Consider the following 95,820-nt stretch of genomic DNA (forward strand, 5'->3'; position numbering starts at 1 on the left):
CAGCGTGACCGCCTCGCGCTCCGACGCCCGCGCGCAGGCCGGGTCGCAGTCGGAGTACATGCCCTGGTTGCCGGCGTCGACGTCCCCGTTCGCCCCGGAGGGCGTCGACCCCGCCGACCTGGTCTGGGCCGAGACGGTGGCACCGGGCGGGTACACACACCGGGTCCTCGCCCGCGGCTCCCGCATCCGCCTCGACGACCCGACCGGGGACGCCTGCGCGAACATCGTCGTGTACAACGCGCTCGAGCCGTGGGAACGCCTCAACGTCGCGGACACGCAGAAGATCCCGTGGCAGGCGTACCTCGGCGCCGGGTCGCCGCTGCTGAGCGGGGACGGCCGGGCCCTCGCCACGATCATCGAGGACACCTCGGGCCGACACGACGCGTTCTGCGGCACCTCGACCGACGCCTGGAACACCGCGAAGTACGGCGACGCAGCACCCGAGGGGCCGTCCCCGAGCGGCCGGTCGCTCCTGGCGAAGGCCGCCGCGAAGCACGGGCTCACCAAGCGCGACCTGCCGCCGAGCATCTCGTTCTTCCAGGGCGTGCGAGTCGACCCCGAGGGCGCGCTGGAGCCGATCGGGTCGGCGGGGCCCGGGCACCACGTCACGCTCGTCGCCGAGCTCCCGCTGCTGGTCCTCATCGCGAACGTCGCGCACCCGCTCGACCCGCGGGCGGACTACGTCGTCGGACCCCTGCGCGTGCACGCGTGGCGCGGGGCCCCGACCACCGCGGCCGACGAGCGCTTCACCGCGACGCCGGAGCTGACCCGCGCCTACCTGAACTCCATCGACCACGCGGAAGCACGAGGCTGAACGATGACCGACACCCTGACCTCCACCGTGCCCGTCGGCGCCGTGCACGCGCCGGACGCCGTCCTCGACTGGAGCGAGTCCCTGGTGCCCGGCACCGTCGTCCGTGACGACCGGGTCGCGCCGCTCGCCCCGTGGTCCGCCGTCGTGCGCGCCGGCGAGGTGCTCACGATCGTCGACGTCGGCGGGAACCAGAGCGCGGACTGTCTCGTCTACGACGCGCACGACCCCGACGAGCGGTACAGCGTCCCCGACACCCTCGTCGCGCAGGGCAACGCGTACGTCCGCACCGGCACGGTCCTGATGTCGAACGAGGGCCGCCCGCTGATGACGGTCGTCGGCAACGAGATCGACCGCCAGGACACCATCGGCGGCGCCTGCTCGAAGGAGTCGAACACGCTCCGGTACGGGCACCACACCGCCTACCAACACGGCTGCCGCGAGAACTTCCTCGCCGAGGCGGCGCGACACGGCCTCGGGGTCCGCGACCTGGTCTCGAACCTCAACTGGTTCATGAACGTCCCGGTCGAGGCGGACGGTGCCCTCGGCATCGTCGACGGCATGAGCACCCCCGGCAAGCGCGTGGCGGTCCGGGCCGAACGGGACGTGCTCGTGATCGTGTCGAACTGCCCGCAGATGAACAACCCCTGCAACGACTTCTCCTGCACGCCCCTGCGGATGATCGTGGTGCAGCCGTGACCGCCCTCGACACCGGCGCGACGCCGGCACCGACGCCCGCCGGGCGTCCCGCCCTCAGCACCGACACCGTCCTCGTCGCCAACCGCGGCGAGATCGCCCGCCGGGTGATCCGGTCCGCCAAGGCGCTCGGGATGCGCACGGTCGCCGTGTACTCCGACGCCGACCGCGCCGCCCCGCACGTCCGCGAGGCCGACGTCGCCGTCCGCCTCGGCCCGGCCCCCGCCCGCGAGTCGTACCTGCGCATCGACGCGGTCGTCCAGGCAGCGGTCGACTCCGGCGCCGGCCTGGTGCACCCCGGCTACGGCTTCCTGTCCGAGAACACCGCGTTCGCGGAAGCCTGCGCGGCGGCCGGCATCCGCTTCGTCGGGCCGACCGCCGACCAGATCGTGGCGTTCGGCGCCAAGCACACCGCCCGTGAACTCGCCGCGGCGGCCGGGGTCCCGATGCTCGCCGGCACCGGGCTGCTCGCCTCCGCCGACGACGCCGTCACCGCCGCCGACCGCATCGGCCTGCCCGTCATGCTCAAGGCCACCGGCGGCGGCGGCGGGATCGGCATGCAGGCCTGCGCCACGCTCGACGAGGTCCGCGAGGCCTACGCGAGCGTCGAACGCACCGCGGCAGCCGCGTTCGGCGCCGCCGGCATCTTCCTCGAACGTCTGGTCCGACCGGCCCGCCACGTCGAGGTCCAGCTCTTCGGCGACGGCGAGGGCCGGGTCGCCGTCATCGGCGACCGCGACTGCTCCCTCCAGCGCCGGAACCAGAAGGTCATCGAGGAGGCACCGGCCCCGGCACTGCCGGACCACGTCCGGGAGGCTCTCCACGAGTCCGCACGTCGGCTCGCGGCGAGCATCGGGTACCGCAGCGCCGGCACGGTCGAGTTCGTCTACGACCCGGTGCGCGAAGAGGCGTCGTTCCTCGAGGTGAACACGCGCCTGCAGGTCGAGCACCCGGTCACCGAGGAGGTCTACGGCGTCGACCTGGTCGAGCTGATGCTCCGGCTGGCCCGCGACGGTGCTGCCGGCATCCCCGACGACGTCTTCGACCGCCGCTGGACCCCGACGGGGCACGCCGTCGAGGCCCGCGTCTACGCCGAGGACCCCGCCAAGGGATCCCTGCCCTCCAGCGGCCTGGTCACGCAGGCCGTCTTCCCCGCGGCCGCGACCGACGACGGCACCGCGACCGGCATCCGCGTCGACGGCTGGGTCGAGACCGGCTCCGAGGTGTCGGCGTTCTACGACCCGATGCTCGCGAAGGTGATCGCGACCGGGGAGACCCGCGACGACGCCCTCGACCGGCTCCGGGACGCCCTCGCCGCGACGCGCATCGACGGCATCGTCACGAACGCCGGACTGCTCCGCACGCTCACCGACGACCTCGAGCTCCGCACGGCGACGCACTCGACGTCCACGCTCGACACGACCGAGGACCCGGACCCGCGCATCGACGTCCTGGTGCCCGGCACGATGACGACCGTGCAGGACCTGCCCGGTCGCCTCGGGTACTGGCAGGTCGGTGTCCCGCCGAGCGGCCCGTTCGACGCCGCGTCCTTCGCCGAGGCGAACCGGGCGGTCGGCAACCCCGACGGCGCCCCCGCGCTGGAGGTCACCGCGACCGGCCCCACGCTCCGCTTCTCCGCCGCCACGGTCGTCGCCGTCACCGGGGCACCCGTGCCGCTGACCCTCGACGGCGAGCCCGTCGCGCTGTGGGAGCCGGTCGAGGTCGCCGCGGGACAGACCCTCGCCGTCGGGACCGCTCCCGGCCCGGGCCTCCGGAGCTACCTCGCCGTGCGCGGGGGCTTCGACGTGCCGACCTACCTCGGCTCCGCGGCCACGTTCACGCTCGGCGGGTTCGGCGGCCACGCGGGCCGTGCCCTGCTCGCGGGCGACGTGCTCCGTCCCGGCTCCCCCGACTCCGACGCCCCGCACCCGGCCTTCCCCGCCGGCACCCGGCTCGGGCTCGTCGGCGGCCCGACCCCGGCCGAGCACCGCACGGCGCTGACGGACGCGTGGGAGATCGCCGTCACCGAGGGCCCGCACGCGGCACCGGACTTCTTCACCCGCGCGGACCTCGACGTGTTCTACGCCACCGACTACGGCGTGCACCACAACTCCGCCCGCACCGGCGTCCGGCTCATCGGACCCCGGCCGGGCTGGGCGCGGACGGACGGCGGCGAGGCCGGCCTGCACCCCTCGAACATCCACGACACCCCGTACGCGGTCGGCGCGATCGACTTCACCGGCGACACCCCGATCATCCTCGGACCGGACGGGCCGTCCCTCGGCGGGTTCGTCTGCCCCGCCGTGGTGGCCAGCGGTGACCTGTGGAAGCTGGGCCAGCTGCGCCCGGGCGACACCGTCCGCTTCGTCCCCGTCCGCGAGACCGACGCCGCCGCGCTCATCGCGAACCGAGCCTCCAGGACGGTCCCGCGCACCGGACGTGACGGACGCGCCGGCGGTGACGGCGACGACGGTGTGCTGGCGCGCCTGGACGCGACCCCCAGCCGACCGAGCGTGGCGTACCGCCGTGACGGCGACGACAACGTGCTGGTCGAGTACGGCGACATGACGCTCGACATCGCGCTGCGGATGCGGGTGCACGCGCTCATGACGAAGCTGCAGGAACACACGCCGAAGGGCGTCCTCGACATCACGCCGGGGATCCGCTCGCTGCAGGTGCACACCGACGCGTCCGTGCTCAAGGCGCGCGACGTCGCCGGGCTGCTCCGTGAGCTCGAGGACGAGATCCCGCCGACGGACCAGCTCGTCGTGCCGTCACGCACCGTGAAGCTGCCGCTGTCGTGGGACGACCCGGCGACCCGGCTGGCGATCGAGCGCTACATGAACGGCGTCCGGAACGACGCACCGTGGACGCCCTGGAACATCGAGTTCATCCGGCGGATCAACGGGCTGGACTCCGTGGACGACGTGTTCCGCACGGTGTTCGACGCGAGCTACCTGGTGCTCGGCCTCGGCGACGTGTACCTCGGCGCCCCGGTCGCCACTCCACTCGACCCCCGGCACCGACTCGTGACGACGAAGTACAACCCGGCGCGTACCTGGACGGCCGAGAACTCCGTCGGCATCGGCGGCGCGTACCTCTGCATCTACGGGATGGAGGGCCCGGGCGGCTACCAGTTCGTCGGCCGCACCGTGCAGATCTGGAACCGCTTCCGCCGCGGCGGGTTGTTCCAGGAGGACCCGTGGGCGCTCCGCTTCTTCGACCGGATCGAGTGGTACCCGGTCGGCGCCGAGGAGCTCCTCGAGCTGCGGGCCGAGACCGACGCGGGCCGCGGGGACTTCGAGACCGTCGACGGCGAGTTCTCGATCGCGTCGTACAACCGGTTCCTCGGGGACAACGCGGACTCGATCGCGGCGTTCCGAGCGCAGCAGGCCCGGGCGTTCGGCGAGGAGAAGGACCGGTGGCGCGCCTCGGGCGAGTTCGACGTGCGCGACGAACCGGCCGTGGTCGTGCCGGACGCCGTGACCGTGCCCGAGGGGTCGACGGCCGTCACCGCGCCGTTCACCTCGACCGTGTGGCAGGTGGACGTCCGCCCGGGTGACCGGGTGGACGCAGGACAGAAGCTGTTGGCCGTGGAGGCGATGAAGATGGAGTCGATGGTGCACGCACCCGTGGACGGACACGTCCTGGAGGTCTACGTCACACCGGGCGAGCAGGTCGCACCGGGCCAGGTCCTCGCCGCGATCGGAGCACCGGCATGAGCGCCGGCAGCGGTGTCAGCGCGAACGCTGCAGGCGCCGTGAGCACCGCGGCTGACCGCGTCCACGACGCCTTCGACCGGATCGCGGCGGTGGACCGACCCGAGGTCTGGATCACCCTGCGCGACCGCGCCGACGTCCTCGCCGAGGCGTCCCGCATCGACCCCGCCCTCCCCCTGGCGGGGCTGCTGTTCGCCGTGAAGGACAACATCGACGTCGCCGGCCTGCCCACGACGGCCGCCGCCAGGTCCTACGCGTACGAGCCGACGGCCGATGCCACCGCGGTCGCCCGGCTGCGGGCCGCCGGCGCGGTCGTCGTCGGCAAGACGAACCTCGACCAGTTCGCCACCGGCCTGGTCGGCACCCGCTCCCCCTTCGGCGCCGTCCGGAACGCCTGGGACCCGTCGAGGATCTCCGGGGGCTCGTCCAGCGGGTCCGCCACGGCCGTCGCCCTCGGGATCGTCGACTTCGCGCTCGGCACCGACACCGCCGGCTCCGGTCGGGTGCCGGCAGCGCTCGGCAACCTCGTCGGGGTCAAGCCGACGAAGGGGCTCGTGCCGAACACCGGCGTCGTGCCGGCGTGCCGGTCCCAGGACTGCGTCACGGTGTTCGCGGCGTCCCTTGGACTCGCCAGGACCGCCGCCGAGCTGATGAGCGGGCCCGACGGCGTCGACCCGCTCGCCCGCGAGGACCGCGCCCACGCCGCACTCCCGACCGTCCCGCGCATCGCCGTCCCGCTGCCGTCGCAGCTCGAGGGGCTCGCAGACGGGTGGGCGTCCGCGTTCGCCGCGGCCGTCGACCGCTTCCGGGCGCTCGGCCACGAGGTCGTCGAGGTGGACATCGCCCCGCTCCTCGACGCCGCAGCACTGCTCTACGACGGGGCGTTCGTCGCCGAACGGCACGCCGCCGTCGGCGCGCACATCGAGGCGCACCGGGACCTCGTCGGCGAGGACCTCGACCCGTCCGTCGCCACGATCGTGCTCGGCGGGGCCCGACCGACCGCGTCGGAGCTCTTCGCCGACATGGCCCGGCTCGACACCCTCGGGGCAGCGGGTCGCGCGGTGCTCGACGGCACGACCGCGCTCCTCACGCCCACCACCACGTGGCACCCGACCCTCGCCGAGGTCGCAGCGGACCCGATCGGCGCGAACAGCCGGATGGGGCGGTACACGAACTTCGCGAACCTGCTCGACATGGCCTCGCTCGCCGTGCCGGCGGGCTTCGTCGACGGGCTGCCGTTCGGCGTCATGCTGACCGGCCCGGCGTTCACGGACCGCCGGCTGGCGGCGCTCGCCACCGCGTTCCTCGCACCGACCGTCGACCTGCTGGTCGTCGGCGCGCACCTCCGCGACCAACCGCTGAACGGCCAGCTGGTCGCGGCCGGCGGATCGTTCGTCCGGGAGGCTCGCACCGCCTCCGACTACCGGCTGTACGCCCTCGACACGGTGCCGCCCAAGCCGGGGCTGGTCCGCGCAGGCTCGGTCGCGCCCGGCAGCGCGGTCGCGTCCGGCAGCGCGGTCGCGTCCGGCAGCGGTGGGTCGGCCGGCGGTCCCGCCACCGGCTCGATCGCCGGTGAGGTCTGGCGGCTGCCCGCCGCGGGCTTCGCGACCTTCGTGGCTGCGCTACCCGCGCCGATGGCGATCGGGACCGTCACGCTCGAGGACGGTTCCGACGTCACGGGCTTCCTCGTCGAGCCCCGGGCGGTGCTCGGTGCCGAGGACATCACCCACCACGGCGGCTGGCGTGCCTACCGGGAGCAGGGCTGACCGCGGTGGCCTGGGAGGATGGGGCCATGCCCTCCGACGAGCGACCGTCCCGCGTCGGACGCCCGCGCGCTGTGCCGGACACGAGCCCGGAGCTCAGCCCTCGCGACCAGATCCTGGACGCGGCGGCGGCGCTGTTCGTCGAGAACGGGTTCAGCGCGACCTCGACCCGCGCGATCGCCGAGCGCGTCGGGGTCCGGCAGGCGTCGCTGTACTACCACTTCGCGGGCAAGGACGACATGCTCGTCGAGCTGCTGACGACGTCCGTCCGTCCCTCGCTCGACGTCGTCCGTGACCTCGAGCAGCGCGTGCCGGAGTCGACGAGCGCCGCGGGTGCCCTCGCCGCGCTGGTCCTCATCGACGTGGACACGCTCGTGCGCACCCCGCACAACATCGGGACGCTGTACCTGCTGCCCGAGGTGCAGGGCGAGCGCTACGACGGGTTCCGCGTCGAGCGCCAGGAGCTGCAGGACACCTACGGCCGGCTCGGCTCCCGCGCCGCCACTCCCGACGTGTCGCTCACCCCGACGCAGCTCGGCGCCGTGCTCATCCAGCTCGCCGAGACCGTCATCCAGCTCCGCCGTGCCGGTCGGGTCGAGGACGAGGACCGCGACGCCATCGTCACGACCTGCCTGCGCGCCTGCGGTCTCGACGCCGCTGCCGTCGCCGCCGCCCGGCACGACGCGGAGTCCCTGCTCGCCGCTGCCACCGTCTGACGGTTCCGCTCCCGCCGCCTGACGGATCCGGTTCGCGTCCCCCGACCTCCCCCGCCCAGATCCGTCACTGTTCCGACCGAACTCCCCCGCGACCCCGTGTCCCGACACCGCACGAGTCGATCGACGCCCGCCATGTCGGACCATGCGGACGCATCCCCGCGCGCACGGAACGACACCGTCGAGGTCGTACGACACCGATGGTGTCGCGTCGTGCCCGCACACCCACGCGGACCACCTCGGGCACGACATCGTCGAGGTCGTACGACGACGATCTTGTCGCCCGGGGCGTCTCCCGCGCGCGACACCGCGACCCGGACCACGACACCCCCTGGGACGGAACACCGGCGGGACGGGCAGGGTTGGAGGAGAGGTGCGTCGTCCGACGTGCGTCCCAGAACGACAGAAACGGTGCAGCATGACGACGACGGTCCTCCTCGATCTCGAACTCCGGAGCGACGCGACCCACGAGGAGGTCGAGTCGACGGTCCGCGAGACGCTCGCACAGACCCGCCAGCACCACGGCTGCGAGTCGCTCGAGGTCCTGGTCGACGACGCCGACCCCACGCACCTCGTCGTCCTCGAGCGCTGGACCACCACCGCCGACCACGACGCCTACGCCGCCTGGCGTGGCACCCCCGAGGGCGCCTCCCCGCTCGGCCAGGTCCTGGCCGCCCCCGGCGTGAAGCGCATCTACAGCAGCACGATCGAGCTCTCCTAGCGGATCGCGTCCGACGCGGCCCCACGACGGACGGGAGGCTCCCCACACGCTGGTGGGGAGCCTCCCGTCCGTTCTGTGGTCACCGGTCGGCGAAGCCGCCGAGCATGCCGGAGATGAACCGCTTCTGCAGGAAGAAATAGAGGACGACGATCGGCAGGGCGACGATCACGCCGGCGGCCGACAGCAGCGAGTAGTCCGTCAGGTGCGCGCCCTTGAAGAAGGCGAGGCCGAGGGGGGCCGTGCGGTGGTCCTCGCTCGTGATGAGCACCAGGGGCAGCAGGAACTCGTTCCACGTCCACATCGTGATGAGCAGGGACATCGTCATGATCGGGGCGATCGCGGCGGGGACCATGACCTGCCAGAGCAGGCGGACGTCACGGGCGCCGTCGAGGCGGGCGGCCTCGATGACCTCGCCGGGGAAGCTCCGGAACTGGCTGCGCATCCAGAAGATGCCGAAGGCCAGGGACTGCGCGGTCTGCGGCAGGACCAGGCTCGAGTAGGTGTCGGTGAGGCCGACGGACCGCAGGTTGAAGTACAGCGGGATGATGAAGGCCTCGGCCGGGAGCATCAGGCCGGCGAGCATCACGAAGAACAGGACGTTCGAGCCGAAGAAGTCGAGCCGACCGAACGCGAAGCCGGCGAACACGGCGAGGATCGTGGTCAGCACGACGACCGACACGGTGACCAGGACGCTGGAGAACATGTACGTGGCGAAGTGGCCCTGCGTCCACGCGGCGCCGAAGTTCCCGAGGTCGATCTTCGTCGGCAGGCTGAACCCGCCCGAGTTCTGCGCCGACGGGGTGACCGAGGACAGCAGCACCCCGATGAGCGGGATGATCGCGAACAGGGCGAAGAGCGTCAGGATGACGTAGTTGACGGTCTTCTCGCGGACGGAGAGCCTCATGCGACGTCCTTTGGCTGCAGACGACCGATCAGGGCCGTGACGATCATGATGACGACGGTGAGCGAGACGGCCACCGCGGCTGCCGACCCGACCTGTCCGGTCTGGAACGCCCGGTTGTAGGCCTCGAACGCCGGCACGGACGTCGAGTTCCCGGGACCGCCGCTGGTGGTGACGTAGACCAGGTCGAAGGTCTTCAGCGCCGAGACGACCGTGAGCGTCAGGGCCGCGGCGATCTGCCCACGGAGCGACGGCAGGGTGATCGAGAAGAACTCCCGCGCCGCACCGGCACCGTCGATGCGGGCGGCCTCGAACAGGCTCGGGTGGATGTTGCCGACGCCGGAGAGGAACAGCACCAGGCACAGGCCGACGTTCAGCCACGTGCCGACGAAGCCGATCGCGGGCAGGGCCGTGTCGTACCCGCCGAGCCAGACCTGCGCGAACTGCCCGAGGCCGACGAGCCGCAGGCCGTCGTTGAGCAGCCCGTCGGCGGAGTAGATCGACACCCAGATCGTCGCGACGACGACCGAGGCGATGACCTGCGGCAGGAACAGGACCGTGCGGAAGAACGACATCCCGCGCAGGCCGTTCGCCCGGGAGATCAGCGCGGTGAGGAACAGCGCCACGACGACGGGGATCGCGGCGTAGAAGACCATGAGCACCAACGCGTGCCCGAACGACGCGCGGAGCTGCGGGTCCGTGAACACGCCGGCGTAGTTGGCGAAGCCCGCCCAGGTCGCCGGGGAGAGCCCGTCCCAGTCGTAGAACGAGTACTGGATGCTCTGCAGGAACGGCACGCCGAGGAACACCGCGAACACGACGAACGCCGGCAGGACGTAGAGGTAGGGCACCAGGCTGCGGCGGCGCCGGCGAGGGGCCGGGCGGGCGCTGCTCGGGGCAGCACCCGCCCGGGTCCCGGTCAACTGGGTCACGAGGCGGTCCTCACTTCTTGACGAAGCCGGTGTAGTCGGTCTGCAGCGTCTTCGTGTACTGCTCCGGCGTGGCCTTGCCCGCGACGAGGTCCTGCATGGCCGCGGTGATGGTGTCGTAGAACGTCGGGGTGGCGTAGTCGAGGTAGGGCGTGATGGCGTTCGCGCTCGAGATCGTCTTGTAGTTGCTCGTGATGTCGCCGGCGATCGTGCCCTCGGCGGGGGTGTCGGCGTCCGGCACCACCGTCGGTAGGTTGCCCTTGTCGACCAGGGTCGTGGCGGCCTTCGCGTTCGTGACGAAGTCGACGTACGCGGCTGCGGCGTTCGCGTTCTTCGTCTTCGACGTGATGGCCCAGGCGAGGCCCTCACCGCCCATCGTCACCGGCGTCGATGCACCGGTCGGCGTGAGCGCCGTGAAGCCGATGGACTTCGCCTTGCTGGCGGCCTCGAGGGTGGCCTGGTACCAGGTGCCCGTGATGAGGAAGGCCGACTTCCCGGAGCCGAACGCGCTGACGGCGTCGTCGCGGGAGACGCCGTTCGCACCGTCGGTGACGTAGCCGTCCTTCACCCAGCCGCTGATCGTGCTGGCCGCCTTGACCTCGTCGTCACCGGTCCAGCTGCCGGACTTGCCCGCGACCAGGTCGTTGACGGCGTCGTGACCGGCCATCGCGGAGAGGACCAGCCCGTAGAGGTGGATGCCGGGGCTCTTCTCGACGTCGCCGTAGCTGAGCGGCAGGGTACCGGCGGCCTTGACCTTCTGCATGTCCGCGGTCAGCTCGGCCACGGTGGTGGGCGGGCTGTCGATCCCCGCCGCCTTGAGGACGTCCTTGTTGTAGTACAGGCCGACGAGCTCACCGGTCTGCGAGACGCCGTAGAGGGTGTCGCCCTGCCAGGTCTTCCCGTCCGAGGAGAACGAGTTGAGCTTCAGCAGGCTCGACGGGTAGTAGTCGTTCCAGCCGTAGAGCTTCGCGTAGTCGTCGACGGGGCGGAGGAACCCGGCCTTCACGAACGCGCCCATGTCCGGGTAGCCCTGGTTCGCCTGCACGACGTCCGGCGGGTTGTCCCCGGAGAGGGCGAGCTTCAGCGTGGTCTTCAGGTCGGCGAAGGAGCGCGAGACCCGCTTGACCGTGATGTTCGGGTGGGCCTTCTCGAACGCGTCGTTGAGGACCTGCTGCGCGTCGTTGATGCCGGTGTCCGTGTTCTGGTCCCAGACGGTCAGCGTGGTCTTCGCCGAGCCCACGTCCTTCGACACCGGGCCGAGGCTCTGCGAGGCAGCGGGGGCGGCGGACCCGCCGGGCGTGCAGGCGGTGAGACCGAGGGCGACCGCCGCTGCGACGCCGATGAGCATCGACGCCTTGCTGATGTGCTTCATGGTGGGTCCAGTTCTGCGAGGGGGTGGGTGGTTCGGGTCAGTCGTGGGTGGCTGCGGGTGCGCCGAGTCAGTGTCCCGCGGCGCGGGGCACGTCGGCGCCGGTGCGGCCGGCGCTGGGGACGTCGGCGAGGAAGGACCAGTCGCCCGGGGCGGCGCGCCGGTCGAGGAAGGTGCGGAGCTCGTCGGGGTGCGGCGCGCTCGCCGCTCCCCCGAGCCCGGTGACGGCGAAGGCGGCACTGGCGGCGGCGAAGCGCAGCCGCGTCTCGAGGTCCCAGCCGTGGTGCACGCCGGCCATGAACGACGCGACGAACACGTCGCCCGCGCCGGTCGGGTCGACGGCCTCGACCCGGACGGTGTCCGCCGTGACGACCACGCCGTTGGCGGAGTCGACCGCCACGACGCCGTCGGGCCCACGGGTGACGACCGCGAGCGGCACGCGCTCGGCGAGCACCTTCGCCGCGGCGAGCGCCGAGTCCGTCCGGGTGTACCGCATGGCCTCGACGTCGTTCGGCACGAAGACGTCGATCTCGGCCAGACGGTCGAGCACGCCGCCGCTCCACTCGCCGGTGTGGTCCCACCCGACCCCGCCGACGACGGTGGTGCCGGCTGCGCGGAGTCGGGCGACCCAGGCGGGCAGGGGCTTGGCGATGCCGACGTGCGTCGCGGCGACCGGGCCGAGGTCGTCCGGCACGACGGTCGGGCCGAGGTGCTCCTCGTACGTGATGAAGCTGCGGTCGTCGGGCCCGGTCAGCGCCACCGAGACGGCGCTCTGGTGCCCGGGCACCAGCTCGAGCAGGGAGGTGTCGAGGAACGGCTCGGCGGTCAGCACGTCGTACACGTGGCGGCCGAGGACGTCGTCGCCGAGGCGGCTCGCGAGCATCGTCGGCGCACCGGCTCGGGCAGCGGCGACCGCACGGTTCGCGACGCCGCCCGGGGTGATGGCGAACGCGTCGGCGAACACCTCGGCGCCCTGCTCGGGTGCCGTGACCCCGGAGAAGACGACGTCGCAGTAGACGTCCCCGGCGAACAGCAGGGTGCCGCGAGTGGTCTCGTCGGCCTGCCCGCCGGTGTGTCCGGTGGGTCGTGGCTCGGCATGCGCCTCGGTCACGGCAGTCTCCTCGTCATCGCGGATCAGTGCTGCGCAGGTGTGCTCGACCTGGGACGGATCCGGTGGTGGTGCTCAATCCTGCGTGCTTCGTGTTGCGAGGACGTTACCCGGTTGCGCCAGATTTGTTAAGTCTGCTTGAGTCGGATCATGTCGTGCGCGATCTTGCTTGCTTCTGCTCGATCTGCGTTACTGTGGCGCCATGATCCTGCGCGACCGACAGAACCGCATCATCCGGGCACTCCGGGCTGACGGTGCTGCCTCGGTGCAGGAGCTGGCCGATGCCCTCGCGGTCAGCCCGGCGACGATCCGACGCGACCTCGAGATGCTCGACCGCAACGGTGAGCTGGTCCGCACCTGGGGTGGCGCGGTCCTCCCCCCGCGTGCCACGGCGCAGGAGGACACCGACCCGGACGAGGCCGTCGAGACCCCGTTCGAGCAGGCCGGCGACCTCGACCTCAAGCGCCGCATGGCCGAGGCCGCCGCCGCGATGGTCACCGACGGCCAGGTCGTCATCCTCGACATCGGCACGACCACGCCGCAGATCGCCGAGCTGCTCCGCGGCCGGGACATCACCGTGATCACCACGAACCTCGCGGTGTTCGACGTGCTCCGCGACGACGAGGCCGTCCGGCTCGTGCTCCTCGGGGGTGTCGTCCGGCGCAACTACCGCACGCTCGTCGGTTCCCTCGCCGAGGCCGCACTCGAGCAGGTCAGCGCCGACCTGCTGTTCCTGTCCTGCACCGGTGTCCGCGCGAACGGACACGTCGTGGACAACATGGCGGTCGAGGCCCCCATCAAGCAGTCCATGATCGCGGCCGCCGATCGCGTGGTGCTGCTCGCGTCCGAGACCAAGTTCCCGGGGAGCGGGGCCCTCCGGCTCTGTTCCCTCACCGACGTCGACACGCTGATCACGACGACCGGCGCCCCCGACGAAACACTCGCACACAGCCGGAACGCCGGCGGAGAGGTCGTCATCACATGAAGCTCTGCATCCTCGGAGGCGGCGGGTTCCGCACGCCGTACGTCTACCAGGCACTCCTCCGCGACACCGGCTCCCCCCGGGTCGAGGAGGTCGCGCTGTACGACGTCGACGAGGTCCGCCTGCACGCGATGGTGGCGATCCTCACCGAGCTCGCGGCCGACTTCCCCGACGCACCGGTCCTGAAGCCCACGACGGACCTGCACCGCGCGGTCGAGGGCAGCGACTACGTCTTCGCCGCACTCCGCGTCGGCGGGCTCGAGGGCCGACGCTGCGACGAGCACGTCGCGCTCGACCTCGACGTCCTCGGGCAGGAGACCACCGGCCCCGGCGGGCTCGCGTATGCCATCCGTACCGTCCCCGTCATGGTCGAGGCCGCGAAGGTCATCCGCGACCTCGCACCGAACGCCTACGTGATGAACTTCACGAACCCCGCCGGCATCATCACCGAGGCCATGCAGACCGTCCTCGGCGACCGCGTGCTCGGCATCTGCGACACCCCGTCCGGCCTCGGGCGCCGGGTCGCCGGCATGCTCGGCCTCGACCACACCCGTGTGCAGATGGACTACGTCGGCCTGAACCACCTCGGGTGGATGCGCCGCGTGATGTACGACGGCCGCGACGTGCTCCCCGAGCTGATGGCGGACGACGAGCGACTCGGTGCGATGGAGGAGGGCCACGTCTTCGGGCTCGACTGGATCCGCAGCCTCGGGGCCATCCCGAACGAGTACCTGTACTACTACTACTTCAACCGCGACGCCGTGCGCTCCATCATCGGCTCCGGCAAGACCCGCGGCGACTTCCTCGCCGAGAGCCAGTCCGCCTTCTACGACCGCGCCACCGCAGCGGGCAACGGGGTCGCCGACCTGTGGCGCGAGACCGTCGCGCGGCGCAGCGCGTCCTACATGGCCGAGGCCAAGGGCGGCACGCAGGACGAGCCGGTCGACTCCAAGGAGCGCGAGACCGACCCGTCGCACCAGGGCTACGCGGGTGTCGCCCTCGGGGTCATGGCAGCGATCAGCCGCAACGAGCGCCAGACGATGATCCTGAACGTCCGGAACAACGGCACGATCGCCGGGCTCCCCCGTGACGCCGTGGTCGAGGTCCCGACGATGGTCGACGCGAACGGCGTCCACCCGATGTCCACCGAGCAGCCCGACCTGCACCAGATCGGGCTGATGTCCCAGGTCAAGGCCGTCGAGCGCCACACCATCGCCGCCGCCATGACCGGGTCGAAGGACGAGGCCCTCAAGGCCTTCGCGCTGCACCCCCTCGTGGACAGCGTCACGATCGCCCGCGACCTGGTGCGCGGCTACATCGACCGCATCCCGGAGGTCGCGGCGGTGCTCACGAAGTAGCGCGACCCTGACGGGAGGCTCGGTGCCAGCTGGCACCGAGCCTCCCGTCCGTCGCGGTGCGGCTCCGGCACGGCGCTTCCGAGTCCCCGCCGACTCGGAACGAGGCCGTCGCCGTCGCACGACCTCGACGATGTCGCTCGTGCGTCCGCTGACCGCCACGGTCGACTTCGAGCGACAAGATCGCTGTCGTACGACCTCGACGATGTCGCTGGCCTCCCCGCCCTCGCCGGACTAGATTGTTGAACAACCCGGCGACGACAGGGAGCACCCGTGACGACGATCGACCTCAACAGCGACCTCGGCGAGGGCTACGGCGCCTGGAGCATGGGTGACGACACCGCGATGCTCGACCTCGTCTCGAGCGCGAACATCGCCTGCGGCTTCCACGCCGGCGACCCGACGATCATGCTCGCCACCTGCCGCGCCGCTGCCGAACGGGGCGTCGCCGTCGGTGCACACGTCGCCTACCGCGACCTCGCGGGCTTCGGCAGGCGCCCGATGCACGTCACGCCGGACGAACTGCACGCCGACGTCGTGCACCAACTCGGCGCCATGATCGCCACCGCCCGCGTCGCCGGCACCAAGGTCACCTACGTCAAACCCCACGGCGCCCTCTACAACACCGCCTGCGCCGACCCCGTCCAGGCCGAGGCCGTCGTCCGTGCGATCGCCGACGTCGACCGGTCCCTCGCCGTGCTCGCCCTGCCCGACTCCGAGCTCCTGCGCGCGGCCGAGCGGCAGGGGCTCCGCGCCGTCAGCGAGGCCTTCGCCGACCGCGCCTACGAACCCGACGGCTCCCTGGTGTCGCGGAGCAAGCCGGGATCCGTCCTGCACGATCCCGAGCAGGTGGCCCAACGCGTCCTGCGCATGGTGACCGAGGGCGTCGCGACCGCGGTCGACGGCTCCGACGTCGCCGTCCGCGCGGACTCCGTCTGCGTCCACGGCGACTCCCCCGACGCCGTCGCGATGGCCCGGGCGATCCGCCGGCTGCTGGCCGAGCACGACATCGCCATCGCCCCGTTCACCGGAGCCGCGACGGGAGCGGCAACAGCGACGGCGGCGGCAACGGCGACCGCGACCGCGACCGGGACCGCGACCGACCCGACCCCCGCATGACGCTCGACCTCCGCCCCGCCGGCAGCAGCGCCCTGCTCGCCACCTTCGACACCCTGCAGGACACGGTCGCCTTCCGCGCCGGCCTCGACCACCGCCCGCCCGGAGTCACCGAGGTCGTCTCCGGCGCCCGCACGCTCTTGTTCCGCTTCGACCGCACCCGCACGGACGCCTCCCGCCTGCGCGCCGACCTGGCTCGCGTCACCCCGTCCGCCGCCACCAGCACCGCCGACACCGCAGCACGAGCCGAGACGACCACCGACGCAGACGCCCCCGTCCTGGTCCCCGTCATCTACGACGGCGACGACCTCAGCGCCGTGGCCGACGTCGCCGGCATGACCCCCGCCGACCTCGTCGCCTGGCACACCGGCCAGGTCTGGACGAGCGCCTTCTGCGGCTTCGCTCCGGGCTTCAGCTACCTGACCGGCACGGCACCCTCGCTCGACCTGCCGCGCCGCAGCACCTCCCGCACCGCCGTCCCGAGCGGCGCCGTCGCCCTCGCAGGCGAGTTCAGCGCCGTCTACCCCCGCACCTCACCCGGTGGCTGGCAGCTCATCGGCCGCACCGAGGTCCCGATGTGGTCGCTCGACCGCGACCCGCCCGCCCTCGCTCCCGCCGGCACCCGCATCCGCTTCGTCGACACGAGCGGCACGTGAGCACCCTCACCGTCGAGCGCGTCGGCTTCGGCGTCACGACCCAGGACCTCGGCCGCCCGGGCTTCAGCGACATGGGGCTCGGCGCAGCCGGCGCAGCCGACCGCGGTTCCGCAGCGCTCTCCAACCGGATGGTCGGCAATCGCCCGGACGCAGCCGTCCTGGAGGCCCTGCTCGGCTCCGTCTCCCTCCGTGCCGACGCGCACGTGGTCGCCGCCGTCACCGGTGCGGCCTGCGCGGTCGAGGTCGAGCGCGCGGACGGCAGCATCCGTGGCGCGGCCGCGTACGAGGTCCTGATGCTGGGCCCGGGCGACACCGTGCACCTCGGCGTCCCCGACACCGGACTGCGCTCGTACGTCGCCGTCCGTGGTGGGTTCGCCGTCGAACCGGTGCTCGGCAGCCGGTCGTGGGACTCGCTCGCGCGGCTCGGGCCCTCCCCACTGCAGGTCGGTGACGCACTGCCCGTCGGGGACCAGGCCGACGGGTGGCCCGTGGTCGACGCCGTCGCACCGCCGCTCGAGCCCTGGCCGTGGGAGTCCGTCGTGCTCGACGTCGTCCCCGGTCCCCGTGACGACTGGTTCGACCCCGGGTGGCGGACGACCCTGACGGGGCAGGACCACCTCGTCAGTCCGGACAGCGACCGCGTCGGAGTCCGGACCACCGCGGCAGAGCCCCTCGTCCGCGCCGTCACCCACGAGCTCCCGAGCGAGGGCGTCGAGACCGGCTCACTCCAGGTGCCCCCGGACGGCTTCCCGGTCCTGTTCCTCGCGGATCACCCGGTGACCGGCGGGTACCCGGTCGTCGCCGTCCTCACACCTGCGTCCGTGGACCGTGCCGCCCAGCTCCGGCCGGGCGACACGGTCCGCTTCCGGATCGTGTGATCCGGGTCAGCCGGCGTAGGCGTACGTGCTGACCCAGTCGATGTCGAGGTGTCCGGCGCCGCCCCAGTTCCCGACCTGGAACATGAACCGGTGCGGAGTCGTCGGCACGTCCACCGTCACGGTCCTGACGACCGTGCCGTCGACCAGGTAGGTCACCGACCGGCCCGGGATCCACTCGACCGAGTAGGTGTGCCACTGCCGCCAGGACACCCCGGTGCTGATGCTCGTCGAGTGGGACTCCCATCCCGGCGTCATCGAGTGCTGGTACGCCATCGGCGTGCTCTCGAAGTTGCCCTCGGGGTAGTCGATCTCGCCGTCGGACCAGACGTTCGAGGACGGCCACAGCATGAAGGCCGCGCCGTTGCCCGTTCCGCCCTCGGCCTTCGCCCGGACGGAGAACTTCCCGCCGACGTGCGACCAGGCACCGTTCGGCGTGCCGAAGGTCCCCGCGGCCCCGCGCGCGCCGTCGAGCCTGACGTCCATGTAGCCGTCACGGGCACTGACCTGCGTGCTGGAGGAGTAGATCCCCGAGGTGCCGTCCGGGTAGGGCTGCCAGGAGTTCGCGTACGTCCTGGCGAACTGCCCGTTCGCCGCGGCCGCGGTGCTGAAGTCCTCCCGGAACGTCTGCTTGAAGGGCCCGACGTCACCGACGGGTGCCGAGGTGCCGGCCTCCGCGACGGACGTCGATCCGAGCGGGACGGCGACGAGTGCTGCCCCGAGGACGACAGCGGCGAGTGTTGCTCTGGTGGTGGTTCGTTTCTGCATGGCTGTCACTCCCTGACGTGACGATGACACCGGATCCCTGCGGTGTCGAGCCGGATCTCGGCTGTCCACAGAACGTAGTTGCTATCCACAATGTCCGCAGGGGCTTGACAGCCGATGTTGTCTCTGCAAACACCGAGAGAACAGCCGTCACCGCAGGGAGTGCTCGCCGGCCTCCATCGCGTCCCAGGCAAAGCTGGCCAGCCAGTGCGTCGAGTAGTACTCCTCGCCGACGCTCGCGGCGAGCCCGGACACGAGCAGCCGCTCGGCCGCGTCGTCGAGCAGGTCCGCGAGGTCGTCGGTCGTCGAACCCGCAGCACGCAGGGCGTCCCCGACCCGACGGGCAGCGCCGGCCCGGGACAGGTCGAGCCCGAACAGGTGGACCTGCTGCGGGTCGTTGTCGTCGCGGACCACCGTCGACTGCAGGACGTCGTCGCCGGCGCGCACCTCGGAGCAGAAGGCGCGCACCCACGGGGCGAACTCCGCCGGCGGCAGGACCGCGCGCATGAGGTCAGCTTCGGCCAGGCCCGCCGAGAGGAAGTCGTGCCCGCTGCGCTCCCAGGAGAAGGGCCAGCCGGTGTCCGCACCGAACCAGTCGCGGGCAGCGCGTTCGCACGTCGCCGCGAGTTCGTCCCGCCCGAGCGATCGGGCGGCCTCGAGCACGAGCTGCAGCCCGAACGCGGAGTTCGAGTGCACCCCGTGCCGGACCGGGTGGGCGGCGCCGTCGACCCAGCGCGTGACGAGGTCCTCGACCGCGTCGACCACGGGCACGAACCCAGGCGCGAGCGCACGGATCGCGGGCACCGGGGACGACGCGACCTCCGCCGCCAGGCGCATCACCCAGGCCCAGCCGTAGGGGCGCTCGAAGTGTGACGCACTGTGCAGGTAGGCCGCCTCGGTCGCGAGGTGATCCGCGGTCAGGTGGGCCTGCAGGATCGTGGTGATCCGGGCCTCCTGGCTGGCCGGCACGCCGAACGCGACCAAGCGGGCGGCGAGCCAGTGCATGTGCACGGACGAGTGCCAGTCGTACGAGGTGGCGAAGGCCGGGTGCAGCTCGACGGGCAGGGCGCGGTCGTCCGGACTCATCGTCGTGTGCTGCGACGCGTAGGGGTACTCGCGGGTGATGTTGTCCGCGGCGACGGCGGCGAAGTCCGCGGCCCAGGCTGCCCGGGTGGGCTCAGAAGGCGACAACGTACATGACCCCCATGTTGACGACGAGCAGGATGGCGGCGGTCGGGATCTGGGCCTTGATCGGGCCGTACTTGTCCCGCATCTCGAGCAGCGCGGCGGGGACGAGGTTGAAGTTCGCCGCCATCGGCGTGACGAGGGTGCCGCAGAAGCCGGCGAGCATGCCGATCGCGAAGATCGCCGCCGGGTTGCCGTCGAAGCCCTGCACCAGGACCGGCCAGCCGATCGCGGCGGTCATGATCGGGAACGCGGCGAACGCGTTGCCCATGATGACGGTGAACAGCGCCATGCCGAGGCAGTAGACGACGACCGCGGCGAGCAGCGACCCGCTCGGCAGGATCGTCTTGATGATCGTGCCGACCGCGTCACCGACCCCGGCCTGCGTGAACACGATGCCGAGCGTGGAGAGCATCTGCGGGAGCAGCGCTGCCCAGCCGATGGCCTGCAGGAGGCGGCCGCCCTCGCGGATGGGAGTCGCGATCTTCGGCGGGCGCAGGACGAACACGGCGACGACCACGGCCAGGACCGAACCGATCCCGAGTCCGGTGAGGGTCGCGCTGCCCTCGGCGAGCAACGGCTTGCCACCGATCTCGACGAGCGGGCCGAGCGTGGCGACCAGGACGGCGACCACCGGGACGACCAGTGCGGGGATGAAGAGCCGGTTGCCGAAGCGCGTCGCGAAGGACGCACGTTCCTCAGGCGAGGTCGTCGCGAGCACGCTCGTGCTGTCGCCCGACTGGCGGGCCATGACGCCGGTCGGTTCCGCCGGACCGGTCTCCGCGCCGACGCCCGCACCCGGGATGCTCGCCACACGCGTGCGGCTCGGCCTGCCACCCCGGGCCGTGGTGCCGGTGAAGCCGAGGCCCGCGAGCGCCACCATCACCAGGACCGCGATGCCGAGGACCCACGACGGTGCCGTCTTGGCGGCGACGAAGGTGCCGTAGAAGAAGGAGATGCCGAGGATGCCCCAGAAGGCCGCGTTGCCGAGGCGCTTGGCGTGCTCCCGGTCCGTCACGATGAGCACCGCGACGGCGATGAAGAACGCGCCGATGAGCCAGTAGAGCCATTCGCTGGTGATCACGCTGCCACCCCCGAGGTGGTCGAGGCGCCGCGCATGTCCGCCGCCATCCGGTCGAGCTTGCGGTCGAACAGCAGCAGCCGGGTACCGTGGATCAACAGCGCGGCGATGCCCGTCGGGATCGCCCAGAGTGCGAGGTCGATCGGCTCGAGCGCCAGGTCGTACGTCGCGTCCACGAACGTCGTGATGAGCAGGATCGAGCCGACCGCGACGAAGACGTCCTCACCGAAGAACACCCCGACGGTGTCCGAGGACGCGGAGAAGCCCTTGATCTTCTCGCGCATCGGGTCGTCCACGCGGCCGTACTTCTTGATGGCGGCACCCTCGGCCATCGGGTACACGAGCGGGCGCACCGTCTGGGCCGGGCCACCGATGCTCGTCAGGCCGACGGCGGCGGTGACCTGCCGGATCGCGAGGTACCCGGCGAGCAGGCGCCCGGTGGTCAGCTTGTCGAGCTTCGCGATGAGCCGCTTGGCCTGGTCCTGCAGGCCGTAGCGCTCGATCAGGCCGATGACCGGCAACACGAGCGCGAACGTCGTGACGCTGCGGCTGGAGGCGAAGCCGTCGCCGAACGCGGTGAGGATGCCGACGGGACCGATCCCGCCGATGGCCGCGGTGACGATCCCCGCGACGGTGACGACGAGCAGTGCGTTGACGCGCAGTGCGAAGCCGACGATGACGACGGCGACGCCGATGAGGACGAACATGCGGGACAGTCTGGACTGCATTGTTCAACAATCACAAGGCCCTCCCGGGACTTGTAACACGTCGGTCACACGCGCCCCCTGTGGAGGAGTCGTCCCCCGGCCGTGTCAGGATCGGGGCATGAGCCGAACCGTCAGCGGCGCCGAGTCCTCCGCGACCCGGCTGCGCACGATGATCGCGTCCGGCGACTTCGCCCCGGGCACGCAGCTGTCCGAGGAACGCCTGAGCGACCAGCTCGGGGTCTCCCGGAACACGCTCCGCGAGGCCTTCCGGCTCCTGGCCCGCGACCGACTCGTCGAGCACGTCTTCAACCGCGGGGTGTTCGTCCGCCGCCTCTCGGCCGCCGACGTCGTCGACCTCTACGCCGCCCGCCGCGTGCTCGAGTCGGCAGCCGTGCGGGCATGCACGCCGTCATCGCCCGCCCTGGCCGACGCCGCGTCTGCCGTGTCCGAGGCGCGCGCCGCTGCGGCAGCCGGCGACTGGCGCGCCGTCGGCACCGCCGACATCCGCTTCCACGCGGCACTCGTCCGGGCCGTCCCGAGCGAGCGGATCTGGGGCCTGATGGACGGGCTGCTCGCCGAGATGCGGCTCGCGTTCCTCACGACGGACGACCCCGGGTCCTTCCACGCCGGGTTCGTCGAACGGAACGAGGCCATCGTCGACGCGCTGCGCGCCGACGACCGGTCCACCGCGTCCGCGCTGCTCGCGGACTACCTCGACGACGCCGAGCGCACCCTGCGGTCTGCCGCCGACGCAGCACGCTGACGCGGCGGCGGACTGGAGGCTCGCTGCCAGCTGGTGGGGAGCCCCCGTCCGTCTCGCCCCGCGGCTCGATGCCGGACACCGAGAGGGTCGCAGCGCGAGACGTGGTCGCCGGACGCGTCGCAGCTCGAACGGGGGCTACGCCGTAAGTGGCTGTGCATCAGACACTGGCCGAGGCGACGTCCGGTTCGCCGATGACCGCACAAGGAGCCCCCAATGCAGTACGTCGTCCTCCAGGTGATCCTCAAGGAGAAGTTCCTCGGGACCGGTTCGGGCAACCTGACCTCCCTCGAGCAGACCATCAACGAGCAGGCGGCGAAGGGCTACCGGCTCCACACGATCACCACGGCGAGCAGCGGAAGCAAGGGTCTCGGCGGCGGTGACCGGATCCAGGCCACGATGGTCTTCGAGAGTCTCAGCTGACGCCGGCCGCGCTCCGGGCCGGCACGGCTCAGTCGTCAGTCGCGTCGGCCCGCTCCTGATCGTCGCTCCCCATGCACCTGCCTCATGGTTGCGTATGTCACACGCTACCGGCAGGATCGGTGTCACCGGATGGTGGATCGAGGAGGGCGCGACATGACCAGTCAGCAAACAACGACCCGGGGCCGCAGACTCCCGGTGGCACTCATGCTCGCGGGACTCGCGACACTCGTCGTGGCGTTCGTCATGGCCGGTCCGGGCATCGTGGGCCTGATCGCCCTCGCCGCACTGTGGATCGCGACGACGGCCGCGCACCTCGCCGGGAGCACCCCGCCGCCAGATGCCCTCGAGACGACGAACCCGATGACGTCGACACACACCGAGCGGCGCCGATGATCGTCGTCGAGATCGCCGCGGCCGTCCTCGTCGCCCTCAGTGTCGTGCTCCCTGCCCGTGGTGTCGTCCCCCGCAACCGCTGGCTCGGCATCCGCACCGCGGCCACCCTCCGAGACCCTGACACGTGGCAGCGAGCACATCAGGCAGCCCTCGTCCCGATGTGCACGACCGCCGCGGTGATGGCCGTCGCGGGCGTCGTCGGCTGCCTGCTCGGCCAGTGGAACAGCGAACCGCTCATCCTGGCCATCGCAGCAGCGGCGGTGGCCGGGTCACTCTGGAGCACCGGGATCGCCGTGCGTGCCGCACGACGGCGACCCGAGTCGGACCGACCCGAGCCGGACCTCCGCGTCACACCACCTCCGGCAGCACGATCACCTTCCCGCTGATCCCGCCCTCGGCAGCCTCGGCGTGCAGCGCGGGCAGCTCCGCCAACGGGATGCGCTGCGAGACCTCCACTCGCAGCTCCCCCGCGTCGACCAACCGCACGAGCTCCCTGAGCTGCGCGAGGTCACTCCGCACGAACACGACGACGGACCGCACGCCGCGCTCGGCGTCGTCCGGCGCGGGCATCCACGCGGTGGTGCTCACGACAACTCCACCCGACCGGACCAGCTCGACCAGGGCGGCGAACTCCGCGGGCTCGATCGGCGCCAGGTTGAGCAGCAGGTCGACCGGATCGGACACGGCATCCCGCAGTGACGACGCCGTGTGGTCGACGACCTCGTCCGCACCCGCAGTCCGGACCGCCTCGACGCTCCGCGGGCTCGCGGTGGCGATGACGTACGCACCGGCTCGCTTCGCCAGCTGCACCGCATACTTGCCGACGACCCCACCCGCACCGACGATGAACACCCGCTGCCCGGCCTGCAGCCCGCCGTCGTCGAACAGCGCCTGCTGCGCGGTGAGGGCGACCGACGGCAGTGCCGCGGCGTCGGCCAGCGGGATGCTCGTCGGCGCGTGGACCAGCACGTCGGCCGGTGCCACGACGTACTCTGCCGCCCCGCCGTCCTCGCCCATCGGCAGGAACGCGACGACGGCGTCGCCGACCGTGAAGCCCTCCACGCCGTCGCCGAGCGCGTCGACGGTGCCGGACACGTCGTAGCCCGGCACGTGCGGGAGCGTCACCGGGATGGGCAGGAAGCCCGCCCGCATGCCGGTGTCGGCGGAGTTGAACGCGGACGCCGCGACGCGGATCCGCACCTGGCCGGCCGCCGGCTGGGGCTGCTCGACGTCGACGTACTGCAGGACCTCGGGTCCACCGACCTCGAGGAAACGGACTGCCTTCATGGTGATGCCTCTCGTCATGTGCTTCGAGTTCGAAGCAACTGGTGCCGACGGTAGCACTGCTTCGAACTCGAAGCAACGGTAGGATCGGGTCATGGTCGAACCCCAACCCGGACTCTCCCGGACCGAGCTCGCCGCGTACTTCGCCTTCACCGAGGTCAGCGCGCTCCTCCGCCCCGCGGTCGAGCAACAGCTCCGCGACGCCGGAGGCCTCAGCTACGTGCAGTTCCAGCTGCTGGCGCGCCTCGGCGACGACCCGACGGGCAGCCGCAGCATGACCGACCTGGCGGACGGCGTCGTCTACAGCCGCAGCGGCCTGACGTACCAGGCGCAGCTGCTCGACCAGCGCGGGCTCGTCAGCCGATCGACCTCACCGGAGGACGAACGCCGCGTCGTCGTCACCATCACCGAGGCCGGCCGCGCGGTCCTCGCCACCGTCTTCCCCGGCCACATCGCCGTCGTCCGCGGCACGCTCTTCGAGTCCTTGACCACGGACGAGGTCGACTCCCTCGCCACCGTCCTCGGCAAGGTCGGCGACCGCCTCCGCGCGGCCCCGCCACGATCCGCGAGCCCCCGACGCCGCAAGGCGTCCTGAGGCGGCACGCAGTCGGCCACCCACCGGACGGGAGGCTCCCCACCAGCCCGGTGGGAGCCTCCCGTCCGGCGTTCCGCACCATCTCCGCAGCCGCGCTTGCCGTCGGCCCACGTCGTCATCTACGGTGTGCGCAGAGGGAAAAAGCCCGCGCCACCGTGCGCCGGGCGCGCGCACGTGACTCGCTCGAGTCGCCACTTCTTCACCTGAAGGAGTGCGCTCATGTCCGCCGTCCCCACTCGCCCTCGGCTCGCGCCGGGTTCGCTCCGCGAGGCGTGGCTCGCCCTCGCCGGGCTGTCCGCCGTGTTCCTGTTCGAGATGCTCGACAACTCGCTGCTCAACGTGGCGCTGCCCACCATCGGCCGCGAGCTCCACGCCACCACCACCGGGCTGCAGTGGGTCACCGGGGCGTACTCCGTCGTGTTCGGCGGGTTGATGCTGCTGTTCGGCGCCGTCGCCGACCGGGTGGGTCGCCGCCGGGTCATGCTCGTCGGGCTCGTGCTGCTGGCGGTGGCGAGCCTCGCGACCGTGTTCGTCACGACGACCCCGGAGCTCATCGCCCTCCGGGCCGTGATGGGCGTCGCCGCCGCGATGACCACCCCGGGGTCGATGGCGCTGGCGTTCCGGCTCTTCGACACCGAGGACCTGCGCGTCCGCGCCCTCACCGTCATCTCGACCGCTGGACTCGTCGGCCTGGCGATCGGCCCGACCATCGGCGGCCTGGTGCTCGCCGTGGCGCCGTGGCAGGTCCTCCTGCTCGCGAACGCCCCCATCGCCCTGGTGGCGTTCGTCGGGATCCGGACCGGCATCGGCGCCGACACCGCAGAGGGACTGCACCGCGCGCCGATCGACGTCGCGGGCGCCGTCCTCGGGACCGCGACGATCGCCGGGGCCCTCGTGACGCCGACACTCGCGGTCGACCTCGGCTGGTCGTGGCAGACGTGGGCGGTGGCTGCGATGACCGTTGCGGCAGCCGTGGCGTTCGTCCTGTGTGAGCGGTCGGCCCGGCACCCCCTGCTCGACCTCGCACTCGTCGCTCGGCCACTGGTGACGAGCGGACTGGCCTTCAAAGCCGGTGCGGGACTCGCCGTCGCGGGGCTGTCCTACCTCGTGACCCTGCAGCTGCAGTTCGGCTGGGGCTGGTCCCCGGCGGCCGCTGCGGTGGGGATGCTGCCGCAGGTCGTGGTGCTCCTGGCGAGCGGGCGCTTCGTCGGGCCGTTCGTGCAGTGGGTCGGGCTCCGTCGGGCGGCAGCGTCCAGCGCGGCAGCCGTCGTCCTCGGGCTCGGGGTGTTCGCGGTGGCAGGGCACCTCGGCTACGGGTGGGTGGCCGTCGCGCTCGTGCTCGTCGCCGCCGGGATGCGGGTCGTCGGCGTGGTCGCCGGCAACGACGTCCTCCGCGGGCTGCCCGCCGACCGGACCTCGATGGGCGCCGCGCTCGTGGACACGGCGAGCGAGCTGGCGACCGGGGTCGGGATCGCCGCCTCGGGGGCGGTGCTGGCGGCGATGGTCAGCGGGAGCATCGCCACGACGACCGCCTGGACGACCGCGCGACTGGCGCAGTTCGAGTCGGGCGTGCAGGTCGCCGGCGTCGTGCTGACGCTCGTGGCGGCTGCGCTCGTGACGGTCGGGATCGTGCGGTCACGTCAGGGCCAGGACGCGAGCTGAACGGTCCGGGCGCAGTCAGCGCTGCAGGACGCGGGCGCGCCGGGTCGGGACGCGGTCAGCGCCGCACGAGCGCCGCGACCGCGTCCACCACGACCTGCCGACGCCGCGCCGGCAGCACCGCGGTGACCAGGGCGTCGAACTCCGGGCTCGTCTCGCTCCAGAACGCCGCCAGGTGCACGACGAGCCCGAGCAGCACGGCCGGACGGAGGGTCCTCGGCAGGACACCCGCGCGTTGCGCCCGTTCGATCTCGGCGACCGCGTCGGCGTTGCCCGCGACGACGGCCTCCATCGGGGCTGCGTCACCGCGCTCCAGCCGGTACCAGGTCACCAGGCGCTGGGCCCACGGCCGTTGCACCGCCGCGTCGTGCAGCCGCCCGGCGTACTCGGGCAGGTCCTCGGCGTCGAGGGGCACGAGCGCGAGCGTCTCCGCGAGCGTCTGGGCGTACAACGCGTCGAACAGGCCCTCCTTGCTGCCGAAGTAGTGGAAGATCTGCGCCTTGTTGCTCGAGGACGACGCGGCGATGCGTTCGATCCGCGCGCCGGTGATGCCGACCGCCGCGAACTCCTCGCGTGCTGCGAGCAGGAGCTTCGCACGCATGGTGTCGGTGGGCGGGGGCGTGAAGGTGGCCATGTCGATCACCGTACCGAGCGGCGGGTCGCCACGGCGGACCTGGTCGCGACCACGGTCGGACGGGAGGCTCCCCACCGGCTGGCACCGAGCCTCCCGTCCGGCTCCTGGTCACCGGGGCAGGTCGGCCAGCTCGCTCCACAGGTGGGCGATGGACGCGGCACCGTCGAGCAGGGTGCGGACGTCGATGCTCTCGTCGCTGGAGTGCCAGTGGTCCTCCGGCAACCCGGTGCCGATGAACAGGACCGGTGCGTCGAACACCCGGCCGAGCAGTTCTGCCGGGCCGCCGCCGGCGTTGCCCATGCGTCCTGCCGTCGGCGCTCCGTGTCCTCGTTCCATCGCGCGCACCAGGGCGTCCAGTGCCGGACCGGTGGGGGTGACGTAGGGGTCCTGGCCGGTCTCCTCGGGGATGGCCACCTCGTAGTCGTAGCCCTCCGGCATCTGCGCGGCGACGAACTGCCGGAGCTGCTCTGCCACACGCTCGACGCGCTGACCCGGCACTGTGCGGATGCTGAGCGTGGCGGTCGCCTCGCGCGGGATGACGGCCCGGGGGAACCCGGTCGGATCGCCCGCCAGCAGGGTCAGCACCTCGATCGCCGGTCGCGCCCAGAGACGTTCCTCGACGGTGCGGTCCGGGTCGCCGACGACGCTGCGGGTCTCCGTGCGCTCGAGCCACACGTCGGTGTCGAACGGCAGGGCCTCGAGCTCGGCACGGCGCTCGTCGGTGAGTTCCTCGACGTCGTCGTGGAAACCGGGCAGGGTCACGCGTCCGGCGTCGTCGTGCAGGGCCGCGAGGACCCGGACGAGCGCATGCGACGGGTTCGGCGCGGCCCCCGAGACGGCTCCGCTGTGGACGTCACGCGCCGGCCCGGTCACCGTGAGGGTCGCGCCGGTCATGCCGCGCATCGACGTCACGACCGCCGGGTTGCCCTGCTTCCACTGCAGGGTGTCGGAGAACACGATGACGTCGCACGCCAGCCGCTCGCGCTCCTGGTCGAGGAGCGCGGCGAAGTGCTCCGAGCCGAGCTCCTCCTCGCCCTCGACGATGTACTTGAGGTTGACGGCCGGGACGGCGGCGTCGTCGGCGGCGTCGCTCTCGCCGTCGTCGGTGACGGAACCGCGGTCGGCGAGGTGTGCACGGAGCCCCCACAGGTGCGCGATGACCTGCCCCTTCGCGTCGGACGCCCCGCGGCCGTACAGGCGCTCGTCGCGGAGGACCGGTTGGAAGGGGTCCGTCTCGACCCACTCCTCGGGCTTGGCGTGCCGGACGTCGTGGTGGCTGTAGACGAGCACGGTCGGCTTCTCCGGGTCGACGATCCACTCGCCGTACACCGCAGGTGCCGGGCCGGCCCAGAGGATCTCCGTCCGCATCCCCACCTCCCGCATCGCCGCGGCCAGCCAGCGGGCGGACCGCTCGACGTCGAGGCTCCGCTCGGGCTGGGACGCCACGGACGGGATCCGCACCCAGTGCTCGAGCTGGCCGAGCATGGCCTCGCGGTGGTCGTCGAGGAACCGGCCGATGCCGCTCTCCTCAGCCGTGGTGGGCGTGGGCACGGTGGTCGTCATGGTGCTGCTGCTCCTTCCGGATGGTGGGTCGGGGTCGTTCGCGCCCGGTCCGGGCGCGGGTGCTGGCTGCCGCGACGGCGAGGGCGACGCTGCCGAGGTCGCCGGTCGTGGCGTGGAACGCGCGCTGTCGAGCGGCTCCCGTCCCGGTGGCGAACAGGTCGGCGATGCCGCGCTCGACGAGCTGGTCGTCACCGTTCGCGGTCAGGGCGGGTCGGACGTGTTCGAGCAGCATGAGGACGACCTCGCGTGCCGGCGCCGAGCGGCTGGTCAGCGGGTCGACGAGCTCGTCGTCGAGTCCCCCGAGCGCCGCCCGCCAGTTCGCGAGGCGGATCGTGCAGGCGGCGACGTCAACCGGTGCGAGCCCCGCCCGCCATTCGGCAGCAGCTGTGTCGACCAGGGCGCGGACGAGGCCGGCGATCGTCACGGTGACGCCCGGGTCCATCGGCACGTCGGCGACCCGGACCTCGACGGTGGGGTGGTTCCGCGACAGCCGCGCGTCGAAGTACAGCATCGCCGGGTCGATCAGCGCGCCGGTGCCGACCAACGCGTCGCACACCGCACGGTAGCGCTGCGGCGACCCGTACCGCTCCATCGGTCCGGCGGACGGCCACTGACTCCAGGAGATCGACCGGTAGCTCGCGTGCCCAGTGTCCTCGCCGTCGAGGAACGGCGAGTTCGCACTGAGGGCGATCAACGCCGGGGTCCAGACGCGGATCCGGTCGAGCACCGCCACGCCCTCGGCCTCCGACACGATCGAGACGTGCACGTGGAGTCCGCAGGTCAGACACCGCTTCGGCATGACCCCGTACCGCTCGCTGATCGTGCGGTAGCGCCCCGTCATCCGCGGGTGCGGCGTCGCGGGGACCGGCGAGGTCGCGAGCGGTGCCGCGTGGGCGCCCACCGTCGCGGCGAGCTCCTCGACCCAGGCGCGGTTGTCGAGCACCTGCCCGCCGAGCCCGGCCAGCGACGCGTGCGGACGGGTCAGCACCTCGATCATCTCGTGGTGGATCTCCTCCACCAGGCCGGCACCGTCGCCCGGAGCCGCTGACCGCGAGGCGGCGGCCAGCACTGCGTCCGCCGCGGGCACGGGGGCCCCGGTACGGCGGTCGACGAGGAGGAGTTCCTCCTCCACACCCATGGTTCTCATGCCGTCCAGTCATGCTCGCGAGGGGTGCGGACGCTCCCAGATCGTCGCGGAACGCGGTGCGCCGATCCGGACCGCGCAGCTGCATCCGGCACGCGCAGATCCGCGCCCCGGATTCGACCGAGGCGCGGATCTGTGCTGGTCGTCGGGTCAGAAGTCCTGCCCGGTGCCGTGCGGTTTCCGGGTGCCCCCGGTGCCCATGTCGTGGGTGGCGGCGTCCGGTGCGTCCATGGCCGGCCCGCGACCGACGGGGATGCCGGCTTCCGGGTGGTTGAGGTCGAACGCGGGTGACTCCGACCGGATCCGCGGGATCGACACGAAGTTGTGCCGGGGCGGCGGGCAGGACGTCGCCCACTCCAGCGACCGGCCGTACCCCCACGGGTCGTTGACGCGGACGGGGTGCGCCCGTCGGGCGGTCTGCACGACGTTGAGGAAGAACGGGATCATCGACGCGCCGGTGAGCATCGCGCCGGCGGTCGAGACCTGGTGGAGCCACGTGAAGTCGTCCTCCGGCAGGTAGCTCGCGTACCGGCGGGGCATGCCGATCACCCCGAGCCAGTGCTGGATGAGGAACGTCATGTGGAAGCCGATGAACAGCATCCAGAAGTGCACCTTGCCGAGCGTCTCGTTGAGCATCTTGCCGGTGAACTTCGGCCACCAGAAGTAGAAAGCCGGAGAACATCGCGAACACCACCGTGCCGAACACCACGTAGTGGAAGTGCGCCACGACGAAGTACGAGTCGTGCACGTGGAAGTCCAGCGGCGGGCTCGCCAGGATCACCCCCGTCAGGCCGCCGAACGTGAAGGTGATGAGGAACCCGATCGCCCACAGGATCGGCGTCTCGAAGGTCACCGAGCCCTGCCACATCGTCCCGACCCAGTTGAAGATCTTCACGCCCGTCGGCACCGCGATGAGCATCGTCAGCAGGGCGAACCACGGCAGCAGCACGCTCCCCGTCGCGAACATGTGGTGCGCCCAGACCGTCACCGACAGGCCGGCGATCGAGATCGTCGCGTACACCAGGGTCTTGTAGCCGAAGATCGGCTTCCGGCTGAACACCGGGAACACCTCGCTGACGATGCCGAAGAACGGCAGGGCGATGACGTAGACCTCGGGGTGCCCGAAGAACCAGAACAGGTGCTGCCAGAGCAGGGCGCCGCCGTTCGCGGGGTTGAACACCTGCGCCTGGAACGCGCGGTCGAGCAACAGCCCGAACAGCGCCGCCGCGAGCACGGGGAACGCCATCAACACCAGGATCGACGTGATGAGCGTGTTCCACGTGAAGATCGGCATCCGGAACATCGTCATGCCGGGAGCCCGCATCGTGATGACCGTGGTGATGAAGTTCACCGAGCCGAGGATCGTGCTGAAGCCGGTGAGCGCGAAGCCCGCGACCCAGAACGTGCCGCCGAGCCCAGGTGTGAAGGTCAGGTCCGACAGGGGTGCGTAGGCCGTCCAGCCGTAGGACGCGGCACCCTGCGGCGTGAGGAACCCGCCCATCACGATGAGGCTGCCGAAGACGTACAGCCAGTAGGAGAACGCGTTCAGTCGTGGGAACGCCACGTCCGGTGCGCCGATCTGCAGCGGCATGATCGCGTTCGCGAACCCGGCGAACAGCGGCGTCGCGAAGAGCAGCAGCATCACCGACCCGTGCATGGTCAGCAGCTGGTTGTACTGCTCACGGGTGTGCATGAGGTCCAGGCCCGGGGTGAAGAGCTCGGCCCGCATCACGAGCGCCATCACCCCGGCCAGACAGAAGTACCCGAACGAGGTCACCAGGTACAGGTTCCCGATCGTCTTGTGGTCCGTGCTGATGTGCCAGTTCAGCATCCGCGCCCCGGTCCGCAGCGGCTTCCGCCCGCCGAGGTCGTCCGGTTCCTCACCCAGTGTGGGCGGCGTCTCGAGGTGTGTCGTCATGGTCGTTCCTCGCCTGCATCGGAGCCGGCACCACCCGGCTGAGGAGCCACAGGTTCGTCACGGCACACTGAGATGCTGCTCAGACGAGGGCTTCCCGGCGGCATCCATGTCCAGGATGAGCAGGGCGGACGTGAGCCGCGCGACGCACCGGCACCGAGCCTCCCGATCGCCCGCGCGTAGCGTCGCGAGCACCATCCGGTCTCTCGACGAGGAGCACACCCATGTCCGACACCACCCCCAGCGACCAGCACCACATCGCCGACCTGATGAACGACGCGAAGGTCGCGATGCTCACCACGATGACCACGGACGGCAAGCACGTGAGCCGGCCCATGGCCCTGCAGGAGGCCGAGTTCGACGGCGACCTGTGGTTCTTCGCCTACGACGACTCCGCCAAGGCCGAGCAGATCGGCATCCACCCTGGGGTGAACGTGTCGTTCTCGGACACGAAGGGCCACTCGTGGACGTCCCTGGCCGGCCGCGCGACCGTCGTGCACGACCGCCAGAAGGCCGAGGAGCTGTGGGTCAAGCCGCTGCAGGCCTGGTTCCCGGACGGGCTCGACACGGCGGGCCTGGCACTGATCAAGGTCGAGGCCGACTCCGCCGAGTACTGGGAGGGGCCGAGCAGCACCGTCGCGTACATCGCGAAGACCGCTCGGGCTGCGGTCACGCGGAACCCCGACAAGGACCCGATCGAGAACGGCACCGTCGAGCTCTGACCGACCGGGGCCGGACGACCGGCCCGACCAGGGCTGGACGGGAGGCTCGGTGCCAGCTGGCACTGAGCCTCCCGGTCGTCCTAGGGGTTGAGGACCACCTTGGTCCACCCGTCCTCCCGCGCGTCGAAGTGCTTGTACGCGTCCGGCGCCTCGTCGAGCGACAGGTTGTGGCTCACGATGAACGACGGCTCCGCCTTGCCCGCGGCGATGAGGTCACGGAGCTGCCGGTTGTACCGCTTCACGGGGGCCTGCCCGGTGCCCATGTGCTGGCCCTTGAAGAAGAACGTGCCGTAGTCGAGCGCGATCTGCCCCTTCTTGGCGAGCTCGTCGGAGGCCCCGGGGTCCTCGGGCAGGTAGACGCCCACGACGCCGATGCCTCCCGTGAACCGGACCGAGGCGATCAGGCGGTTGAGCACGAGGTTCGGGTGCTCGTTGCCCTGGTCGTCGTGCGCCTGGTAGCCGACGGCCTCGATGCCGCGGTCGGCGCCGAGGCCGAGCGTCGCGTCCAGCACCGTCTGCACCGGGTCCACCTTCGAGTCGTCGACGGCGATCGCGCCGATGGACTCCGCGAGCCGCAGGCGGTCGGCCTGGCGGTCGACGACGAAGATCCGAGCGGCGCCCTTGAGCGACGACGACAGGGCAGCCATCAGGCCGACGGGGCCCGCGCCGTAGATGACGACGGTGTCGCCCGGCTGCACGCCCGCGAGCTCGGCACCATGCCAGCCGGTCGGGAAGACGTCCGACAGCATCGTGTAGTCGTTCTCCTTCTCGACGGAGTCCTCGCCGAGCCGGAGTGCGTTGTAGTCACCGAACGGCACGCGGAGCAGTTCGGCCTGCCCGCCGCGGTACGGGCCCATGTCGGCGTAGCCGTAGGCAGCACCCGCGGTCGCCGGGTTCGGCTGCATCGTGAGGCAGAAGCTCGACCAGCCGCGCTCGCAGTTCTTGCAGAAGCCGCACGCCACGTTGAAGGGCAGCACCACGCGGTCCCCGACCTGCACCTTCTGCACGCCGGAGCCGACCTCGACGACCGTGCCGAGGTTCTCGTGCCCGAAGACGCTGCCCGTGGCGATGTCGGTGCGGCCCTCGTACATGTGCAGGTCCGAGCCGCAGATGTTCGTCGCGGTGACCTTCACCAGGACGTCGGTGGGCTGCTCGATGGTGGCGTCCGGTACCTCCTCGACGCTGACGTCGTGCGGTCCGTTGTAGACGACTGCTCGCATGCTTGCTCCGTTCGTTCGGGTGTCCTCGGCGGGCTGTGCGCCCACCGCCGCCGGACGCTACGCGGCGGCGCGCGAGTCCCCTCGGAAGGTCGCGTGACCCGGACAGCGGGGACGGGCACCGGGGCGGCCCACGTCAGGGCAGCAGGACCACCTTGCCGTCGAGCGTCCGCGACTCCGCCAGCTCCATCGCCTGCACGATCTCGGTCAGCGGGAACCGTGCGGCGATCCTCGGCGTGACGACCCCGTCGCGCACGAGCTCCAGCACCCGCCCGAGGTCCTCCTCGAGGTGCGCGCGGAACCGCTTCGGCGTGCGGCTGTGTCCACTCCACAGGTCGTAGAACACCGCGCGCTGACCGGGCAGCGCGTTCCAGAACGCGATGCGGCCCACGTGGGACAGGAACGGCGGCCACAGGCTGCCCGTCCCGCTGACCGCATCGATGATGGCGTACGAGACCAGCACTCCCCCGTGTGCGAGCAGGGACCGAGCCGTCTGCGTCGTGGCACCGCCGATGTTGTCGAAGACGGCGTCGACCCCGGCCGGAGCGAGCGCGCGCACCCGGGCCCCGAGCTCGGGGTCGGCGTAGTCCACGGGGTCGACGCCGTCCCGCCGCAGGGCCTCGTGGTGCCGCGGGGACGCCGCGGCGATCACCCGGACGCCGTGGTGCCGGGCGAGCTGGATGAGCACACCGCCGACGCCGCCGTTCGCCCCGAACACCAGGATCGTCTGCCCCGGACGCACCCGCGCAGCACGGTGGAGCATCTGCCACGCGGTGACGCCGTTCACGGTGACGGCCTCGGCGTCCTCGGACGAGACGCCGTCCGGCACGAGGACCGAGTCCCGCTCGGCGACGACCGCGCGTCCGGTCCAGGCGCCCGTCTTCGTGAGGCTCGCCACGCGCCGGCCGGTCATCGCGGGGTCGACGCCCGGCCCGACCGCGGTCACCGTGCCGACGAGGTCGTACCCGGGCGTGAAGGGGAACGCTGGCTGCATGAAGTAGCGGCCGCGTCGCATCGCGTGTTCGGCGTACGAGATGCCGGTCGCCTCGACGGTGACGAGCATCTCCCCCGCTCCGGGCGCAGCGACGGGGGTCTCCTCGACCAGCAGCCCGGTCGGCTCGACGATGCCCGGCAGGACGACGTGGGTGGTGGTGTCGTTCATGGTGGTCTCGATTCGTTTGGTTACTGATTGGACAGTCACAACTGCGGACATGAAGGGAAAGGCGAAGAGAGGGGCGCGTCAGCGGTGCCGGATGCCGGCCGTGATCGACTGCGCCCACGAGGCGCCGACGGCCGACAGGTCCGTCTGCACGATGAGGTGGCACAGCTGCCCGTACGCGACGAAGCGCTGGACGTCGGCGGGCGCCGCACCCGAGGCCCGCTCCACGGCACGGACGACCTCGCCGAGTCCGCTGCGCACGGCGTCGCGGATCTCGGGCACGCTGCTCGCGCTCTGCGCGTGCGCCTGCATCATGATGAGGTCGCGGTCCTCGACGAGCGCGATGTACGCGTTGGTCATCGATGCCAGTCGAGCCGTCGGGTCGGACTCCTCGCTGGACTCACCGGCTTCGGCGAGCGCCTCGGCGACGCGTTCGTAGGTGTCCTCGACGGCGGCGACGAACACCCCGAGCTTGCCGGGGAAGAGTCGGAAGACGTAGGCCGGCGAGACGCCTGCCTCCGCTGCGACGTCCGCGACCGGGGTGGCGTGGTAGCCCTTCTCCGAGAAGACCCGGACGGCAGCCGCGGTGATCCGGGCGCGCTGGGCCTCGGCGGTGGAGCGGGGGCTGGTTCCGGTGGCGGGCATGTGACTGATCAAACACTTACAAGCGGCTCCTGTCAAGAGCCGGACGGGAGGCGCTGTGCCCGCTGGCACCGAGCCTCCCGTCCGTCAGGGGGTCAGACCGGCTGCAGCGGGGTCAGCGCGCCCTCGGGGAGCTCGACGCGGATCGCGTCGCCCTGCCGGACGACACCGCCCGACACCACGACGCTCATCACCCCGCCCTTGCGCTCGACGACGCCGTCGTCGGTCTTGCCCAGGACCTCGCGGAGGAGCCCGGGTTCGAAGCCGTTGATCTGCTGGCACGGGTTGCGCAGGCCGGTGACGCGGACGCAGGCGTCGTCGCCGAGGTGCAGCAGGGTCCCCTCCGGCAGGTCGAGCAGGTCGATGCCGCGCGTGGTGACGTTCTCGCCGAGCTCCCCCGGCGCGACCGCGTAGCCGGCCTCGGCGACCTCGTCGAACAGCTCGGCGTGGATCAGGTGCACCTGGCGGAGGTTCGGCTGCGACGGGTCCCGCGCCACCCGTGAGCGGTGCTGCACGGTGGTGCCGGCGTGGGCGTCACCCTCGACACCCCAGCCCTCGACGAGGGTGAGCTCCTGCACGACCGGCTTGCTGAACCGGTGGTCGCTGTCCCTGCTCACCGCGACCACGCGCGGCCTGTCCTCGTGTTCAGCGTTCATGGGGCGATTCTCGCGCACACCCGGGGCGAACGGCGAGGGCTCCCCGTAGTGTTCGATCGTGCCCACCGACCCACGTCACTGGTTCCTGTCCCGCGACGAGCGCGGCAACACCGCCACCGAGGTGCATGCCGGCGCCGGTGACACCCCCGCCTGGTCCGAGGGCAACCTCGTCCGCCCGCTCGTGCACGGGGCGCCGTACTTCGAGCGCATCCACGCCGAGCTGACCGCGCTCGGGCCCGGCGACCGCGTGTGGTTCACCGACTGGCGCGGTGACGCCGACGAACGCCTGCTGCCCGACGGCCCCACGATCGGCGACCTGCTGGCCGACCGGGCGCGCGCAGGGGTGGAGGTCCGCGGGCTGATCTGGCGCTCCCACGGCGAGCGCATCTCGGCGTCGCTCAGCTCCCGGGCGAACGAACTGCTGGGGCGGAAGATCAACGACGCCGGTGGCGAGGTCCTCCTCGACCAGCGCGTCCGCGTGTTCGGCTCCCACCACCAGAAGTTCTTCGTCATCCAGCACCGTGACGACCCCGCGCGGGACGTCGCCTACGTCGGCGGCATCGACCTCTGCCACAGCCGCCGTGACGACGCGGCGCACGAGGGCGACCCGCAGCCGATCTCGATCGACTCCCGCTACGGCAAGCAGCCCGCGTGGCACGACGCCTCGATGGAGCTCCGTGGCCCGGTCGTCGCCGACGTCCTCGCCGTGTTCGCCGAGCGGTGGGACGACCCGCACCCGCTCGACCGCAGCCTGCCGTACCGGATGCTCCTGCAGCGCCTCGTCCGGATGCCGCGCCGCCCCGAGCCGCTGCCCGAGCGCACGCCCGCGCCACCGCCCGCCGGTGACCACGCGGTGCAGCTCCTCCGCACCTACGGCGTGAAGCGCCCGCCGTTCCCGTTCGCGCCGCAGGGTGAGCGGAGCATCGCGCGGGCCTACGGCAAGGCCTTCCGCACGGCCCAGCACCTCATCTCCATCGAGGACCAGTACCTCTGGTCACGCGAGGTCGCGACCGGCATCGCCGAGGCACTCGAGCGGAACCCCGAGCTCCGCGTGGTCATCCTCGTGCCCCGGTACCCGAACTCCGACGGGGTGCTCGGCGGGCCCCCGAGCCGCCTCGGGCAGATCGACGCGATCACGACCCTCCGCCGCACAGCACCCGACCGCGTGGGCGTCTTCGACCTGGAGCACGAGTCCGGCCGCCCGATCTACATCCACGCGAAGGTCTGCATCGTCGACGACACCTGGTTCACGATCGGGTCGGACAACTTCAACCGGCGCTCCTGGACGTCCGACAGCGAGCTCACCTGCGCCGTGGTCGACGGGTCCGAGGGGGACGGGTCACTCGCACGGGACCTCCGGCACGAGCTCTGGGCCGAGCACCTCGCGACGACACCGGACGACCCGCGGCTGGACGGCTCGGGCGCCGAGCTCCTCGCGCTCTGGCGGTCCCACGCCCGGGCGCTCGACCACTGGTACGAGGACGGCCAGCCCGGCCCACGTCCCCCCGGTCGCATCCGGCAGCACCAGCCGGAGCCGGTGTCCGCGCTGCAGCGTCTGTGGGCAGCCCCGGCGGCACGGCTCGCGGTGGACCCGGACGGTCGGCCGCGCGCGCTGCGGGGCACGACGCAGTTCTGACGCGACCCCGGACCGGACGGGAGGCTCGGTGCCAGCTGGCACCGAGCCTCCCGTCCGTCTCGGTCTGACCCCGGAACCCGCGGGTCCGCCGCCGGCCCGTTCCCGAATCGCGTCGTGACGGATCTGGTCGGCCCACCCCGAGATCCGCGAACCGGATCCGTCACGCCACAGAACGAGAACCGTCGTCCCCTGCACAGACCGTCGCTGTGGCCCCAACCCGCAGGCCGGGCGCCCGCGGAACGAGGACCGCCATCCGGTGCTCAGACCGTCGCTTCGGTCCCTCGCGCCTTGCCGACGACCACGTCGACGATCCCGGCGACCAGCGCCGCGGCGACGAAGCCGAGCGAGACGCCGAGCCCGAGCGGCAGGCCCTTCGCGTAGTCACCGTTCGAGTTCGCCAGGATCGAGTAGAAGACGCTGCCGACCGCAGCGATCCCCACTGCGGACCCGACCCGAGCGCCGACCTGGATGAGGCCGCCCGCGGAGCCGCCCTGTTCGACGGGCACCTCGGAGAGCGTGAGGGTCTGGTTCGGGGAGATGGTGAGGCCGGAACCGATGCCGGCGACGAGCAGCGGCAGGACGAGCCACCAGCCGAGGTCGGAGCGGTAGTGGTTCGCGACCACCCAGATGACCGCACCGAGCCCGAGGAGCACGAGGATCGTCCCGATGACGATGAGCTGCCGGCCGAAGCGGTGCACGATCCGGCCGCCGATGGTCGAGGCGATGCCCGAACCGATCGCGAACGGCACCGACGACAGCCCGGCCATCAGCGCCGAGTAGTGCAGGCCCGACTGCAGCGCGAGCGTCAGGACGAAGAACAGCGGGGTGAAGCCGGCGAAGTAGAGGGTGGCCAGGCCGACGCCGAGGGAGAACGACCGACGGCGGAACAGCTTCAGGTCGATCAGGGGCTCCTTCGTCCGCTCGTAGCGTCGCTCCCACAGCACGAACAGCGCGCCGAGCACGACGGCGACGACCACGAGCCACCACTTCGTGTTCCCCTTCCACTCCGAGGACTGCACGAACGGCAGGAGCAGTGCGACCACCGCGGCGCCGAGCAGCACGATGCCGACCGGGTCGAAGTCGTGCTTCCGACCCCGCTCGGTGCTGGTCATGCCCGGCAGGTAGCGGAAGGCCAGGAGGATCGTGACGATGCCGACGGGCAGGTTCACGAAGAAGACGAAGCGCCAGCCGTTCTCGGTGCCGAACGCCGTGATGAGCAGGCCGCCGATTAGCGGACCGATCGCGGTCGCGATGCCCACCGTCGCACCGAAGAGCCCGAAGGCGGTGCCCCGCTCCTTGCCGCGGAAGAGCTGCTGGATGAGCGCGGTGACCTGCGGGGTGAGCAGACCGCCCGCGAGCCCCTGCACCAGGCGGGCGATCACCAGGACGATGCCGTTCGGCGCGAACCCGCACAGGGCACTCGCCACGGTGAAGAGCCCGACCCCGATGACGAACATCCGGCGGCGGCCCGTGGCGTCACCGAGCCGCCCTCCGGGCACGAGCAGCAGCCCGAAGGACAGGGCGTACCCGGACAGGATCCACTGGACGGCCTCGGGCGAGGTCCCGGGGAGCCCGGTCGAGATGGACTGCAGCGCGACGTTGACGATCGAGACGTCGAGGAGCACGATCCCGCCGCCGAGCAGGCAGATGACGAGTGCTTTCCAGCGGTTCGGATCCGGCTGGTCGGAGGGAGCCACGTCGGACTCAGGAGTTGTGCGATCTTCAGCTGTCATGACGACCCCACGCTAGGCTCGCGAACCTGCCCGTGGCACCGGGATCACCAGGCGCTGGGTTGGTAGTCCTTCAGGAACACGCCGAACAGGTCCTCACCCGCTTCTCCGCGCACGATCGGGTCGTACACGCGCGCCGCTCCGTCGACCAGGTCGAGCGGAGCGTGGAAGCCCTCCTCCGCCAGTCGCACCTTCGTCGGGTGCGGCCGCTCGTCGGTGATCCAGCCCGTGTCGACGCTCGTCATGAGGATCCGGTCCGTCTCGAACATCTCCTGCGCACTCGTCCGCGTCAGCATGTTGACCGCGGCCTTCGCCATGTTCGTGTGCGGGTGCCCCGGCCCCTTGTACGCACGGCCGAAGACCCCTTCCATCGCGCTCACGTTCACCACGTAGGTCCGGCGTGCGCCACTCGCTGCCATCGCCGCGCGGAGCTTCGAGATCAGGATGAACGGCGCCGTCGTGTTGGCGAGCTGCACCTCGAGCATCTCGAGCGGGTCCACCTCGTCGACCTGCTGCGTCCAGGAGTTCACGTCGTGCAGGTCCGGGACCAGACCGCCGGCGTCGATCGCGGTTCCTCCGGCCAGTCGTTCGAGCGAGCTCGACCCCGGGGCCATCGCCTGCTCGGTGAGCTCCTCCGCCCGAGCAGCAGCGGCCGCGAGCACGGGGTGCGCCGTGACCGAGCGCGCCAGAGCCAGCGGGTGCTGGTCGTTCGTGTGGCCGAACGTCACCAGCTCGGGCAGTGGCCCGTCCGGCAGAGGTGCGAGTTCGGCGTCGGCGAGCGGCTGGTACGCCCCCGGCGACCGGCGCACGGTCTGCGTGGCGTTGTTCACCAGGATGTCGAGGGGTCCCGACGCGGCGACGTCCTCCGCGAGCCCGATGACCTGGGCGGGGTCGCGCAGGTCGATGCCGACGACCTTCAGGCGCGACATCCAGTCGGCGGAGTCGGGCAGGCTCGCGAACCGGCGAACGGCGTCGCGCGGGAACCGGGTCGTGATGGTGGTGTGGGCGCCGTCGCGCAGCAGCCGGAGCGCGATGTACATGCCGATCTTCGCGCGGCCGCCGGTGAGCAGGGCGCGCTTGCCCGTCAGGTCGGTCCGGGCGTCGCGCTTGGCGTGGCTCATCGCCGCGCACGCCGGGCACAGCTGGTGGTAGAACGCGTCGACGACCGTGTACTGCTGCTTGCACATGTAGCAGGGGCGCGCCTTCAGCAGGGTGCCGGCGGTGACCGCTGCCGTCGAGGTGCTGATCGGGACGCCGCGGGTCTCGTCGTCGATCCGGTCGGCGGCGCCGGTCGCGGTCGCGGCGATGACCCGTCGATCGGCCTCGGCGATGACCGCACGCTTCTCCAGACGGTGCGCGCGCTTCACGGCCTTGAACATCTTCGCCGTCGCCTGCCGCACGCGGACGAAGTCGGGGTGCGCCTCGTCGATCTCGGTCAACTGCTCCAGGACCCGGAGCGTGACGGCGAGGTCCTCGGGAGGGATGCTGCTGGGGTCGAGGGGCTCGGAGGTCACACGAGATTCTACGGTCCCGCAAAGCCGCGTACTGAGCCCCACCGCCACACCCTCGTTCTGGGGGCCGGTGAAGTGGATGAAGCCCGTGTCCGCACTTCGGGGGACCGGTACGTTCAGGGCATTCCGCGAACCCGACCCGAACGGAACCCATGCTCAAGATCGTCAACGGCACCATCGCCGGGGCCGCCGGCATCGCCCTGCTCCTGGGAGGCGCGAGCACCTTCGCCCTCTGGAACGCCGACGCCACGACCCAGCCCTCGACCGTCAGCTCGGGCACGCTCGCCCTGTCCGCGAACTCCGACGGTGCCTGGACGGACATCACGAACGGCCGCTCCGACGTGGTCGACATCGCGAGGGTGCGCATGGTGCCGGGCAACACGTACCAGTTCCACCAGACGCTGAACGTGACCGCGACCGGGGACGACCTCTCCGCCGACCTGTCCTGGACGCCGCAGAGCATCACCGGCGACGCCGACCTCATCGCGGCCTCGACGCAGTCGCTCGGCGTCTCGTCGACGAGCTCGTCGCTGGCCCCTGCCGGCCGGACCAGCTGGACCGTGAAGCCCACGGCGGGGACCTCGGTGCTCGACGTGACCTACACGATCGGTCTCTCGTCGGACGTGACGACCGGCAAGGCGCAGACGATCGACCTGAGCGGGCTGACGTTCACGCTGACGCAGAACCCGATCGAGGACTGACCGCGGCGGCTTCGACCTCGCTTTGGTCGACAACGCCCGGCGTGCTGATGTTGCGTATGTCACCGGTACGGGGCAGGCTGAGACGCATCCGGCGAGGGGCGCCGGCAGGAGAGGAGAGGACGGTGCACTCCCACACCCCGAGAGCCGCGCACCCCGTGCGCCGCTGGATGCCCGCGGTCCTGACACTCGGCAGCCTCGCGGCAGCGGTGATTGCATGGGCATCGTCCTGGCCGACGATCGCGGTTGTCCTGCTGCTCGCGACGTCCTGCGTCAGCGCCTTCTCCAGGCCCGTCATCGGCGACACCCCGGTCGCCGGGCCGGCACCGTCCGTCGATCCCGGTGACGTGCGGCGTTACCGCGAGGAACACCCGGGAGTGACCATCAGCGACGCCGTCGCAGCCACCACACGCCGGTGAAGGACGTGGGCACCGTCGCCGCTCACCGGCGCGACCCGATACGGACTGGAGGCGCGGTACGGGCCCGCCCCGCGCCTCCAGTCCGTCATCGGTGACCACCCAGAGCCAAGTCATCCCCGTGGCGGACGCTGGTGCGCGGCCGGCGCCGCTAGCGTGAGTGGGACGCGCCGTAGGCGCACCGAGGGGGCACACCGTGATCGAGAACCTGAGCGGCCTCCACGTGCTGGTCATCCTGGTCTTCCTCGCGCTGGAGGTCCTCGCGCTGGTGCAGGTCTGGCGCGATCGCCGTCGCAGCAACCTCGTCAAGGTGCTCTGGACGGTGGCCATCGTCGCGCTCCCCGTCATCGGCCTGCTCGGATGGGCCGTCAACTGGGTGCTCGGACGCGCAGCCGACCGCCTGAACCGACCCGCCGGACCGGCCGCCTAGTCCATCCACGGCGACACGCTCGACATGCCCGGCACTCGCCGCAGCCTCATCGACGCCGCGCGCGGCCTCACGGGCTCGTTCTCCAGCCGCAACAACGACTACCGAGGCGCGTGGCTCCCCGGTGTCCTGCTGCAGCGCTTCCTCGACGGAAGTGGTGCAGCCGTCGTGGTCGACCTGGTCCAGCACAGCGACGGCGATGACCACCTCACGGACACGATCCGGGCGACGTACGGCGAACTGCTCCGTTCGGTCCTCGCGCGGACAGGGCTGGCCGAGGACGTCGTGGCGACGGCTTCGATCACCATCGACTTCCGACCCCGGGAACCGAACTGGACGCGGGAGGACTGGCTCTCGCCGCGTGCCGTGCTCGACCGACCGACGTGGTGGTTCGAGGCCATCGTCCGGATCGAGGACGACCGCGGTCACGTCCACACGGCTGCGGACCGCAACTGGTGCTGGCCGGAGACGCGCCGCCTCCCGATCGGTCAGTCGACCTCCATGCCGGACGGACGCCTGAGCGGTGGCATCGCCACCACGCTCTCCGACGCCGTGCACCGGCGATTCCGTCAGCTGGCACCGCGGCGCCTGGGACGCTGACCGACCCCGCAAACGCACCGCAGGTCAGCGCGCCGCGAGCCCCCGCAGCACCAGCTCCACCAACCCCCGCGCCTCCACCGCCCACTCCGGACGGTCGGTCGCGGACCCGATGCCGTGCAGCGCGACGAGCACGGCGCCCGGAGTCGCGTCTGCGCGGATCGCACCCTCGGCAACGGCAGCCGTCATCAGGTCGCCGAGCGTGCGCTCGAGTTCGCTCCCACCCTCGGCCTGAGTCGCTGGATCGACGACCGACGCGAGGGTCCGCGCCAACGCCGCATGCTCGACGACGTACTCCACGAACGCGTGCAGGAATCCCTCGAGGCGCTCCCCCGCCGGTCGCGCCGAGTCACGCGCCTCCCCACAGAGCGCCTCGACCTCACCCTGGTAGACCGCAGCCGCCAACGCCTCCCGCGTCGGGAAGTGCCGGTACAGCGTTCCGACCCCGACACCGGCCCGCGTGGCGAAGTCGTCGAACCGGAGCTGCTCGTCCTGCTCGAACACGGTCCGAGCCGCCGCGATGATCGCGTCCCGGTTCCGTCGGGCATCGGCGCGCACTGGTCCTCCTCGATCGGCAGCAGTCGTTGACAAGTGGAGACAGTCTCCGTATGTTCGCAAGTGGAGACAGCCTCCAACTTAGCGGACAGGTGTGCGATGCGGATCCTCATGTTCGGTCGCGGGGTCATCGCGACCATCTACGGCCAGGCCCTCCAACAGGCAGGCAACGTGGTCGACCACTACGTCCGCCCGGGTCGCGCTGCCGAGTACGGCGACCACGTCCAGTTGGACGTCGTCGACGGGCGGCGAGGAGCACTCGGTCGTCGAAGCGCAACCTCCTACCGGGCCGAACTCCGTGAATCGGTCCACCCGGACGACGGCTACGACCTCGTCGTCCTCAGCGTCGGCCATCACCGACTGCGCGAAGCGGCAGCGTTCCTGGCGCCCCGCATCGGCGACGCGACGGTCGTGGTCCTCGGCAACGTCTGGGATGAACCGCTCGACGCCGTCGCTCCGATCCCCGCCGAGCAGGTCGTGTTCGGCTTCCCCGGCGCAGGCGGCGGCTTCAGTGACGACGGCGTCCTGCACGGCGGCGTCCTCCGATCGGTCACCCTGGCAGCGCCGGCACCCGGACCAGACCGGCGCGGACTGGAGGCTCGGCTCGCCTTCCGACAGGCAGGTTTCGCCGTCCGAGACGAACCGGACATGCGCGGGTGGCTCTGGTTGCACGTCGTGCTCGATGCCGGCATGTTCTCCGCTGCGCTGCAGCACGGCGGGCTCGCGAACATGATCGGGAACCGACGCGCACTCGGCGACGCCTTCCTGAGGAGCCGCGAGCTCCTGCCGGTCCTCGAGGCACGAGGCGTCGACCTCGGCCTCCACCGCACGGCGACGCTCCCCACGCGGTTCCCGAGGCTGACGGGGACGATGCTCGCAGCAGCCACACGCCTCGTCCCGATCGCCCGCGCGAGCCTCGCGGGACACGGTGACCCGAACGCCGCAGAACCGCGTGCCGTCATCGAGGACGTCTCCCGCACAGCGCGCGAGCTCGGCATCGTGACACCGCGCCTCCAGCGGGTCGCCGAACGACACTGAGCCACACGCGGTCAGGCCGCTGAGGACGATCGCCAGCACCGCGGCTGCCGACGCACTCCTACGACCACGCGTCAGCGCTCCGTCAGGCGACCGCGCAGCCGGGCCCGCAGCTCGGCGTCAGCGCCGATGGTCGCGAACGCGGCGTCGACGTCCGCAGCCACGTCCTCGACGATCGGAGCAGTCGCGGCGATCCACTCGTCGACCTCGTCCGTCCCCCAGGTGGCCTGCCGGTCGTTCGGCGCGTGCGCCTTCGCCCCCGCCATGGCCCGGACCGACTCCGCGTAGTCGGCAGCGACCACCGCTGGGGCAACGCCCGCGTTGCTGAGCAGGAGCGCACTGATCATGCCCGTCCGGTCCCGGCCAGCGCTGCAGTGCACCAGGAGTCCGTGCGGGGCATCCGCGATCGCGGTCAACGTCCCGAGCACGAGGTGCGGCAGGATGCGCCAGTTGTGCCGCCAGTACTCGGGCGAGTCCAGGATCGGGAAGCACGTCTTCCGGAACTCGGGATCGTCCTGGTCCTCGGTCGGCGCGAGCACCACGGGGACAGCATCGAGCACCTCGGGCGCGACGACCGGGTCACCGTCGCGGACGCCGACCTCGTGAGCGCACCGGAGATCGACCACCGCTGCGAGGCCCCAGCCGCGGGCGTCCCGCCACCCGGCGTCGGTCAAGAGCTCGCGGCGCGGCCCTCGTGCCACCCTGCCGAAGCGTGTCGAGCCGGTCGCGGACAGGGGCGTCGGGAGTCCGCCCAGGTCACGGGCGTTCAGGTACCCGTCCCACACGAGCTCTCGCACGCACACACCATAGCGACCAGCACAGCGGTGCCGCCGGCCCGCATCAGCGATGGGAGGATCTCCTCGTGATCACGACCTTCCTCGTCAACCACGCGACTGCCGTGAAGGTGCTCTTCTGGGTCGTCCTGGTCGCACTCACGGCCCTGGGGTGGTTCGCACACCGCCGGCAGGCTCGGAAGGCGCTCGTGACGCTCGCCGTCATCAGTGCGGTGGCGACGTTCGCGCTGACCATGACCCCGGCGGGCGACGGCGGCAACGGGACCTTCTGCACCGTGCAGTTCTCGGTCCCGTTCCAGGGCATCGACACGCTCGCCAACGTCGCACTCCTGTTCCCGGTGACGCTCTTCGCCGCGCTGCGCACGAACCGACCGGTGTGGGTCGTGGCTGCGGCGTCCGGGCTGTCCGCCGCCATCGAACTCCTCCAGGCGCTGCTGCCGAACCTCGGCAGGGCATGCGACACGAACGACTGGTTCATGAACACGGTCGGCGCCGTGCTCGCCGGCGTCCTCAGCGCCGGCATCGTCGCCGTCGACCGCAGCCGGCGCACCCGGCAGGCTCACCCGAGCGGATCAACGCCGTAGCTGTGCACCACCGCCCGCAGCGAGGGGCGGTCGGTCAGTCCTCGTGCGCGGCGAGGGTGGACAGCACGAGCTTCGCGATCCGGCGCTGCCCAGTGTCGTTCGGGTGCAGGCCGTCCGTCGAGTAGATCCCGGTTCCGGAGTAGGTGGCCTTCGGGAAGGTGTCGTCCATGCTCACGTACGCGGCCCCGGCCGCCGCAGCCGCCTTCTTCGTCGCGGAGAGGTAGCTCGACCAGGGGCTCGACATGTTGTTCGTCATCGCGGGCGCCGGCGTGAACTCGCCGATCACGAGCAGCGAGGGCTTGGTGGGGAGTGCGGCGAGCGCCTCGAGGAACGCCTGGTACTGCCGGCCGAGCTCCGCGGGCGTGACGTGCTGCGAGTCGTTGCCGCCCAGCGTCACGGTGACCAGGCTCGGCCCGGCGCGGCGCATCGCCCGCAGGAACCCAGCCTGGTCCTCGGTGAAGGTCGCGATCGTCGCTCCGGAGTGCGCGGAGTCGTACAGCTGGATGCCCTTGTCCCGATCGCCGTCGTAGACCGTGAAGCCCTGCAGCGAGAACGGGTTCACCGCGGTGACGGTGACGGTGTGCTCCCCGCGCCGCAGGTCGTCCACCTTCGTGACGGTCCCCGTGCTGGCCTTCCCATTCGTCGACACCGTCTTCGGTGCGGCGCCGTCGATGCTGTAGGTGAAGTCGCCCGACCCCTCGTAGCGCGTCCACCAGATGTCGATCCCGGTCCCGGTGAACGGGTAGGTCCGCGAAGCGCCCGCTTGCATGGCGACGGCCCGGTACCCGAGGTCGGGGACGGTCACGTCGTACTGGCTCGAGCCCGTGCGCGAGGTCGCCCAGTCACCCCAGGTCGAGTCGGGCGCGTAGACGGCGAACTGCGCTGGGAGGTACCCGGCACCCCCGTGGGCCCCCGACGTCGGGTGACGCTTCCGGAGCTGGTCGAGCGTCAGGTCCATCCAACGCGTGGAACGGGCAGAGGAGCCCTGCCCCTCGGTGATCGAGTCCCCGAGAGCGACCCACTTGGCGGGAGCACTGGAGCGGTCGGTCACGGCAGCGTTCCACGCGGCGAGGGGCTCGGGCTCGGCGGGCTTCGTCGAGGCGCACCCCGTCGCGACGGTCGCGACCAGGGCGACGAGCAACCCGGCGACCACACGCGATGCCGTCCGGACTCGTCGGTGTCCTCGTTGCCGTGCTGTGCCGTCCACGTTGCCTCCGCGTGCCTTCGGGATGTCGCTCACGACCGAGGTCCTGACGGGGTCAGGGTAACTGCTCGGACCTGGCAGAAGCGGGCAGGACAACGGACGGACGGGAGGCTCGTGGCGGGCCCCGCCACGAGCCTCCCGTCCGGTGTCCGCCTGCTCAGCCGAGCGGCTCGACGCCGTAGCTGGTGACCACCGCCCGCAGCTCGTCCAGGTACGCCTGCGCCTGCACGGTGAGGGGGACCGAGGCGTGGGCGATCCACCCGATCTCGATGCGCTCGTCGACGTCGAGCGGGATGGCGACGATCTCGGGGTCCAGGTCGTCGCTGATGAGCCCGGTCGAGATCGTGTACCCGCCGAGGCCGATCATGAGGTTGAAGATCGTCGCCCGGTCGGAGACGCGGATCTCCCGCTTGCTCGACATCGTCGACAGGATCTCCTCGGCCAGGTAGAAGGAGTTGTTCGCGCCCTGGTCGAACGTGAGCCGCGGGAGGTCCGCGAGGTCGGCGAGGGTCGCGCGCTTCCGGGACGCGAGCGGGTTCCGCTTGGCGACGAAGATGTGCGGCTCCGCGATGAACAGCGGGGTGAACACGACGCCGGCGTCCCGCAGCAGCTTCCCGAGGACCTGCCGGTTGAAGTCGTTGCGGTAGAGGATGCCCACCTCGCTCCGCAGCGTCCGGACGTCCTCGATGATGTCCCAGGTGCGTGTCTCGCGCAGGGAGAACTCGTACTCGTCCGCGGCCGCTGCTTCGACCATGCGGACGAAGGCCTCCACGGCGAACGAGTAGTGCTGCGCCGACACCCCGAGCAGCCGACGCGACGGTTGCCCGCCGACGTAGCGCTGTTCGAGGAGGGAGACCTGCTCGACGACCTGTCGGGCGTACCCGAGGAACTCGACGCCGTCGACGGTGAGCACCACCCCGCGGGCCGATCGGACGAACAGGGGGCGTCCGATCCGCGTTTCGAGGTCCTTCATCGCCGCGGACAGGGTCGGCTGCGCAACGTAGAGCAGATCGGCCGCTGCGCTGATCGAGCCCTCCGTCGCGACCTCGATGAAATACCGGAGTTGCTGCAGCGTGATGTCGTTCGAGACCCGAGCCATAGGCGGAGGCTATACCAGCGCATAGCGTTTGGGGATTACCCGATGACCCTCGCCTCCCGTCATGCTCGGGGGATGGCGAATGACCTGACCTTCAGCATCACGCGGACGCGGTTCGACGAGGACTACTCCCCCGCGGACAACTCCCGGCTGACCACGAACTTCGCCAACCTTGCGCGCGGTGAGCACCGTCAGCAGAACCTCCGCAGCGCGCTCGGGATGATCGACCGGCGCTGCAACGAGCTGGCGTCGGCGGGCGACCCGGCCGGTTCGGCCGGTGATCGCTTCCGGGTCGAGCTCGACATCGTCTCGGTCACCGCGCACTTCGTCGACCAGGGTTCTGCCGGAGAGTTCCCCTTGCTCGAGATGCTCGACGTCGCGATCCTCGACCAGCACACCGGCGAGCGCCACCAGGGGATCCTCGGCAACAACTTCTCCTCGTACCTGCGCGACTACGACTTCGCCGTCCTGCTGCCGTCGCTGTCCTCGGTCCCCGACGACTTCGGTCAGCTCCACGGACAGCTCTTCCAGCGCTTCCTGGAGTCCTCCGCGTTCCGCTCGAACTTCAGCGCAGAGCCCGTGGTCTGCATCAGCGTCTCCACGAGCCAGACCTACCGGCAGACCGAGTACGTCCACCCGGTCCTCGGCGCCGAGTACGAGCACGAGCACTCCTCCCTCACCGACGACTACTTCGGTCGGATGGGGATGCAGGTCCGTTACTTCATGCCCGCCGGCGGGAAGGCGCCGCTCGCGTTCTACTCCCGCGGTGACGTGGCGAACGACTACTCGGACCTGCAGCTCATCGGCACGATCAGCACCATGGAGACGTTCCAGCAGATCTACCGCCCGGAGATCTACAACGCGATCACGGCCGCTCCGAGCACCTACCGCCCGAGCCTGGCGCACACGGACTTCTCCACGCCGCCCGTCTCCTACGACCGCGAGGAACGGAGCCGCCTCGCGATCACCCAGGGCCGGTACACCGAGGAGCACCTCGTGACGCCGCACCGAGCACTCCTCGAGCGGTGGGCCACCAGCCCCGCCGCGCTCACCCACTGACCCACTGACCGTCCGATCCACTGGCCGTCCGCCCAGCTGACCGCCTGCCCCTGAACGACAGGAACCACACCGCATGACCACGCTCCTGCCCACCGCGATCGTCGGCAGCCTGCCGAAACCCTCCTGGCTCGCCGAGCCCGAGAAGCTCTGGTCGCCCTGGCGGCTGGACGGCGCAGCACTGGCCGAGGGCAAGCAGGACGCACTCCGCGCCGCGGTTCACGAGCAGGAGCGCGCCGGCCTCGACATCGTCAGCGACGGCGAGCAGACCCGGCAGCACTTCGTCACGACGTTCATCGAGCACCTCGACGGCGTCGACCTCGACCGCAAGGAGACCGTCCGGATCCGTGACCGGTACGACGCCGCCGTCCCGACCGTCGTCGGTGCCGTCAGCCGTCGCCAGCCGGTCTTCGTCGAGGACGCGAAGTTCCTGCGCGCCCAGACCGATCGCCCGATCAAGTGGGCGCTCCCCGGCCCGATGACGATGATCGACACCCTCTCCGACCAGCACTACAAGAGCCGCGAGAAGCTGGCGTGGGAGTTCGCCACGATCCTCAACGAGGAAGCCCGGGAGCTGCAGGACGCCGGCGTGGACGTCATCCAGTTCGACGAGCCCGCCTTCACCGTCTTCCACAACGAGGTGCAGGACTGGGGCGTGGCCGCACTCGAACGCGCAGCCGAGGGCCTCCGCGTGGAGACGGCCGTGCACATCTGTTACGGCTACGGGATCGAGGCCAACAACAAGTGGAAGGAGACGCTCGGCGCGGAGTGGCGCCAGTACGAGCAGTCCTTCCCGCTCCTGCAGCAGTCGTCCATCGACATCGTCTCGCTCGAGTGCATCCACTCCCACGTCCCCCTCGATCTCGTCGAACTCATCCGCGGGAAGAAGGTCATGCTCGGCGCAATCGACGTCGCCACCGAGACCGTGGAGACCCCGGACGAGGTCGCGGAGGTGCTTCGTCGCGCCCTGGAGTTCGTCGACGCCGACAAGCTCATCCCGAGCTCCAACTGCGGCATGGCTCCCCTGGCGCGAGGTGCCGCCCTGGACAAGCTCGGCGCGCTTGCGGCAGGAGCGGACATCGTCCGAGCTGAGCTCGCCAAGACCGCCGTGCCGGCAGCACACTGACCCCCTGATGATTCAGGACCGCTCGCCTCGCGGTCACTGACACAAGCGCGTCAGACGAGGGGCGTTGACTACGCCCATGATCACCAAGAGCAAGATCCACGAGGTCGAGAACGCGACCGTCCGAGATCGCGACGGCGCATCGGTCGGCAAGGTCAGGCAGGTGTTCCCCTCCGACGAGGACGGCAGCGCTGCGTTCGTCAGCGTCGCGACAGGCCTCCTCGGGGGTCACACCGCGCTCATCCCGGTCGAGGACGCCACGTTCGACGGCACGGACCTGCACGTCGGGTACGCGAAGAGCGCGATCAAGGGCGCACCCTCCCGAGGCACCGGAAACACCTTGTCCGCCACCGAGGCGAACGCCGTCCGCAAGCACTTCGGACTGTCCCCCACCGGCAGAGCAACCGGCGACATGGGTGATCCGCACGAGAACCTCGACCAGGCTGGTACCGGTCCCGCGGGCGCAGACGACACCGAGGGCGCGGGCACGACGCCGCCGGCGTGAGCAGCGCTGGCGAGTGACCCGAGGAAGCGCGGGAGCCCGGGGCCGCCAGCGCAGCGCGAACTGACACCGCCGCCGTGCCGTCTGGACGCTGACCACTGAACGACAGCTCCCTTCTGGAATGAGGAGAGCCGCCGTTCGTGTCGCGTCCGTCGCCTGCTCTGCTTCAGCCCGGCCGGGAGGCGGCCACCTCGCGCAGCCTGCTCACCGTTCGAGCGGCTCAGTGGCAGCGGAGCCGACCGCCGCTGCGAGGAACAGCGCCTGCAGCGCGGCGAACAGGATTGCTGTCCTCGCCGGGGCTCCGTACCCGGTCGGGCTGCCGTCCGGACCGAACGTCGTGGCGATCCGATCGGGTAGCCGATCCCACCACTAGCGACGCACCTCGTGCTCGATGAGCGCAGTGGCGACCTTGTCGGCTGCATGCGGAGCCTTTGCAAGCGCGTGCACGACCGCGGTGACTCCTGTCGCGTTGGCGATGACCGCTCCTGCCGCTCGCACTTCGCCGTTGATCCAGGTCGATGCTCCTTTCCGCTGCCAGCTCACCGTGCGATCACCCCCAGCGCAAGGCTCGAGCGCCCAGTCGGCGTAGCGACAGAGGTCGTCGAACGTGGACCAGACGCCGCCCGCCGCCGCGAACGACGACTCCCCGAGCGCCCACGGCGTGATCGGACGACCGAACAGCTTCGGCACCACACGCTCTGCCGGAGCTGGCACGAGCACCGCAGAGCTGATCCCCGCCGGCTCGAGGACGTGCTGGCGCACAGCGGCGAACCAATCGCCGTGCACCTCGTCGAGCACTGCACCGAGGAGGGCGTACCCGAGGTTGGAGTACACGAACTGGCCTCGGGGTGTGACCGGCACTGCAGCTGTCAGGTCCAGAGGAACCCCGACAGTCTCTCGGTACGGATCAGTGAACAGGCGGTCGCGCATCGTGGCCGGGAGCCGCGGCAGACCCGAGGTGTGGTGGATGAGATCAGCAACAGTCATCTCGGCGTCGGGCACACCGGGGAGGTAGTGCGCGACCGGCCGCTCGACCTCGAGCGTGAGACAGGCCGTCGTGCCCACGAGTCCCTTCGTGATGCTCCCCCACTCGAGCATCGAAGCGGTGGCGTACGACCCCCGGGGCTCACGGACACTTCGCCAGCCGTTGGCTGTGTGGAGACTTGCGCGCCAGTGGCCCGAGCTCTCAAGCGGATTTCGCACCGTGTCCCTCCTCTACAAACGCACCATCACGGGGAGGCAACTCCGTCGCACCGCGCTGCTCAGGGGTGGAGGCCGGCGTGACAACTATGGAAGCAAGATATACCAGGTTGCGCATCTAGCGTTCTAGGTGCAGGGTGTTCGCATCGAGCAGCCGCTCGACTAGCAAAGTCGCTAGGACAGGAGACCGTCTTGAAGACCATCACTCGCACCCCGCACCGCATCGCACTCGTCGCCATTGCGGCTGCCGCACTGCTCGGCTCATCACTCGTCGCAGGCCCCGCACACGCCACGGAACCTGCCGCCGACGAGCAGACTTTCATTTCCGCCGCAGAACTCGACGCTCTGGCCCCGAATGGCAGTGCTGCTCTCGATCCCCACGTGTTCCTCGAAGGGATCGAGCAACTCGAGGCATCCCCCGTGCCGCGACAGACGTTCACCGACGACGGTCACACCTACCGCCGGTACGTCGTCGAGGAGGGAGCAATCACGCTCCCAAGCGCGGATGACCTCCGCGGAGCAATTGCGGAGGCGGAAAAGTCCGAGGGCGCCACCGGCACGATCACCCCGTTCCTCGAAGCGCCATTCTCCGGCATCAAGACGGCGATCGGGTTCAACACCGTCGACCAGCAAGCCCTTGCGGCCGGCGGTGGAGCTGCCATCGGCGCTGCGATTTGTCTGATCCCTGGCATCGGGTGGGCTGCATGCGCAGCCATCGGCGTCGTCGTCAGCGTCGCGACCACGTACATCTTCAAGAACGGCATCTGCAGTGGCGGACGAAAGCTCTGGTGGTACGACGTGAAGGGCGGGTCGACCGTGGGCTGCCGCTCATCCGCCCCCTTCTGATTCGATGCAGGGAAGGACAACCCTCATGCGTGCATGGCTGCTGTACATCCTGACCGTCATCGCTGCGCTCGCAGCACTGCTCGCGATCGCCTACAGCTTGCCCGCGGCATCATCGGCCGTCTTCTGCATCGGCACCCCAGTCGTCGTGATCGGGGCCGGCCTCGGGGCCAAGTTCGTCAGGGAGACACGGAGGGGCCGCCGTACTCGTCAGCGCTGACGCAGCACATGGATGGACCGGGGCGTGGCAGCACTAGAACGCGCAGCGCTGCTCCATCTGGTCAGACTGGAGGCGCGGTGCCAGCTGGCACCGCACCTCCAGTCCGCGCGACTGAGACGAAGCAACCTCACCCCTAGACTCGGCAGATGCTCGAGAGCCGTCGCCTTCCACTGTGGGCGGGTCGCACGGCCGCGCTGCTGGGCATCGTGCTCGTGGCGTTCACCCTCCGCCAAGCTGTTGCTGCGGTCTCGCCGATCATCGGTGACATCCGGGCCGACTTCCCGGTCTCGAACCTCGAGGTCGGCCTGCTCGGCACCCTGCCGCCGCTGCTGTTCGCGGCCTCGGGGTTCACGGCACCACGCGTCGCTCGGCGTCTCGGGCTCGACGGCGGGATCGTCCTCGCGCTGGCCCTCATCACCGTCGGCCATCTCGTCCGCGCCGTCGCACCGGGCGTCGCGATGCTGCTCGTCGGCAGCATCCTGGCATTCGCCGGGACTGGCATCGGCAACGTGTTGCTGCCGTCCGTCGTCCGTCGCTACTTCCCCGACCGGGTGGCCCTGCTGACCGCGGTGTACGCGTGCATCGTGGGGGTCAGTACCGCGGTGCCTGCTGCCCTGGCTGCCCCGATCGCGCAGTACGCCGGGTGGCGGACCTCGCTCGCCGTCTGGGCAGTCACCTCAGCGGCAGCACTCGTTCCGTGGCTCGTCGTCCTCGCACAGCAGCGCCGACTCCGCCGCACGGACGCCGGTCTCGTCAGCCCCGCACCCACCGAGGTCGTCACCCGCCTGTGGCGATCACGCGCTGCGCTGTCGATCACCGCGCTCTTCTCCTCGAGCGCGATCTGCACCTACGCCGCCTTCGCCTGGCTGCCGGAGATCCTGCAGGACCTCGCCGGATCGACGCCGACCGAAGCGGGCGTGCTCCTCGCCGTCACGGGCGTGATCAGCGTCCCCGGCGCACTGATCGCTCCCCTGCTCGTGCCTCGGCTCCGCAACGTCGGCTGGCTGATCGCCGCAGGCGTCCTGAGCTTCGCACTCGGGTACCTCGGCCTGCTGCTCGCACCGGCGCCGCTCACCCTGCTCTGGGTGCTCCTGATCGGCTGCGGCTCGATCCTGTTCCCCGTCTGCCTCGTGCTCATCAACGTCCGTACCCGGACACACGGCGGGACGGTAGCCCTGAGCGGCTTCGCCCAGGGCACCGCGTACGCACTCGGCGCCCTCGGCCCGCTGCTGGTCGGGCTGCTCCACGACGCCAGTGGTGGCTGGACGCTGCCGCTGCTCTTCCTCCTCGCCGTCACGCTCGCGGCAGCGATCCCGGCGGTCACACTCGGCCGCCCGACGTTCGTCGAGGACGAGCTCGGCCGGTAGCCGACGGGACCGCCCCAGCTCATTCGGTCAGCGCGCGGGCACGAAGGCTGCGAGCGTCGCACGAGCCTCGGCGGCCGACCCGAGCGGCACGCTGCGGCTGCCGACCCCGGTCGCCAGGGACAGCGCGATGGCCACCGCGCCGACCTCAGCCGCGGACACCCATTCGGGATCGCCCTCGACGAACCGTGTCCGGATGGGTCCGAGCACGAGCGCGTGGATGCGCTTGTCCGGCGACTCCGCCGCGAGGCCACGCTGCATCATGAGCACCGCGGCCTGCTCCATGCTCACCAGTCCGCTGTTGGGCACCGGGAACTCGGCTGACTGACCGACGATCACCGTGTACGCGCCGAGGCCGCTGAGCCGAGGCACGATCGACCGCGCCACCGCCATGTGCACCGTGGCCAGTTCAGTGAAGGCCGCGGCCCAGTCGTCCTCGCCGATGTCGGTCAGCGGTCCGCCCTGCCACCAGCCGCCGACGGGGACCACGACGTCGTCGATGCCACCCATCCGCTCGGTCATCTCGCGACCGAGCGCCTCAGCACCGGCGAAGGAGGTGTAATCGTGCGTCGGCAGGTGCAGCAGCGGGGACGTCCCGACATCCCCGAGCGCAGCGCGCAGCTCGGCTCCGCGCGCCTCGGACCGGGTGGGCACGACGACGTCGGCGCCCGCGTCGAGGTAGGCGCGGACGACGCCTTCGCCGACACCCCCGGTGCCGCCGGGCACGAGGACGCGGCGGCCGGAGAGGTCATGGGTGGACGGTACTTCGTTCAAAGCAGAACTCCTTGGTCGAACCAATGTTGGTTGCGCCAACGGTAACATCGATCGTTGGTAGCGCCAACTGGTATCGTGCTGCCATGCCTGATGCACCGACGCCGCCTGAGGCACTCCGGACCCTGGTGAGCTGGCAGGCCGGCCGCGTCGCCACGATCGGGGCGCGCCTCACGGGCGCCAGGATGCCGCTCGAAGCACGGTCCGACTTCGCGGTCCTGTCCCTCCTCGAGGAGAACGGCCCGCTCAGCCAGGCCGACATCGGCCGGATCCTCGGTCTCGACCGGAACAACGTCAACGGAATCGTCGTCCGCCTCGAGACCGACGGGTTCGCGAGCCGGCAGCCGGACCCGGAGGACCGGCGGCGCAACGTCGTCACCATCACGACCGCGGGCCGCGCCCGGTCGTCCGAGCTCCTGGACCACGCGCAGGCAGTGCAGGCGGAGCTCCTGACCGCGCTCTCCCCCGACGAGCGCAAGGCCCTCATCGGCCTGCTCGGCAAGGTCCTCGCCAGCCACCCGGCGCAGTCCGCCTGAGCCAGGTCTCCATCTGGTCAGCCTGGAGGCTCGGTGCCAGCTGGCACCGAGCCTCCAGTCCGGAACAGGGTTGCGGACACGCGGCGGCCGTGCCGCCATCTGTCACATGTCGGCGATGAGCCGGAGCGTGTAGCCGTCGGGGACCGTCTGGTGTTCGACGTAGTGCATGAACACCGGCGCTGCCTGGTCGGCCGTGAAGAGCTCTGACAGGTGCCGCGGCTCGTGCGCAGCCTGCACGTCGATGGTCTCCGTGAGCGGTTCCGCGAGGTCGTGGTCGCGGCCGACGATGTAGAAGCGGTACTCGCCGTCGTCCTCACGTCGGCGGAGTTCGACGCTCATCTTCTCCGCGGTGCCACCGGCCTCCAGGTACGAGCCCCCGTACTCGTCGATGACCGACTGCGCGCCGGCGCGCCAGGTCTCGTGATCGATCAGTGCGGAGAAGACCAGCCACGCGAAGTGGTCGTCGTTGTCGAGCAGGCCGAGGCAGCGGCGGACCTGGTCGGGGAGCGGGCGGAACGTGTCCTTTAGGACACTGCTGACCGACCCGTTGGTCTTCATGATGATCGGACAAAATTATCAAGTTCCACTTGACCGACACACCCAACACCCAGTCGTACGCGAACGTGAGGAATAACAATCCGCCCACGCGCGTCCCCGATGCATCACCTAGGCACCCAGAATGATAGACAGGGCAATAAGAGCAATCATGAGAGTCACGAATATGACACAAGCGCCCCTTCAGCCGGCTTTCACACCACGCTGCCCTAAAGATCCTATGAAAGGGAGGGGCAATCGCATCGGTTGGATAGGCGGACAGCGTCGTCAACGAACGCGGCCACCAGATGCTTGGTGCAGATTACTCGCTAGTGAGTTCGGCGCGCGGCCGTGCGTCGTTCACTCGCGGTTGAGGTGTATGCCGCTTCCAGTAACTACCTCCTTGCAGCGGCGGAATTATTCACATTCTGACCACCTTTCGGATGCCCCATCGGAACTTACCTGGGATCATGCCTCTTCGCGTCTGGCAAGCGAGAAGTTCGCCCGCCATCTACCCGCTCAAACAAGTCGTTGAACCATTGAACGCCCGCTGCTCTCGCGGACCGTTGAGTCACGCGGGCGCCCGAGATGAAACGCTTCCCACCGTGCACTGTCCCAAATCTTATGCCGTTGCCGATCCTGTGCAGCCCCACCAGCTGGGGAGCGCCTCCGGAGTAAGGGTCCGCCCGCCCACGTAGGGCTTCAGTGAATGAGCTATAAATGGATCGACTCGTGCCGCCCTGAACACTTTCCTCCCAAAGCTTTCCGGTTGCCCGAACCTCTCGAGCTCCGCTCCCGGCGAGATGTAACCGCGCAGACTTCCCAGGCATGGCAACCTCCTTCGTATTCCAGGTCTGGCTCGATGCCTCAAAGGTGATCACCGCGAGCTCAAAAACAGAATCCATTTTATCTCGACGGCGAGTTGCGACGACTAAGCCAAAATCGCGCTGCTCCTGTAACGGGTAGTCTCTCCACAGTCGCCGAATCGCATCGCCGATGTCGCCGAAAGCTGAGGCCCGCCTCCGCGTCGCACCCGCCGCTATCTCATCTAGCACTGTTGGAATCGCTAATGCGGGAAACAACACGTCACCCCAGTACCCGAAAATATGGGGAGTGGTTGATGCGGCGAAAGTTTTTCGCCCCTGATTCCACTGGTGCGAGTCGCCCCAAGTGATTCTACTGTCGCTCGCGATGTAAATTGAGGACACCGCTCGATGATCCACGCCCGCCCAAGCGATCAGAGTCGTCACAAGCCCCCCTAAAAAAGAACCGGAGCGCCGACTGCTGTCGACGCTCCGGGAAGACCTGAGTGCTGTCAAATTGTCAGCAGGGACACCTCGTACCGCCTCGTATTTGGCGGCCTCAGGAGTTGCGTCCTTGAAGGGCCGATGAAGCCCGAACAAGGTGGGCGCAGCAAGCTGGCGCCAAAAAGAAAGCTATCGACCCCGGGCGCGCTTGTCAACAAAGTGTGGCCGCTGGACTTCCATGTCACCCAACAGAAGAATCGCCATTCTGTACTTCATTCTCAACATGTTAGACATCTCGACTTTCTCGGTCGCCCACCCGTTCTGTCACAGAGTCGGCCAGCGGCCAAGACGGGGGCCGGCCGCTCCTTTTACAGAGGCGATGACGTTGACTTGGCCTCACATCCACCGACGGCGAGCGAGACAAATTAGGAGGAAGAGACTTGTTCCCAGTTCGCTCCATCGAGCCACTCTACGATTGCTGCTCGGTCAAGCGGTTTAGCCCGAGCGAACTTTGTAAAGGAAACGCGAGTCGCTCTGCGATCGGAAGTAGCCCGCTAATGCAGGGACGCAGCGTCGAGCTCACGGCCGAGATCAATTGCGCGAACACTCGCGCGGACGCCGCGCGCGGCGCTAAGCCGGGGCACTTTTTGTTCCTGCCGCGCGGCCTCGCTACTTGCACTCCGACACAGGCGGCTGCAGGGGCCGGCGGCACAGGACGCCGATCGTCACTGTCAGCTTCCACTCACTCGTCCCCGAGACGCTCTGCTTCCAGATCGTGCATCTTCGCCTCTCGAAGATAGCCTTCCGCGATGCCACGAAGCACACTCGCGGTTCTAGGCCACCGAACTGCGAGGGCCGCTGCGGAATCACGGTAGTTGCGCTCGAGTTCACGTTCCTGGTCCCCTCCGTCGTAGACAGCACGTGACGTGAACCCGCGTTGATTCGTCCTCCCAACATGGAGTCCGGTTTCGATACGGATACTTACCAACGACTCGATAAGGTCTCGCACCGGTTCGGCGGGCCAGATCCCGTCCTCTCCTACAGGGCTTACGGAGAGGATCTGGCCAATCTGCTCGTCACCGATCGCGGCGCGGCCGGCATCGGACAGGGCTGATCGAGCGGCCTGCACCCAAGCGGTGAGGTGCTCGGCATCTATAGATCCATCTCTCTTGCTACCCGGCAGTCCTCTCCATTCGTGCAAGATCGAAAACGCTAGAGTGCCGAACGCCGACTCCTTCGCAGTCCGATCGCGTTTTTGCTCACCGTCACCTCGAAAGACCCCCTTCATCAATGCGACGAATTCGTCAGGGTCGGAGTTGAGCCGACGGTACAGCGCAGATGATGGCCGATGATCCGGGAGTAGATTGAAGAGCGCAAACTCGAGGGAAGGTAGACTCGGCTCTTCCGGCAATACCGCCTCGAGATGATTGAGTATTGTCGCAACACTGTACCCAGTCATTTGAGCGTCTTCCGGCGGACCGGGAAAGTGTAGCAAAGCCTCCAGCACAGACAAGGTTATTGAATTATCGAACGTTGAATGCTCTTCCAGCAGTGCTGCCACCAAATGGACCGCAGCCCAGGGCCGTTTATGCTCAAGTAACAACTGTACGGCCTCATCACGCTCCCCGAGCGGCACTTCGTAGTGAGAAACATGCGACCAGTACTCAACTTGATAGTCCTGATCAAGCTCGTCGACGACCTGCCAAAATCGTCGTTCGAAGGGAACAGCATTCATCAAGCTCAGCGGGACTCTCGGGATGTCTCGAAATACGCCGCCGAGCCAAGATTCCCCATTGGTGAGCATTCGCGACCGCGCGAACGATGATGCCGCTTCTACGAGATGAACCTCCTCCCGACTCAACCAATCAAGCACCCGCGTAGCTGGTAAGTCGCCGAAATCAGCCATAGCCTGCCCGACGAGCCTTGGAACTGGAACCGAACTCATGAACGCCTCAAGCTCTACAGGACTAAAGGCGATGAGCTCTTCCACCGCCTCGCGCTGCATGTCCGCCAGCCTCTCCCGATAACCTTCTCGGCCCAACCGCCTACCCGGTACGGACGGCCGCCAATCGAATATGCGAGCGAGTCGCCGAGGATCCTCAGGGCTCGCCAATCGATCAGCAACCGACTTCAGCAGACCTAACCCATCAGCATCGAGTGCCCAGTCAGCATCTGCGTAGTCCTCGTGACGACTGATCTCCTTCGTCAGCGCCTCCCAAACAGCATATCGATTCTCGCTCGACCAGCCAGAAGATTCGATAACCCCCTGAAGCGTCCTGAGGACGATTTCTCGCCCGCCCTGCGGAAGGCGATCGACCTTTGACACCAGCTGAGTCCAGCGCTCAGGAGTATCACCAGCGGCCGAAACCGCTATCTTCACAAGCGCTTGGGAGTACCGATGAACTTCTTCGTAGGTGACGGAGTTCCTCTTTGGCCCCCAGTCCCGATACGACGGTCGATGTGGAACTAGGCCAACTGCGCGCATGCTGGGCAAACCCGAAAGAACGAGCGACCAACCGATTTCGGGGGCAAAATCTATCACTCGGCTGATGATGCCAATCTTGTCGTCGACACCGCCACCGCCGTACGGGAAAATGGCCCTCGTGAGGTTCTGGAGACTTGCTGACGGTCGATTCGACAGCCGTCCGCCAGGATCCAGCATTGAAAGCTTCGCGAGGAGCCTTCCCACATGCCCGAAGTAGCTCGGCGACCACGACAGGCTCTCCAGCGCCCACAGCAAGCTAGTGTGGGGAGAGGAGGGCGCGAACGGGTCGCCGGCAGCACTCCCATCTCGGAACACCGTCCGAAGAATTGAGTCGGGTCCACCCGCGCCGAGTTCGACCGCTTCGAGGAACTCGTCCGGTGCCGCTTCAGCAAGCGCCGGAAGTACGGAGGCGATGCGAGCCCATGTCCCACCCGAGCCGTCGTCATTCGCTCGTTGCAGGACTGCTCGGACGATAGAGCGCACGTAGGGATTTACATCGACGGCCGCCGATACATCCAATGCGGTGGCGCCAGCGAGTGCCACCCCATCTGCCAGGTGCTGACGGAGTGTCCCGGAGATCGACGACTCTGAGTCGGAGACAGAAGCCGCGATGCGTTCCACGGGCGTCAGGGCCTCAAGCGGATCTTCCGCGAGGAGATGATGGATGACCGTTTCGCGCCAGCGATGGAGGTCGGCGTCCGTCAGGTGCGGGAAGAGTAGGAGAGCTGCCTCTACTGGTGCAACCGGCCGCCAAAGCCCCCCGGAGTGGACGAAGGGTGCCTCCGCTGTGGCGGCCAAGGTTCGCAACTGCTGCTCGACCGAGCGGCTAGAAGTTTCGGTGAGGCACTCGATCACAGCGGAGTCGGCCGGGGTGGACGTCCAGGAGCCGGCAAGTATGAGCGGTGCCAGGATGGCCGCGACCGCGCCATCGATTGCCCACGGCGGGACCGTCGCGCGAGGGTCTCGGGCGATGGATCGGAAAAGCGCTGGCATGCTTCGTCGTCCCAACGCCACGAGTTCTTCGGCAGTATGGAAGTCGACATCGCTCTCCTCGAGTACCTGCCGGGCTTCTACCCGGTCAATCTTTGGTAGGTCGATGCCATTACCCGGCCGTACGGTCTCAGTCGCCCCGGCCACGAGGATAACCCGATGGCCTGCATCGGTCGCGATCTTGATGTCTGGCCGTCCGTCGAAGTACGGAATCAAGACCATGGGCTGCGACGATGCGCTCAAGGATGTCCAAGCAGCCGCGTCAGTCACCACGAGGACACGGTCAATGACGTCGCCTGCGGGATGCAGCGCTGCATGAACGAATGCGAGCGCATCATCAACCCAAGGCGCTCGAACTGTGATCACTGCATCCGACGCCGCGTCGACGATAACCTGCGTCAGCTGCTCAGCCTCGGTTGCCCGCCCAGCAGTGAAGAACGCCGTAGGCAGCTCGAGCCTCGAACGCCCGCTGAAACTCAACCACCAGTCAGTAATCACACGAGCATTGCGCGGGTGTCGACCCAGGCGTTCAGACAACCAATAATGCACGGACGGCGTCGACTGGAGCCAGCCTTCGAGAACATGCGCATCGATTGCCTTAACGGCAGCAAACACGCCATCTTTAGAACGAGCGTCCGCCCAAGCCCGTCCGCCCGCCCAGTTGCGAGGTGTCGCGTACACAAAAGTGTGTTGCTTGGCGCTCGCGTCAAAGCCGACGCGCTTGTCGTAGTCGGCTTGCGCCTTTCTCTTTGAATCCTTCTCCGTGCCGAACTCAAACCGCAGGTCCCCCCGAGGCAGAAATGGACCACCGCCCGAAGACGCTGAGCCGTCCCAACCGGGAGCAGCAACTCCCTCGTGGGACCGAATGTCGAGGTCCACGACGTGCGAAGACGCGGCTAGCAGTCGACGCATGAGTTCGGGGAAAGCTCCCTTGGCGTCCTCCGACATCGCCCACGCGTCGAGGTCAGCTGCCCGGACCAAGTCAGGACCAAGAGGTTTGACCATCGGCACGATTGATGAGACTGCCTCTCCCCGATGGGCAGCAAACTCGAGTACGTGCTCACGAGCGAACCGATGCTGCTTAGCGCCCGGCAGACGAGCGGACACTAACGTGCCCTTCGCAGCCCAGTTCCGCACTGTGTTGGGATGCACTCCAAGGAGACGAGCGGTCTCGCCAACCGTCAGATACGCAGCGTCGGATGTGCGTTTCATGCTGGCACCGTAGCACCATGTGGTTTTTGTGTCTTACCCAAGTCCGAGCTGCACGACTCGATCCAGCTTGAACCAGGTCCTACGCACGCCACGTGCACGGCGCGGAGAGCCAAGGCTGCTCTAGAGCTTGGACTCGACTTATTCGGGCGGAACTGTCGAAGCGTCCTCAAGGGCTCCGCATCGATCACGGCGGTTGACTGAATCTCGACGTCGTGAGCTGCACCAGCTAACTCTTGGCGAGCTGGCGACTTGCGGACCTCATGCGCGATCGGTCAAAAATGGGTCGGTCGCCCACCGGCCGAAGCCAGCGGGGCGTCCCCACGCGTCAGAGCAAGCTCAGAAGTCCCAGTCCTCGTCCTCAGTGCTCTCGGCCTTGCCGATGACGTACGACGAGCCCGACCCCGAGAAGAAGTCGTGGTTCTCGTCCGCATTGGGCGACAGCGCCGACAGGATCGCCGGGTTGACGTCCGTCGTCTCCTTGGGGAACATCGGCTCGTAGCCAAGGTTCATCAGCGCCTTGTTGGCGTTGTAGTGCAGGAACTTCTTGACGTCCTCGGTCAGCCCGACCTGGTCGTAGAGGTCCTGCGTGTACTGGATCTCGTTCTCGTACAGTTCGAACAGCAGGCTGAACGTGTAGTCCTTGATCTCCTGCTTGCGCTCCTCGGAGGCGCCCTCGAGCCCCTTCTGGAACTTGTACCCGATGTAGTACCCGTGGACGGCTTCGTCGCGGATGATCAGGCGGATCAGGTCAGCGGTGTTCGTGAGCTTCGCGCGCGAGGACCAGTACATCGGCAGGTAGAAGCCGGAGTAGAACAGGAACGACTCGAGCAGGGTCGACGCGACCTTGCGCTTCAGGGGGTCGTCGCCGGTGTAGTAGTCGAGGACGATCTGCGCCTTCTTCTGCAGGTTCACGTTCTCGGTGGACCAGCGGAAGGCGTCGTCGATCTCGGGCGTCGACGCCAGGGTCGAGAAGATCGACGAGTAGCTCTTGGCGTGCACCGACTCCATGAACGCGATGTTCGTGTAGACGGACTCCTCGTGCGGGGTGATCGCGTCGGGGATCAGGCTGATCGCACCGACGGTGCCCTGGATGGTGTCGAGAAGCGTCAGACCGGTGAACACGCGCATGGTGAGCTGCTGCTCCTCGGGCGTGAGGGTGTTCCACGACTGCACGTCGTTCGACAACGGCACCTTCTCGGGCAGCCAGAAGTTGTTGACGAGGCGGTTCCAGACCTCGACGTCCTTCTCGTCCTGGATGCGGTTCCAGTTGATCGCGCTGACCGAACGGATCAGCGGGACGGCTTTGCCGGTGGCGTGGACCGGGTCGGTGAGAGTCATTGCTTCTTCCGGAATTGAGATGGTGACGAATCGAAGGCCGGGAGGCGCGGTGCGGGCTGGCACCGCGCCTCCAGGCCGGGGGTGGTCGCGTCAGCGACCGAGACGACGCAGCATGCACGACGCCGGAGGCGTCACAACATGCACGAAACGCAGCCCTCGACCTCGGTGCCCTCGAGTGCGAGCTGGCGCAGACGGATGTAGTAGATCGTCTTGATGCCCTTGCGCCATGCGTAGATCTGCGCCTTGTTGATGTCGCGCGTGGTGGCGGTGTCCTTGAAGAACAGCGTCAGGGAAAGGCCCTGGTCCACGTGCTGCGTCGCCGCGGCGTACGTGTCGATGATCTTCTCGGCGCCGATCTCGTACGCGTCCTGGTAGTAGTCCAGGTTGTCGTTCGTCATGAACGGCGCCGGGTAGTAGACGCGGCCGAGCTTGCCTTCCTTGCGGATCTCGATCTTCGACGCGATCGGGTGGATCGACGACGTCGAGTGGTTGATGTACGAGATCGAACCGGTCGGCGGGACGGCCTGCAGGTTCTGGTTGTAGATGCCGTGCTCCTGGATGGACGCCTTCAGCGCCTTCCAGTCGTCCTGCGTCGGGATGGTGATGTTCGCGTTGTCGAACAGCGACGCGACGCGGGGGGTGGCCGGCGTCCAGACCTGGTCGGTGTACTTGTCGAAGAACTCACCCGACGCGTACTTCGAGTCGCGGAAGCCGTCGAAGGTCTCCCCGGTCTCGATGGCGATCTTGTTCGAGGCGCGCAGGGCGTGGAACAGCACCGTGTAGAAGTAGATGTTCGTGAAGTCGATGCCCTCGTCGGAGCCGTAGAACACGCGCTCACGAGCAAGGTAGCCGTGCAGGTTCATCTGGCCGAGGCCGATGGCGTGCGACTTGTCGTTGCCGTCCTCGACGGAGCGGACCGACGTGATGTGGGACATCTGCGAGACCGAGGTCAGGCCGCGGATGGCGGTCTCGATGGTCTTGCCGAAGTCCGGCGAGTCCATCGTCAGCGCGATGTTCAGCGAGCCGAGGTTGCAGGAGATGTCCTTGCCGATCTCCTTGTACGAGAGGTCCTCGTTGAAGGTGGTCGGGGTGTTGACCTGCAGGATCTCCGAGCACAGGTTCGACATGTTGATCCGGCCCTTGATCGGGTTGGCCTTGTTCACCGTGTCCTCGAACACGATGTACGGGTAGCCCGACTCGAACTGGATCTCCGCGATGGTCTGGAAGAACTCGCGCGCCTTGATCTTCGTCTTCTTGATGCGCGAGTCGTCGACCATCGCGCGGTAGTTCTCGGAGATCGGGACGTCACCGAAGGGGACGCCGTAGACCTTCTCGACGTCGTACGGCGAGAACAGGTACATGTCCTCGTTGTTCTTCGCGAGCTCGAACGTGATGTCCGGAACGACGACGCCGAGGGACAGCGTCTTGATGCGGATCTTCTCGTCGGCGTTCTCGCGCTTGGTGTCGAGGAACTTCATGATGTCCGGGTGGTGGGCGCTGAGGTAGACCGCGCCAGCACCCTGACGCGCACCGAGCTGGTTCGCGTAGGAGAAGGAGTCTTCCAGCAGCTTCATCACGGGGATGATGCCCGAGGACTGGTTCTCGATCTGCTTGATCGGGGCGCCGGCCTCACGGATGTTGGAGAGCAGCAGGGCCACGCCGCCGCCGCGCTTCGAGAGCTGCAGCGAGGAGTTGATCCCGCGGGAGATCGACTCCATGTTGTCCTCGATGCGGAGGAGGAAGCAGGAGACGAGCTCGCCGCGCTGGGCCTTCGCGGTGTTGAGGAACGTCGGGGTGGCGGGCTGGAAGCGGCCGGCGACGATCTCCTCGACGAGGTCGATCGCGAGCTGCTCGTTGCCCTGCGCCAGGCCGAGGGCGGTCATCACGACGCGGTCCTCGAAGCGCTCGAGGTAGCGCTTGCCGTCGAACGTCTTGAGCGTGTAGCTCGTGTAGTACTTGAACGCACCGAGGAACGTCTGGAACCGGAACTTCTTCGAGTACGCCAGGTCGTTGAGCCGCTGGATGAAGTCCATCGAGTACAGGTCGATCGTCGCCTGCTCGTAGTACTCGTTCTCGACCAGGTAGTCCAGCCGCTCCTTCAGGTTGTGGAAGAAGACGGTGTTCTGGTTGACGTGCTGCAGGAAGAACTGCTTGGCGGCTTCGCGGTCCTTGTCGAACTGGATCTTGCCGTCCGCGTCGTAGAGGTTGAGCATCGCGTTGAGGGAGTGGTAGTCCATCCCCGTCGTCGGCGACGTCAGATCGACGTCTGCAACTGCTGCGTCCAAAATGCATCCAATCCTGAGTTGACCGCGGACACGTCGTCCGGCGTGCCGAAGAGTTCGAAGCGGTAGAGCACGGGCACGTGGCACTTGCGCGACACGACGTCGCCCGCCAGGCCGTAGGCCTCACCGAAGTTCGTGTTCCCGCCGACGATGACGCCCCGGATCAGTGACCGGTTGTGCTCGTCGTTCAGGAACTTGATGACCTGCTTGGGGACCGCTCCCTCGCCGTTGCCGCCACCGTAGGTGGGGAGGACGAGGACGTACGGTTCGTCCACGTGCAGGAACGGTTCGCCCGGGTAGAGCGGGATCCGGTCCGCGTCGCGGCCGAGCTTCTCGATGAAGCGCGCGGTGTACCCGGACACGCTCGAGAAGTAGACGATTCGGCTCATGGTGTCGCTCCTTGTCAGGTGCGGACAGACGGACCGGGGGTGTCCGACGGGTGGTGCGTCGAGCCTCCTGATCGAGTTCGACGCACCGTCCGCCGGACGGTGGAGCCCTACGCCAGTTCGGCGCTGAGGGTCGCGATCTTGTCGGGACGGAAGCCCGACCAGTGGTCGTCGTCGGTCACGACGACGGGGGCCTGCATGTAGCCGAGGCTCTTGACGTGCTCGAGGGCGGCGTCGTCCGTCGAGACGTCGTGCACCTCGTACTGGATGCCCTTGTTGTCGAGGGCCCGGTACGTCGCGGTGCACTGGACGCAGGACGGCTTGGTGTAGACGATGACGGCCATGTTCTCCCCTTGTTCTGGACCCCGTTCGGGGCCCGAAGTTCTGGTGCTGTGCTGAGCACGACGCTACTACATGTTGTGCCCGATGCCCGGATGGACCACTAGAGGAAGTGTTACACCCCTGTAGTTTCCACAACACCCTCCACAGTCTGTGGATTCCCCACAGCCCCGGATTTCCGCCAGTCTGGCGCGCACCACCGACACTGCCAACAGCCTGTGGAGTGGGTTGTCCCGAGGTGTGGAAACAGCCCGTTCGCACCCCCGTGTCGGCGTGTCTGAGAAGCGGGTCCCGAACCCCGTCCAAGGTGCCCTCCCCCGGTCGGGTGACACACGCCCCGCGCCGCCCCGTCCGGTCCGTACACTCGTTGCGTGAGCGCGTACGGCAACCTGTTGAAGACCCCCGGCGTCGGCCGCGTGATCGCCGCCCAGCTCACCGCGCGGTTCCCGTTCGGGATGCTGTCGCTCGCCTACCTGCTGCACGTCGAGCACATCTTCGGCTCGTACGGCTCCGCGGGTCTCGTGCTCGCCACCACGAGCGTCGGCCAGGCCATCGCCGGCCCGCTCACCAGTCGATGGATGGGCAGCTGGGGCATGCGGCCGGTCCTCATCCTCACCAGCATCGTCGCGCTCGCGAGCATGGCGGTCATCGCGTTCGTGCTGATGCCCCTGTGGGCGTACGTCGTCATCGGGTTCCTCGGCGGGCTGGCCGTGCCGCCCGTGCAGCCAGCGGTGCGCACCATCTACCCGAAGATGGTCACGTCGGCGCAGCTCACACCCCTGTTCTCGCTCGACGCCAGTGCCCAGGAGCTCATCTGGGTCGCCGGCCCGGTCATCACCACGTTCGTCGCGACGCAGATCGGCACCGTCCAGGCGATCGTCGTCGCGATGGTGTTCCTCGTCGTCGGTGGTGTCTGGTTCATCGCCTCCCCCGAGCTCGGCCGCGTGCGCATCCCCCGGTCCAAGCGCGCCTTCGGCGTCGTGATGAAGCGTCCGTCCGTCGTCGTGGCCACCCTGACCGGCCTGCTCCTCATCGGGGCGTGCGCCGCGGTGGAGGCCGGCGTCACCAGCGCCTTCGGCGAGGGCAGCCCGAACGCCGGCATCGTCCTCGCGATCTTCGCGGTCGGGTCGCTCGTCGGCGGTCTGGCGTTCGGCCACCGTCCGATCTCGCCGGGCACGCTGTGGACCCGCATGCTCATCGTCTTCATCGGCCTGGGGCTCGCCACGTTCGGCACCGGGTTCTGGTGGCTGTCGTTCGCACTCCTCATCGCCGGCGGTGGCATCGCGCCGGCCCTCGCCGTGATGTTCGGCTCCGTGTCCGCCACGGTGAAGTTCTCCGACACCGCCGAGGCCTACGGCTGGATGGGCACCGGGCAGCTCATCGGTGCCGCGGGCGGGTCAGCGGTCGCCGGCTTCCTCATCGACATGCACGGAGCCACGGGTGGCCTGGCAGTCGGTGCAGCAGCGGCGTTCGTCGGGGTGCTCCTGCCGCTGGTCGCGAAGCGCTGGCTCCCCGACCTGCGCGGTCGCGACGCCAGCCCCATCCCCGACACCGAGCCGGTCAACCTCCCCACCTGAGGCGCCGCGGGTCCTTCGCGCGTAGCGCTGTCCTTCCCGCGCGTGGCCGGCGGATTCCCGCGTAGCGAGTCGAATCGCGCGTAGGAGGTCGAACCTTCCGACCCGCAACGCGCGGAAGCACCTTCCACCGCGAGCGTGATGGGAAGGAACGCGCTCCTCCACACCGGGCCCTTCCCGCGCACCATCCACAGTTCGGCCAGGAGGCCCGTCCCGCCGCCGCCCCGCCCGGCAGGATGGACGCATGGTCACCTCCATCCCCCTCCGCGACGGCAACTCCGTCCCAGCCGTCGGCTTCGGCGTCTACAAGGTCGACGACGCGGACGCCGAGACCGCGGTCGGCATCGCGCTCGATGCCGGCTACCGCCACGTCGACACAGCCGAGATGTACGGCAACGAGCGCGGCGTGGGGACGGCGATCCGAGCCTCCAGGCTGGACCGCGACGACGTCTTCGTGACCACCAAGGTGTGGAACGACCACCAGGGGCGCGACGCGACCCTGCGCGCGTTCGACGCCAGCCTCGACCGGCTCGGGCTCGACGCCGTCGACCTCTACCTGATCCACTGGCCGGCCGCGGCGAACGACCGCTACGTCGAGACCTGGCGCACCCTCGTCGAACTCCGTGGGAGCGGGCGTGCCCGGAGCATCGGTGTCTCGAACTTCCAGGTGCCGCACCTCGAGCGCCTCATCGCGGAGACGGGCGAGGTGCCGGCGCTGAACCAGGTGGAGCGGCACCCGTGGCTCCCCCAGCACGAGCTCATGGCGTTCCACGCACAACACGACATCGTGACGGGGGCGTGGTCACCGCTCGGGCGGGGTCGCCTGGTCGACGACCCGGTGCTGACACGCATCGCGGACGCCCACGGGGTGAGCGTGGCGCAGGTTCTCGTGCGGTGGAACGTGCAGCAGGGCGTCGTCGTCCTGCCGAAGTCGGTGACGCCGTCGCGGATCCGCGCGAACCTCGACGTCGATGGCTTCGTGCTCAGCGACGACGACCTGGTCGCGATCGCCTCGCTCGAGTCCGGGCAGCGGACGGGCTCCCACCCGGACTCGGTGTCGTAGCGGCGAGGGTCAGTTGCTCTCCGACTGCCACGGCAGGTGCAGGTCACCGGGCTCGGGCTCGACGTCGCCCGCGTCGTCGGCGCCGCCGGTCCCCGGGGCCGCGACGATCCGCGAGGGGTCGATGCCGTCCTCACGCAGGTCGTCGTCGTCGCGCTGCAGGGTCTGGGACGCGTCCATCTCCCGCTCGCTCGAGGGACTGTAGGACGTGTCGGCCGCCCGCTGTTCGCGCTCGTTGACCCCGTCGACGTCGTCGGAGTGCGCGGCGTTCGTCAGTGCCTCGGAGCGGTCGCGGTCGTCGGAGTGCTCGGGCCCTGCGATGTCGTTGCTCATGGGTGTTCCTCTCGTCCTCGCCGACGCTAGGCGGGGCAGGGTCCCCCGTTCCCAGTTCTGGGGTCGGACGGGGGACGCCCGGTTCGGTAGCGTCGCAGCGTGATGGATCCTCGTGCCCTGGCCTCGGAACAGCTCCGCAGCGGCGAACACCTGCTGTGGGTGGGGCAGAGCGACCCGCGCAAGCTGTTCACCGGGCGGGACGGCTTCCTCATCCCGTTCAGCCTGTTCTGGTGCGGCTTCATGGCGTTCTGGATGACCGAGGCCGGGACGGACGGTGCGCCTCCGTTCTTCCTGGTGTTCGGCAGCGTCTTCGTGCTCGTCGGCCTGTACATGCTGGTCGGCCGTTTCCTCGTGAAACGGCACCGCAAGCGCACCGAGGTGTACGCGGTCACCGACCGACGCGTCTTCATCACGAACGGCCGCAGCACCCGCGAGACCGACGTCCGCCGGACGGACCGGAACGTGCAGTGGACGCACGACCGAGCCCACTGCTCGGTGCAGTGGGAGACGGGGAACTCCGGCGCACGGGCGTTCTTCGGGGGAGGCAACCCGCAGGCGGTCTACGCGAACACCGGGCTGGACGGCGTCTTCGGCCCGAGGACCACCGCGTTCTGGGACGTCCCGGACGGCGACGCGCTGGTCTCGGCGCTCGACGGCGCCTCCGTCCGCTGACGGAGCGGCACCGCGGCCCGGTCAGTCAGCACCAGCCGACCGCGCCGACAGGCGACAGGCCGCTGGGCCGACGGTGCGTCCTGCGTGACAGTTCGGTCACGACTCGTCCAGCGCCCCCACCGCCCGCGCTACGATCGGCCTCGGATCGAGGGGGAAGCATGATTCGACGGCCGTTCCTGGTCGCACTGGTGGGGAGCGCGGCGCTGGTCGTCACGCTGTCGGGCTGCAGCCTGCTCCGGGGTGGCGACGACCCACTGCCCGGGCCGAGCCGCGCCGCGTCCACGCCGAGCGCCGCTCCGACCGATGCAGCCCCGGACCCGGACATCGAGAACGCCGCGCTGAACCCGCCACGCATCGCCGCCGGCACGCTCCTCACCGAGACCGACGTCACTTCGCCGACCGGTCGGACGAGCATCCACGTGCGCGTCCTCGCCGACGCCGACGGCACCTTCCGCACCGAGCTCTCCGGATGGCGATCCACGGAGTCGCAGGCGATGACGCTCGAGTTCCGCCGTTCGGTCCCGAAGCCCTCGGACGGGTACGGCACGCCGTACGGCCAGGTCCAGTGGGCCGCCGGTCAGACACCTCCGGCATCCACCCGGCTCGACGGCGTCGGCGCGCGTCCGGACTTCCTCGAGAGCGTCGTGCTCATGCCCACCGTCACGACCGACAGCGACGGCTCGGTGGACAGCGCGTCCTGGGCCGGACACGTCCTGGCGGTCGCACCGCTGACGTGGCACGTCCCGACGCCGTACCCGGACATGCACGTGACCCTCGGCGAGGCACGGCCCGGCGCCTACGGGATCGTCAGTGCACAGGGCGGCCGCTCCGCGGACTACCTCGTGGCGCACGGCGACGACCAGGTGACGGTCGCGAAGCGCTTCGGCGTGAGCATCCCCGAGCTCCGGTGGATGAACCCGGACATGCGCACGCTCAACGGCGAGTGGCTGATCGAGGGCACGCACCTGAACCTCGACCCGCAGGGGCGCTGAGCTACAGCCAGGAGGCCCGACACACCTCCCCGGGTCCGCTACCGTTGTCGGGCACTCGCCCCACCTCAGGAGGTCCCCCGTGACGATCGTCGCAGCAGCTGACGGCTCCGCCCTCGGCAACCCCGGCCCGGCCGGCTGGGCCTGGTACGTCGACGATGACCGCTGGGCCGCCGGTGGGTGGCCGCGCGGGACGAACAACCAGGGCGAGCTGACAGCCGTGCTCCAGCTGCTCCGTGCCACCAAGGACACGGGCGAGCCGCTGCACATCCTCTGCGACAGCCAGTACGCCATCAAGGCCTGCACCGAGTGGCTCGCCGGGTGGAAGCGGAAGAACTGGCGGAAGGCCGACGGCAAGCCCGTCCTGAACGTGGAGATCATCAAGGAGCTCGACGCCGAGCTGCAGGGCCGCACGGTCACCTTCGAGTGGGTCCGCGGGCACATGGGCCACGAGATGAACGAGGCCGCCGACGTCCGTGCCCGGGGTGCCGCGACGGCGTACCAGAACCGCACCGACGTCCCGACGGGTCCGGGTTGGCCGGGCGTCGAGGTCGCCGAGCCCGCAGCGCTCCCCGAGGCCACCCCGCCCGCGACCCTGTTCTGAGCTGACCTCGTCGGGGCGCAGCGGCTCCGAGACTCGGCGCCGAGAACGGGATCCGGTGCACCGCACCCAGAACCGGCCCCGGAGACACGACGAAGGGCCCGGACTCGAGAGCCCGGACCCGTCGGTCAGTCGGTCGTGTCAGTAGGTGCCGTCGCGGCGGTCCTGCCGAGTGATCTGCTCCCCCGAGGCCGGGTCGACGCCCGAGCGCGTGGTCGTGGTGGTGCGACGGCCGCCGAAGGCCACCGCCAGGCTGATGATGAGCAGGACGACGCCCGCGGCCATCAGGATGTAGCCGATGAGGCGGAGATCGATGCCTGCGAGCTGGACGTTCAGCGCGAAGGCGACGATCGCGCCGATGACGATCAGGGCGATGCTGGATCCGATGCGCATGTCGCATTCCTTCCGGTAGGTGGCGCGGCAGACGCTACCCGTCCGCCAGGAGTCCGGCACACCCCCGAACGGCCGAAGCACTCGCGGGGCTGGGGTCCGGCGCAGCAGCATCTGACATGTCGTATTCTGGCCGCGACCCGCACACTGCGGGCTGCATCCAGGAAAGAGCACCACATGACTCCCAGCAAGAAGACCATCGGCCTCGTGACGTGCGCCACCGGCGTCGTCCTCGCGTCCCTCGCCTTCGGGCCGGCGGCGAACGCCGCGTCCATCGAGACCGCGAGCTCGACGGCGCCCGCCGCAAGCAGCTCCACCACCGCCGTCACCGCGCCCGAACTGTCGATCGTGTCGCAGTCCAGCGGTGTCGTCCAGGTCGGCGTCCGCGCGGCCGCAGACAGTCTCGTGCGGTTCGAGGACGACACCCAACGCACCACGGTCGTCCGCATCCCCCCGTCCGGCTACAACACCGTGTTCGTCCGCGTGGACGACGACCGGCTCACCACCTTCACGGTGACCTCGGTCCTCGACGGTGAGAGCCTGCAGACCCCGTGGTCGGTCGACACGCGCGACCAGGCCCCGGTCGACCCGGGCACCCCCGTCGACCCGGGCACCCCGGGCACCGGCGACGCCCCGACCGTCGTCGTCTCCGGGTACGCCGGGGGCTACGCTGACCTCGTCGTGACCGGCCCGGCCGGCAAGACCTACGACGTCACCGACGCCGCTGGCCACGTGGTCGGTGGTCGGTGGTGGCATCCTCGGCCGCACCGCTGCACGGGTGTCAGTCGAGGCCCCGGAGGGCACGATCACCACGTACACGGTCTCCGTGAAGGACGGGCTGAACGTCATCGGTTCGACCACCGTCGAGGTCGGCCAGTCGTCGAGCACCGAGCCGGACCAGCCGGTCGCACCGTCGCCCGAGCCCGTCGACCCGGGCGAGGGCCAGGACCCGCAGGTCCCGGTCGATCCGGGCACCCCGATCCCGGAGCAGCCCGGCGACCAGGACGGCTCCGTCGCCGGTGACGTCACGGTCGGCGCCGTCGCGAACGGCCGCGCCGACGTCACGGTCAGCGGCCCCATCGGAGCGCAGTGGATGATCACCGGCGAGGGTGACTCCTACGTCACCGGCGGGTTCATCGAAGGCCGCAGCATCACCCGCAGCATCGTCGTGGGGACCGGTTCGGTGAAGACGTTCACGCTCCACATGGCCGGCGGGACGACGACCTTCACGGTCGACGCGGGCTGACGCCTGCTGACACGAGGAGCCCCCGGCCGGCTGGCCAGGGGCTCCTCCCGCATGCACCACGGTCAGACGACGTGGACCTCGGTCAGTCGACGCGGACCTCGGTCAGTCGACGTCGACCTCGGTCCACCCGTCGAAGCGCCCGATCTCCGTGACCCGCACGACGGCCTCACCGGCGTCGTCCGAGGCGTCGAGGTCGATCGTCGCCGAGAAGCCGAAGTCCTTGTCGCCCGCCGGATCCGCGAAGATCTGCCGCGCCCGCCACGTCCGCCCCTGCTCGGACAGGTCGAGGAACTGCATCGACCTGGCGTCGGCATCGATCCCGATGGTGTCGTGCTCGTCGTAGTACTCCTCGAGCATGAGGTCCCAGGCGGCGCGGTCGAAGCCGGCGGTGGCGTCGAGCTCGCCGAGACCGTCGATGTCGTCGTTCGCGGCGAGCAGCACCCGCTGGAACAGGGCGTTGCGCACGAGCACCCGGAACGCCCGGACGTTGCCGGTGAGCCGCGCGGGCTGGGGCGGCGCGATCTCCGCGTGCTCGGCCTCGGCGAGCGCCACGTCCCCGTTCATCAGGGCCTCCCACTCGTCGACCAGCGAGGAGTCGACCTGGCGCACGAGTTCCCCGAGCCACTCGATCAGGTCGTCGAGCTCCTGGGTGCGCTGCTCGTCCGCGATGGTCTGCCGCATCGTGCGGTAGGCGTCGGAGAGGTAGCGGAGCACGAGCCCCTCCGACCGGGTGAGCTGGTAGAACCGCACGAAGTCGCCGAAGGTCATCGCGCGCTCGTACATGTCGCGGACGACGGCCTTGGGCGACAGCGTGAAGTCGAGCACCCACGGCTGTTCGGCGGCGTAGGCCTCGTACGCGGCGGTCAGGAGTTCGTCGAGGGGCTTCGGGTGGGTCACTTCCTCGAGCAGTTCCATGCGCTCCTCGTACTCGATGCCCTCCTGCTTCATCCGTGCGACGGCCTCCCCGCGCTCCTTGAACTGCTGCTGCGACAGGATCGCGCGGGGGTCGTCCAGGGTGGCCTCGACGATGGACACCATGTCGAGCGCGTACGTCGGCGAGTCGGGGTCGAGGAGCTCGAACGCCGCCAGCGCGAACGGCGACAGGGGCTGGTTCAGGGCGAAGTTGGCCTGCAGGTCGACGGTCACACGGTAGGCGCCGTCCACCTTCTCGATCACCCGGGCGTTGATGAGCGTGCGGGCGATCGTCAGGGCGCGACGGGCCATGTCGAGCTGGCGGGAGCGCGGCTCGTGGTTGTCGAACACCAGCGAGCGGACGTCCTCGAACGCATCGCCACCGCGGCCCACGACGGCGAGCACCATCGCGTGCGTGATCCGCATCCGGGACACCATCGGCTCGGGCTCGGCGTTGATGAGCCGCTCGAAGGACGCCTGCCCCCAGGAGACGAAGCCCTCGGGTGCCTTCTTGCGCTTGATCTTGTTCTTCTTCTTCGGGTCGTCCCCGGCCTTCGCCACCGAGCGGGCGTTCTCGATCTCGTGCTCGGGTGCCTCGGCGACGACGTCGCCCTCGGTGTCGTACCCGGCACGGCCCGCACGTCCGGCGATCTGGTGGAACTCGCGCGCGGACAGCTGGCGCATCCGGGTGCCGTCGAACTTGGTCAGGCCCGTCAACAGCACCGAGCGGATCGGCACGTTGATGCCGACACCCAGGGTGTCCGTGCCGCAGATGACGGGGAGCAGTCCGCGTTGCGCCAGCTGTTCGACGAGCCGTCGGTACTTCGGGAGCATGCCCGCGTGGTGCACCCCGATGCCGGCGCGGATCAGGCGGGAGAGCGTCTGCCCGAACCCGGCGCTGAAGCGGAAGGTGGCGATGGCCTCTGCGATCTGGTCACGGCGTTCGCGCGAGGCGACCTTGGCGGACATGAGCGCCTGCGCGCGCTCGAGTGCGGCGGCCTGGGCGAAGTGCACGATGTAGACGGGCGCCTTGCCCTCTTCCAACAGGCGCTCGACGGTCTCCTGCACCGGCGTCATCACGTACTCGTACTCGAGCGGCACCGGGCGCGAGACACCGGTCACCCGCGCAGTGGGGCGGCCCGTGCGCCGCGAGAGGTCGTCCGCGATCGTGGTGACGTCCCCGAGCGTCGCCGACATGAGCAGGAACTGCGCACGCTCGAGCACGAGCAACGGGACCTGCCAGGCCCACCCGCGGTCGGCGTCGCCGTAGAAGTGGAACTCGTCCATGACCACGACGTCCACGTCCGCGTCGGGACCCTGCCGGAGCGCGAGGTTCGCGAGGATCTCCGCCGTGCAGCACACGATCGGGGCGTCCGCGTTGACGCTGGAGTCCCCCGTGACCATGCCGACGTTGTGGGCGCCGAACAGGTCAACGAGCTGGAAGAACTTCTCCGACACCAGGGCCTTGATCGGCGCGGTGTACCAGCTGCGCTTGCCCTCGGCGAGCGCCGCGAAGTGCGCGCCGGCCGCGACGAGCGACTTGCCGGTGCCGGTGGGCGTGCTGAGGACGACGTTCGCCCCGGACACCAGCTCGATGACGGCTTCGTCCTGCGCCGGGTAGAGCGGTCGCCTGCTCGACTCGGCCCAGTCGGCGAAGGCCTGGTAGACGGCGTCGGGGTCGACGACACCGCCGGGGGCCGCCGGCATCGCGGCGACGAGCGGAGCAGCAGTGGTGACGTCGGTCATGCACCCATCCTCCCAGCCCGGCACCGGCGGACGGTCGGGAGGCTCGACATCCGTGGACAGTCACCGCACCTTCCACAGATCCATGCAGCCGCATAGACTCGGGTTGTGCGTGAACTCGGCTTCCTGTCCTTCGTCCCCAACCACGGGGGCGCCGCCGGCGCGGCCGCCGCCCTGGAGGACGGCCTCCGCCTCTTCGAGACCGCCGAGCGGCTCGGGTACGGCACGGGGTGGGTCCGCGGTCGGCACTTCGAGCCGTTCCTGACGAGCCCGATGACGTTCTTCGCCGCCGCTGCGCAGCGGACCAGCACGATCGGCTTCGGCACCGCCGTCCTCGGGATGCGCTACGAGGACCCGGTCCGTCTCGCCGAGGACGCCAGCACGGTCGACCTGCTCAGCGGCGGTCGCGTGCAGCTCGGCATCAGCACGGGGATCGCCGGCTACGGCCCGATCCTCGACCCGGTGTTCGGCAGTGTCCAGCGGAGCTTCCGCGAGGAGGCCGAGGCTCGGGCAGCACGCCTCCTCGAGGTCCTCGACGGCCAGCCCCTCGGCACCTCGGGCAAGGGCTACGAGAGCATCCCGGAGGGCACCGACCTCACGCTGCAGCCGCTGAGCCCGGACCTCCGCGGCCGGGTCTGGTGGGGCGGCGGCAGCATGGGCACCGCGGTGCGCACGGCGGAGAAGGGGCTCCTGCTGCACTGCTCGACCCTCAACACCGAGGACACCGGCGAGCCCTTCGCCGTGGCACAGGCGGCGCAGATCGAGGCCTACCGCGCCCGCTTCGCCGAGCTCCAGGCGGCGGGCACACACGTCGGGCGCACCCCGAAGGTCGCAGTCGGACGCATCGTCGTCCCGCTGCTCGACGACCACGACCGCGAGGTCCACGAGGAGTTCCTCACCAGCTACGCCTCGGGCATGGACGACGAGGGGCGGCCCCTGTCCGGCACCCCGCCGTTCCGCTTCAGCAAGGTCGTTGCCGGCGAGCCCGCTGCGATCGTCGAGACCCTGCGCGCAGACCCGGCCGTCACCTCGACGGACGAACTCGTGATCACGCTGCCGGCCAACGGCGACGCCGCGTCGCACGAGCGGATCCTGACCGTGATCGCCGAGCAGATCGCGCCGCACCTGGTCCGCTGACGAGGACATCCGGCGGGAGCTCACTCGGGGTGGTGGGGCCCGGGGCCCCCCGCCGGATGACCATCTCGACCCTGATCCGCCCGAGATGGCATCCTCATCGTTCCACCTACCGTGCGGTTTGTCACAATCACGCGGTCCCGCTCCCAGGCAATCGTGATGAAGCGTCATGACTTTGTCCGAGAACGGCAGAAGTCGTCCAGGAACGGAACCGCGAGGACGCTGAACGACGATGCGCCCCCGCGAGAACGCAGGGGCGCATCTGACGCACCGGGACCGCCGGGGCTCCATCGGCCGGATCAGGAGGCCGCGTCGCTCACACGGCGATCCCTTGGCGGTGCGCGCGTCGACGGTAACCAGCCGCCTGACGCTGGCGTCCATGCTAGTGAATGGATCTGGAGATGGCACGGAAAACGGATGGGCGACTGCTCAGGAGCCTGCGAAGTGCCCCGACCGCCCGGCGGTACAGTCCTGCCATGACACGACGGGGTTCCTACGCGAAGGGCATCGCCAAGCGCGAGCAGATCCTCACCGTCGCGCTCGAACTCGTCGCCCGCCAGGGCTTCCGGCGCACCAGCATCCGGGACATCTCCGAAGCCGTCGGGCTCACACAGGCCGGACTCCTGCACTACTTCGAGTCCAAGGACGAGCTCTGGGTCGAGATCCTCCGGCGACGCGACGTCATCGACGACGCCACCGACTGGGACGCCGGGGACCCCGCCGAGCTCCTCGCCGCGATCGTCCGGCACAACGCCGAGGTGCCCGGCCTCGTGCAGATGTTCGTCAACCTGTCGGCCGCAGCGGCCACGGACCCGGAGCACCCCGCGCACGACTACTTCCGCGAGCGCTACGAGAAGTCCCGGCGGGTCCTGGCCGCCGACTTCCGCCGCATGCAGGAGGACGGACGACTCCGCACCGACGTCGACCCCGAGGAGCTCACGAGCGTCCTGCTCGCCGTCTCCGACGGCATGCAGATCCAGTGGCTCTTCGACCCGAGCCGCGACATGGCCGCGCACGTCGAGCTGGTCGCCCGACTGGCGATCGCCCAGGTCGCCGCTGCGTCCGCCTCCTGACGACCGGCCGGGAGGCCCGGCGCACCCTCGGCACAGCAGGGCACCGTCAGTACCTGGCTGCGTCCACCCCCGCACGGCAGGATGGGCGCACAGCAACTCGACGATGAGCGGAGGCGCGATGACTCGCGTAGTGGTGACCGGCGGCAGCGGCAAGCTCGGACGAGCGGTGGTGCGCGACCTCGACGAACACGGGTACGACGTCGTCCTGCTCGACCGGGTCCCGTCGCCCGACAAGCCCGAACGGGTGCAGTTCGTCCGCATCGACCTGACCGACTACGGGCAGGTGCTGAACGCCTTCATCGGAGTCGACGACCGCTACGACCACGTCGACGCGGTCGTGCACCTGGCCGCCGTGCCCGCTCCCGGGCAGGTGCCGGACGTGGCGCTCATCACGAACAACGTCACCGCGTCGATCAACGTGTTCCACGCCGCCCGCGCGGCGAAGATCCGGAACGTGGTGTGGGCGTCGAGCGAGACCCTGCTCGGCATCCCGATGGGCGAGCACCACCCGCCCTACCTCCCCGTCGACGAGGACTTCCCGGTTCGCCCGCAGTCCTCGTACTCCCTCGGCAAGGCCGTGGAGGAGGAGATGGCGCGGCACTTCACGCGCTGGGACCCGACGCTGAAGATGATCGGGCTGCGGTTCTCGAACGTCATGGACGAGACCGACTACCCGTCGTACCCGTGGGACGCGACGCCCGAGGCGAAGACCTTCAACCTGTGGTCCTACATCGACTCCCGCGACGGCGCCCAGGCCGTGCGCAAGGCCGTCGAGAGCGAGCTCACCGGCTTCGAGGCCTTCGTGATCGCCAGCCCGGACACGGTGATGGACACCCCGACCCTCGAGCTCGTCGAGCGCTTCGTGCCCGACATCGAGCGCCGCTCGGACATCGACGGCGTGAGCTCCCTGCTGTCGTCGGAGAAGGCCCGCGAACTGCTCGGCTACGACCCGCAGCACTCCTGGCGCGACCACCGCTCCTGAGCCCGGGTCAGGCCGGCGTCAGCAGCCCGTCGAGCACCAGGTCGCGCGCCGCGGGCAGCAGGTCCGCGGCGAGCGCCTGCTCGTCCACGCCGGTGATCTGCGCGAGCGCCCCGACGATCGCCGCCACGGACAGCTCCCCGTCGCAGGCCCCGACGAACGCGGCGAGCGCGGTGTCGGCGTCCACGCGACGACCGAAGCCGCCGCCCTGCACGAGCGTCATCACGGTCGGGTCGTCGTTGCCCGGCCAGTAGAAGCGCTCCTCGGTCACGTCGCCGGCGACGCGCAGGTGCGCCGACGCGAGCGCGACGTCGTCGTGCGCGGCCAGCCACTCAGCGGCGTCGAGGACCCGTGCCACCGTGGCTCCGAGGCCCGCGGGGTTGGACCCGAGCGTCTCAGGGACGCGCTCGAACCGCCGGAGCCCAGCCGGGCCTCCCGACCGTGGCTTCCGGACCACGACGTAGCCGAAGCCGACCCCGATGACCCGGCGTTCCTGGAAGTCGTCGAGCCAGGCGCCGACCAGCCGGTCGAACGTCGGCGTGCCGGGCTTGGTGCCGCCGTCGCGGATCCAGGTCTCGGCGTAGCGGTTCGGGTCCTGGCGCTCGCGCTCGACGACCCAGACGTCCAGGTCGGTGTCGGCGAACCACCCGCGGACGCGGTCCAGGCCGTCGACGCCCCAGTGGTGTTCCCAGTTGCCGAGGAGCTGCGCGGTGCCGCCGGGCTCCAGGTGGTCGGCGAGACCGCGGAGCACGGTCTCGACGAGCGCGTCGCCGACCATGCCGCCGTCGCGGTACTCGTAGGACGGCACACCCTCGGTGCGGGGCGTGATGACGAAGGGCGGGTTCGAGACGATGCGGTCGAAGCGCTCCCCCGCCACCGGCTCGAACAGCGAGCCGAGCCGGAACTCGATGCCGTCCAGGCCGTTCAGCTCCGCGTTGAAGCGGGCGATGTCGAGTGCGCGACGGGAGATGTCGGTCGCGACGACCTGGTCGGCGAAGCGTCGGGCGTGCATGGCCTGGATGCCGCAGCCGGTGCCGAGGTCGAGCACCCGGCGGACGGGCACGGGGACCTGCAGCCCGCTCAGCGTGGTGGTGGCCCCGCCGATGCCGAGTACGTGCTCCTCGTCGAGCGCGGCGCCGAGCGCGAGCTCCCCGAGGTCCGAGACGATCCACCAGCTGCCGGCACCCGCGTCGTCGACGAACGCGTACGGGCGCAGGTCCACCGCGGGTCGCACCTGGCCGGCGTCGTCGACCGTGTCCACGTCGGGGCCGTCGGTCTCCTCCACCCGGACGATCCCGGCGCGCACGAGCTCGTCGACGCCCACGGAGGGGAACGCTGCGTCGGCCGCTGTCCGCGCGACCGGCAGTCCGAGCACGAACAGCGTGGCCAGGGTGCCGAGCGGGGACGACTCCCGTGCGGCGAGGGCACGGAGCGCGGGCACCCTGTTGCCACGGTGGAGCGCAGCGGCGGCGTCCGCGCCCCAGAGCCCGTCGACCCCGTCGACGGTGAAGCCCGCGGACGTCAGGTCCGCGGCGAGCGCCGAGGTGATCGCCGGGTCGGCGACGACCTCGGGCAGCGTGTGCGTGCTCATGCGACCAGGTCCGACCGCATCAGCGCCGCGGGGACCTGCCACGCCATCACCAGGTCGAGCAGGCCCGGGAAGCGCTGCTGCACGTCCTCGACCCGCACGCGGCTGATCCGAGTCAGGCCTTCCAGGTGCTGCTCGAGGAGGCCTGCCTCACGCAGGACGCGGAAGTGGTGCGTCAGCGTGGACTTCGGTCGGTCGATGCCGACCCACCCGCAGGAGCGCTCACCACCGGCGGCGTCGACGAGGTACCGGTGCAGGATCGCGAGTCGGATCGGGTCCGACAGGGCATCCAGCACGACGGGGAGGTCCATCTCGGCCGGGGACGGCTGCGGCAGCCGTTCGGGGGCATCGACGCGCTCGGGCATGGACGGGACGCTACCAGGGTTCCCCTCCCAGTACGACTTGCGTCGTACAGCGGTCGTGCGGTACCAATGCGGTACGACCCGACTCGTACAACGAACGCTCGGACAAGGAAAGGGACCCACCATGCAGTCCACTCGCTCGGTCGCCGGGTTCTGGATCATCGCGGCGCTGCTGCTCGTGTCGCTGGCGTCCTCGGCCGTCCCGTCGCCGATCTACCCGGTGTACGCCGCCGAGTGGCACCTGACCCCGCTCATGCTCACAGCCGTGTTCGCGATCTACGTCGCCGGACTGCTGGCGAGCCTGCTCGTCGCCGGGCGGCTGTCCGACCACGTCGGGCGGAAGCCGGTGCTCGTGGCCGGTGGTATCGGGCTGGCCGTCTCGCTCGGGCTCTTCGCCGTCGCGGACGGCCTCGGGGCACTCATCCTCGACCGGGTGCTGCAGGGCGTCTCCGTCGGGCTGCTCATCGGCGCACTCGGTGCAGCGCTCATCGACAACTCGCTCGAGCGCCACCCCACCCTCGCCGGCGTCCTGAACGGAGCCGTCCCGCCGATCGCGCTCGCCACCGGCGCCCTGTCGAGCGGTGCCCTGGTCGAGTGGGGCCCAGCGCCCGAGCAGTTCGTCTACCTGCTGTTCGGCGTGCTCCTCGTGCTCATGCTCGTCGCGCTCGTCGTCGTCCCGGAGCAGGTCACCCGGCGTCCGGGAGCCCTGCGCTCCCTCCGCCCGACGATCGCCGTGCCGCGGTCCTCGCGTCGGCTGTTCCGCGGCGTCGCGGGCTCACTCGTGGCGAGCTGGGCACTCGGAGGCCTGTTCCTCTCGCTCGTGCCCTCGGCCCTCGGCGCGGTCTTCGGCATCGACAACCACTTCGCCGCCGGGGCGCTCATCGCCGTCGTCACCGGCGTCGGCGCCGCGACGGGCATCGCGATCCAGCGGCTCGACGCCCGCGTCGGGGTGCTCATCGGCCTGGTCGCGCTCATCCTCGGGCCGGTCGTCACGGTCGGCTTCGTGTTCGCGCACTCCCTGCCGGGGCTCGTCGTCGGCAGTGCGATCGCCGGTGTCGGCTTCGGCGCGGGGTTCCAGGCGCCGCTCCGGATGCTGCTCGCGACGGCCGCCCCGACGCACCGTGCCGGGCTGCTCTCGACGATCTACGTCGTCAGCTACCTGGCGTTCGGCGTGCCGGCCGTCATCGGGGGCCTGCTCGAACCGACGGTCGGCCTCGTGCCCGTCATCGCCGGGTACGGCGCGTTCATCGTCCTCGCCGCCGGCGTCGCCCTCGTGCTGCAGCTCGTGTCGAAGGACGCCGCCGTGGTCGAGGAGCACGCGTCCGAGGTCCTCGAGCGCACCGCGACCGGCTCGATCCGCACCGCCGCAGCAGCCGACTGACCCCGCACCGTGCGCGGTTCCTCGGATGGTGCGAGCTTGTCCGCCCCGTGCAGCCCCACAACCTCGCACCGAGTGGTCAACCCCGCACGACGCCGGACCGGGCACGATGCCCGGCCCCACACGACGCCGACCCACCCCGAGCGCTAGTGCCCGGGCCGCGCCTGTCGCCCCATGGTCCGGTGGGCGTCCTCGTGGGCAGCGTCGACGTCCGCCTTGTTGCGGTCGGCCATCCGGCGCAGCCACCGGGGCCCGCGTGCCTTCGCCCAGTCCCAGAACCGGTGGAGCTGCGCCCGGAGCCACGTGATGATCCGGTGGAAGAAGTGGAACTCGCTGGCCAGGATCGTCAGGCCGATGAACACCACGAGCCACCCGGGCCCCGGCAGCGGCACCAGGATCAGCCCGATGATGACGACGAGCCCGCCGACGATGCCGATCAGCACCTTCCAGAACAGGTGCACGTGCGGCCGGGCGTGGATCCAGGCGCGCATGTCGTGGAACCACCGGAACCGCTGCGGCCGTGCAGCATCCGCTGCGCTCGCAGTGGGGTGGTCCCGGTCCGCCTCCATGCGGGAACGGTAGGGCTCGCGGCTGAGAATCACCGGCGCAGCGGGTGACCGTCGCCTCCGTCGGGGACGGCGGCCGAGCCTCCGGACCGGGTCACGTCACCATGCGGCGGACGGGAGGCTCATCACGCGTGCGCGACGCAGGTCGCGGCCCACGGGACCGCCGCCAGCCGTGCCTCCGGGATCGGCTCGCCGCCGACGGCGCACGTCCCGTAGGTGCCCGCGTCGAGCCGGGCCAGCGCCGCGTCGACCAGCCCGATCCGGTTCCGGGCGTCGTCCCGCACCGGGCCGAGCGAGCCGCGTTCCCAGGCGAGCGTCGCGCCCTCGGGGTCGTGTTCGTCGTCCGTGTTCGCGCCGTCGCGGGCGTCGCTGACGTCCCGCATGCTCCGTTCGACGTCGGCCAGCAGCTTCTCGGACCGCGCCCGTTCGTCGGTCAGCGCCTGGCGCGGGTCGAACTCCATGGGGCCGACCGTAGTCGTGCGGAATGGCCACCCGTGCGGATGCGTTTGCATCGACATGACCAAGATCGGATTCCTGTCGTTCGGACACTGGGGCGACATGCCGGGGTCGAGGGTGCGCAGCGGTCGTGAGGCACTGGTGCAGGGCATCGACCTCGCGGTGGCTGCCGAGGAGGCCGGTGTGGACGGCGCGTACTTCCGCGTCCACCACTTCGCGCAGCAGCAGGCGGCCCCGTTCCCGCTCCTGTCCGCGATCGCCGCCCGGACCAGCCGCATCGAGATCGGCACCGGCGTGATCGACATGCGCTACGAGAACCCGCTCTACATGGCGGAGGAGGCGGCAGCGACCGACCTCATCTCCGGCGGCCGACTGCAGCTCGGCGTGAGCCGTGGGTCACCCGAGACCGCGCAGGCCGGGTACCAGTCCTTCGGCTACGTGCCCGAGGCCTCCGACCCGAACGGTGCCGACCTGGCCCGCGCGCACACGAGCGTCTTCCGTCGCGCGATCGCCGGCGAACCGATGGCGAACGCGAACCCGCAGATGACCGGGGCCGAGGGGTCGCTCCCGATCCTGCCGCTCTCCGACGGACTCGGCGACCGGATCTGGTGGGGCGCCGGCACCCGCGCCACCGCGGAGTGGACGGCCGAGCAGGGCATGAACCTGATGTCCTCGACCCTCCTCACCGAGGACACCGGCGTGCCGTTCGACGAGCTCCAGGCCGAGCAGATCGAGCGCTTCCGCCGAGTGTGGGCGGAGTCGGGCTGGGAGCGCACGCCCCGGGTCTCGGTGTCGCGCAGCATCATCCCGATCATCGACGACGAGTCGCAGCACTACTTCGGCCTCCGTGCGCAGGCCGAGGGCTCGGATCAGGTCGGGTACCTCGACGGCGGCCTCGCCCGGTTCGGCCGCTCGTACATCGGCTCGCCCGAGGACCTCGTCGCAGAGCTCGCCGCGGACGCCGCGGTGCGGGCTGCCGACACGGTGCTCGTCACGGTTCCGAACCAGCTCGGCGTCGACTTCAACGCCCGGCAGCTGGCCGCGGTCGCCGCGGTCATGCGCGAGGTGGACGCCGCACCCGTCCCCGCCTGAGCCACACCGGCCGCCTGTCCCCCTTCCTGCCGACACCCGGGTTGGGACTGGGGCAGGCGGCAGCGTCGTCATAGCGTCAGAGAGCACCTTCCACCCGTTCTCAGGAGCTCCCCGTGACGCTGCCGGCCGCAGGCTGGTTCCCGGACCCCCGGGAGTCCGCCCGTCTCCGTTGGTGGGACGGCCGTGCCTGGGGTGACGCCACGAGGCCGCTCCCGAGCCGCCCGGTCGAGGCGGTCCGGCCCATCGTGGTCACACCCACCGGCCCGGCCTTCTCGGTGCTGACGCGCCCGGTCGAGAGCCGCACGGTGGCCTACGGCGCCGGAGCCGCGCAGCGCTTCTGTGTGATGACGTGCCTGGCCGTCGTGCTGGCGGTCGTGTCCGTGGCGCTGAACCCCTGGGGTGCCTGCAGTGTGCTCGGGTTCGCGGCTGGGGTGGCCGGGCTCGTCCGCCCGAACGCGACCGGGGCGTGGCGTCCTGTGGCGCGGAGCCTGTCGGCCTCGGCGATGGTCGTGGCGCTGGCGACGGGCGTCGTCGCCGTGTCCCACATGTTCTGACGCGCCACGCCCGCGCCCGCGCTACCGCCGCGCCCGCGGGTGCGCCGTCTGGTACACGTCCCGCAGCATGTCCGCCGTCACCATCGTGTAGATCTGCGTCGTCGCGACGCTCGCGTGCCCCAGGAGCTCCTGCACCACGCGCACGTCCGCCCCGCCCTCGAGCAGGTGCGTCGCGAACGAGTGCCGGAACGTGTGCGGTGACACGTGCTCGGCGAGGTCGGCACCAGCGGCAGCCGCCTGGATCACGAGCCAGGCGCTCTGGCGGGACAGCCGCGCACCCCGGGCACCGAGGAACAGCGCCGGCGTCGAGCTACCCCGTGCGGCGAACAGCGGCCGGGCCCGCACCAGGTAGGCCTCGACCGCGGCCCGGGCGTAGCTGCCGAGCGGCACGATGCGCTGCTTGTTCCCCTTGCCGGTGACCCGCACCACGGAGACGTCGGTGTCGGCGTCCGCGGCGTCGTCGAGCCCGGACAGCGTCGTGACGTCGTCCACGGACAACCCGACGGCCTCGGTGATGCGCGCACCCGTGGCGTACAGGAGCTCGAGCAGCGCCCGGTCGCGGAGCTGCACGGGGTCGTCGCCCTCCACCGCTCCGAGGAGCCGTTCCATGTCGTGCACCGAGATCGCCTTCGGCAGCCGCATCGGGGCCTTCGGCGGTCGGACGGAGGCGCCGGGGTCGAGCGGCAGCCAGCTCTCCCCCGCAGCGAACGCGCTGAACGAGCGCACCGAGCTGAGCATCCGGGCGACGGACCGCGGCGCCAGTGGCACGGGCTCGCGTGTGGCCAGGTGCGTCACGAACCCGGCGAGGTCCGCCCGTGCGAGCCGCCCGACGTCGGTCACCACCGACGCACCGCCCGCTCGGTCAGCACCGGCCGACGACACCTCGGGCTGCATCGCGATCCACTCGGCGAACGTCGTCAGGTCGCGCCGGTAGGCGGACAGCGTGTGGTCGGAGAGTCCGCGTTCGATGGCGACGTGCCGCAGGTAGGTCTCGGTGGCACGGTCGAGCGGGATCACCCGACGAGGCTAGCGCCCACCCAGCCCATCAGCCGCGTTCGAGCGCGTCCACGGCGAGCGCCGCGACGATCAGGGCGGAGTTGTGGATGCGGCCCGCGAAGATGCCCTCGAGCACCTCGGCCCGGGGGACCCAGCGCACGACGATGTCGGCTTCCTCGGCCTCACGCTCGAAGGCCGACGACGTCGCCGTGACGCCCCGCGCGCGGAAGATCTCGATGAACTCGTTGCTGCCGCCGGACGAGGTGTTGTAGTGCACGAGCGGCTCCCACGTCTCCGCCTGCACGTCGGCCTCTTCGGCGAGCTCACGCTGCGCGGCGACGAGGTGGTCCTCCCCCGGCTTGTCGAGCAGCCCGGCCGGCAGCTCCCAGTCGCGCAGGTGCACGGGGTGCCGGTACTGCTGGATGACGAGCACGCGGCCCTCGTCGTCCTCGGCGTAGACCGCGACGGCGCCGGTGTGGTCGATGTACTCGCGCACCATGCCGTCGCCGTACGCCACGGTGTCGCGGCGGACGTTCCAGACGGCGCCCTCGTACACGAGCGCGGAGTCGGTCACGTCGAAGGATGCGGATTCGTCAGCGATGGGTGCGTCAGTCACACCCCCATCAAACCAGCGAGCGCCATGCACGCGACCACAGACGGACGGGAGGCTCGGTGCCAGCTGACACCGAGCCTCCCGTCCGTCACGTGGTGACGCGACTACGCGACCTGCTCCGACTCCGGGTCGAAGAGGCGGGATGCCTCGTTCCGCGCGATCGCGGCCTCGACGAGGCCCGCGAAGAGCGGGTGCGCGTTGTTCGGCCGCGAGCGCAGCTCGGGGTGCGCCTGCGTGCCGATGTAGAACGGGTGCTCCGCACGGTCCAGCTCGACGTACTCGACGAGCGTGCCGTCGGGCGAGGTGCCGGAGAACACCAGGCCAGCGTCGGCGATCTGCTGGCGGTACGTGTTGTTGACCTCGTAGCGGTGACGGTGCCGCTCGGACGCCTCGGGTGCTCCGTAGAGCGACGCGGCGAGTGAGCCCTCGGTGAAGTGGGCGGGGTAGAGGCCCAGGCGCATCGTGCCGCCGAGGTCGCCACCGGCGATGATGTCCACCTGCTCGGCCATCGTCGCGATGACGGGGGTTGAGGTCTCCGGGTCGAACTCGGAGCTCGAGGCGTCGACCAGGCCGGCCTCGTGCCGGGCGTACTCGATGACCATGCACTGCAGGCCGAGGCACAGGCCGAGCGTGGGGATCTGGTTCTCGCGCGCGAACTTCAGCGCACCGAGCTTGCCCTCGATCCCGCGCACGCCGAAGCCGCCGGGGACGCAGATGCCGTCGACGTCGCCGAGCTGCTTGGCGGCACCTTCGGGCGTGGTGCAGTCGTCGGACACGACCCACTTCAGCGTGACCTTGGCGTTGTGCGCGAAGCCACCGGCACGGAGCGCCTCGGTGACGGACAGGTAGGCGTCCGGCAGGTCGATGTACTTGCCGACCAGGGCGATGGTGACGTCCTTCTTCGGCTCGTGCACCGCGCGCAGCACCGGGTTCCACGAGGTCCAGTCCACGGCGCCGGCCTCGAGGTGCAGGGCGTCGACGATGACCTGGTCGAGGCCCTGGCTGTTGAGCAGCGTCGGCAGGTCGTAGATCGAGGGCACGTCCACGGCGTTCACCACGGCGTCCTCGTCTACGTCGCACATGAGCGCGATCTTGCGCTTGTTCGAGTCTGACACCGGGCGGTCCGAGCGGAGCACGAGGGCGTCGGGCTGGATGCCGATCGAGCGGAGCGCGGCGACGGAGTGCTGCGTCGGCTTCGTCTTCTGCTCACCGGAGGCGTTCATGAACGGCACCAGCGACACGTGCACGAAGAACACGTTGTTGCGGCCGAGCTCGTGACGCACCTGACGCGCGGACTCGAGGAACGGCTGGGACTCGATGTCGCCGACGGTGCCACCGACCTCGGTGATGATGACGTCGGGCTGCGGGTCGTTCCCCGCCTGCTCGCGCATCCGACGCTTGATCTCGTCGGTGATGTGCGGGATGACCTGCACCGTGTCGCCGAGGTACTCGCCGCGGCGCTCCTTGGCGATGACCGTCGAGTACACCTGCCCGGTCGTGACGTTCGCCGACTGCGACAGGTTGATGTCGAGGAAGCGTTCGTAGTGCCCGATGTCGAGGTCCGTCTCGGCGCCGTCGTCGGTCACGAAGACCTCGCCGTGCTGGAACGGGTTCATGGTGCCCGGGTCCACGTTGAGGTACGGGTCGAGCTTCTGCATGACGACCTTGAGGCCGCGAGCCGTGAGGAGGTTGCCGAGGCTGGCCGCCGTCAGGCCCTTGCCGAGAGACGAGACGACCCCGCCGGTCACGAAGATCTGCTTCGTCACCTTCGGGGTCGGGATGCTTGCCTGGGTACCGCTGCTGAGAGTGTCCGCCACGGGGTTCCATCGTACGTCAGAAGTGCCGGGAGGCGCGACTCGCGTTCGCCGGGCGCGTCTCGCCGTGGTCAGGCGGAGCGGCCCGCCACCTCGAGCAGTTCGCGGGCGTGCTCCATGCCGCTGGCGCTGTCGCCGAGGCCGGAGAGCAGCCTGGCCATCTCCTGCAGCCGGTCGTCGCCCTCGAGGCGCCGCACGCTCGACGACGTCACCGCGCCGCTGGCGTCCTTCACGACGTTGAGGTGGTTGTTCGCGAACGCCGCGACCTGGGCCAGGTGCGTGACGACGATGACCTGCGTGCGTTCGGCGAGCGCTGCCAGTCGACGACCGATCTCGATCGCGGCGGCACCACCGACGCCGGCGTCCACCTCGTCGAACACGAAGGTCGGCACCGTCGTGCTGCCGGCCATGACGACCTCGATCGCGAGCATCACGCGGGAGAGCTCGCCGCCGGACGCACCCTTGCCGATCGGTCGCGGGTCGGTGCCCGAGTGCGGCTGGAGCAGGATCGCGACCTGGTCTCGGCCGTGGCGTCGGTACTCGCCGGCGTCGGTGACCTCGACCACCAGGGTCGCGCCGCCCATCGCCAGCGTCTTCAACTCGGCGGTGACGCGCTTGGCCAGGTCGGTCGCGGCCTTCGAGCGCGCCGAGGTGAGCGCAGACGCCGCCGCCGCGAGGGACTGCTCGTCCTGCTCGACGGCCTGCTGCAGGGCGACGATGCGGTCGTCGTCACCATCGAGTTCGAGCAGCCGGTTCGAGGCCCGCTCGCCGAACGCGATGACGTCGTCGACGGTCTCGCCGTACTTCCGCGCCAGGGCGGACAGGACCGCGCGGCGCTCGTTGATGAGTTCGAGGTCGTGGCCGGCTTCGGGCTCGAGCGAACCGAGGTAGCTCGACAGGCTGGCCGAGGCCTCGCTCGCCTGGATCCCGAGTTCGGTGAGCTGCTCGAGGACGGGCTGCAGGGTGCTGTCGGCGTTCACGACCCGTTCGACGGCGCGACGGGCGGCTTCGACGAGGCCGATCACGTCCGCGACGCCGTCCAGGGACTCGGACGAGATGGACTCGTGCGCCAGGCCCGCTGAGAGTCGGAGCTCCTCGAGGTTGCCGAGTCGCTCTGCGCGTTCCGCGAGCTCGGCGTCCTCGCCGGGCTGGGGTGCTGCGGCCTCGATCTCGTCAGAGGCCGCGCGCAACCGAGCGGCCTCGGCGAGCCGGTCGTCGCGGTCTCGCGTCAGGGTCTCGAGTTCGGCGGCGTGCTCCTGCCAGGCGTCGTACGCGGTGACGTACTTCCGCAGCGCCTTCTCGACCGTGGCGCCGCCGAAGCCGTCGAGCGCCGCGCGCTGTGCGGTGGACGACGTCAGGCGGATCTGGTCGGACTGCCCGTGGACGGTGACGAGCTGGTCCGCGAGTTCCCCGAGGACGGCGACAGGGGCGCTCCGGCCACCGACCGTGGCGCGGCTGCGACCTTCGGCCGAGACGGTGCGGGTGAGGATCAGCTCGCCGTCCTCCAACGCGCCGCCGGCGTCCTCGACGCGGTCGGCGACCGTGGCGTGGTCCGGCACGTGCCAGCGGCCCTCGACGACGGCGCTCGAGGCACCACGGCGGACGGAACCGGCGTCGGCGCGCGCGCCGAGCAGCAGCCCGAGGGCCGTGACGATCATGGTCTTGCCGGCGCCGGTCTCCCCCGTGACGACGGTGAAGCCGGGGCCGAGCTCGAGGGTGGCCTCGCCGATCACGCCGAGGTCGGCGATGGAGATCTCCTCGATCACCGGTCGCCCCCGGTCTCCTCGTCGTCGTGCTGCGGGCCGCGCCAACCCGCGACCGGGAGCTGGAACTTCGCCACGAGGCGGTCGGTGAAGGGGGCGTCCTTGAGGCGTGCGACCCGAACGGGCTCCGGCGAGCGACGGACCTCGACGCGGGCTCCCGGGGGGAGGTCGTGCGTCCGTCGGCCGTCGCACCACAGCACGCCGACACCGCTCGTGCGGCGGAGGACCTCGATCGCCAGGACACAGTCCGGCCCGACGACGATCGGCCGGGAGAACAGCGCGTGGGCGCTCAGCGGCACCATGAGGATGGCGTCGACGTTCGGCCAGACGATGGGGCCGCCGCCCGAGAACGAGTAGGCGGTGGAGCCGGTCGGGGTGGAGACCACGACGCCGTCGCAGCCGAAGGACGACAGCGGACGACCGTCGACCTCGGTGACGACCTCGAGCATGCGCTCGCGGGAGGCCTTCTCGATGGTGGCCTCGTTGAGGGCCCACGACGAGTAGACGACCTCGTTGCCGACGACCACGTCGACCTGCAGTGCCACGCGCTCCTCGACGTTGTAGTCGCCGGAAAGTGCGCGCTGCACGGTCTCACCGAGGCCGTCCCGCTCGCTCTCGGCGAGGAACCCGACGTGGCCCAGGTTGACGCCGACCAGCGGCGCGTGGGTGCCCCGTGCGAGTTCCGCGGCGCGCAGGATCGTGCCGTCGCCGCCGAGGACGATGACGATCTCGAGGTCCTCGAGCTGGACGTCCACGCCGAGGATGTCGACCTTGCCCACCGAGGCCTCGGCCCGGCGGATGTCGGCGTACTCGTCGAAGGGCATCACCGGGGTGACACCGGCCGCGTGCAGCAGGTCGCAGACCTCGACCGCGGCGTCGATCGAGTCCCGACGACCCGTGTGCGACACGAGCAGGATGTGCCGTTCGTCGCTCATGGGGTTCCTTCCGCCAGTTCCGTGGCTCGGTCGATCCATTCTGTCGGATTGGACCCTGCGCCCCGCTGGAGACGCGCGACGTACTCGTGGTTGCCGTGGGTGCCGAGGATCGGCGAGGCCGCGATGCCGGCGGTCCCGAAGCCGAGGTCCCACGCGGCCCACAGCACGTTCATCAGCGCGTCGTTGCGGAGGTCGGCGTCGTGCACGATGCCCTCACGGACACCGCCGCGACCGACCTCGAACTGCGGCTTGATGAGCAGGACGTACTCGTCCGCCGGCACGGCCTCGACGAGTGCGGGCAGGACGATCCGCAGGCTGATGAAGGAGAGGTCCCCGACGACCAGGCTGGTCTCTCCGGCGACGGGGTCGAGTGCCAGGTAGTCGGCGGCCGTCAGGTTCCTGGCGTTGACGCCCTCGACCACGGTGACGCGGTCGTCGAGCCCCACGACCGGGTCGAGCTGCCCGTGCCCGACGTCGAGCGCGACCACACGTCGTGCTCCGCGGGCCAGGAGCACCTGCGTGAAGCCGCCCGTGCTCGCGCCGACGTCCAGCGCGACGCGACCCGACGGGTCCACGCCGAAGGTGTCGAGCGCGCCGACGAGCTTGAGCGCCGCACGCGACACCCACTCGTCGCCGGCGTCGACCACGATCCGGGTGTCCGCGGTGACCGGCGTCGATGCCTTGACGACCGGAGCGCCGTCCACGCTGACACGGCCGTCCAGGATGAGCTTCGCGGCAGCGGTGCGTGACTTCGCGAGGCCGCGTGCGGCGACGGCGGCGTCGAGCCGGACCGGCGCGAGCGACGGCTGCTCGACCGTGCCCGCGGCACCGTCGGTCTGCACCGAGTCCGGGGCCGTCATGTCGGGGTCAGGCACTCGCGGTGCCACCGGTCTCGAGCCGCGTGCGCAGCTCGTCGTGCAGGCCGGCGAAGACGTCGGCACGCTCGGTCAGCGGGAGTTCCTCGGCCGCTCGGGCGCGCTCGGCGATGTCGCTGGGCTGCTCCTGCTGGTCGACTGGCACGTCGGACACGCTACTCGCCGCCGTACAGCTGCGGGTCCACGTCGAGGCCGTAGATGGCCAGGCCGGAGTCCCAGATCGCCGTCGCCCCGGCGCGCAGCAGGTCCATCGCGTCGGACCCCGCCTGCTCGACCCGGACGACGTTCCGCTGCATCCGCACGGTGGCGTCGCCGACGCTGACGTAGCGGGTGCCGTCGTCAGCCGTGTGCCGGTGCGTCACGGGGTACGGCGCCGAGAGCCCACGGAGGTCCTGCAGCACGTAGGTCGGGCGGGAGCGCTCGTCGGCCGCCAGCACCTGCTTGGCCTGGTCGATCCCGGTCAGCACGAGCACGCTCGGGATGCCGGCGTCGTTGGCGCCCTTGATGTCGGTGTCGAGTCGGTCACCGATGAACAGCGGGTGCTCGCCGCCGAACCGTGCCAGGGCCGCGTCGAAGATCGGTCGTTCGGGCTTGCCCGCCACGACCGGCATCCGACCGACTGCCTGGTGCACGGCGGCGACCAGCGTGCCGTTGCCGGGCGCGATGCCGCGCTCCACCGGGATCGACCAGTCCATGTTCGTCGCGACCCAGGGGATCTGCGGGTCCGCGAGGGCGAACGAGGCCTCGGCGAGCTGCGTCCACCCGAGGTCCGGTGAGAACCCCTGGATGACGCCTGCCGGTGCGTCGTCAGCGCTCGCGGTCACGGTGAAGCCCGCCTGCTCGACGATGCTGGTCAGTCCGATGCCGCCGATGACCAGGACCGTGGAGCCCGCTGGCACCAGGGTCTCGAGGAGCCGCACGCCGGCCTGCGACGACGTGACGACGTCGTCCGGCCCCACCTGCAGCCCGTAGCCCTCGAGGTGCTCGGCGACGTCGGACGGCCGCCGCGAGGCGTTGTTCGTGATGTAGCCCACGCGTGCGGTGCGCGACGCCTGGGTCAGGGCCTCCACCGCGTGCGGGATGGCGTTGCGGCCGCGGTAGACGACGCCGTCGAGGTCGGTGAGGACCACGTCGACGCCGTCCGTCGGCGGACGCGGGGTGTCAGTCGGCTGCGGACCCGTCGACGTCGCGGGGGTTGTCGTCGTCGATCTCGCCGAGGTCGTCGTCGGGCTCGTCGTCGAGGTCGTCGTCGGAGCCGGGGTCCCCGAGGGGCGAGAGCTGGTCGGGCTCGCCGGGTTCGTCGAGGTCTCCCGGCTGCTCGAGCTCGTCGGTGTCTCCGGGCTGTTCGAGCTCGTCAGCGGGCTCGTCGACTTCGAACGTTTCCTCGACCACATCAACTGTCTCCCAAGAGTCTTCGTCGGCGACTTCGGCGAGGGCCTCTGCCGCACGATCGACACGGGCCCACCACTCGTCGGCCTCGTCCTGGCGGCCGAGCTCCTCGAGCGTGGCCGCGTAAGCACTGTAGAGCGCGGGCGACCAGGTGTACGCCGTCGACGGGTCGAGCTGTGGAATCTCCAGCTCACCGAGGGCGGCTGTGGGATTCCCGAGGTCGAGGCGTGCACCGGACATCGCGATCGCGAGTTCCACCTGCACGCCGGGCTCGAGTGCCGCGCGCTCCACCGACCGGCCGAGCTCGAGAGCCCGCTCCGGACGGCCGAGACCGCGCTCGCAGTCCACCATCATCGGGAGCTGGTCGTTGCGCCCGGAGATGCGTCGGTAGGTGCGCAGCTCACGGAGCGCGGTGCTGAAGTCGCCGAGGCGGTAGGCGGTGATCGCTGCGGTCTCCCGGACGACCGCGACACGACCGGCACGACGGGCAGCGCTGAGGGCGTGCTGGTTCGCGAGCTCCGGGTCGTCGTCGATGAACATGGCCGCGGTGACCAGGTGACGGGCAACCCACTCGGCGTTGTCCTTGCTGAGGGTCTTCAGCTCCGTCCGAGCCTGCGGGTGCAGGTCGCGGGCCTGGACCTCCTCGGGGATCTCCGGGTCCTCGTGCCGCGGGCGGATCGAGCGGGTGCCGTACGGGTCGCGGTCTTCCCAGTCGTCGCGCGCGGCCTCGCCGAAACGAGCACCGGGCGCACGAGAGCCGTCGCCGAAGCGCTTACGGTCGTCGCCGCCGCGCGTGCTGAACTGGCCTCGGCCCTGGCTGTCCCCGTCACGACGCGGACGGTCGGAGTTGAACGGACGATCCCCATCACGACGCGGACGATCCGAGTTGAACGGACGATCCCCATCACGACGCGGCCGATCCGAGTTGAACGGACGATCCCCATCACGACGCGGCCGATCCGAGTTGAACGGCCGATCCCCATCACGACGCGGACGATCCGAGTTGAACGGACGATCCCCATCACGACGCGGACGGTCGGAGTTGAACGGACGATCCCCGTCACGACGCGGACGATCCGAGTTGAACGGACGATCCCCGTCACGACGCGGACGGTCGGAGTTGAACGGACGATCCCCGTCACGACGCGGACGATCCGAGTTGAACGGACGATCCCCGTCACGACGCGGCCGATCGGATCCCGACGGACGGTCCGATCGCGGGCCACCCGACCGAGGCGGGCGGCCAGCATCATCCCGGTCTCCACGCCATGCCGGCCGGTCGGAGCGCTGTCCGCCGTCCCGGAAACCACGGCCGGGAGCGCTGTCGCGCGCCGGTCGGTCGCCGTCACGCGCAGGACGGTCACGTCGGTCGCCCTCGCGGCGCTCGAACTCACGGGGCCCGGACGACCAGCCACCACGGCCACCGCCCTGGCCGTCACGACGGGGGGCTCCGTCACGACGGGGAGCGCCATCACGACGGGGGGCACCGTCGCCCCGAGGAGCGCTGTCCCCATCGCGACGCGGACGTTCCCCGCGCTCGTCGTCGCGGTCGTTCCGCCGTTCGTCGTCGTTCGCCACCGTTGCTCCTCATGCGTGCCGGAGCTGCTGCGCCGGCGGTCGTCCGCTGTGTCGTTGTGTGCGCCCTGCGTGACGCTGTGCCGTCCCAGTCCATCACGGACCGGGCGGCACGTCGAGTCAGGCTCGGGCGCGGAAAACAGAAATGGCCACCGGCCTTCCACGAGAACGAGGGTGTCCCCTGCGAGTTCTCGATGGAGGGCCGATGGCCACATCTTTTCTTACGTTG

91 protein-coding genes and 2 pseudogenes are annotated in these 95,820 nt (G+C 70.1%); 44 read left to right on the forward strand and 49 right to left on the reverse strand.

The window, feature by feature from the left end:
• The 6 genes from OXR63_RS09475 to OXR63_RS09500 all read left to right on the forward strand — a co-directional run.
• On the forward strand, positions 1-814 hold an 814-nt coding region (locus OXR63_RS09475; RefSeq protein WP_267422278.1), incomplete at its 5' end, for an urea amidolyase associated protein UAAP1.
• 3 nt (positions 815-817) lie between these two features.
• Positions 818-1,510 (forward strand): urea amidolyase associated protein UAAP2, encoded by a 693-nt coding sequence (locus tag OXR63_RS09480; protein ID WP_267422279.1) that lies wholly within the window; start codon positions 818-820, stop codon positions 1,508-1,510.
• Complete coding sequence (gene uca, locus OXR63_RS09485) at positions 1,507-5,229, forward strand: urea carboxylase (RefSeq protein WP_267422281.1); 3,723 nt, start codon at positions 1,507-1,509, stop codon at positions 5,227-5,229. Before OXR63_RS09480 ends, uca begins: the two co-directional genes overlap by 4 nt.
• The gene (atzF, locus tag OXR63_RS09490; protein WP_267422283.1) at positions 5,226-6,992 is read left to right on the forward strand and encodes an allophanate hydrolase; all 1,767 of its coding nucleotides are present in this window, start codon (positions 5,226-5,228) and stop codon (positions 6,990-6,992) included. The genes uca and atzF overlap by 4 nt, the downstream gene beginning before the upstream one ends.
• Before the next feature lie 26 nt (positions 6,993-7,018).
• Positions 7,019-7,705, forward strand: a complete 687-nt coding sequence (locus tag OXR63_RS09495) for a TetR/AcrR family transcriptional regulator (RefSeq protein WP_267422285.1) — start codon at positions 7,019-7,021, stop codon at positions 7,703-7,705.
• A 415-nt stretch (positions 7,706-8,120) separates the two neighbouring features.
• Positions 8,121-8,423, forward strand: coding sequence for a putative quinol monooxygenase (locus OXR63_RS09500; protein WP_267422287.1), 303 nt, complete (start codon positions 8,121-8,123; stop codon positions 8,421-8,423).
• A 79-nt stretch (positions 8,424-8,502) separates the two neighbouring features.
• Here the strand turns inward: OXR63_RS09500 and OXR63_RS09505 are convergent, their stop codons facing one another.
• The 4 genes from OXR63_RS09505 to OXR63_RS09520 form a co-directional block, all read right to left on the reverse strand.
• Complete coding sequence (locus tag OXR63_RS09505; protein WP_194661567.1) at positions 8,503-9,327, reverse strand: carbohydrate ABC transporter permease; 825 nt, start codon at positions 9,325-9,327, stop codon at positions 8,503-8,505.
• Positions 9,324-10,256, reverse strand: a complete 933-nt coding sequence (locus OXR63_RS09510; protein WP_267422291.1) for a carbohydrate ABC transporter permease — start codon at positions 10,254-10,256, stop codon at positions 9,324-9,326. Before OXR63_RS09510 ends, OXR63_RS09505 begins: the two co-directional genes overlap by 4 nt.
• Positions 10,257-10,266: 10 nt before the next feature.
• Positions 10,267-11,625 (reverse strand): extracellular solute-binding protein, encoded by a 1,359-nt coding sequence (locus OXR63_RS09515; protein WP_267422293.1) that lies wholly within the window; start codon positions 11,623-11,625, stop codon positions 10,267-10,269.
• Positions 11,626-11,692: 67 nt separating this feature from the next.
• Positions 11,693-12,733 (reverse strand): carbohydrate kinase family protein, encoded by a 1,041-nt coding sequence (locus OXR63_RS09520; RefSeq protein ID WP_267422294.1) that lies wholly within the window; start codon positions 12,731-12,733, stop codon positions 11,693-11,695.
• Positions 12,734-12,932: 199 nt separating this feature from the next.
• Between OXR63_RS09520 and OXR63_RS09525 the strand changes: the two genes are divergently transcribed.
• The 5 genes from OXR63_RS09525 to OXR63_RS09545 all read left to right on the forward strand — a co-directional run bounded on the left by OXR63_RS09525 (position 12,933) and on the right by OXR63_RS09545 (position 17,717).
• Positions 12,933-13,715, forward strand: coding sequence for a DeoR/GlpR family DNA-binding transcription regulator (locus OXR63_RS09525; RefSeq protein ID WP_267422296.1), 783 nt, complete (start codon positions 12,933-12,935; stop codon positions 13,713-13,715).
• Positions 13,712-15,070 carry a 6-phospho-beta-glucosidase gene (locus OXR63_RS09530; protein WP_267422297.1) on the forward strand — a complete coding sequence of 453 codons (1,359 nt, stop codon included), beginning with the start codon at positions 13,712-13,714 and terminating at the stop codon, positions 15,068-15,070. The genes OXR63_RS09525 and OXR63_RS09530 overlap by 4 nt, the downstream gene beginning before the upstream one ends.
• Positions 15,071-15,340: 270 nt before the next feature.
• The gene (locus tag OXR63_RS09535) at positions 15,341-16,186 is read left to right on the forward strand and encodes a LamB/YcsF family protein (protein ID WP_267422299.1); all 846 of its coding nucleotides are present in this window, start codon (positions 15,341-15,343) and stop codon (positions 16,184-16,186) included.
• Positions 16,183-16,839: a 5-oxoprolinase subunit B family protein gene (locus OXR63_RS09540; protein WP_267422301.1), complete on the forward strand. Its 657-nt coding sequence runs from the start codon at positions 16,183-16,185 to the stop codon at positions 16,837-16,839. The genes OXR63_RS09535 and OXR63_RS09540 overlap by 4 nt, the downstream gene beginning before the upstream one ends.
• Positions 16,836-17,717, forward strand: coding sequence for a biotin-dependent carboxyltransferase family protein (locus OXR63_RS09545; RefSeq protein ID WP_267422303.1), 882 nt, complete (start codon positions 16,836-16,838; stop codon positions 17,715-17,717). Before OXR63_RS09540 ends, OXR63_RS09545 begins: the two co-directional genes overlap by 4 nt.
• 6 nt (positions 17,718-17,723) lie before the next feature.
• On the opposite strand, the gene OXR63_RS09550 is transcribed toward OXR63_RS09545, so the two are convergent.
• The 4 genes from OXR63_RS09550 to OXR63_RS09565 all read right to left on the reverse strand — a co-directional run bounded on the left by OXR63_RS09550 (position 17,724) and on the right by OXR63_RS09565 (position 21,452).
• Positions 17,724-18,482, reverse strand: coding sequence for a family 16 glycosylhydrolase (locus tag OXR63_RS09550; RefSeq protein ID WP_267422306.1), 759 nt, complete (start codon positions 18,480-18,482; stop codon positions 17,724-17,726).
• A 147-nt stretch (positions 18,483-18,629) separates the two neighbouring features.
• Complete coding sequence (locus tag OXR63_RS09555) at positions 18,630-19,670, reverse strand: DUF2891 family protein (protein ID WP_267422308.1); 1,041 nt, start codon at positions 19,668-19,670, stop codon at positions 18,630-18,632.
• Positions 19,657-20,748, reverse strand: coding sequence for a DUF979 domain-containing protein (locus OXR63_RS09560; protein ID WP_267422309.1), 1,092 nt, complete (start codon positions 20,746-20,748; stop codon positions 19,657-19,659). Before OXR63_RS09560 ends, OXR63_RS09555 begins: the two co-directional genes overlap by 14 nt.
• The gene (locus tag OXR63_RS09565; RefSeq protein ID WP_267422311.1) at positions 20,745-21,452 is read right to left on the reverse strand and encodes a DUF969 domain-containing protein; all 708 of its coding nucleotides are present in this window, start codon (positions 21,450-21,452) and stop codon (positions 20,745-20,747) included. Before OXR63_RS09565 ends, OXR63_RS09560 begins: the two co-directional genes overlap by 4 nt.
• A gap of 118 nt (positions 21,453-21,570) precedes the next feature.
• Between OXR63_RS09565 and OXR63_RS09570 the strand changes: the two genes are divergently transcribed.
• From OXR63_RS09570 to OXR63_RS09585, 4 genes are all read left to right on the forward strand, one after another.
• Positions 21,571-22,215 (forward strand): GntR family transcriptional regulator, encoded by a 645-nt coding sequence (locus OXR63_RS09570; RefSeq protein ID WP_267422314.1) that lies wholly within the window; start codon positions 21,571-21,573, stop codon positions 22,213-22,215.
• 213 nt (positions 22,216-22,428) lie between these two features.
• Entirely contained in the window at positions 22,429-22,635 is a 207-nt protein-coding gene (locus OXR63_RS09575) for a DUF4177 domain-containing protein (RefSeq protein ID WP_194661555.1), read from the forward strand.
• Between the two features lie 153 nt (positions 22,636-22,788).
• Positions 22,789-23,028, forward strand: a complete 240-nt coding sequence (locus OXR63_RS09580) for a hypothetical protein (protein ID WP_267422319.1) — start codon at positions 22,789-22,791, stop codon at positions 23,026-23,028.
• Positions 23,025-23,414, forward strand: coding sequence for an SdpI family protein (locus tag OXR63_RS09585; protein WP_267422322.1), 390 nt, complete (start codon positions 23,025-23,027; stop codon positions 23,412-23,414). The genes OXR63_RS09580 and OXR63_RS09585 overlap by 4 nt, the downstream gene beginning before the upstream one ends.
• Here OXR63_RS09585 and OXR63_RS09590 read toward each other — a convergent pair.
• Positions 23,377-24,315: an NADP-dependent oxidoreductase gene (locus tag OXR63_RS09590; protein WP_267422323.1), complete on the reverse strand. Its 939-nt coding sequence runs from the start codon at positions 24,313-24,315 to the stop codon at positions 23,377-23,379. The two genes, OXR63_RS09585 and OXR63_RS09590, sit on opposite strands and share 38 nt — an antisense overlap.
• Before the next feature lie 91 nt (positions 24,316-24,406).
• On the opposite strand from OXR63_RS09590, the gene OXR63_RS09595 reads away from it, so the two are divergent.
• Both OXR63_RS09595 and OXR63_RS09600 read left to right on the forward strand, forming a co-directional pair.
• Positions 24,407-24,907 (forward strand): MarR family winged helix-turn-helix transcriptional regulator, encoded by a 501-nt coding sequence (locus OXR63_RS09595; RefSeq protein WP_267422325.1) that lies wholly within the window; start codon positions 24,407-24,409, stop codon positions 24,905-24,907.
• 219 nt (positions 24,908-25,126) lie between these two features.
• Entirely contained in the window at positions 25,127-26,569 is a 1,443-nt protein-coding gene (locus tag OXR63_RS09600; protein ID WP_267422326.1) for an MFS transporter, read from the forward strand.
• Between the two features lie 55 nt (positions 26,570-26,624).
• Here the strand turns inward: OXR63_RS09600 and OXR63_RS09605 are convergent, their stop codons facing one another.
• The 4 genes and pseudogenes from OXR63_RS09605 to ctaD all read right to left on the reverse strand — a co-directional run bounded on the left by OXR63_RS09605 (position 26,625) and on the right by ctaD (position 31,738).
• Positions 26,625-27,200 carry a TetR family transcriptional regulator gene (locus tag OXR63_RS09605; RefSeq protein ID WP_267422328.1) on the reverse strand — a complete coding sequence of 192 codons (576 nt, stop codon included), beginning with the start codon at positions 27,198-27,200 and terminating at the stop codon, positions 26,625-26,627.
• A gap of 108 nt (positions 27,201-27,308) precedes the next feature.
• The gene (locus tag OXR63_RS09610; RefSeq protein ID WP_267422331.1) at positions 27,309-28,763 is read right to left on the reverse strand and encodes a M20/M25/M40 family metallo-hydrolase; all 1,455 of its coding nucleotides are present in this window, start codon (positions 28,761-28,763) and stop codon (positions 27,309-27,311) included.
• A complete protein-coding gene (locus OXR63_RS09615; protein WP_267422333.1) occupies positions 28,729-29,910 on the reverse strand; it encodes a carboxylate-amine ligase in 1,182 nt (393 codons plus the stop codon). Before OXR63_RS09615 ends, OXR63_RS09610 begins: the two co-directional genes overlap by 35 nt.
• A gap of 147 nt (positions 29,911-30,057) precedes the next feature.
• Positions 30,058-31,738 (reverse strand): annotated as a pseudogene (ctaD, locus tag OXR63_RS09620) (aa3-type cytochrome oxidase subunit I).
• Positions 31,739-32,046: 308 nt separating this feature from the next.
• On the opposite strand from ctaD, the gene OXR63_RS09625 reads away from it, so the two are divergent.
• Positions 32,047-32,544 (forward strand): pyridoxamine 5'-phosphate oxidase family protein, encoded by a 498-nt coding sequence (locus OXR63_RS09625; RefSeq protein WP_267422335.1) that lies wholly within the window; start codon positions 32,047-32,049, stop codon positions 32,542-32,544.
• Between the two features lie 80 nt (positions 32,545-32,624).
• Here OXR63_RS09625 and OXR63_RS09630 read toward each other — a convergent pair whose 3' ends face one another.
• From OXR63_RS09630 to OXR63_RS09645, 4 genes are all read right to left on the reverse strand, one after another.
• Positions 32,625-33,764 (reverse strand): glutathione-independent formaldehyde dehydrogenase, encoded by a 1,140-nt coding sequence (locus OXR63_RS09630; protein WP_267422337.1) that lies wholly within the window; start codon positions 33,762-33,764, stop codon positions 32,625-32,627.
• A gap of 133 nt (positions 33,765-33,897) precedes the next feature.
• Positions 33,898-34,923: a medium chain dehydrogenase/reductase family protein gene (locus tag OXR63_RS09635; RefSeq protein ID WP_267422340.1), complete on the reverse strand. Its 1,026-nt coding sequence runs from the start codon at positions 34,921-34,923 to the stop codon at positions 33,898-33,900.
• Between the two features lie 78 nt (positions 34,924-35,001).
• Positions 35,002-35,565 (reverse strand): TetR/AcrR family transcriptional regulator, encoded by a 564-nt coding sequence (locus OXR63_RS09640; RefSeq protein ID WP_267422343.1) that lies wholly within the window; start codon positions 35,563-35,565, stop codon positions 35,002-35,004.
• A 92-nt stretch (positions 35,566-35,657) separates the two neighbouring features.
• A complete protein-coding gene (locus tag OXR63_RS09645; protein ID WP_267422346.1) occupies positions 35,658-36,218 on the reverse strand; it encodes an MOSC domain-containing protein in 561 nt (186 codons plus the stop codon).
• Positions 36,219-36,276: 58 nt separating this feature from the next.
• Here OXR63_RS09645 and OXR63_RS09650 point away from each other — a divergent pair, with 58 nt between their 5' ends.
• A complete protein-coding gene (locus OXR63_RS09650) occupies positions 36,277-37,854 on the forward strand; it encodes a phospholipase D family protein (RefSeq protein WP_267422348.1) in 1,578 nt (525 codons plus the stop codon).
• Between the two features lie 260 nt (positions 37,855-38,114).
• Here the strand turns inward: OXR63_RS09650 and OXR63_RS09655 are convergent, their stop codons facing one another.
• Both OXR63_RS09655 and OXR63_RS09660 read right to left on the reverse strand, forming a co-directional pair.
• Positions 38,115-39,587, reverse strand: a complete 1,473-nt coding sequence (locus tag OXR63_RS09655) for an MFS transporter (RefSeq protein ID WP_267422350.1) — start codon at positions 39,585-39,587, stop codon at positions 38,115-38,117.
• Between the two features lie 44 nt (positions 39,588-39,631).
• The gene (locus OXR63_RS09660; RefSeq protein ID WP_267422352.1) at positions 39,632-41,098 is read right to left on the reverse strand and encodes an SDR family NAD(P)-dependent oxidoreductase; all 1,467 of its coding nucleotides are present in this window, start codon (positions 41,096-41,098) and stop codon (positions 39,632-39,634) included.
• A 149-nt stretch (positions 41,099-41,247) separates the two neighbouring features.
• On the opposite strand from OXR63_RS09660, the gene OXR63_RS09665 reads away from it, so the two are divergent.
• The 4 genes from OXR63_RS09665 (at position 41,248) to OXR63_RS09680 (ending at position 43,236) form a co-directional block, all read left to right on the forward strand.
• Positions 41,248-41,796, forward strand: coding sequence for an alternate-type signal peptide domain-containing protein (locus tag OXR63_RS09665; protein WP_267422354.1), 549 nt, complete (start codon positions 41,248-41,250; stop codon positions 41,794-41,796).
• Positions 41,797-41,918: 122 nt separating this feature from the next.
• Positions 41,919-42,212: a hypothetical protein gene (locus tag OXR63_RS09670; RefSeq protein ID WP_267422355.1), complete on the forward strand. Its 294-nt coding sequence runs from the start codon at positions 41,919-41,921 to the stop codon at positions 42,210-42,212.
• Between the two features lie 193 nt (positions 42,213-42,405).
• Positions 42,406-42,639 (forward strand): PLDc N-terminal domain-containing protein, encoded by a 234-nt coding sequence (locus OXR63_RS09675; RefSeq protein ID WP_267422356.1) that lies wholly within the window; start codon positions 42,406-42,408, stop codon positions 42,637-42,639.
• 24 nt (positions 42,640-42,663) lie between these two features.
• Positions 42,664-43,236, forward strand: a complete 573-nt coding sequence (locus OXR63_RS09680; protein ID WP_267422357.1) for a hypothetical protein — start codon at positions 42,664-42,666, stop codon at positions 43,234-43,236.
• A 24-nt stretch (positions 43,237-43,260) separates the two neighbouring features.
• On the opposite strand, the gene OXR63_RS09685 is transcribed toward OXR63_RS09680, so the two are convergent.
• On the reverse strand, positions 43,261-43,791 hold the full coding sequence (locus OXR63_RS09685; RefSeq protein WP_267422358.1) for a TetR/AcrR family transcriptional regulator: 531 nt from the start codon (positions 43,789-43,791) through the stop codon (positions 43,261-43,263).
• 96 nt (positions 43,792-43,887) lie between these two features.
• Between OXR63_RS09685 and OXR63_RS09690 the strand changes: the two genes are divergently transcribed.
• Positions 43,888-44,826: a ketopantoate reductase family protein gene (locus OXR63_RS09690; RefSeq protein ID WP_267422359.1), complete on the forward strand. Its 939-nt coding sequence runs from the start codon at positions 43,888-43,890 to the stop codon at positions 44,824-44,826.
• Positions 44,827-44,897: 71 nt separating this feature from the next.
• Here the strand turns inward: OXR63_RS09690 and OXR63_RS09695 are convergent, their stop codons facing one another.
• Positions 44,898-45,620: a tyrosine-protein phosphatase gene (locus OXR63_RS09695; protein WP_267422360.1), complete on the reverse strand. Its 723-nt coding sequence runs from the start codon at positions 45,618-45,620 to the stop codon at positions 44,898-44,900.
• Positions 45,621-45,685: 65 nt separating this feature from the next.
• Here OXR63_RS09695 and OXR63_RS09700 point away from each other — a divergent pair, with 65 nt between their 5' ends.
• Entirely contained in the window at positions 45,686-46,201 is a 516-nt protein-coding gene (locus tag OXR63_RS09700) for a VanZ family protein (RefSeq protein ID WP_267422362.1), read from the forward strand.
• Between the two features lie 34 nt (positions 46,202-46,235).
• Here the strand turns inward: OXR63_RS09700 and OXR63_RS18410 are convergent, their stop codons facing one another.
• Both OXR63_RS18410 and OXR63_RS09710 read right to left on the reverse strand, forming a co-directional pair.
• A complete protein-coding gene (locus OXR63_RS18410; RefSeq protein WP_267422364.1) occupies positions 46,236-47,441 on the reverse strand; it encodes a GDSL-type esterase/lipase family protein in 1,206 nt (401 codons plus the stop codon).
• A 121-nt stretch (positions 47,442-47,562) separates the two neighbouring features.
• On the reverse strand, positions 47,563-48,504 hold the full coding sequence (locus tag OXR63_RS09710; RefSeq protein WP_267422367.1) for a LysR family transcriptional regulator: 942 nt from the start codon (positions 48,502-48,504) through the stop codon (positions 47,563-47,565).
• 72 nt (positions 48,505-48,576) lie between these two features.
• On the opposite strand from OXR63_RS09710, the gene OXR63_RS09715 reads away from it, so the two are divergent.
• The 3 genes from OXR63_RS09715 to OXR63_RS09725 all read left to right on the forward strand — a co-directional run bounded on the left by OXR63_RS09715 (position 48,577) and on the right by OXR63_RS09725 (position 51,185).
• On the forward strand, positions 48,577-49,560 hold the full coding sequence (locus OXR63_RS09715; RefSeq protein ID WP_267422369.1) for a putative oxygenase MesX: 984 nt from the start codon (positions 48,577-48,579) through the stop codon (positions 49,558-49,560).
• Between the two features lie 73 nt (positions 49,561-49,633).
• Positions 49,634-50,683 carry a methionine synthase gene (locus tag OXR63_RS09720; protein ID WP_267422371.1) on the forward strand — a complete coding sequence of 350 codons (1,050 nt, stop codon included), beginning with the start codon at positions 49,634-49,636 and terminating at the stop codon, positions 50,681-50,683.
• A gap of 76 nt (positions 50,684-50,759) precedes the next feature.
• On the forward strand, positions 50,760-51,185 hold the full coding sequence (locus tag OXR63_RS09725; RefSeq protein ID WP_267422374.1) for a PRC-barrel domain-containing protein: 426 nt from the start codon (positions 50,760-50,762) through the stop codon (positions 51,183-51,185).
• A 201-nt stretch (positions 51,186-51,386) separates the two neighbouring features.
• Here OXR63_RS09725 and OXR63_RS18550 read toward each other — a convergent pair.
• Positions 51,387-51,539: pseudogene (locus tag OXR63_RS18550) on the reverse strand (hypothetical protein); the annotation flags it as partial.
• Between the two features lie 12 nt (positions 51,540-51,551).
• A complete protein-coding gene (locus tag OXR63_RS09730; protein WP_267422377.1) occupies positions 51,552-52,385 on the reverse strand; it encodes a serine hydrolase domain-containing protein in 834 nt (277 codons plus the stop codon).
• Between the two features lie 189 nt (positions 52,386-52,574).
• On the opposite strand from OXR63_RS09730, the gene OXR63_RS09735 reads away from it, so the two are divergent.
• From OXR63_RS09735 to OXR63_RS09745, 3 genes are all read left to right on the forward strand, one after another.
• Positions 52,575-53,228, forward strand: a complete 654-nt coding sequence (locus tag OXR63_RS09735) for a hypothetical protein (RefSeq protein WP_267422379.1) — start codon at positions 52,575-52,577, stop codon at positions 53,226-53,228.
• Positions 53,229-53,253: 25 nt separating this feature from the next.
• A complete protein-coding gene (locus OXR63_RS09740; protein ID WP_267422381.1) occupies positions 53,254-53,445 on the forward strand; it encodes a hypothetical protein in 192 nt (63 codons plus the stop codon).
• Between the two features lie 146 nt (positions 53,446-53,591).
• The gene (locus tag OXR63_RS09745; protein ID WP_267422383.1) at positions 53,592-54,812 is read left to right on the forward strand and encodes an MFS transporter; all 1,221 of its coding nucleotides are present in this window, start codon (positions 53,592-53,594) and stop codon (positions 54,810-54,812) included.
• Positions 54,813-54,839: 27 nt separating this feature from the next.
• On the opposite strand, the gene OXR63_RS09750 is transcribed toward OXR63_RS09745, so the two are convergent.
• Entirely contained in the window at positions 54,840-55,583 is a 744-nt protein-coding gene (locus OXR63_RS09750; RefSeq protein ID WP_267422384.1) for an SDR family oxidoreductase, read from the reverse strand.
• Positions 55,584-55,666: 83 nt separating this feature from the next.
• On the opposite strand from OXR63_RS09750, the gene OXR63_RS09755 reads away from it, so the two are divergent.
• Positions 55,667-56,116 carry a MarR family winged helix-turn-helix transcriptional regulator gene (locus OXR63_RS09755; RefSeq protein ID WP_267422385.1) on the forward strand — a complete coding sequence of 150 codons (450 nt, stop codon included), beginning with the start codon at positions 55,667-55,669 and terminating at the stop codon, positions 56,114-56,116.
• Between the two features lie 102 nt (positions 56,117-56,218).
• Here the strand turns inward: OXR63_RS09755 and OXR63_RS09760 are convergent, their stop codons facing one another.
• From OXR63_RS09760 to nrdH, 6 genes are all read right to left on the reverse strand, one after another.
• Positions 56,219-56,674, reverse strand: coding sequence for a hypothetical protein (locus OXR63_RS09760; RefSeq protein WP_267422386.1), 456 nt, complete (start codon positions 56,672-56,674; stop codon positions 56,219-56,221).
• 1,965 nt (positions 56,675-58,639) lie between these two features.
• Positions 58,640-62,584 carry a helix-turn-helix domain-containing protein gene (locus OXR63_RS09765; RefSeq protein WP_267422387.1) on the reverse strand — a complete coding sequence of 1,315 codons (3,945 nt, stop codon included), beginning with the start codon at positions 62,582-62,584 and terminating at the stop codon, positions 58,640-58,642.
• 336 nt (positions 62,585-62,920) lie between these two features.
• On the reverse strand, positions 62,921-63,922 hold the full coding sequence (gene nrdF, locus OXR63_RS09770; protein WP_056119980.1) for a class 1b ribonucleoside-diphosphate reductase subunit beta: 1,002 nt from the start codon (positions 63,920-63,922) through the stop codon (positions 62,921-62,923).
• A 131-nt stretch (positions 63,923-64,053) separates the two neighbouring features.
• On the reverse strand, positions 64,054-66,159 hold the full coding sequence (gene nrdE, locus OXR63_RS09775; RefSeq protein ID WP_267422392.1) for a class 1b ribonucleoside-diphosphate reductase subunit alpha: 2,106 nt from the start codon (positions 66,157-66,159) through the stop codon (positions 64,054-64,056).
• 17 nt (positions 66,160-66,176) lie between these two features.
• Complete coding sequence (gene nrdI / locus OXR63_RS09780) at positions 66,177-66,593, reverse strand: class Ib ribonucleoside-diphosphate reductase assembly flavoprotein NrdI (RefSeq protein ID WP_194663476.1); 417 nt, start codon at positions 66,591-66,593, stop codon at positions 66,177-66,179.
• A gap of 107 nt (positions 66,594-66,700) precedes the next feature.
• Positions 66,701-66,934, reverse strand: a complete 234-nt coding sequence (gene nrdH, locus OXR63_RS09785; protein ID WP_071277742.1) for a glutaredoxin-like protein NrdH — start codon at positions 66,932-66,934, stop codon at positions 66,701-66,703.
• Positions 66,935-67,300: 366 nt separating this feature from the next.
• Here nrdH and OXR63_RS09790 point away from each other — a divergent pair, with 366 nt between their 5' ends.
• Complete coding sequence (locus OXR63_RS09790) at positions 67,301-68,506, forward strand: MFS transporter (RefSeq protein ID WP_267422400.1); 1,206 nt, start codon at positions 67,301-67,303, stop codon at positions 68,504-68,506.
• Between the two features lie 241 nt (positions 68,507-68,747).
• Positions 68,748-69,566 carry an aldo/keto reductase gene (locus tag OXR63_RS09795; protein ID WP_267422401.1) on the forward strand — a complete coding sequence of 273 codons (819 nt, stop codon included), beginning with the start codon at positions 68,748-68,750 and terminating at the stop codon, positions 69,564-69,566.
• Positions 69,567-69,575: 9 nt separating this feature from the next.
• On the opposite strand, the gene OXR63_RS09800 is transcribed toward OXR63_RS09795, so the two are convergent.
• The gene (locus OXR63_RS09800; protein ID WP_267422403.1) at positions 69,576-69,896 is read right to left on the reverse strand and encodes a hypothetical protein; all 321 of its coding nucleotides are present in this window, start codon (positions 69,894-69,896) and stop codon (positions 69,576-69,578) included.
• Positions 69,897-69,995: 99 nt separating this feature from the next.
• Here OXR63_RS09800 and OXR63_RS09805 point away from each other — a divergent pair, with 99 nt between their 5' ends.
• The 3 genes from OXR63_RS09805 (at position 69,996) to OXR63_RS09815 (ending at position 72,161) form a co-directional block, all read left to right on the forward strand.
• The gene (locus tag OXR63_RS09805) at positions 69,996-70,568 is read left to right on the forward strand and encodes a hypothetical protein (RefSeq protein ID WP_267422405.1); all 573 of its coding nucleotides are present in this window, start codon (positions 69,996-69,998) and stop codon (positions 70,566-70,568) included.
• A gap of 158 nt (positions 70,569-70,726) precedes the next feature.
• Positions 70,727-71,560, forward strand: a complete 834-nt coding sequence (locus OXR63_RS09810) for a hypothetical protein (RefSeq protein ID WP_267422407.1) — start codon at positions 70,727-70,729, stop codon at positions 71,558-71,560.
• A gap of 79 nt (positions 71,561-71,639) precedes the next feature.
• The gene (locus tag OXR63_RS09815; RefSeq protein WP_267422409.1) at positions 71,640-72,161 is read left to right on the forward strand and encodes a ribonuclease H family protein; all 522 of its coding nucleotides are present in this window, start codon (positions 71,640-71,642) and stop codon (positions 72,159-72,161) included.
• Between the two features lie 138 nt (positions 72,162-72,299).
• On the opposite strand, the gene OXR63_RS09820 is transcribed toward OXR63_RS09815, so the two are convergent.
• Entirely contained in the window at positions 72,300-72,551 is a 252-nt protein-coding gene (locus tag OXR63_RS09820) for a DUF6458 family protein (RefSeq protein ID WP_194663464.1), read from the reverse strand.
• Positions 72,552-73,326: 775 nt separating this feature from the next.
• On the opposite strand from OXR63_RS09820, the gene OXR63_RS09825 reads away from it, so the two are divergent.
• Positions 73,327-73,794, forward strand: coding sequence for a hypothetical protein (locus OXR63_RS09825; RefSeq protein ID WP_267422412.1), 468 nt, complete (start codon positions 73,327-73,329; stop codon positions 73,792-73,794).
• 102 nt (positions 73,795-73,896) lie between these two features.
• On the opposite strand, the gene OXR63_RS09830 is transcribed toward OXR63_RS09825, so the two are convergent.
• Positions 73,897-76,452, reverse strand: a complete 2,556-nt coding sequence (locus OXR63_RS09830) for a DEAD/DEAH box helicase (RefSeq protein ID WP_374116108.1) — start codon at positions 76,450-76,452, stop codon at positions 73,897-73,899.
• Positions 76,453-76,557: 105 nt separating this feature from the next.
• On the opposite strand from OXR63_RS09830, the gene OXR63_RS09835 reads away from it, so the two are divergent.
• The 3 genes from OXR63_RS09835 (at position 76,558) to OXR63_RS09845 (ending at position 79,638) form a co-directional block, all read left to right on the forward strand.
• The gene (locus tag OXR63_RS09835; RefSeq protein WP_267422414.1) at positions 76,558-77,586 is read left to right on the forward strand and encodes an LLM class flavin-dependent oxidoreductase; all 1,029 of its coding nucleotides are present in this window, start codon (positions 76,558-76,560) and stop codon (positions 77,584-77,586) included.
• 473 nt (positions 77,587-78,059) lie between these two features.
• Entirely contained in the window at positions 78,060-78,656 is a 597-nt protein-coding gene (locus OXR63_RS09840) for a TetR/AcrR family transcriptional regulator (protein ID WP_267422416.1), read from the forward strand.
• Between the two features lie 118 nt (positions 78,657-78,774).
• The gene (locus OXR63_RS09845) at positions 78,775-79,638 is read left to right on the forward strand and encodes an NAD-dependent epimerase/dehydratase family protein (protein WP_267422418.1); all 864 of its coding nucleotides are present in this window, start codon (positions 78,775-78,777) and stop codon (positions 79,636-79,638) included.
• Positions 79,639-79,645: 7 nt separating this feature from the next.
• Here the strand turns inward: OXR63_RS09845 and OXR63_RS09850 are convergent, their stop codons facing one another.
• Entirely contained in the window at positions 79,646-81,226 is a 1,581-nt protein-coding gene (locus tag OXR63_RS09850; protein WP_267422420.1) for a DUF7059 domain-containing protein, read from the reverse strand.
• A complete protein-coding gene (locus OXR63_RS09855) occupies positions 81,223-81,588 on the reverse strand; it encodes an ArsR/SmtB family transcription factor (protein ID WP_267422422.1) in 366 nt (121 codons plus the stop codon). Before OXR63_RS09855 ends, OXR63_RS09850 begins: the two co-directional genes overlap by 4 nt.
• 121 nt (positions 81,589-81,709) lie before the next feature.
• On the opposite strand from OXR63_RS09855, the gene OXR63_RS09860 reads away from it, so the two are divergent.
• A complete protein-coding gene (locus OXR63_RS09860; protein ID WP_267422424.1) occupies positions 81,710-82,966 on the forward strand; it encodes an MFS transporter in 1,257 nt (418 codons plus the stop codon).
• A gap of 143 nt (positions 82,967-83,109) precedes the next feature.
• Here OXR63_RS09860 and OXR63_RS09865 read toward each other — a convergent pair whose 3' ends face one another.
• Together OXR63_RS09865 and OXR63_RS09870 are read right to left on the reverse strand one after the other, a co-directional pair.
• Positions 83,110-83,532, reverse strand: a complete 423-nt coding sequence (locus tag OXR63_RS09865; protein ID WP_267422426.1) for a TIGR02611 family protein — start codon at positions 83,530-83,532, stop codon at positions 83,110-83,112.
• A gap of 122 nt (positions 83,533-83,654) precedes the next feature.
• The gene (locus OXR63_RS09870; RefSeq protein WP_267422427.1) at positions 83,655-83,990 is read right to left on the reverse strand and encodes a TraR/DksA family transcriptional regulator; all 336 of its coding nucleotides are present in this window, start codon (positions 83,988-83,990) and stop codon (positions 83,655-83,657) included.
• A 55-nt stretch (positions 83,991-84,045) separates the two neighbouring features.
• On the opposite strand from OXR63_RS09870, the gene OXR63_RS09875 reads away from it, so the two are divergent.
• Together OXR63_RS09875 and OXR63_RS09880 are read left to right on the forward strand one after the other, a co-directional pair.
• Positions 84,046-85,077 carry an LLM class flavin-dependent oxidoreductase gene (locus OXR63_RS09875; protein ID WP_267422428.1) on the forward strand — a complete coding sequence of 344 codons (1,032 nt, stop codon included), beginning with the start codon at positions 84,046-84,048 and terminating at the stop codon, positions 85,075-85,077.
• Between the two features lie 113 nt (positions 85,078-85,190).
• The gene (locus OXR63_RS09880) at positions 85,191-85,631 is read left to right on the forward strand and encodes a DUF2510 domain-containing protein (RefSeq protein WP_267422430.1); all 441 of its coding nucleotides are present in this window, start codon (positions 85,191-85,193) and stop codon (positions 85,629-85,631) included.
• 21 nt (positions 85,632-85,652) lie between these two features.
• Here the strand turns inward: OXR63_RS09880 and OXR63_RS09885 are convergent, their stop codons facing one another.
• The 10 genes from OXR63_RS09885 to OXR63_RS09930 all read right to left on the reverse strand — a co-directional run bounded on the left by OXR63_RS09885 (position 85,653) and on the right by OXR63_RS09930 (position 95,197).
• Entirely contained in the window at positions 85,653-86,645 is a 993-nt protein-coding gene (locus OXR63_RS09885; protein ID WP_267422448.1) for a site-specific tyrosine recombinase XerD, read from the reverse strand.
• A 31-nt stretch (positions 86,646-86,676) separates the two neighbouring features.
• The gene (locus OXR63_RS09890; protein ID WP_267422432.1) at positions 86,677-87,243 is read right to left on the reverse strand and encodes an NUDIX domain-containing protein; all 567 of its coding nucleotides are present in this window, start codon (positions 87,241-87,243) and stop codon (positions 86,677-86,679) included.
• 101 nt (positions 87,244-87,344) lie between these two features.
• Positions 87,345-89,057 (reverse strand): CTP synthase, encoded by a 1,713-nt coding sequence (locus OXR63_RS09895; RefSeq protein WP_374116109.1) that lies wholly within the window; start codon positions 89,055-89,057, stop codon positions 87,345-87,347.
• Positions 89,058-89,125: 68 nt separating this feature from the next.
• Positions 89,126-90,820, reverse strand: a complete 1,695-nt coding sequence (gene recN, locus OXR63_RS09900) for a DNA repair protein RecN (protein WP_267422434.1) — start codon at positions 90,818-90,820, stop codon at positions 89,126-89,128.
• Positions 90,817-91,752: an NAD kinase gene (locus OXR63_RS09905; RefSeq protein WP_194628183.1), complete on the reverse strand. Its 936-nt coding sequence runs from the start codon at positions 91,750-91,752 to the stop codon at positions 90,817-90,819. The genes recN and OXR63_RS09905 overlap by 4 nt, the downstream gene beginning before the upstream one ends.
• Entirely contained in the window at positions 91,749-92,627 is an 879-nt protein-coding gene (locus OXR63_RS09910) for a TlyA family RNA methyltransferase (RefSeq protein ID WP_267422437.1), read from the reverse strand. The genes OXR63_RS09905 and OXR63_RS09910 overlap by 4 nt, the downstream gene beginning before the upstream one ends.
• Positions 92,620-92,772 (reverse strand): hypothetical protein, encoded by a 153-nt coding sequence (locus OXR63_RS09915; protein WP_267422438.1) that lies wholly within the window; start codon positions 92,770-92,772, stop codon positions 92,620-92,622. Before OXR63_RS09915 ends, OXR63_RS09910 begins: the two co-directional genes overlap by 8 nt.
• Before the next feature lie 10 nt (positions 92,773-92,782).
• Positions 92,783-93,757: an HAD-IIA family hydrolase gene (locus OXR63_RS09920; protein WP_267422440.1), complete on the reverse strand. Its 975-nt coding sequence runs from the start codon at positions 93,755-93,757 to the stop codon at positions 92,783-92,785.
• Between the two features lie 31 nt (positions 93,758-93,788).
• Positions 93,789-94,556 carry a hypothetical protein gene (locus tag OXR63_RS09925; RefSeq protein ID WP_267422442.1) on the reverse strand — a complete coding sequence of 256 codons (768 nt, stop codon included), beginning with the start codon at positions 94,554-94,556 and terminating at the stop codon, positions 93,789-93,791.
• A gap of 56 nt (positions 94,557-94,612) precedes the next feature.
• Positions 94,613-95,197 carry a hypothetical protein gene (locus OXR63_RS09930; RefSeq protein ID WP_267422444.1) on the reverse strand — a complete coding sequence of 195 codons (585 nt, stop codon included), beginning with the start codon at positions 95,195-95,197 and terminating at the stop codon, positions 94,613-94,615.
• Positions 95,198-95,820 lie beyond the last annotated feature (623 nt).

Source organism: Curtobacterium sp. GC_Cur_3, from assembly GCF_026544205.1.
Lineage (GTDB): Bacteria > Actinomycetota > Actinomycetes > Actinomycetales > Microbacteriaceae > Curtobacterium.

Coding starts and splice junctions, on each gene's coding strand:
- OXR63_RS09905 (WP_194628183.1), bottom strand. CDS start 91,752: ATGAGCGACGAACGGCACATCCTGCTCGTGTCGCACACGGGTCGTCGG.
- OXR63_RS09640 (WP_267422343.1), bottom strand. CDS start 35,565: ATGCCCGCCACCGGAACCAGCCCCCGCTCCACCGCCGAGGCCCAGCGC.
- OXR63_RS09845 (WP_267422418.1), top strand. CDS start 78,775: ATGACTCGCGTAGTGGTGACCGGCGGCAGCGGCAAGCTCGGACGAGCG.
- OXR63_RS09925 (WP_267422442.1), bottom strand. CDS start 94,556: ATGTTCATCGACGACGACCCGGAGCTCGCGAACCAGCACGCCCTCAGC.
- OXR63_RS09605 (WP_267422328.1), bottom strand. CDS start 27,200: ATGGCCACCTTCACGCCCCCGCCCACCGACACCATGCGTGCGAAGCTC.
- OXR63_RS09530 (WP_267422297.1), top strand. CDS start 13,712: ATGAAGCTCTGCATCCTCGGAGGCGGCGGGTTCCGCACGCCGTACGTC.
- OXR63_RS09635 (WP_267422340.1), bottom strand. CDS start 34,923: ATGAACGACACCACCACCCACGTCGTCCTGCCGGGCATCGTCGAGCCG.
- OXR63_RS09840 (WP_267422416.1), top strand. CDS start 78,060: ATGACACGACGGGGTTCCTACGCGAAGGGCATCGCCAAGCGCGAGCAG.
- OXR63_RS09500 (WP_267422287.1), top strand. CDS start 8,121: ATGACGACGACGGTCCTCCTCGATCTCGAACTCCGGAGCGACGCGACC.
- OXR63_RS09740 (WP_267422381.1), top strand. CDS start 53,254: ATGCGTGCATGGCTGCTGTACATCCTGACCGTCATCGCTGCGCTCGCA.
- OXR63_RS09625 (WP_267422335.1), top strand. CDS start 32,047: ATGTCCGACACCACCCCCAGCGACCAGCACCACATCGCCGACCTGATG.
- OXR63_RS09505 (WP_194661567.1), bottom strand. CDS start 9,327: ATGAGGCTCTCCGTCCGCGAGAAGACCGTCAACTACGTCATCCTGACG.
- OXR63_RS09755 (WP_267422385.1), top strand. CDS start 55,667: ATGCCTGATGCACCGACGCCGCCTGAGGCACTCCGGACCCTGGTGAGC.
- OXR63_RS09615 (WP_267422333.1), bottom strand. CDS start 29,910: ATGAGAACCATGGGTGTGGAGGAGGAACTCCTCCTCGTCGACCGCCGT.
- OXR63_RS09580 (WP_267422319.1), top strand. CDS start 22,789: ATGACCAGTCAGCAAACAACGACCCGGGGCCGCAGACTCCCGGTGGCA.
- nrdI (WP_194663476.1), bottom strand. CDS start 66,593: ATGAGCCGAATCGTCTACTTCTCGAGCGTGTCCGGGTACACCGCGCGC.
- OXR63_RS09515 (WP_267422293.1), bottom strand. CDS start 11,625: ATGAAGCACATCAGCAAGGCGTCGATGCTCATCGGCGTCGCAGCGGCG.
- OXR63_RS09760 (WP_267422386.1), bottom strand. CDS start 56,674: ATGAAGACCAACGGGTCGGTCAGCAGTGTCCTAAAGGACACGTTCCGC.
- OXR63_RS09765 (WP_267422387.1), bottom strand. CDS start 62,584: ATGAAACGCACATCCGACGCTGCGTATCTGACGGTTGGCGAGACCGCT.
- OXR63_RS09800 (WP_267422403.1), bottom strand. CDS start 69,896: ATGAGCAACGACATCGCAGGGCCCGAGCACTCCGACGACCGCGACCGC.
- OXR63_RS09655 (WP_267422350.1), bottom strand. CDS start 39,587: ATGACAGCTGAAGATCGCACAACTCCTGAGTCCGACGTGGCTCCCTCC.
- OXR63_RS09595 (WP_267422325.1), top strand. CDS start 24,407: ATGGTCGAACCCCAACCCGGACTCTCCCGGACCGAGCTCGCCGCGTAC.
- OXR63_RS09575 (WP_194661555.1), top strand. CDS start 22,429: ATGCAGTACGTCGTCCTCCAGGTGATCCTCAAGGAGAAGTTCCTCGGG.
- OXR63_RS09865 (WP_267422426.1), bottom strand. CDS start 83,532: ATGGAGGCGGACCGGGACCACCCCACTGCGAGCGCAGCGGATGCTGCA.
- OXR63_RS09680 (WP_267422357.1), top strand. CDS start 42,664: ATGCCCGGCACTCGCCGCAGCCTCATCGACGCCGCGCGCGGCCTCACG.
- nrdF (WP_056119980.1), bottom strand. CDS start 63,922: ATGACTCTCACCGACCCGGTCCACGCCACCGGCAAAGCCGTCCCGCTG.
- OXR63_RS09610 (WP_267422331.1), bottom strand. CDS start 28,763: ATGACGACCACCGTGCCCACGCCCACCACGGCTGAGGAGAGCGGCATC.
- OXR63_RS09820 (WP_194663464.1), bottom strand. CDS start 72,551: ATGCGCATCGGATCCAGCATCGCCCTGATCGTCATCGGCGCGATCGTC.
- OXR63_RS09570 (WP_267422314.1), top strand. CDS start 21,571: ATGAGCCGAACCGTCAGCGGCGCCGAGTCCTCCGCGACCCGGCTGCGC.
- OXR63_RS09830 (WP_374116108.1), bottom strand. CDS start 76,452: ATGACCGACGTCACCACTGCTGCTCCGCTCGTCGCCGCGATGCCGGCG.
- OXR63_RS09665 (WP_267422354.1), top strand. CDS start 41,248: ATGCTCAAGATCGTCAACGGCACCATCGCCGGGGCCGCCGGCATCGCC.
- OXR63_RS09720 (WP_267422371.1), top strand. CDS start 49,634: ATGACCACGCTCCTGCCCACCGCGATCGTCGGCAGCCTGCCGAAACCC.
- nrdE (WP_267422392.1), bottom strand. CDS start 66,159: ATGGACTACCACTCCCTCAACGCGATGCTCAACCTCTACGACGCGGAC.
- OXR63_RS09875 (WP_267422428.1), top strand. CDS start 84,046: ATGACCAAGATCGGATTCCTGTCGTTCGGACACTGGGGCGACATGCCG.
- OXR63_RS09585 (WP_267422322.1), top strand. CDS start 23,025: ATGATCGTCGTCGAGATCGCCGCGGCCGTCCTCGTCGCCCTCAGTGTC.
- OXR63_RS09480 (WP_267422279.1), top strand. CDS start 818: ATGACCGACACCCTGACCTCCACCGTGCCCGTCGGCGCCGTGCACGCG.
- OXR63_RS09525 (WP_267422296.1), top strand. CDS start 12,933: ATGATCCTGCGCGACCGACAGAACCGCATCATCCGGGCACTCCGGGCT.
- OXR63_RS09565 (WP_267422311.1), bottom strand. CDS start 21,452: ATGTTCGTCCTCATCGGCGTCGCCGTCGTCATCGTCGGCTTCGCACTG.
- OXR63_RS09495 (WP_267422285.1), top strand. CDS start 7,019: ATGCCCTCCGACGAGCGACCGTCCCGCGTCGGACGCCCGCGCGCTGTG.
- atzF (WP_267422283.1), top strand. CDS start 5,226: ATGAGCGCCGGCAGCGGTGTCAGCGCGAACGCTGCAGGCGCCGTGAGC.
- OXR63_RS09600 (WP_267422326.1), top strand. CDS start 25,127: ATGTCCGCCGTCCCCACTCGCCCTCGGCTCGCGCCGGGTTCGCTCCGC.
- OXR63_RS09690 (WP_267422359.1), top strand. CDS start 43,888: ATGCGGATCCTCATGTTCGGTCGCGGGGTCATCGCGACCATCTACGGC.
- OXR63_RS09795 (WP_267422401.1), top strand. CDS start 68,748: ATGGTCACCTCCATCCCCCTCCGCGACGGCAACTCCGTCCCAGCCGTC.
- OXR63_RS09860 (WP_267422424.1), top strand. CDS start 81,710: ATGCAGTCCACTCGCTCGGTCGCCGGGTTCTGGATCATCGCGGCGCTG.
- nrdH (WP_071277742.1), bottom strand. CDS start 66,934: ATGGCCGTCATCGTCTACACCAAGCCGTCCTGCGTCCAGTGCACCGCG.
- OXR63_RS09850 (WP_267422420.1), bottom strand. CDS start 81,226: ATGAGCACGCACACGCTGCCCGAGGTCGTCGCCGACCCGGCGATCACC.
- OXR63_RS09810 (WP_267422407.1), top strand. CDS start 70,727: ATGATTCGACGGCCGTTCCTGGTCGCACTGGTGGGGAGCGCGGCGCTG.
- OXR63_RS09550 (WP_267422306.1), bottom strand. CDS start 18,482: ATGCAGAAACGAACCACCACCAGAGCAACACTCGCCGCTGTCGTCCTC.
- OXR63_RS09590 (WP_267422323.1), bottom strand. CDS start 24,315: ATGAAGGCAGTCCGTTTCCTCGAGGTCGGTGGACCCGAGGTCCTGCAG.
- OXR63_RS09630 (WP_267422337.1), bottom strand. CDS start 33,764: ATGCGAGCAGTCGTCTACAACGGACCGCACGACGTCAGCGTCGAGGAG.
- OXR63_RS09855 (WP_267422422.1), bottom strand. CDS start 81,588: ATGCCCGAGCGCGTCGATGCCCCCGAACGGCTGCCGCAGCCGTCCCCG.
- OXR63_RS09645 (WP_267422346.1), bottom strand. CDS start 36,218: ATGAACGCTGAACACGAGGACAGGCCGCGCGTGGTCGCGGTGAGCAGG.
- OXR63_RS09715 (WP_267422369.1), top strand. CDS start 48,577: ATGGCGAATGACCTGACCTTCAGCATCACGCGGACGCGGTTCGACGAG.
- OXR63_RS09540 (WP_267422301.1), top strand. CDS start 16,183: ATGACGCTCGACCTCCGCCCCGCCGGCAGCAGCGCCCTGCTCGCCACC.
- OXR63_RS09870 (WP_267422427.1), bottom strand. CDS start 83,990: ATGGAGTTCGACCCGCGCCAGGCGCTGACCGACGAACGGGCGCGGTCC.
- OXR63_RS09725 (WP_267422374.1), top strand. CDS start 50,760: ATGATCACCAAGAGCAAGATCCACGAGGTCGAGAACGCGACCGTCCGA.
- OXR63_RS09745 (WP_267422383.1), top strand. CDS start 53,592: ATGCTCGAGAGCCGTCGCCTTCCACTGTGGGCGGGTCGCACGGCCGCG.
- OXR63_RS09710 (WP_267422367.1), bottom strand. CDS start 48,504: ATGGCTCGGGTCTCGAACGACATCACGCTGCAGCAACTCCGGTATTTC.